103 protein-coding genes are annotated in these 103,771 nt (G+C 34.7%); 30 read left to right on the plus strand and 73 right to left on the minus strand.

Annotated elements, in window-relative coordinates; all coding sequences use genetic code 11:
• Positions 1–252: 252 nt before the first annotated feature.
• Genes glyQ through MV589_RS03645 form a run of 7 tightly spaced genes read right to left on the minus strand, consistent with a single transcriptional unit; the run spans position 253 to position 5,865 of the window.
• On the minus strand, positions 253–1,137 hold the full coding sequence (glyQ, locus tag MV589_RS03615) for a glycine--tRNA ligase subunit alpha (protein WP_297432125.1): 885 nt from the start codon (positions 1,135–1,137) through the stop codon (positions 253–255).
• 49 nt (positions 1,138–1,186) lie between these two features.
• A complete protein-coding gene (locus MV589_RS03620) occupies positions 1,187–1,975 on the minus strand; it encodes a hypothetical protein (RefSeq protein WP_297432127.1) in 789 nt (262 codons plus the stop codon).
• Between the two features lie 10 nt (positions 1,976–1,985).
• Positions 1,986–2,843: a damage-control phosphatase ARMT1 family protein gene (locus MV589_RS03625; protein ID WP_297432129.1), complete on the minus strand. Its 858-nt coding sequence runs from the start codon at positions 2,841–2,843 to the stop codon at positions 1,986–1,988.
• Entirely contained in the window at positions 2,844–3,317 is a 474-nt protein-coding gene (locus tag MV589_RS03630) for a DUF3972 domain-containing protein (RefSeq protein WP_297432131.1), read from the minus strand.
• Between the two features lie 15 nt (positions 3,318–3,332).
• Positions 3,333–3,830 (minus strand): 5-(carboxyamino)imidazole ribonucleotide mutase, encoded by a 498-nt coding sequence (gene purE, locus MV589_RS03635; protein ID WP_297432133.1) that lies wholly within the window; start codon positions 3,828–3,830, stop codon positions 3,333–3,335.
• 29 nt (positions 3,831–3,859) lie between these two features.
• On the minus strand, positions 3,860–5,152 hold the full coding sequence (locus MV589_RS03640) for a peptidase U32 family protein (RefSeq protein WP_297432135.1): 1,293 nt from the start codon (positions 5,150–5,152) through the stop codon (positions 3,860–3,862).
• Positions 5,152–5,865, minus strand: coding sequence for a chemotaxis protein (locus MV589_RS03645; RefSeq protein WP_297432137.1), 714 nt, complete (start codon positions 5,863–5,865; stop codon positions 5,152–5,154). Before MV589_RS03645 ends, MV589_RS03640 begins: the two co-directional genes overlap by 1 nt.
• 74 nt (positions 5,866–5,939) lie before the next feature.
• Here MV589_RS03645 and MV589_RS03650 point away from each other — a divergent pair, with 74 nt between their 5' ends.
• The gene (locus tag MV589_RS03650; protein WP_297432139.1) at positions 5,940–6,719 is read left to right on the plus strand and encodes a histidinol-phosphatase; all 780 of its coding nucleotides are present in this window, start codon (positions 5,940–5,942) and stop codon (positions 6,717–6,719) included.
• Between the two features lie 12 nt (positions 6,720–6,731).
• On the opposite strand, the gene MV589_RS03655 is transcribed toward MV589_RS03650, so the two are convergent.
• Positions 6,732–7,175 (minus strand): globin domain-containing protein, encoded by a 444-nt coding sequence (locus tag MV589_RS03655; protein WP_297432140.1) that lies wholly within the window; start codon positions 7,173–7,175, stop codon positions 6,732–6,734.
• A 130-nt stretch (positions 7,176–7,305) separates the two neighbouring features.
• Here MV589_RS03655 and trxA point away from each other — a divergent pair, with 130 nt between their 5' ends.
• The 4 genes from trxA to dapB are packed head-to-tail and all read left to right on the plus strand — an operon-like array spanning position 7,306 to position 9,873.
• On the plus strand, positions 7,306–7,626 hold the full coding sequence (trxA, locus tag MV589_RS03660; protein ID WP_297432142.1) for a thioredoxin: 321 nt from the start codon (positions 7,306–7,308) through the stop codon (positions 7,624–7,626).
• Between the two features lie 17 nt (positions 7,627–7,643).
• Positions 7,644–8,132, plus strand: a complete 489-nt coding sequence (locus tag MV589_RS03665; protein WP_297432144.1) for a hypothetical protein — start codon at positions 7,644–7,646, stop codon at positions 8,130–8,132.
• Between the two features lie 5 nt (positions 8,133–8,137).
• A complete protein-coding gene (gene trxB, locus MV589_RS03670; protein ID WP_297432320.1) occupies positions 8,138–9,076 on the plus strand; it encodes a thioredoxin-disulfide reductase in 939 nt (312 codons plus the stop codon).
• A gap of 29 nt (positions 9,077–9,105) precedes the next feature.
• Positions 9,106–9,873, plus strand: a complete 768-nt coding sequence (dapB, locus tag MV589_RS03675) for a 4-hydroxy-tetrahydrodipicolinate reductase (RefSeq protein ID WP_297432146.1) — start codon at positions 9,106–9,108, stop codon at positions 9,871–9,873.
• A gap of 268 nt (positions 9,874–10,141) precedes the next feature.
• Here dapB and MV589_RS03680 read toward each other — a convergent pair whose 3' ends face one another.
• The 35 genes from MV589_RS03680 to MV589_RS03850 form a co-directional block, all read right to left on the minus strand.
• A complete protein-coding gene (locus tag MV589_RS03680) occupies positions 10,142–10,669 on the minus strand; it encodes a PulJ/GspJ family protein (RefSeq protein WP_297432149.1) in 528 nt (175 codons plus the stop codon).
• Positions 10,666–11,091, minus strand: a complete 426-nt coding sequence (locus MV589_RS03685) for a type IV pilus modification PilV family protein (protein ID WP_297432151.1) — start codon at positions 11,089–11,091, stop codon at positions 10,666–10,668. The genes MV589_RS03680 and MV589_RS03685 overlap by 4 nt, the downstream gene beginning before the upstream one ends.
• On the minus strand, positions 11,084–12,601 hold the full coding sequence (locus tag MV589_RS03690) for a GspE/PulE family protein (protein WP_297432153.1): 1,518 nt from the start codon (positions 12,599–12,601) through the stop codon (positions 11,084–11,086). The genes MV589_RS03685 and MV589_RS03690 overlap by 8 nt, the downstream gene beginning before the upstream one ends.
• A complete protein-coding gene (locus tag MV589_RS03695; protein ID WP_297432156.1) occupies positions 12,588–14,429 on the minus strand; it encodes a secretin GspD/PilQ domain-containing protein in 1,842 nt (613 codons plus the stop codon). The genes MV589_RS03690 and MV589_RS03695 overlap by 14 nt, the downstream gene beginning before the upstream one ends.
• Positions 14,416–15,225, minus strand: a complete 810-nt coding sequence (locus MV589_RS03700) for a PDZ domain-containing protein (protein WP_297432158.1) — start codon at positions 15,223–15,225, stop codon at positions 14,416–14,418. Before MV589_RS03700 ends, MV589_RS03695 begins: the two co-directional genes overlap by 14 nt.
• Positions 15,209–15,739 (minus strand): hypothetical protein, encoded by a 531-nt coding sequence (locus MV589_RS03705; protein WP_297432161.1) that lies wholly within the window; start codon positions 15,737–15,739, stop codon positions 15,209–15,211. Before MV589_RS03705 ends, MV589_RS03700 begins: the two co-directional genes overlap by 17 nt.
• The gene (locus MV589_RS03710; protein WP_297432163.1) at positions 15,733–16,140 is read right to left on the minus strand and encodes a hypothetical protein; all 408 of its coding nucleotides are present in this window, start codon (positions 16,138–16,140) and stop codon (positions 15,733–15,735) included. Before MV589_RS03710 ends, MV589_RS03705 begins: the two co-directional genes overlap by 7 nt.
• Positions 16,137–17,066 (minus strand): hypothetical protein, encoded by a 930-nt coding sequence (locus MV589_RS03715; RefSeq protein WP_297432165.1) that lies wholly within the window; start codon positions 17,064–17,066, stop codon positions 16,137–16,139. Before MV589_RS03715 ends, MV589_RS03710 begins: the two co-directional genes overlap by 4 nt.
• A complete protein-coding gene (locus MV589_RS03720; protein WP_297432168.1) occupies positions 17,050–17,946 on the minus strand; it encodes a hypothetical protein in 897 nt (298 codons plus the stop codon). The genes MV589_RS03715 and MV589_RS03720 overlap by 17 nt, the downstream gene beginning before the upstream one ends.
• Before the next feature lie 17 nt (positions 17,947–17,963).
• Complete coding sequence (locus MV589_RS03725; RefSeq protein ID WP_297432171.1) at positions 17,964–19,178, minus strand: type II secretion system F family protein; 1,215 nt, start codon at positions 19,176–19,178, stop codon at positions 17,964–17,966.
• Positions 19,175–19,693 carry a pilus assembly FimT family protein gene (locus MV589_RS03730; protein ID WP_297432173.1) on the minus strand — a complete coding sequence of 173 codons (519 nt, stop codon included), beginning with the start codon at positions 19,691–19,693 and terminating at the stop codon, positions 19,175–19,177. The genes MV589_RS03725 and MV589_RS03730 overlap by 4 nt, the downstream gene beginning before the upstream one ends.
• Before the next feature lie 2 nt (positions 19,694–19,695).
• A complete protein-coding gene (gene gspG / locus MV589_RS03735; RefSeq protein ID WP_297432175.1) occupies positions 19,696–20,127 on the minus strand; it encodes a type II secretion system major pseudopilin GspG in 432 nt (143 codons plus the stop codon).
• A 202-nt stretch (positions 20,128–20,329) separates the two neighbouring features.
• A complete protein-coding gene (locus MV589_RS03740) occupies positions 20,330–21,535 on the minus strand; it encodes a hypothetical protein (protein WP_297432177.1) in 1,206 nt (401 codons plus the stop codon).
• A gap of 78 nt (positions 21,536–21,613) precedes the next feature.
• Positions 21,614–23,971, minus strand: coding sequence for a tetratricopeptide repeat protein (locus MV589_RS03745; protein WP_297432179.1), 2,358 nt, complete (start codon positions 23,969–23,971; stop codon positions 21,614–21,616).
• A 32-nt stretch (positions 23,972–24,003) separates the two neighbouring features.
• The gene (gene nuoN / locus MV589_RS03750; protein ID WP_297432180.1) at positions 24,004–25,512 is read right to left on the minus strand and encodes an NADH-quinone oxidoreductase subunit NuoN; all 1,509 of its coding nucleotides are present in this window, start codon (positions 25,510–25,512) and stop codon (positions 24,004–24,006) included.
• Positions 25,512–27,071 (minus strand): NADH-quinone oxidoreductase subunit M, encoded by a 1,560-nt coding sequence (locus MV589_RS03755; protein WP_297432182.1) that lies wholly within the window; start codon positions 27,069–27,071, stop codon positions 25,512–25,514. Before MV589_RS03755 ends, nuoN begins: the two co-directional genes overlap by 1 nt.
• A gap of 3 nt (positions 27,072–27,074) precedes the next feature.
• Entirely contained in the window at positions 27,075–28,994 is a 1,920-nt protein-coding gene (gene nuoL / locus MV589_RS03760; protein WP_297432183.1) for an NADH-quinone oxidoreductase subunit L, read from the minus strand.
• A 3-nt stretch (positions 28,995–28,997) separates the two neighbouring features.
• Positions 28,998–29,306, minus strand: coding sequence for an NADH-quinone oxidoreductase subunit NuoK (gene nuoK / locus MV589_RS03765; protein WP_297432185.1), 309 nt, complete (start codon positions 29,304–29,306; stop codon positions 28,998–29,000).
• A complete protein-coding gene (locus MV589_RS03770) occupies positions 29,303–29,869 on the minus strand; it encodes an NADH-quinone oxidoreductase subunit J (protein ID WP_297432187.1) in 567 nt (188 codons plus the stop codon). Before MV589_RS03770 ends, nuoK begins: the two co-directional genes overlap by 4 nt.
• A gap of 12 nt (positions 29,870–29,881) precedes the next feature.
• Positions 29,882–30,499 (minus strand): NADH-quinone oxidoreductase subunit NuoI, encoded by a 618-nt coding sequence (gene nuoI / locus MV589_RS03775; protein WP_297432189.1) that lies wholly within the window; start codon positions 30,497–30,499, stop codon positions 29,882–29,884.
• A gap of 11 nt (positions 30,500–30,510) precedes the next feature.
• A complete protein-coding gene (nuoH, locus tag MV589_RS03780) occupies positions 30,511–31,500 on the minus strand; it encodes an NADH-quinone oxidoreductase subunit NuoH (protein ID WP_297432191.1) in 990 nt (329 codons plus the stop codon).
• Between the two features lie 3 nt (positions 31,501–31,503).
• A complete protein-coding gene (locus MV589_RS03785; RefSeq protein WP_297432193.1) occupies positions 31,504–33,990 on the minus strand; it encodes an NADH-quinone oxidoreductase subunit G in 2,487 nt (828 codons plus the stop codon).
• Positions 33,990–36,239 (minus strand): 2Fe-2S iron-sulfur cluster-binding protein, encoded by a 2,250-nt coding sequence (locus tag MV589_RS03790; RefSeq protein WP_297432194.1) that lies wholly within the window; start codon positions 36,237–36,239, stop codon positions 33,990–33,992. Before MV589_RS03790 ends, MV589_RS03785 begins: the two co-directional genes overlap by 1 nt.
• Before the next feature lie 11 nt (positions 36,240–36,250).
• Positions 36,251–38,287, minus strand: a complete 2,037-nt coding sequence (locus MV589_RS03795; protein WP_297432195.1) for an FAD-dependent oxidoreductase — start codon at positions 38,285–38,287, stop codon at positions 36,251–36,253.
• Between the two features lie 9 nt (positions 38,288–38,296).
• Positions 38,297–38,521, minus strand: coding sequence for an NADH-ubiquinone oxidoreductase subunit E family protein (locus MV589_RS03800; protein WP_297432197.1), 225 nt, complete (start codon positions 38,519–38,521; stop codon positions 38,297–38,299).
• Positions 38,521–39,762, minus strand: coding sequence for an NADH dehydrogenase (quinone) subunit D (nuoD, locus tag MV589_RS03805; RefSeq protein WP_297432199.1), 1,242 nt, complete (start codon positions 39,760–39,762; stop codon positions 38,521–38,523). Before nuoD ends, MV589_RS03800 begins: the two co-directional genes overlap by 1 nt.
• Positions 39,763–39,775: 13 nt before the next feature.
• A complete protein-coding gene (locus MV589_RS03810) occupies positions 39,776–40,582 on the minus strand; it encodes an NADH-quinone oxidoreductase subunit C (protein ID WP_297432201.1) in 807 nt (268 codons plus the stop codon).
• Position 40,583: 1 nt separating this feature from the next.
• Positions 40,584–41,093 (minus strand): NuoB/complex I 20 kDa subunit family protein, encoded by a 510-nt coding sequence (locus MV589_RS03815; protein ID WP_297432203.1) that lies wholly within the window; start codon positions 41,091–41,093, stop codon positions 40,584–40,586.
• Positions 41,075–41,464 carry an NAD(P)H-quinone oxidoreductase subunit 3 gene (locus tag MV589_RS03820; protein WP_297432205.1) on the minus strand — a complete coding sequence of 130 codons (390 nt, stop codon included), beginning with the start codon at positions 41,462–41,464 and terminating at the stop codon, positions 41,075–41,077. The genes MV589_RS03815 and MV589_RS03820 overlap by 19 nt, the downstream gene beginning before the upstream one ends.
• A gap of 163 nt (positions 41,465–41,627) precedes the next feature.
• Positions 41,628–43,364: an ATP-binding protein gene (locus tag MV589_RS03825; RefSeq protein ID WP_297432207.1), complete on the minus strand. Its 1,737-nt coding sequence runs from the start codon at positions 43,362–43,364 to the stop codon at positions 41,628–41,630.
• 8 nt (positions 43,365–43,372) lie between these two features.
• Positions 43,373–44,572, minus strand: a complete 1,200-nt coding sequence (locus MV589_RS03830) for an OmpP1/FadL family transporter (protein ID WP_297432209.1) — start codon at positions 44,570–44,572, stop codon at positions 43,373–43,375.
• Positions 44,572–45,912, minus strand: a complete 1,341-nt coding sequence (locus MV589_RS03835; protein WP_297432322.1) for a prolyl oligopeptidase family serine peptidase — start codon at positions 45,910–45,912, stop codon at positions 44,572–44,574. The genes MV589_RS03830 and MV589_RS03835 overlap by 1 nt, the downstream gene beginning before the upstream one ends.
• Before the next feature lie 61 nt (positions 45,913–45,973).
• Positions 45,974–46,858 carry a deoxyribonuclease IV gene (nfo, locus tag MV589_RS03840; protein ID WP_297432324.1) on the minus strand — a complete coding sequence of 295 codons (885 nt, stop codon included), beginning with the start codon at positions 46,856–46,858 and terminating at the stop codon, positions 45,974–45,976.
• 1 nt (position 46,859) lies between these two features.
• Positions 46,860–47,333, minus strand: a complete 474-nt coding sequence (locus tag MV589_RS03845; RefSeq protein ID WP_297432211.1) for a hypothetical protein — start codon at positions 47,331–47,333, stop codon at positions 46,860–46,862.
• Between the two features lie 7 nt (positions 47,334–47,340).
• Positions 47,341–47,499 carry a hypothetical protein gene (locus MV589_RS03850; RefSeq protein ID WP_297432213.1) on the minus strand — a complete coding sequence of 53 codons (159 nt, stop codon included), beginning with the start codon at positions 47,497–47,499 and terminating at the stop codon, positions 47,341–47,343.
• Positions 47,500–47,596: 97 nt separating this feature from the next.
• Here MV589_RS03850 and MV589_RS03855 point away from each other — a divergent pair, with 97 nt between their 5' ends.
• Positions 47,597–48,868 carry a Y-family DNA polymerase gene (locus tag MV589_RS03855; protein ID WP_297432215.1) on the plus strand — a complete coding sequence of 424 codons (1,272 nt, stop codon included), beginning with the start codon at positions 47,597–47,599 and terminating at the stop codon, positions 48,866–48,868.
• Here the strand turns inward: MV589_RS03855 and MV589_RS03860 are convergent.
• The 6 genes from MV589_RS03860 to MV589_RS03885 all read right to left on the minus strand — a co-directional run bounded on the left by MV589_RS03860 (position 48,865) and on the right by MV589_RS03885 (position 56,173).
• Complete coding sequence (locus MV589_RS03860; protein ID WP_297432217.1) at positions 48,865–50,196, minus strand: putative porin; 1,332 nt, start codon at positions 50,194–50,196, stop codon at positions 48,865–48,867. The genes MV589_RS03855 and MV589_RS03860 overlap by 4 nt on opposite strands.
• A 10-nt stretch (positions 50,197–50,206) precedes the next feature.
• Positions 50,207–51,166, minus strand: a complete 960-nt coding sequence (locus tag MV589_RS03865; RefSeq protein ID WP_297432219.1) for a c-type cytochrome — start codon at positions 51,164–51,166, stop codon at positions 50,207–50,209.
• A 70-nt stretch (positions 51,167–51,236) separates the two neighbouring features.
• Positions 51,237–52,379, minus strand: a complete 1,143-nt coding sequence (locus tag MV589_RS03870) for a sensor histidine kinase (protein ID WP_297432222.1) — start codon at positions 52,377–52,379, stop codon at positions 51,237–51,239.
• Complete coding sequence (locus tag MV589_RS03875) at positions 52,363–53,028, minus strand: response regulator transcription factor (protein ID WP_297432224.1); 666 nt, start codon at positions 53,026–53,028, stop codon at positions 52,363–52,365. Before MV589_RS03875 ends, MV589_RS03870 begins: the two co-directional genes overlap by 17 nt.
• Entirely contained in the window at positions 53,025–53,942 is a 918-nt protein-coding gene (locus MV589_RS03880) for a cache domain-containing protein (RefSeq protein ID WP_297432226.1), read from the minus strand. The genes MV589_RS03875 and MV589_RS03880 overlap by 4 nt, the downstream gene beginning before the upstream one ends.
• Positions 53,943–53,944: 2 nt before the next feature.
• On the minus strand, positions 53,945–56,173 hold the full coding sequence (locus MV589_RS03885) for an EAL domain-containing protein (protein ID WP_297432227.1): 2,229 nt from the start codon (positions 56,171–56,173) through the stop codon (positions 53,945–53,947).
• A gap of 68 nt (positions 56,174–56,241) precedes the next feature.
• Between MV589_RS03885 and MV589_RS03890 the strand changes: the two genes are divergently transcribed.
• Complete coding sequence (locus MV589_RS03890; protein WP_297432230.1) at positions 56,242–57,192, plus strand: DUF234 domain-containing protein; 951 nt, start codon at positions 56,242–56,244, stop codon at positions 57,190–57,192.
• Here the strand turns inward: MV589_RS03890 and MV589_RS03895 are convergent.
• On the minus strand, positions 57,154–57,957 hold the full coding sequence (locus MV589_RS03895) for a J domain-containing protein (protein ID WP_297432232.1): 804 nt from the start codon (positions 57,955–57,957) through the stop codon (positions 57,154–57,156). The two genes, MV589_RS03890 and MV589_RS03895, sit on opposite strands and share 39 nt — an antisense overlap.
• 167 nt (positions 57,958–58,124) lie before the next feature.
• Here MV589_RS03895 and purF point away from each other — a divergent pair, with 167 nt between their 5' ends.
• Positions 58,125–59,480, plus strand: coding sequence for an amidophosphoribosyltransferase (gene purF, locus MV589_RS03900; RefSeq protein ID WP_297432234.1), 1,356 nt, complete (start codon positions 58,125–58,127; stop codon positions 59,478–59,480).
• Positions 59,480–60,439 carry a tRNA modification radical SAM protein MnmL/YtqA gene (gene mnmL / locus MV589_RS03905; RefSeq protein WP_297432236.1) on the plus strand — a complete coding sequence of 320 codons (960 nt, stop codon included), beginning with the start codon at positions 59,480–59,482 and terminating at the stop codon, positions 60,437–60,439. The genes purF and mnmL overlap by 1 nt, the downstream gene beginning before the upstream one ends.
• Here mnmL and MV589_RS03910 read toward each other — a convergent pair.
• Genes MV589_RS03910 through MV589_RS03930 form a run of 5 tightly spaced genes read right to left on the minus strand, consistent with a single transcriptional unit; the run spans position 60,436 to position 64,242 of the window.
• On the minus strand, positions 60,436–60,984 hold the full coding sequence (locus MV589_RS03910) for a DUF2393 family protein (protein ID WP_297432238.1): 549 nt from the start codon (positions 60,982–60,984) through the stop codon (positions 60,436–60,438). The two genes, mnmL and MV589_RS03910, sit on opposite strands and share 4 nt — an antisense overlap.
• On the minus strand, positions 60,981–61,493 hold the full coding sequence (locus MV589_RS03915) for a DUF2393 domain-containing protein (protein WP_297432240.1): 513 nt from the start codon (positions 61,491–61,493) through the stop codon (positions 60,981–60,983). Before MV589_RS03915 ends, MV589_RS03910 begins: the two co-directional genes overlap by 4 nt.
• A gap of 8 nt (positions 61,494–61,501) precedes the next feature.
• Positions 61,502–62,182, minus strand: coding sequence for a bifunctional phosphoribosyl-AMP cyclohydrolase/phosphoribosyl-ATP diphosphatase HisIE (gene hisIE, locus MV589_RS03920; RefSeq protein WP_297432242.1), 681 nt, complete (start codon positions 62,180–62,182; stop codon positions 61,502–61,504).
• A gap of 2 nt (positions 62,183–62,184) precedes the next feature.
• Positions 62,185–63,282: a prohibitin family protein gene (locus tag MV589_RS03925; RefSeq protein WP_297432326.1), complete on the minus strand. Its 1,098-nt coding sequence runs from the start codon at positions 63,280–63,282 to the stop codon at positions 62,185–62,187.
• Positions 63,283–63,315: 33 nt separating this feature from the next.
• The gene (locus MV589_RS03930; RefSeq protein ID WP_297432245.1) at positions 63,316–64,242 is read right to left on the minus strand and encodes a branched-chain amino acid transaminase; all 927 of its coding nucleotides are present in this window, start codon (positions 64,240–64,242) and stop codon (positions 63,316–63,318) included.
• Positions 64,243–64,360: 118 nt separating this feature from the next.
• On the opposite strand from MV589_RS03930, the gene MV589_RS03935 reads away from it, so the two are divergent.
• Positions 64,361–65,524 (plus strand): fatty acid desaturase family protein, encoded by a 1,164-nt coding sequence (locus tag MV589_RS03935; protein WP_297432247.1) that lies wholly within the window; start codon positions 64,361–64,363, stop codon positions 65,522–65,524.
• Here MV589_RS03935 and MV589_RS03940 read toward each other — a convergent pair.
• Together MV589_RS03940 and MV589_RS03945 are read right to left on the minus strand one after the other, a co-directional pair.
• Entirely contained in the window at positions 65,521–66,495 is a 975-nt protein-coding gene (locus tag MV589_RS03940; protein WP_297432249.1) for an acyl-CoA desaturase, read from the minus strand. The two genes, MV589_RS03935 and MV589_RS03940, sit on opposite strands and share 4 nt — an antisense overlap.
• 154 nt (positions 66,496–66,649) lie before the next feature.
• Positions 66,650–67,834, minus strand: coding sequence for a hypothetical protein (locus MV589_RS03945; protein ID WP_297432251.1), 1,185 nt, complete (start codon positions 67,832–67,834; stop codon positions 66,650–66,652).
• A 218-nt stretch (positions 67,835–68,052) separates the two neighbouring features.
• On the opposite strand from MV589_RS03945, the gene pstS reads away from it, so the two are divergent.
• The 8 genes from pstS (at position 68,053) to leuA (ending at position 77,286) form a co-directional block, all read left to right on the plus strand.
• Entirely contained in the window at positions 68,053–69,057 is a 1,005-nt protein-coding gene (pstS, locus tag MV589_RS03950) for a phosphate ABC transporter substrate-binding protein PstS (protein WP_297432253.1), read from the plus strand.
• A 158-nt stretch (positions 69,058–69,215) separates the two neighbouring features.
• A complete protein-coding gene (pstC, locus tag MV589_RS03955) occupies positions 69,216–70,199 on the plus strand; it encodes a phosphate ABC transporter permease subunit PstC (protein ID WP_297432255.1) in 984 nt (327 codons plus the stop codon).
• A complete protein-coding gene (gene pstA / locus MV589_RS03960; RefSeq protein ID WP_297432257.1) occupies positions 70,199–71,005 on the plus strand; it encodes a phosphate ABC transporter permease PstA in 807 nt (268 codons plus the stop codon). Before pstC ends, pstA begins: the two co-directional genes overlap by 1 nt.
• Before the next feature lie 13 nt (positions 71,006–71,018).
• Positions 71,019–71,801 (plus strand): phosphate ABC transporter ATP-binding protein PstB, encoded by a 783-nt coding sequence (gene pstB / locus MV589_RS03965; protein ID WP_297432259.1) that lies wholly within the window; start codon positions 71,019–71,021, stop codon positions 71,799–71,801.
• A 32-nt stretch (positions 71,802–71,833) separates the two neighbouring features.
• On the plus strand, positions 71,834–72,496 hold the full coding sequence (locus MV589_RS03970) for a phosphate signaling complex PhoU family protein (RefSeq protein WP_297432261.1): 663 nt from the start codon (positions 71,834–71,836) through the stop codon (positions 72,494–72,496).
• A 17-nt stretch (positions 72,497–72,513) separates the two neighbouring features.
• The gene (locus MV589_RS03975) at positions 72,514–73,893 is read left to right on the plus strand and encodes a HAMP domain-containing sensor histidine kinase (protein ID WP_297432263.1); all 1,380 of its coding nucleotides are present in this window, start codon (positions 72,514–72,516) and stop codon (positions 73,891–73,893) included.
• Between the two features lie 128 nt (positions 73,894–74,021).
• Positions 74,022–75,452 carry a type I glutamate--ammonia ligase gene (gene glnA, locus MV589_RS03980; protein WP_297432265.1) on the plus strand — a complete coding sequence of 477 codons (1,431 nt, stop codon included), beginning with the start codon at positions 74,022–74,024 and terminating at the stop codon, positions 75,450–75,452.
• A gap of 175 nt (positions 75,453–75,627) precedes the next feature.
• Complete coding sequence (leuA, locus tag MV589_RS03985) at positions 75,628–77,286, plus strand: 2-isopropylmalate synthase (RefSeq protein WP_521966166.1); 1,659 nt, start codon at positions 75,628–75,630, stop codon at positions 77,284–77,286.
• A gap of 3 nt (positions 77,287–77,289) precedes the next feature.
• On the opposite strand, the gene MV589_RS03990 is transcribed toward leuA, so the two are convergent.
• Genes MV589_RS03990 through alaS form a run of 7 tightly spaced genes read right to left on the minus strand, consistent with a single transcriptional unit; the run spans position 77,290 to position 86,501 of the window.
• A complete protein-coding gene (locus MV589_RS03990; RefSeq protein ID WP_297432269.1) occupies positions 77,290–79,296 on the minus strand; it encodes a penicillin-binding protein 1A in 2,007 nt (668 codons plus the stop codon).
• Positions 79,293–79,982, minus strand: a complete 690-nt coding sequence (locus MV589_RS03995; protein ID WP_297432271.1) for an ATP-binding cassette domain-containing protein — start codon at positions 79,980–79,982, stop codon at positions 79,293–79,295. The genes MV589_RS03990 and MV589_RS03995 overlap by 4 nt, the downstream gene beginning before the upstream one ends.
• Positions 79,979–81,070, minus strand: coding sequence for an aminotransferase class I/II-fold pyridoxal phosphate-dependent enzyme (locus MV589_RS04000; RefSeq protein WP_297432273.1), 1,092 nt, complete (start codon positions 81,068–81,070; stop codon positions 79,979–79,981). Before MV589_RS04000 ends, MV589_RS03995 begins: the two co-directional genes overlap by 4 nt.
• A complete protein-coding gene (locus MV589_RS04005) occupies positions 81,067–82,878 on the minus strand; it encodes a sensor domain-containing diguanylate cyclase (RefSeq protein ID WP_297432275.1) in 1,812 nt (603 codons plus the stop codon). Before MV589_RS04005 ends, MV589_RS04000 begins: the two co-directional genes overlap by 4 nt.
• The gene (gene maf, locus MV589_RS04010; protein WP_297432277.1) at positions 82,875–83,423 is read right to left on the minus strand and encodes a septum formation inhibitor Maf; all 549 of its coding nucleotides are present in this window, start codon (positions 83,421–83,423) and stop codon (positions 82,875–82,877) included. The genes MV589_RS04005 and maf overlap by 4 nt, the downstream gene beginning before the upstream one ends.
• A complete protein-coding gene (locus tag MV589_RS04015) occupies positions 83,413–83,949 on the minus strand; it encodes a hypothetical protein (protein ID WP_297432279.1) in 537 nt (178 codons plus the stop codon). Before MV589_RS04015 ends, maf begins: the two co-directional genes overlap by 11 nt.
• On the minus strand, positions 83,949–86,501 hold the full coding sequence (gene alaS / locus MV589_RS04020) for an alanine--tRNA ligase (protein ID WP_297432280.1): 2,553 nt from the start codon (positions 86,499–86,501) through the stop codon (positions 83,949–83,951). Before alaS ends, MV589_RS04015 begins: the two co-directional genes overlap by 1 nt.
• 750 nt (positions 86,502–87,251) lie before the next feature.
• Here alaS and MV589_RS10970 point away from each other — a divergent pair.
• The 12 genes from MV589_RS10970 (at position 87,252) to MV589_RS04080 (ending at position 96,338) form a co-directional block, all read left to right on the plus strand.
• On the plus strand, positions 87,252–87,836 hold the full coding sequence (locus MV589_RS10970; protein WP_521966167.1) for a methyl-accepting chemotaxis protein: 585 nt from the start codon (positions 87,252–87,254) through the stop codon (positions 87,834–87,836).
• Between the two features lie 79 nt (positions 87,837–87,915).
• Entirely contained in the window at positions 87,916–88,287 is a 372-nt protein-coding gene (locus MV589_RS04030; RefSeq protein ID WP_297432284.1) for a NifU family protein, read from the plus strand.
• A 1-nt stretch (position 88,288) separates the two neighbouring features.
• Positions 88,289–88,885, plus strand: a complete 597-nt coding sequence (locus MV589_RS04035) for a flavin reductase family protein (RefSeq protein ID WP_297432285.1) — start codon at positions 88,289–88,291, stop codon at positions 88,883–88,885.
• Between the two features lie 9 nt (positions 88,886–88,894).
• Positions 88,895–89,632: a sulfite exporter TauE/SafE family protein gene (locus MV589_RS04040; RefSeq protein WP_297432287.1), complete on the plus strand. Its 738-nt coding sequence runs from the start codon at positions 88,895–88,897 to the stop codon at positions 89,630–89,632.
• Positions 89,633–89,641: 9 nt separating this feature from the next.
• Positions 89,642–90,166, plus strand: coding sequence for a methyltransferase family protein (locus MV589_RS04045; RefSeq protein WP_297432289.1), 525 nt, complete (start codon positions 89,642–89,644; stop codon positions 90,164–90,166).
• On the plus strand, positions 90,163–91,998 hold the full coding sequence (locus MV589_RS04050) for a mechanosensitive ion channel domain-containing protein (RefSeq protein WP_297432291.1): 1,836 nt from the start codon (positions 90,163–90,165) through the stop codon (positions 91,996–91,998). Before MV589_RS04045 ends, MV589_RS04050 begins: the two co-directional genes overlap by 4 nt.
• Positions 91,995–93,152 carry a calcium:cation antiporter gene (locus tag MV589_RS04055; protein WP_297432293.1) on the plus strand — a complete coding sequence of 386 codons (1,158 nt, stop codon included), beginning with the start codon at positions 91,995–91,997 and terminating at the stop codon, positions 93,150–93,152. Before MV589_RS04050 ends, MV589_RS04055 begins: the two co-directional genes overlap by 4 nt.
• Positions 93,153–93,293: 141 nt before the next feature.
• The gene (locus MV589_RS04060; RefSeq protein ID WP_297432295.1) at positions 93,294–93,560 is read left to right on the plus strand and encodes a BrnT family toxin; all 267 of its coding nucleotides are present in this window, start codon (positions 93,294–93,296) and stop codon (positions 93,558–93,560) included.
• A gap of 1 nt (position 93,561) precedes the next feature.
• Positions 93,562–93,831 (plus strand): hypothetical protein, encoded by a 270-nt coding sequence (locus MV589_RS04065; RefSeq protein WP_297432297.1) that lies wholly within the window; start codon positions 93,562–93,564, stop codon positions 93,829–93,831.
• Between the two features lie 115 nt (positions 93,832–93,946).
• Complete coding sequence (locus tag MV589_RS04070; RefSeq protein ID WP_521966165.1) at positions 93,947–94,648, plus strand: peroxiredoxin; 702 nt, start codon at positions 93,947–93,949, stop codon at positions 94,646–94,648.
• A 10-nt stretch (positions 94,649–94,658) separates the two neighbouring features.
• The gene (locus MV589_RS04075; RefSeq protein ID WP_297432298.1) at positions 94,659–95,054 is read left to right on the plus strand and encodes a rhodanese-like domain-containing protein; all 396 of its coding nucleotides are present in this window, start codon (positions 94,659–94,661) and stop codon (positions 95,052–95,054) included.
• Positions 95,055–95,219: 165 nt separating this feature from the next.
• Positions 95,220–96,338 carry a multiheme c-type cytochrome gene (locus MV589_RS04080; protein ID WP_297432300.1) on the plus strand — a complete coding sequence of 373 codons (1,119 nt, stop codon included), beginning with the start codon at positions 95,220–95,222 and terminating at the stop codon, positions 96,336–96,338.
• A 10-nt stretch (positions 96,339–96,348) separates the two neighbouring features.
• Here MV589_RS04080 and MV589_RS04085 read toward each other — a convergent pair whose 3' ends face one another.
• From MV589_RS04085 to MV589_RS04125, 9 genes are all read right to left on the minus strand, one after another.
• The gene (locus MV589_RS04085) at positions 96,349–96,624 is read right to left on the minus strand and encodes a DUF134 domain-containing protein (protein ID WP_297432302.1); all 276 of its coding nucleotides are present in this window, start codon (positions 96,622–96,624) and stop codon (positions 96,349–96,351) included.
• 15 nt (positions 96,625–96,639) lie between these two features.
• Entirely contained in the window at positions 96,640–97,014 is a 375-nt protein-coding gene (locus MV589_RS04090) for a NifB/NifX family molybdenum-iron cluster-binding protein (RefSeq protein ID WP_297432304.1), read from the minus strand.
• A complete protein-coding gene (locus MV589_RS04095) occupies positions 97,011–97,730 on the minus strand; it encodes a c-type cytochrome (protein ID WP_297432305.1) in 720 nt (239 codons plus the stop codon). The genes MV589_RS04090 and MV589_RS04095 overlap by 4 nt, the downstream gene beginning before the upstream one ends.
• On the minus strand, positions 97,727–99,052 hold the full coding sequence (locus MV589_RS04100) for an MFS transporter (RefSeq protein ID WP_297432307.1): 1,326 nt from the start codon (positions 99,050–99,052) through the stop codon (positions 97,727–97,729). Before MV589_RS04100 ends, MV589_RS04095 begins: the two co-directional genes overlap by 4 nt.
• Positions 99,045–100,220, minus strand: a complete 1,176-nt coding sequence (locus MV589_RS04105; protein ID WP_297432309.1) for an MFS transporter — start codon at positions 100,218–100,220, stop codon at positions 99,045–99,047. Before MV589_RS04105 ends, MV589_RS04100 begins: the two co-directional genes overlap by 8 nt.
• Before the next feature lie 50 nt (positions 100,221–100,270).
• Positions 100,271–100,924 (minus strand): MBL fold metallo-hydrolase, encoded by a 654-nt coding sequence (locus tag MV589_RS04110; RefSeq protein ID WP_297432311.1) that lies wholly within the window; start codon positions 100,922–100,924, stop codon positions 100,271–100,273.
• The gene (locus MV589_RS04115) at positions 100,908–102,161 is read right to left on the minus strand and encodes an MFS transporter (RefSeq protein WP_297432313.1); all 1,254 of its coding nucleotides are present in this window, start codon (positions 102,159–102,161) and stop codon (positions 100,908–100,910) included. The genes MV589_RS04110 and MV589_RS04115 overlap by 17 nt, the downstream gene beginning before the upstream one ends.
• 39 nt (positions 102,162–102,200) lie before the next feature.
• Positions 102,201–102,737, minus strand: a complete 537-nt coding sequence (locus MV589_RS04120; protein ID WP_297432315.1) for a NifB/NifX family molybdenum-iron cluster-binding protein — start codon at positions 102,735–102,737, stop codon at positions 102,201–102,203.
• Positions 102,738–102,925: 188 nt separating this feature from the next.
• A complete protein-coding gene (locus tag MV589_RS04125) occupies positions 102,926–103,489 on the minus strand; it encodes a Tll0287-like domain-containing protein (protein ID WP_297432318.1) in 564 nt (187 codons plus the stop codon).
• Positions 103,490–103,771: the final 282 nt, after the last annotated feature.

Below are 103,771 nucleotides of genomic sequence, written 5' to 3' on the forward strand. Positions count from 1 at the left end.
TCTAAATTTTTCATAATTTTCCTTTTTATGATATAATCTGCTTTAAGGGATTAGAGGGTTGTGCCCCTCTAATTTACTGCCTGATAAATTTTAATCATCATATAAACGATAGTTAAAACTTTCAGGATAGTGTCAAGATATTTCATCTTTGACCTCCAAAAAGCAGATTTGTCTTGCCGAGTAATCGGCAAGAACACCCACATTATAGAAAAAAATCAAAAAACATTTTAAAAATATGACAGATTGAAATATTTATGCGTTTATACGCTTGTTACGCTCTTCCTCTTGTGCTTTGTAGAGTTCTGCACATCCGCGTGAGAGTTCACGAATTTTTAAAATGTAGTTTTGTCTTTCAGTTTGTGAAATGGCTTTTCTTGCATCAAGGACATTAAAAGTATTTGAAGCGAGCATACATAAATCATAAGCAGGCAAAGGATATCCAGCTTCTAGTGTTCGTAAACACTCATCACTTTTAGCAGTAAAATCAGCAAAAAGCATCTCAGTATCTGCTATTTCAAAATTATAGTGTGAAAACTCTATTTCACTCTCTTTATGCACATCTTTATAGAGTGTTTTATTCCCATTTGCATCTACATTCCAAACAATATCAAATACAGTGTCAACACCCTGTAAATACATCGCAAGTCTCTCTGTACCATAGGTAATTTCAGCAGTTACTGGCTTACACTCTATACCACCAACTTGTTGAAAATAGGTAAACTGAGTCACCTCCATACCATTAAGCCAAACTTCCCAGCCAAGTCCCCAAGCACCAAGTGTAGGTGATTCCCAGTTATCTTCAATAAAACGGATATCATGCTTACTTACATCAAGTCCTAAATACTCTAAAGACTGTAAATAAAGTTCTTGAATATTGTCTGGTGATGGCTTGATGATAGCCTGAAACTGGTAATACGAACCAAGTCTATTTGGATTTTCTCCATATCTTCCATCAGTCGGACGACGAGATGGAGCAACATAAGCTGCTGCCCAAGGAGTAGAATCGAGTGATCGAAGAAAAGTAGCAGGGTGAAATGTCCCAGCCCCTGCAGGAATATCATAAGGCTGTACAATATTACACCCCTGTTTCATCCAAAATTCTTGTAGTTTTAGTAACATTTCGCTAAAAGTTATCATTTTTTCTCTCTTATAAAATTATTTTGCCATTATAGCCAAAGAGACTTTTTTAGTATTTAAACGTAAAGCCAAACTTAATATATTGGTTATTTGCTGTACTATCTGGCTCATATATTGTATTATAATACTTACCATCTATATAACCTGATACAAAATTTGATTTAGCTATATTTTGCTGTGAGATCACATATTCAGTAAAAATATTTACTTGATTATTATATTTATATATAAATGGAATAGATAACTCTATTGTACTAGTCGTACCTAATTTAAAATCATCAGAAAATGAATTTGCTTTCATTTTTGGATTAAGTGCATATTTGTATTTCAATAATAATTTTATATCAAAATTTTTATATATTTCTTTACTTATACCAATTGTAGGAGCAGCATAAAACCAATAATATAATTCGTTTTGATTAGAACTTAGCTCTCTATACCATGAATGATACCCTCCTTCTAAACCATACAAAATTCCAAAGTTTTCCAACTTTCTCTTTTCTAAATAAGCTAAACTAATATCATATACATTTTCATATGTCGAAGATACTGTAGGGTTACCACTAATTAATTCGGCACCTTCATAATTAGCATATCCTGAAAATTCACTTGCTTTCAATACAATACTCGAATATCTTTTTAAATCACAATTTAAATTAAATGTATAACCTATTTCCCATCCAAAAATGGAATTTGCCTTTTCACTATCTAAAATATTTCCATTTGCATCGAATTCTCTATAATCCATTTGCATATTAATAAGAGAGAAAGAGTAACTACCGCTAGCCATAAGATTAGTCACAAAAAAGAATAAAATAAATATCCGCAGAAATTTCATTCCCTTCATCCTATACAACCTTACAAATTATATCGCCAACCTCAGCACCTAAAAAGTTAGCGATCACATTACATTTTACTTTGAATAAAAAATAGACCTTTTCTCTATGTGTGGGAGTAAGTGACTCAAAATTTCCCATCCCCTTTGAAATTACTATATCGGCACTGTCATAGAGTGCTTTTGCCTCATCATTTGCACGAGCATAGTCAAAGCCTGGAGTATTCACACCACTATCTACTAAGTTGCAAAGTGAGTCAAAACCTGCCTCTTTAGCCTCTTTCATCGTTACATCATTAATAATGGGCACACCACGCACCATATAAGAAAACGCTGCGTCTGGATAGAGCTTTTGTAATGTCTCTATAAACACATAATCAAAAATATGCTCTCCAACGTTATCTCCAATGACCAAAACAGTCTTTGCATTTTCCAAGCTGCGTTTGAGCTGTGCAAAATCATCATGTGTAAACTCTGTTTCAAAGATTTTATAGAGCTCCTCTTCAAGGTCAAACGCAACCTCAGCAGCTAAATCTATAACATTGCCTGCAACTGCTATTTTTGTAGCTGTTAAGAGTTTGTCATCACTTTTTGCAAGTTCTTCGCGCAGTTGTGGCACAAAAGAGCGTGCTTTTTGTGTAGAGTGCTCTTTCATCTCATCATACAGATCACTTTTACCTGCAATGAGAGCCATTTTTTCATATACATAGGCTGCGATTTGGGGAGGAGTCTGTGAAAAGGAGAAAGATTTACTCATCTCTTCAACGGTAGAGATAAGCTGCGTTTGGAGTTTTTCATCTGCATGAATGGCATCTGCCACCCTTGCACTTTGATTGATAATACAATCTACACAAGCATCTTGAATTTTCATTTAGTTGGTATGCTCTTCTATGGCTTTATTCCACATCATTTTATATTTACGACGCATAAATTCTACTTCTTGCTGGGAGAGTTTGAGCTGTTCTTGCAGAGTATGGATGGTTTGTCTATCTTCATCATAAAGTTCTTGTAAAGAAGCAAGTGCTTCTCGCAAAAATTCATTCTCTACGCGTACTGCTTCGAGCGTTTCATCTTTTGCATCGAGCACTTTTTCATGCAGATTTATAATGGTTCCAATGGTTTTCTCAACAAACTCTGGCTGTACTAGCATCTCATGTCTGTTCTTTTCACTTAGCTCTTTGAGCTTTGCAGGGACAACAACCTCAGTAGCCCCTTTTGATGGATCAATGTATCGCACACCATCTTCAGTTTTTACTGTAAGTTTACCATGCTCTACTAAATCATTGACTGCGTTTATATCCAGCCCAGTAAGTTTGCAGTACTCATCATCACTCATCCATGTCATTATCTGCCCCTATGACTATTTTATTATTGTCTCAATCTCTAGTGAATCCATCTCAACTTTTTTTGCTTTTGCTATTCTGTCTTCTTGGAGTTTTACACTTAGTTCTTCATTGTCAAGTGCTAAAATTTGCATTGCCAAATAAGCTGAATTAATTGCACCAGCTTTTCCTATAGCAACAGTAGCAACAGGCATTCCAGCTGGCATTTGAACAGTTGAAAGTAGAGCGTCTATACCACTAAGAGCCGATGCAGACATAGGAACACCAATGATAGGCTTAATAGTCTTTGAAGATAAAACACCTGCTAAATGCGCTGCCATTCCAGCAGCAGCAATGAAAACCTGTGCACCCTTTCTCTCAGCCTCAGCAATGTACTCTTTTGTTCTCTCAGGAGAGCGATGTGCAGAGGAGATAATCAACTCATAACTCACACCAAACGCCTCAAATGTATCAGAGCATGATTTCATCACTTCATAATCACTTTTTGAACCTATAATAATTGAAACAAATTTCATATTTTTTACCCTTTTTTTCTTAAATTATTTTATTTTTTTGGAGCTGTATTCATATCTGGATGTGCGGGAATCCTAAAAAAAGTATATGATGGAAATTTTGTTGGTAGCTCTATTGGATTAACATTGCCACTATGCACCTCATCCCAAACTTTTCCATTTTCTGCTTTTAGTTGTTTGAGTTTTACAAAAAACTTACCATCTCTCTCATAAGTTGAACCTATCTCATTATCTACTATTGCAACTTCTGAGCCAAGAGGAAAAACAACCTCCATCTCATCATTTGGAAGCGTTTTATATTTACACAAGAAGTGTGTACCCGCTGCGTTTACTACACCACTTACTTGATGTGTTCCTAGTTGCATTGTAAAATCAAGAGATTGAGTGTCATGCTTTTCAAAAGGTCGTGAAATCAGATAAGCATCTGTATATCCACGATTTTGCAAAGATTGGAGCTCATACTGATAACGCTCACTATCTACTTTGTCTGCATAATAATCATCAATAGCCATTCTATACGCTTTTGCAGTTGTAGCAGCATAGTAAGCTGTTTTTGTTCGTCCCTCAATCTTCACCGAATCAACTGCACCACTATCTAAAATCTCTTTTATATGTGAAGCAAGGTTCAAATCTTTTGAGTTCATAATGTAAGTACCAACACCCTCTTCCTCTTCAAGCTTAAAGAGTGTTCCTGTCTCAGGGTTGGCTGCATACATCTCATAAGGAAAACGACAATCATTTGCACAACTGCCACGATTTGGCACACGACCACTCTGCAATGTAGAGATAAGACATCGTCCACTATATGCAAAGCACATAGAACCATGAACAAAAACTTCTAACTCAAGATCGGGTAACTCTTTTTTTATCTCTTTTAAATCTCGAAGTGAAATCTCACGAGCAGTAATAATACGCGTAGCACCCATATCTGCATAGATTTGAGCATCAAGAACATTCATTACATTTGCTTGTGTTGAGAGATGAAGCGGCATATCGGGTGCTAAATCATGACAAAGTTTTAACACTCCAGGCGTTGCAACAATGAAAGCATCAGGCTTTAGCTCTGCCATTTTAACTATATGTTTTTTTAAAAGATTAAGTTGTGAGTTAAAAGGAAAGCCATTTATAGTGGCATAGACTTTTTTCCCTCTCTCATGTGCATATTTTATACCAGCTTCAAAATCTTCAAAAGTAAACTCTTTTCCAGAACGAATACGCAAAGAGAAGTGACTCACACCTCCATAAACAGCATCTGCACCAAAATCAAGTGCAATTTTTAATTTTTCTAAAGTTCCCGCAGGAGATAATAGTTCTACTTTTTTCATTACTGTCCAAATTGCTCAAGTAAAGCTTCTATATCATCAGTTGATGCCACATCTGTACCAGTATCACCTTCAATATGTTTTGCAGAAGAGACGCGTTTTTCATCATCTATTTTACCCTCAAAAAGAGTACTCATATAGCGAGAGAGTGAACGCATAACATTTACAACACGCTCAATTTTTTGTCTGTGAATATCTTGGTACTGCATAATATCCATAACACTCATAATAGCATCACCACTATTTTGCAAACTTTCTAACACTTCATTTACTTTTTCTAAAGCTTCTTCATTAATTTTATGCTGCGTTTTAAAGGTTTCTATGTCAGGGAACTTGGCACTAAGTGTATCAAAAAGATCCAGGTTTGCATTTAGAGCTTTTACAACATCGTTAAGTGTCTCTTCTTTATCCATTAAATCATTACTGATATTTTCGATAATATCAAAAATCTCACTTGCTTTTTCTTCACTCTCTTTTGTTACATCATCAAGTTGATGCACCATTTTATTTTCATCTGTAGCAGGCAAAGGAAGTTCTGCAGCTTCAATACTTGTAGCTAAAGCATCTGCATCATCTTCAGCCTTGCTCTCTACTGCTTCCGAAACATCTTCAACATCTTCAACATTCTCATCACTCTGAGTCTCTTCATTCTCTGAGACATCATCATCCATATCAATCCCACCACTCATCAATGCATCTAGTTCTTCTTGAGTCATAAACCTGCTCCAAATTGAATAATTTATTAATTCACACTATAATAGCATAAAATATCTAAAAATGAGACAAAATTATGATAGTAGATTTACATAACCATACACCACTTTGTAACCACGCTGAGGGCACTATAGATGAATATATAAACACAGCTATTACCAAGGGAACGAAAATTTTTGGTTTTTCTGACCATGCACCTATGGATTTTGATCCTGAGTATCGCATGGAGTTTCAAGATATGCAGGAGTATGAAAAAAATGTACGCCTTGCACAAGAGAGATACCAAGATAAAATCACCATTTTACTCAGCTATGAAGTTGATTATTTAAAAGGGCATATGGATGAACGCGTACTGAATGCTAATGTAGACTATCTGATTGGTTCTGTGCATTTTATTAATGGCTGGGGTTTTGACAATCCTGAATTTATTGGCAGATATGAGAATGAAAATATAGATGAAATTTGGCAAAAATATTTTGATACCATTGAAGAGATGGCAAATAGCAGACTTTTTAATGTTGTAGGACATTTAGATTTAATCAAAGTCTTTAAATTTATGCCAACAAAAGATATTAAAAAAATAGCCAAAAATGCCCTTCTTGCCATCAAAAAGGCAGATATGGTCTTAGAGATAAATGTAGCAGGTTATAGAAAACCTGTAGCAGAAGCCTACCCTTCAAAAGAGCTACTCCAAGAGGCTTTCAAACTTGAGATTCCTATCACATTTTCATCTGATGCGCACAAGCCCGAACAGGTCGGACTCTATAATAATGAAGTGATTCAACTCGCCCGTGAAATAGGCTTCACTCAATGTGCCTACTTTCAAAACAAGAAACGAAAATTCTTAGAGCTGTAGCTTGTAAGAGTTTTAACTTTTTGTGTTGACAACCCACATCGAAAAAATATCTAAATAGTTCCAAAACGACTCTATATACTCAGGGTTTATGCCCTCTTCTTCGAGTGCTTCTAAAAGTGGTATATAGAGTTCAAGCCACACTTTTCTGCTATGCTCATCAATGCGAAAAGGAGCATGGCGTCCAACCATTTGATGCTCACCTCTACTTTGTGTAAAATAATCAGGCCCACCTGAAATCTCTATAAGAAAATCTGCCGCATGTTTTTGTGCTTCGGCAAAATCATCATCATCAAAAATGGGAAATAAAAAAGAAATATCACTCGTTTTTATAGACTCATAATGATCAAAGACCAACTTCCTAAATCTCTCTTCACCTACTTCATGAAAAAATCCAGGATGTGGCTTGGCAACAGATGGGCGAACATCAATCACCCCATCCCTAATTGTAAGTTTCATATCGCTACATTCCTTCTAACTATTTTGCCCGAATTATACAAATAATTACTATAAAGAAATTTAAAGTTTTAATTAATGATAGCGCTTGTATAATACTTTTATATCAAACAATAAAAAAAAGGATTTACTAATGGGTAAATATATAGAATTAACTGGTGCAAATTTTGAAGCAACTTTGGCAGAGGGTGTATCTCTTGTTGACTTTTGGGCTCCATGGTGTGGGCCATGTCGTATGATTGCTCCGGTTATTGAAGAACTAGCAGAAGATTATGATGGAAAAGCGAATATTTGTAAAGTAAACACAGATGAAGAGCAAGAGATTGCTGTTAAATTTGGTATCCGTTCAATCCCTACTATCATGTTCTTCAAAAATGGTGAGCTAGTAGACCAAGTTGTTGGAGCACAATCAAAACAAGCTCTTGCTGATAAAATTAACGCTCTTTTAGCATAATTTTAAAAGAGACCAAAGTGGCTAGAAAAAGAACGAAAAGTTTTTTTTCTCTCTCCACTCTTTTAGCCTCATTCTTTGGTGCTGCCATGATAGCTGGTGCCTTTGCCTACTTCAACTACAAGTTTTCTGAATATAAATTTATAAATTTTAAAGATTTTGTTTTTTATGAAAAAAGTGATATTTTCATGCCTAAAGCAAAAAAGTATATTGTTGTATTTTACTCATCAAGAAATAGAGAGAGTCAAAAAGAACTTGCAAAACTTAATCTCAATCTTCCTATTATCGCCATTGATTACTACAATCAAGCCTATAAAAACAGTAAATATACAACTTTTTTACGCGCAGGAACAACAACATCTTTAAAGTTTATACAACGATTCAATATTTATAGCGTCCCATCCATCTTCTTTATAAAAAGAGTCAAAGATACTCTTTATAAACAAGATAGTATGATAAGGAAACTAGATAATTTAAAAGAATTAAGTAAAGAGGTGGATGGATTATGAGTAATATTTTAGATTGTGCAATTATTGGTGGTGGACCTGCAGGACTAACAGCGGGACTATATGCTACACGTGGCGGACTTGAAAATGTCACAATGTTTGAAAAAGGGATGCCAGGTGGTCAAATAACTCAAAGTTCTGAGATTGAGAACTACCCTGGTGTTACAGGTGACATTACGGGAATGGACTTGATGATGCCATGGCCCGAGCAGTGTCAAAAGTTTGGTCTCAAACATGACATGTCCGAAGTCAAACAAATCACCAAAAATGGTAATGTTTTTCAAGTTATAAAATCTGATGATTCTGTAGTAGAGGCTCATAGTGTCATCGTTTGTACTGGTTCTTCTCCTCGTCGTGCAGGATTTAAAGGTGAAGAGGAGTTTTTTGGAAAAGGGGTAAGTACATGTGCTACTTGTGACGGTTTTTTCTACAAAGGCAAAGAGGTCGCTGTCATCGGTGGTGGCGATACCGCTCTTGAAGAGGCACTCTATCTTGCAAAAATATGTTCTAAGGTCTATCTTATCCACAGACGCGATGCTTTTCGTGCTGCACCAAATACAGTCAAACGGGTAGAAGAGAATGAAAAAATAGAACTCGTGCTAAACGCAGTCCCTGATGAAGTCTATGGTGATGCAAGCGGTGTAAATGGCATAAAAGTAAAATCTAAAGATGGTGAGCTCAGAGATATAGTCGTTCCTGGTGTTTTTACTTTTGTAGGAAATGATGTAAACCATCAAACTCTTATACAAGAAAATGGAACTTTTTTATGTGACATGAACGAACAGGGACAAGTCATAGTTGATTTAAGTATGAGAACATCAACAGCTGGTCTTTTTGCTGCAGGCGATATGCGTATTGAAGCACCTAAGCAAGTAGTCAGTGCCGCAGGTGATGGTGCGGTTGCTGCCATTAGTGCCATTGCATATGTTGATGAACTTTTGGCATAATTACAAAATAAAAATTAAAAAGGTTTAGAATGATAAAAGTAGGTGTTTTTGGCGCTAGTGGGCGTGTTGGAAAATTATTAATCGAGGATTTAAAATCTACAGAGGGGATGAGTCTTAGCACTGTTTTTGTGCGTAACTCTTTAGACTTTGCAATTGACCCTTCAGTTCTTGTTACATCAGATATGCACTCTTTTATAAACGCAGCTGATATTATCATAGATTTTTCACTTCCTGAGGCGTGTGAAATGCTTCTTGAAGAGGCTATTAAAAATCCGAAACCATTGGTTATTGGTACTACTGGGCTTAACAACCATCAATTAAATCTTTTAAAACAGGCAAGTGAATTGATGCCTGTTTTATACGCTACAAATATGTCTCTTGGTGTGGCACTTTTAAACAAACTTGTTTATCAAGCTTCAGCAGCACTCAAAGATTTTGATATTGAGATCGTAGAGATGCACCACCGTCACAAAAAAGATGCACCAAGCGGAACAGCGCTCACACTCAGTGAATCAGCCGCAGCAGGGCGTAACCTTAACATCAATAAAGTAAGAGTAAGTGGAAGAGATGGCAACATAGGTGAACGCACAAAAGATGAAATCGCAGTAATGGCACTTCGTGGTGGTGATATTGTAGGCAGACATACTGTTGGCTTTTACAATGATGGAGAGTTTATAGAACTCAACCACACAGCAACCTCAAGAAATACTTTTTCAAAAGGTGCAATTAGAGCAGCAAAATGGTTAAGCACTCAAGAGAATGGTCTCTACTCAATTGCGGACTGTTTAGAGTTTTAACGGACCTTACGCACCTAAAGCAAGCTTAAGTGGTATAAGTTGTATACAAGTTCAAGGCAGAAGGGTGCAGGAGCTACTAGTAGCTTCAAATCCTTCTAACGCAGAAATTGTATGCAAATTATACCATCCCAAAGGGACAAAAAGATAAAGCATCATCTGCTTCGTTGGAAATTCCCCTCCGTAGCTACGGCTACGCAGGAAAACTTCCGCCTTGCACCTAATGCTTTCTCTTTTTGCTTAAGATTGCTTTAGGTGCGTAAGGTCCGTTTTAATACTCGTTTAATGGATTGACTTTTAGTAAAATGTCATCCATTGATTTAAAATCAATAGCAACAAGATAACTTTGCGTTTTCTTTATTGTTTTATATACCCGAAAACTTTTCACATCTCCTATTTCATCAATGTCAAACGCAGCGTCACTTGGCAACTCATAACTTGTAAACTTTTTTAAAGACTCTAACCTGTAGAGCTTTTTATCTTTAACAATATAAGTCACATAAGGATTAATGCGTCTATGCAGAGAGTGTGAAGTTTGCAATACAACAAAATCCTCATTTTTCTCACGATTATCAATCATAATCATATCTCTAGGATTATAAATTGCAAGGGTAAAGTCTAGAAAAATAAGCTTCTTAATTTTTTGAATTTTTTGAATTTTTGAGACTTCCCCTTTTAAATTTGCATTTGAAATATTTAAAGTGGAGTATGTTTTATAGAGATAGAGCATCATAATGGAGAAAATACTCACAGCTATAAGCATCTCAATTAAAGTAAACGCAGCGCGTAGTCTTCTCATCGTAGTTGTAACCTTAGTAGTGCAGTAGATGCACCTTTATGAAGACGTACAACAGATTGTCCTATCTCTAGTGACATTTGTGGGGCAGTTGTATTGGACTCTTCGCTCAAATCCATAGTTTTTAAAACTTTATAAATCACCTCTGCCTTTTGTGTTTTTAGTTTTCGTCTTAAATTATCTTCTATATTAAACTCACTTACTAAATCATATAAAGAGATATTTTTATTTTCAAGTCCAAAATCTTTGTTTGCTATTAAAAAAGAGGCATAGTCACTTACATGAGACTCTTTTTTATAAGATGCAAAGAGATATGTATCGTTAGAGTACATACGCATAAGGGCTAAAATAACGACTGAAATAATCATAACAGCTACCATCACTTCAATCAGTGTAAACGCAGCCCTGTAACTCTTTTTACTCATCACCTAAACCGATTCTAATAGCCTCATCTAAAGATGTCTCACCCTCTAAAAGCATCTCTTTTAACTGCATTGCAAGAGTTTTAAGACCATCCTCTTTAAGCGCAGTTTTTATGGTGTACTCATCTGTTGTTGTTTTTAAAATATTTTTAATTTTATCATTCATAACAACAAGCTCACCAATAGAGCGTCTTCCTTTAAATCCTGTATAGTTGCACGCTTTACACCCTTTGGCTTTATAAATAACTGCGTCTGGACTAATAGCATAATCATTAGCAAACTCTTCAGCCAAAACATCCTCTTCCTTACACTCATTACAAAGAACACGAACAAGTCTTTGTGCTAAAATACCAAGAATTGAAGAGGAGATTAAAAAAGGTTCTATTCCCATATCTGCTAAACGAGCAATGGTCGCTGTAGCAGAGTTCGTATGCAGCGTGGAAAAGACTAAATGCCCAGTTAAAGCTGCACGCACAGCAATATCTGCTGTTTCTTCATCACGAATCTCCCCTATCATAATGACATCGGGATCTTGTCTTAAAATAGAGCGAAGAGCCGCCGCAAAAGTAAGTCCTGCTTTTTCATTTACCTGAATTTGTGAAATAGAGTTTGATTTGTACTCCACAGGATCTTCAACGGTTATGACATTTTTGCTAGGGTCTTCAACTTCGCGTAAAAAGGAGTGCAAGGAGGTTGTTTTACCACTTCCTGTTGGTCCAGTAACCAGAATAATTCCGTGAGATAAACGCAGTAACTTTTGAATTTCACCAATAACAGAAGGGTGAAATCCAAGTTCATTAATATTTGGAATCTGAGAACTTTTCATCAACAGACGCATAACAACGCGCTCTCCATAAAAAGTAGGTAAAACAGAGACTCTAATATCTAAAGTTTCTCCTGCAATTTTAATCTGAGTTCGTCCATCTTGTGGTATTCTTTTTTCTGAAATATCAAGATTTGAAATAACCTTAATACGACTGACAATAAGATTAACAACTTTTCTATCTAAATCTGCATTTTTAACAAGCATACCATCAATGCGAAAACGCACTTCACCCCGTTTTTCTTGCACCTCTATATGAATATCAGAAGCTCTTTTTTTAACTGCCTGATAAAATAAAGCATTTACAAATTTAATAATAGGAGCAGACTCTTCACTCGTTAAAATATCTGAAGAGGTACGCAGAAAATCTGTTAAAGAGATCTCCTCTTCATCTTCCATCTCAGCAGAATCTTCTTGCATACTCTCCATAGTTTTATCTGTTCGCAGTTCTAAAAAGCGATTATAGAGCCTATCGTAAGAGTCCTCATCAAGCATATAAAGGGGGTACTTACTTGGAAGTTTTGTGTAGTAGTTACTAGCCTGTGCTAAGTATCGCTCACAAACAAAAGCACTCACTTCATCATTCAGTTTACTAAAAAGTAGGTAATTTTTAAGACTTAACTCAGTATGAAGTTCTTTAGGTTCATATGTATCTAAATCCAGATTATGGATGGTCTCAAGGTTTAACATCTGATTTAAGCTCCACTTTTTCTTCTTCTTTTAGTTTCTTAAATGCCTTTTTATCATAATTTTTTTGTAGCTTTGCGAGTAATCCTAAATCTTTTTGTAGTTTGGAGAGTTTTTCACTTTTATCTATCACATAAGGAGTGAGAATAACCACTAGGTTATCTTGTTCTTTAGTCTTTGCTTTTGATGAGAAGAGCCAGCTTCCAATCAAAGGAATATCACCAAGTAGAGGGACTTTACTTACAGAGTCTCTCTCATAATTTTTCACAAGCCCTCCAATAATAATACTCTCTCCATGTCGTAAAATTGCCTGTGTTTTTACCTCTTGTTTTGATGTTACAGGCTGTCCAGTCGCATTTTTAGAGCCATCATCAAGTATGTTTTCTAACACAACGCTTACATCTAAAGTCACTTTATCATTTGATGAAACACGCGGTTTTATAGTAAGTGTCAAACCAACATCTTCTCGTTTGTAACTACTTGTCAGTCCTGTGAGTCCAGTAGTTGATGTAACCGTCCCTGTTGAGACCGATATAGTTTTTCCTACATAGATGGAAGATTCTTTATTGTTTACACATAAAATAGAAGGATTTGAAATTGATTTTGATGCACCATTTGTCTCAAGAAAATCAACTGCCGCACCAAGTGCAAAACCTTGTGCAACACCACTGCCTACAAGTGAAGAGGCTAGTGCATTTCCTACAATACCCTGAACAGGAGCGCCACCAAAATTTGCAGCTAATGAGTAGAGTCCCTCAGCGCTCAGTGCAGCACCATCGAAACCATATTTAACACCTAGATTTGTGGCATTTTCCTTATTTATTTCAATAATTCTAGCCTGCACATAAACCTGGTACTTCTCTTTATCAAGCTCATCAATGATAAGTTTAATACCTTTAATAATAGTAGGATCACCAATAACAATCACTGCGTTTATCTCTTCACTCGCAGAGAGATTTGGCTTAAGACTTGGATCTGAAAAGACCTGTTTAGAGACAATGTCATTGAGACTTTTTAGTACAGCTTTTGCATCTGAATTTTTTAGTTCAAAAATTTCTACACTTTTATTGACACTCGATTCCACATCAAGTTTCTTAATAAGTTTTCCAAGCTTATTAACATTTTGCTCTTTACCTACCAAAATAATACCATTCGTATTGGCATCAAAAATCACCTTCACATTTTGTGAAACTACCTTCGTATTAAAAATTGATTTCGCTATATCACTAATCTTAGCTTGTAATTTTTTTGCATCTGTATGCTTAATTGGGAAAATTTTCACTACACGACTATTTTTAAGTTCTAAATCATGAATGACTTTTTTAACTGTCTGAATATTTTTTGGATAATCTGTAATAAGAAGTGTATTATTTTCTCTCATTGTCATCAATTTTGCAGTTTTAGAAATAAGATAGCGAATTTTTGCAGCAACTACATCTACATTTTCATTGTGTACTTTTATTGCCTGCGTTACCATCAAAGAACCTAAAGCATTTTTATAGCTTGAGATCACTTTTACATTATGTTTTGCTGCCTCTGTTGCACGAACAACTTCATAAATAGAGCCATTTTGTACTAGAGTGTACCCTTTTGACTCTAAAACAGCAATCAAAATTCCCATCAGTTCATCATCATATATTGGAGTTGTACTTACAAAATCTACCGTACCATTTATCTTATTATTTATTAAAATATTTTTATTTGTAATTTTAGAAATAAGCTTTATGAAATCATTGACAGCTAAATTAGAAAAGCTGACATTGACCTGTTCTCTTGCAAAAAGGCTTATGCTCAAAGCCACCATCAAAAAAGTTATTTTAATGAATTTCATATACTAATTCCTTCTCTTCATTATTTCTCAACACCACTAATTGCAGTGTATCTATTTTATTAATATCTTTATATAAATCAAACGCAGCCTTATAAGAGTTTAAATCTACATTATTTGCTCTAATTATAACATCTCCACGCTTGAGTCCCAAGCTATCCATTTTTGAACCTCTGCGTACTCTTGTCACTTCAAAGCCATTAATCTTATTGCCATTTTTTCTCTCCATAATAGAGATGTCTTTCCAAATCTGATCAGGATTTTTTTCATAATATCGAATATCTTGACGAGACACATCATGTACACCCTCGCTCTCTTGAACTCTCATAACAGTTGAGTGCACATTTGTTCTGCTCTTTTGATTTTTTATTTTCAGTACAAACTCTTTACCCGCTTTTGTAAAGAGTGCCCCACCCTTAAGTATTGATTTTAATTTATACCCAGAGTAGTTTTCTCCCACTGCTACTAATGAAGTTTTTTGAGGAGATGATTTAAGCGCTACGATGATAAAACCTTTTGTTTTGTTGCCGTACAATCCTTTTAAAATCATATTTGTAATGCCAATACTACTCTCTTGGAGTGCTTGAGAGTTTGTCACTGCATTTGAAGTTCCTACATTTGAGAGCATATTTTTAAAAGTCACCCTATGGTAAGGAGGATTAAAATTTACATTCTCTTTTAAGGAGACACCATCATCTGGCAAAAACCACCAAAGAGCAAGTGCAATAGACTTTGCCAACGCTAAAAGAACAAGTAGTTTGACAAATATACTTAAATAAGAGTTAGAAACTTTGGACATATTCATACTCCCCATTGGCTTGCTTTTTAAAATTGTATAAGGCTGATCTATATTTTCTTTGCATCAAAGAAGATGGCTTTAACTCTGCTGTGATTTTTCTCTCTTTTATATTTGCTTCGCCATGCAGAGTTCCAAAAGCACCCACTGCGTTTAGCGTTACATTAAGAGGATTAAGTATTGAGTATTTTATAGTGAGACTCTCTATTTTTGTAGGTAACATCGAAGCGACAGCAGTTGAGAGCTCAATATTATGCGCCTTTACTTCATTATAAACACCAAAAAGAGATATATCAACTTCTCCTATTTTAGCACTTTGAATTGACTCTACATACACATCAAGATGGCGTAACTCAAGAGAGAGACCTTTGTCTTTAACACTTTCATGCGCAATCACAACATGATACTTCTGCAACTGTTTTTCTGCAAAGAAGTAGATACTCTCTTTTGGCATAAAGTACATCAAAGCCACAATGAAAAATAGCATATATGCAAAAAATCTTACTATTTTTACCATTTTATCTCCAATTGCAAAGATGCTTTTTTATCACTTAGCTGCTTAATTTGCAACTCACTAACAATGTAATTACCATTCAAAATTTTACCAAGCAAAAAATTTAGTGAACGAATGTTCATATTTTTTGATGTCAGTAAAATGGAGGAGTTTGTCACCTTTTCAGTGATATTTGAAGCCCTTAATATAGAACTTCTCAATATTTTATTTATTGTTCTTTGCACTTTTGTTTTATTAAAATAGCTTGACTTTAGCCCTTTTATTTTATCTGCTAAAACAACTGTTTGATTATAAGAAGACTTTGTATCTACTAGTTCTTCTTTAGCTGCGTTTAGCTTCAACATTACAAAAGCCAAAAGAACAATAAGTAAAATAATTATATGTAAGGGGTTTACACGATTCATAATTTCACCTCCACATACCAGATATTGTTCTTATACTTCGCACTATAATTCAGACTTTTAGCTCTAAAATAAGTTTCAATATAACCCTCGTCACCTTTTTTTAGACCACTATAACGCAGTGTGACTTTTCTATTTTTATAGGCAATAAATTTCACTTTATGTGTAGGTTTTAGATGCATACCAAGCACAACTGCTAGAACTTTTCTTAACTGCATTTGTCTTTTATAGCTCTCTTCATAGCCCTTTAAAAGTGAACGGTTTTGCATCATGGTAGGTTTGAGCGCATATTTGTGAAATATATTATCTCGCTGCGTTTGAAGTTTATCTATTTTATTGAGAGTAATAATATATTCAGTTGCAACAAGCAGTAACAGCACTACAAAAAGAGCCACTATAGTATAGAGGCTCTTTTCATTAAGAATATGCCCAAATTGTTTGAGTGTAATTCTATGTTTTGAGAGTTTTATCTCTGTGACATCAAGCATATTTTGTGCAGCAGTAAACTTTGCAGGTAAAAGAATAACTATATCATCTTTGACAAGTATCACTTCACTTTCATCTATTTTTTTTGCCTCTTCTAAATGCAAAAACTCATTTTGAGCAAAATAGACGCCATTAATTTTTGAAGCTGGTACTCCTTTTTGTGCCAACAGATCTAAAATATATTTATCTTCATAAGCAAAAATAAAATACTCATCACCAAATTTATAGGCTTCATAGCTGTATCTTCCATCAGGAAGCATATCTTCAAAGAGTGATTCTAACAGCGGCTTCACTTCACGCAGGGATTGGAGAGGTAAAGAAACTTTTTTTACCCAGTATAAAGAGGGTGATAAAATAACATTGACACTACTCTCAATATGAAAATCAGCAGAGTTACTATCTACAAAAACTGTATCGACCTGCCTTTTAAACTTCCAGAACAAAATTGGACCCCTTTTTTGATTCTAAATTATACTCAAAACTTATTAGAGCTTTCTCATTATCTTTCATAATTATAATTTCAACTGCAATAAAAGGCTCATAATAACTAATATTTTGATGAAATCGCATCAAAGAGAGATTTTCATCCGCGCTGAGTCCCAAGTCATTTGTATTTGCATAATAGCCTGCGTTTGCACTAAGCGTCTCTGCCCTTTGTTTATCACATCCTAAAATCATCTCCCAAGCTATGGGCTTAATATGGTTTAAATCCATTTTATAGTTTGTCGCATTACTCTCTGCACTTGTATAAAAAACCTCTGTAGGCATAATATTTTTAAGACTCTGCTCGTGAAATGTCTCTGTATAAAATTTATCTGCAACCTCAAGCTGTTTTTTTGAAGCAATATAATTTCTAAAAAGATTAGGTCTATTAGTAAAAATATCACTCTTATATGAGCCATCCTCTTTTATGCCGCCCATCATATCATCAAGTATATTCAGGTAGTCCGCATTGACTCCTTTTGCAGATAAAAAGGCTAAAAAAGCATCTCGCTTTTCTTTCGTATTGAAAATCTCTGGACTTATTTTGTCTCTTGCACTACTAATTTTTATAATAACATTGACACCATTACTGCTTAGTGGAATAAGTGAAGCTTCAGAGAGAAAAAGTGAAAGGGTATCAGCAGAGTTTATGCTTGTAATTTGTGGTGTCTTGCGTAACATTGTTAAAAAGTCTGCCAAGACACTCCTCGTTTGAATAAGAAACTGCTCCTGATTTACACTTTGAGCACCCTCTTTTACATACTTAAGCCCAAGCCCTATGCTAATACTTAATGCCATCACAAAAAAGAGCGTAATCATCAATGCAATTGCATTTTTCATCTTTTTTCTCATTCGCATTAATGAATACTCATAGAAAAAATAGGCAGAAGCATAGCTGCAACGATGAAGCCAATACTACCACCAACAATAAGCATAAGTGCAGGCTCAAGCAGGGTTAGAAGTGTTGCTATTTTATCACGATTTTCTTCAAAATAGAGTTCAGAGACATTGGTTAAAACATTTTCAACTTCAGAAGTTTCCTCTCCAAGAGCAATAGACTGAATAAAAGCATAATCAATCTTTGTACTAGATTCATTTAAAGCTTTTGAGAGAAGTTTTCCCTCTACCACTTTTTTAGATGCATCAACAAAAAGCTCTTTAAGTACAAGATTATTTAAAATATTTGCACTTAAATTAACTGTTTGCACAAAAGGAACACCAGAGCGTGTAAGCAAAGAGGCGATGTATGAAAAACGTGCCAACTCACTCTTTTGAATTATACCTCCAAAAAGCGGTAGCTTGAGTAAAAGTTTATCGACTCTGTAAGCGAACTTATAGCTGCGTTTGACCATAAATATAAACGCAGCCACAAATACAAATAGAGTTGTAAGAATTAAAGTAAAATTATTTTTAAAAAAGTCACCCATTGCAATAACCACAATAGTAGGCGTAGGAAGTGTTTGGTGCATACTTTTAAAAATACCTGTAATTTGAGGAACAACAAAAGTCAGCATAAAGGCTATCATCAAAAGAGAGACAACAATCATAAAAGATGGGTAAGCAAACGCAGACTTTATCTCTTTGTTTATTTTGTCTTGTTCTTTTAAAAAGCGTGAGAGTTCCATCAAAACTTCATCTAAAAGACCGCCATTTTCACTTACCTTTATGGACTCTTTAAAAAAAAGAGGCAGTTCCACTACATTTTGCTCCTCTAATGCAGAGTAAAAATCTTTTCCCTCATCAAGGTAAGTGCTTACGGTGGTTATAAAAAGTCTGATTTTTTTATTTTTTTCATAATGAGACTCTATTACTTTAAGTGCTGATACTATGGTGATTCCAGAACGGATATACATTGAGAGTTCACGAGAGAGTACAGAGAGTTCTTGTGGTGAAATTTTATACTTTCTACTAAACTCTAACTTATCAAAAAAAGAGGGTGTCTCTTCATCTATACTTTTATACAGAATGTTTTTCGCTTTGAGTTTTGCTTTTGCCTCAGCTAAAGATTGTGCTTCTATCTTATCTTTAATCTTTTTGCCATTAGCGTCGATGCCTACAAATCTAAATATCATCGAAGCACCGCGTTTGCTAAATTTTCTTTGGCATCTTGTGCGGCTTGCATAGAGTCATAGACAGGTGTATCTTGCAAATATGTTGCCATGTCATAAAATTTATTTTTATACTCTATTAACACCTGATCACCTATTTTATTGTTGTCGAGCGTGTATGAAAAGCAGACACTCTCTTCTACCCCATCTGCATTGAAAAATGGTTCTGGCTCTTTTTGAATAAAGCCGTAACTGCTATCGTATCTGTAAGTTTTTACACTATCATCCAAAAATCCATCTATGCTCTTTGTTTTGTTACCATCTAAGTACACAGAACATGTAGAGCAGTCATCAAGACATAAAAGCCTAGCACTTTTGGCATACTTCAAAGAGCCTAAATACTCTTTGAGATTATCTAAACGCAGCTTTTTACTTGTATCGCTTAAGCGTGAAAAGTTACTAATGGCAAGGGTGTAAATAACTCCCATAATAACTATGACAATCATTAACTCTATAAGAGTGAAAGCGCTGCGTTTCAAGCCTATTTACATCCACTCATTTTGATGTCTGCTGCCTCTTTTTTACCACCCTCTTTACCATCTGCACCAAGAGAAATAAGCTCTACATGACCATCATCATTGATGTAAATAAATGGATGTCCCCATGAATCTTTTGGAAGTTTAGAGTCTTTAAAATAGCCACTACTTGAATAGTTTGGATACTTTTGTGGATCAGGATTTTTTACTAAGGCCTCTAACCCCTCTTCAGTTGATGGATAAACGCTATTGTTAATTTTAAACATATCAAGTGCACCATCATAAATGCTCTTCATCTGCACACAAACAAGGTTGCGTTTAGCCTCTTCACCCTTACCTGTAAGACTTGGCATAACCATAGCAGCTAAAAGACCAAGTATAACAATGACAATCATTAACTCAATTAAAGTAAAACCTCTTCTCATATTTCTTTGCATTAAAATTACCTTTGCGTATTTATTTATATATTATAGTGAAAAAGGATTACATTATCAATGCAAGAATAGAAAAGTTAAAATTTGAAGGGATAAAAAGTAAAGGGATGACAATAGCAATCAAGAAGATAGGAAGACAGAGGGTCTCCTACCTTAATTGTATAACTAGCAATATCAGAAGTTTGAAGATGCTAATAACTACTATTTAGAGTGTATTATAATAATTCTCTGCATCTACTTCATTTACATATACATGAACTACATCACCATCATTTTTATTTACAAGTTTTAAATAATTCTCAACTGGTTGCACAGTATAAGGATCAGGATTTTTTTCATCAGAATGATGTATAATTAATGTATTACCTGAAACTTCTATAGTCTCTGTTCCAGAAGATTTCTCATTACCTTTTAAATCTTCATATGTCCAAGAGTTACCATTTTCTGCAATAACAATTTTACTCATCCACGCTCCACCATTATCTTCACCTACGGCATAGAGTGTTTTCCCAGAAATCCTACTCTTCAAATTTTCCATCACTTTGGCAGAAAGAGCTTTATAATACTTCTCAGCGTCAGCTTGGGAACTGTATAATCTATGTACTATACTATCGGTTCCATAATCTTGACCTAAAATATATCCATTTTTTTGAGTAAATATAGTATATCCACCATCTGTTCCTATTGCAACTTTGTCTCCATTGTATGTAATAGAATCACTATATGTTGGGGCTTGACTATCTAAATTATATTTTTTAAATTGTGTTCCATCTGAAGATACAACAAATTTAAAAATCTCAATTGAACCATCTTCTGAATCTACAATATAGAAAGTCTTACCTGCTAACAGATCTTTAACAACACTCCCTTGTGTTGATTTAAGATGTTGTTGGGCTTCTTCTATTGTTTTAACCTTACCTTTAAAATCATGATCTCCCTGCTTCACTTGATCAACAACAACTTGTAAATCAGTCGTATCTTTTGGTACAGCTTTTGTTATGTCCTTATTTTTAATTGCATTTGTAAGAATCTCGAGAACTTTATCTGTAATTTGAATACCATTAGAAGCATTACCATCAACATCAATAGATTGTAAAAATCTTGCTACTGTTACATTATTTTCAACTATTTTTGCTTGATTTGTCAAATCAGCAGCTGACACTGTTTTCAAAGGAATACCCGCAGCTGTAAATGTACAATCTTTTCCTTTCTCAAAAGTAAAAGCTCCTGCTGCATCTGTCGTACCTGTTTTTGAACCACAAGTGTAATTAACACCAGCAACAGCACTATCAACATAGTACCCTGTTCCTGTTGTTGCTGCTTGCTCATTATTATTACTAGAACCACCACACCCTGTAAGAAGTAAAAGAGAACTCGCTATGATGCTTATTGCTAAAATACTTTTTTTCATCTTATTTCCTTATATTAATCTGAAATTATTTTATAATAAATGAGATTAATAATATATAAAAGAACAAAATGAATTATTTTAGATTTTCAATGCACTCTGAGAAAGTTTTGCCCATGAGGAATTTTTATCTGCTGCTATAGATGCTTCGTATGCTTTTTTTGCCTCTTCATCTCTCCAGAGATTACTGAGTACATTTCCTAAAAGATACTTTTGTCTTGCCCGATTTGCTGCGTTTAGCTCTCTTTTATCGAGTGATTTTATTACCTCATACGCTTTATTGTACTCCTCTTTGCTCATATATGCTTGATACAAAGTAAATTCTACAAAAGGGGTTTGTGGGTAAGAGTTAGATTTTTTTTGTATCTGCATAATTTTACTTGCGTATTTTATTATAATACTATTATCATGCATAGCATCCCCAACATTTATCATTGCAACATATCTATCTATATCTTTATAACTCCATCCAAAAATCTTCTCAATTTTTAGCATACTTTTAATCATACCATCTCTATTTTCAAGTCTCTGGTATGTATCAAATAAAATTCTATATACATCGAGATATGGCGATGTTTTGTCATTTACTATAAGTGTTATTAAATCTTTTGCCGCATCTATTACGTCAGTATAATTTCCAGTGGCAAAGGCAACTTTTATATATCTATAGAGCCATTTTTTTCTTGCTTTAACACTTTTTACTTTTAAATTTTTAATTGCTATAGTTTTAGAGAGTGAAAAATCACCCCCTTTCATAGCACATGCATATACACCATCATCCCATTTGTCTGAAAGCGTTATATTGTACTCTTGAGATATAGTGAGTACTTCCATGCAGTCTTTTTTTTCTAAAGCACGTTTCATATTTCCAGTTGCAGCTTCTTTTATAAGAGAGACAATGCCCTTGTAACTATCTTCATCAAGTTTTAAAAGCGCATTTTTAAGTGCTAGTACTTTTGAATATTTCTTCTCTTTTAACAAAAGTTTTGCTTTTTCGTAGAGTGCTTTTTCTCCTATTGTCTCATTTTTATACTCTTGTATTAGCCTGTTATATTCGCTTAATCTTGCACTTGCATTTAAATCTGAGACATCGAAAAAGAGCTCATTTTTAACATTTTCAACTATGTCAATATAATCTCCATCTGGAAATTTTTTCATATATTCATTTATAGCTTTAAGAGCTGCTTTTTTATCTTCTGTTTTAGCAAGCCATAGTGCTTTGTCTTTTAACAACTCTTCATACGCATCATAACTAGCATTAATACCTTTTAAAAGAGCAGCAGCTATAGCTGCTGCTGTTTTGTAGTCACCCATGTCCGCAAAGCTATTCATCATTTTTTGTGAAGCCTTCAAATCTTGGGCAAAAAAGCTTGGTTTAGCCTCTACTATTTTCATTGCATATTGCGCTGCTTCTTTTTTTGAACTACTCAATAAAATGTTTGCCAAACGAAACGCAGCAGTCGCAGCGACTTCTAAACTTTGTGTCTTACTAAGTGCTTTAGCATAATATTTTTGGGCCTCTTTATTTGCTCCATTATCTACAAGCATATCACCTTTATAAATATAACCCCATTGTGCAAACACACTCTGAGTATGCTCACTAAAGAGTCTGTCAAAAAAGTAATCAGCATCTGTTGATTGTGAAAGTTTTGCATAACTTTTAGCAATTAAGGAGAGCACTTCTGCAACGTTATCACTTGAAGAGTATTCTCTTAAAAAAGTTTTTGAAGAAGAGATAAGATCTTCCCAATTTTTTAGTTTGTTATATACTTTAATTTTATAGTATAGTAGTTCAGCTTTAAAAAGTGTGTTTGGATATGAATTTAAAACATCATCTATACTATCTAAACAATCATCATACTGCTGCTGTTTATAGAGTTTTTTAACATTTAAATACTCTTTTACATCTTCTACTTTTTTTATATATACTGGATTACCTTGCAGATCTAAACTTCCAACATAAGGAAGCTTGTCTTTGTTAAGGTAAAATGGAAAATCAAGTGCAATGTCAGATTGCTCTTTCTCCTTTTTTAATAATGGCATTTTTTTCTTATACCCAAGTAAAGTCCAACTTTTAGCACTACTTGCCTCAGCACTAAATACCGTAGTATCTTTAGTAAGATCAAATATATTTGAAAATAATTTTAATTTATAAATTGGCTTTATAATAATAAAAAAAGTATCTTTTTTAAGCATCGTGCTCACTCTAAAAAAATCATTCTGAAAATTTTTAATATTTTGTGAAGGTTTTTTTGAGAATGCGCATACTACTTTTGTAGTAATATCAAAATCATTTTTTATTGCTTGACAAGAAAAAGGAGTTGCTGCATTAAGATGGAGCGTAGAGTATTTTATAAAGTCATCTTTTGCACTATCAACTGATATTTCTAATGCAAAAGAGGGAACACAAAGAGAGATAAAGAGTATCCATTTTAACAAATTCCCTCTCCCTCTGTATCTAATTTTAAAGTCTAGTATCCGCTTTTATATACAAACGCAGTAATAAACTCTAAAAGAGGATTTATTGCAACAAAAGCAAATATAGTTGCTACAGCAGCAATTCCAATAATTGTACGAAGCGCTAAAGTGGCATTTGCAACATAAAGTTCACCATTAACACCAACAACAGGTTCTTTCATAAACATATAAACAATTAGTTTCAAATAATAATACCCAGCAATAGCAGAGTTTAGGGCCATAATAAGAGCAAGAACGGTATATCCACTTGTAACAGCTGAACTAATCATATAAAGTTTACCCCAAAAGAGTGCAAATGGAGGCACACCTGCCAAACTTAACATAAACAGACCCATAATAAGTGCTGCAACAGGTGAAGTTTTAATCATACCTGCAAATTTATCATAACTATGATCTGAAGACTGTCCATCAAGTAAATGTTTTTGGCGAGAAATCCATAGCATAGAGAATGAACCTAGATTTGTAAAACTAAATAAAATCCAATATAAGAACAGAGCACTATTAGCTTGTGTAGTTCCAATAAGTACAGCAGCCATTACAAAACCTGCATGAGAAATAGAACTATATGCAAGCATACGTTTTACATCAGTTTGCACAAGTGCCCACATATTTGAAGCTGTCATCGTAATTACGACAAAAGCATATAAGACAACTTCAAGCCATACAATATGACTATGAATTAAAAATTCAAAAAATCTCATAGCAACCACAAAGCCTGCAATTTTAGGAACGATAGACATATACCCTGCCATTGCCGCAGAAGCACCTTCATAAACATCTGGTGCCCATGTATGAAAAGGTATAAGTGAAAGTTTGAAAGCAAACGCAGCTAACATAAACGCAACACCAATAAGAACATATCCAATATCAGAGTATCCATTTGAAGCTAAAACTAAAGCAATTTTATTTATCTCTACTGAACCAGTAAGAGCATATAAAATCATAGCACCAAAAGCGAAAAAGCCTGCTGCTAGTGCACCCATAGTAAAGTACTTAATAGCCGCTTCAAAAGATTTGTCACGGTTATGCATAGCTATTAAAGTATATAATGCTAATGATGCAGTCTCAAGACCAACAAACACTAAAATAATATTATCAGTAGCTACCATAAACTGAAAGCCTGCAATCATAAATAAAAAGAGTGCAAAAAATTCAGGATATGAAAATTCATGAAAACGTTTATGCGTTAACGATAAAGGAATAAACAGCATCGAAGCACCAACAATTATAAATTGTCCAAGAAGTGCTAAACCATCTATAAGCACTACATCAAACATACCTAATATTGTGCCATTTTGAGAAAAGAGACCTGCACCATTTAACAAGGAAAAGAAATCCATTACTAAAAATAGTAAACTAAGTACAACATAAAGAGATTTATCTAAACCACCCTTCACTACATCAATTACTAAAATCAGCAAAGCGCCTATAATAGGGATAAGCATGGGGGTAAGAGTCATAACATTTAATGACTCAAAAGGAATATTTACTGGCGCTAACATTAGTTCACCTCCTCAATAATTGTCTCTTTCATCAGTGAAACTCTTGGTTTAGTTAAATCAGGAATTCTCTCTTTAGCCAATTCAGTTGTTGCTTTAGCATGCATCAATTTAATAATTGATGTAACAGAATTATTTATTGGTCCTAGAACCGGTTTTGGATAAACACCTAACCAGATAGCAACTATTACCAATGGAATAAGACCAAAAAGCTCTTTTTTATTTATATCAGGTAAATTTTTATTTGCCTCATTTGTAACTTCACCAAAGAAAGCTTTTTTATATGCAGCAAGCATATAAATAGCACCAACGATGATACCTGTACCAGCGAGAAGTGTTAATATATGAGATTGTTGGTAGAATCCAAGAAGACTTAAAAATTCACCAACAAAGTTAATTGTCAAAGGTAAACCAACAGAAGCCATCATCATAATACCGAAGATAGTAGCATATCTAGGCATAACATGTGCTAAACCACCAAACTCACTCATAAGTTTTGTATGACGTCTATCATAAATAACACCAACAAGCATAAAGAGTCCACCTGCTACAACTCCGTGACCTAACATCAAAAAGATAGAACCAGAAACACCCTCTACATTTAAAGCAAAAGTACCAAGTATGATAATACCCATATGTGAAATAGATGAATATGCAACAACTTGTTTAATATCCTTTTGAGCATAAGCAACCATAGCCGTGTAAATAACCATTATGATTGCCAAAATTGCGATTGGAATCATAAAGTATGCAGCAGCATCTGGAAAGAGTGGTAATGAAAATCTAACAAATGCATATGTACCCATTTTGAGTAAAATTGCCGCAAGAATTACAGAACCAATAGTAGGTGCTTGACCATGTGCATATGGCAACCAAGTATGAAATGGAAACATTGGTACCTTAATAGCAAAACCAATAAAGAAAGCAACAAACAACCACAATTGAAAATTTTCAGGCAGAACCAATCTATACCAATCTAAGATAGAGAAACTCCAAACACCTGCCGCTTGATAGTAAAAATATGCCATAAAGAGCATACCAACAAGCATAACTAGCGAACCAGCAAATGTATATAAGAAGAATTTAATTGAAGCATATATTCTAAGAGGTCCACCCCATGCACCAATGATATAAAGCATTGGTACAAGTGAAAGTTCCCAGAATGTATAAAATACGATTGCATCAAGTGCAGCAAATACACCAGCCATAGTCATCTGCAAAAATAGCAGCGTAATAATCATATATTTAATTTTTGGAGTATCTGTTAAACTAGCTATACCTAAAAATGTAAAGAATGCTGATAAAATAATAATGAATAGAGAAATTCCATCTACACCTAAAGTATAGTTAATACCAAATGCTGGGATTAAAGGAATGTTTTCCATAAATTGCATTCCAGAAACACTATTATCAAAAGCATACCATAACACTAAAGACAAAACAAATTCAACGAGAGCAACTGCAATACCATAAGTACGCATACTCTCCTTTTGAATCATGAAACCAAATACAGCTGCCAGAGCTGGAAAGAATATCAATATCGATAAAATATGATCTAACATATACTAAACTCCTAAACCTGATAAGATAGCTAAAATCTCATCAGAATATCTTGCTGTAAGTCCAAAAATTACAGCTAATGACAGTAAGCCTACAAGACCTGCTACCATCCATTTCAGCATAGTAGATAAGTTACCACTTTGCATATCTCTTGTTTTTTCACCAGTACCATAAATAATGCCAGCGATGCCATCTACAGTTGCATCTACAACTTTAAGGTCAACTTTTGTCCAGAATATTTCTGAAAGTTCTCTATACGGTTTTACTATATACTCTTCATAAGCATAAGGAATATAATATTGATTAATCAATAATTTATAAGCAAATGAATTTTCCATTTTAGATGTACCATCTGGAACTTTTACTCTTGAATTTGCATATTTTCTATATGCATAAAGAATTGCTAAGCCAACAAATAGTTGTGTTCCAACTAACATAATTAATGCAGTCCCATGTGCAATATGATACTCATGTGCATTTAATGCCTCTTCAACCATATCAAAGAAAGGTGTTTGAAGAATTCCAGCTGCAATAGCAACAAGAAGCAATGGGCTCATAGCCCATAGCATAAATCTATACGCTTCATGTGGATGTATGCCAAAAAGTTTATAACGCTCTTCACCATGGAAAATTAAAGCAACAAGTCTAAATGAATAGAATGCTGTTAAACCTGCAGTAAAAAGTAAAACACCATAAATTACCATGTGATTTCCAGAATATGCCGCTTCAAGAATTGTATCTTTAGAAAAGAAACCTGCAAAAGGAATAACACCTGCCAATGCAAGTGAACCAATCACCATCATAATCCAAGTCCACTTCATCACTTTTTTCAGTCCACCCATCTTAAATGGATCAAGTTCATCATGCATTGCATGCATAACATTACCTGCACCTAAGAATAACAATGCTTTAAAACCAGCATGTGCCATTAAGTGGAAAAGTGCAACCCAGTAAGCACCAAGACCAGCTGCTGCAAACATATATCCTAGCTGTGAAAGTGTAGAGTAGGCAATAATTCGCTTCATATCACGATTTACAAGTGCCATAGATGCAGCAAAAATTGCTACAAATGTACCAAGACTTGCAATAAATAGACCAACATGAGGGATTAAACTATAAAGCTCATGAGAACGAATTACAAGATAAACACCTGCAGTTACCATTGTAGCTGCGTGAATCAATGCTGAAACTGGTGTAGGACCTTCCATTGCATCTGCAAGCCAAGTATGGAGTGGAAATTGTGCTGATTTACCCATAGCACCGATGAAGAGAAAAATTCCAATCCAAGTAAGTGTAGCAGTCGGTAATTGATGAAATGCTGCAAAAGCACCATCATATTGGAGTGTTCCTGTATTCCAATAAATAAGGAATAGTCCAATAAGCATTCCAAGGTCAGCAATACGGTTCATAATAAATGCTTCATTCGCTGCCCATGTAGCACTCTCTTTGTGAAACCAGAAGCCAATAAGACCCCAAGAACAGAGACCAACACCTTCCCAACCAATGAAGAGACCAGCATAATTGTCACTCATTACTAGAATCATCATTGAAAATACGAATGCCGAGAGCCAAGCAAAAAATCTATTAAATCCTCTGTCGTGATCCATATATCCAATCGCATAAACATGTACAACGGATGAGACTAAAGTAACAACCATCATCATAGTAACAGAAATTTGATCTACCATAAATCCAAACGGAATATAAAGACCACCTGTTTGCATCCATGTCATCATAGTCACATGAATCGGTTCGCCAGTCTCTAATATATGTGTTAAGAGTACAGTACTACTTATAAATGAAGTTATAATCAATAGACTCGCAACTATACCTGTAAAAAGTTTCTTTGGTGTCGCTGTAAAAAGAGCTGAAAACAAAGAACTTACTAAAGGTGCGAAAAGAGCTATATATAAATATTTTTCCATTCTTTATCCTTTCATTGTTGTAAGTGCATCTAAATCAATTGAACCATGGCGTTTATACCATACTATCAATAGACCGAGTCCAACTGCAACTTCAGAAGCAGCAACAGCAATAATGAAAAACGCAAACATTTGTCCCGTCATATCACCATAATAGTGTGAAATTGCGGCAAAAGCTATATTTACTGCGTTTAATAAAATTTCAGTTGCAAAAAACAGTAAAAGCAGGTTTTTTCTACGCATTACACCTACTAAACCAATTGCAAATAAAATTGTAGATAAAACAAGATAGTGGTTTAAACCTATTTCCATCATGAAAGCACCTTTTTATTTTTTTCTATTTCAAGTTCAGCATCATTTGTCAATGTAATTGAACGATCCATTTTCTTACCAGCAAGTACAATACCTGCTACCATTGCTACTAAAAGCATCACTGCTGCTAGTTCAAATGGAACAAGGTACTTTGTAAAAAGAACTAAACCAACATTTTGAGTATTACCCATGCTATCAATTGCAGGATAGAATGCAACAATATTATCAGACACCATCGGCGCAGCTACAATAAGAACAACCAATACAGCCGCTAATGTAGATAAACCAGTAATAATAAATTTATTACCTTGTTTCTCTTTTACACTACGAGTTGTATCAAAGAACATCATACCAAACGCATATAGAGCCATCACAGCACCAGTATAAACGATTATTTGAATCGCACCTAAAAAATCAGCACCTAGAATAAAGAAAAATGCCGATATAAAAATCATCCCTGCTGCTAACGCAGTTAATGCATATAACGCCTGAGATGTTGTTACCGTAATAATAAACATCGTAATCGTTAAAAATGCAAACAAGTAAAACGCTACCGCTTCAAACATAATCAAAACTCCTTAATATGCTAGAGGTGTCTTTTTAACACGCTCGTCTTCATGTGGTGTGATAGAACCAAAACCTTCAAATTCCAACTGTTTTCCAGCTTTCATTGTATCTATTGGTGTTAACATATCTTCATATAAAATAAAGTGTTCCCTTTGGTCTGACGCATTTTCATACTCTCCACCATGTGTAATAGCAAGTTCAGGGCAAACTTCAGCACAATATCCACAAAAAATACAACGCCCAAGATTGATCGTATATTCAGAGACCTCTTTACGAGAATTCTCATCTATTTTTGTATCTATACGAATACAATCAGATATACAAATCTTTTCACAGAGTCCACAACCAATACATCTTTCAGTATCACTTTCCCATAAACGTTTCATCTGATGTACAGCACGATAACGAGGGCCAATAGGCATTTTCTCTTGAGGGTACTGAACAGTATGAATATCAAAACGAATCATCTCTCTCATAACTACCCAAAGACCGACAAAAAGCTCGCCTCTGAAACTTCTCTTTACTACACGCTTAAACTTACCCCAACCATCAGTAGGATAATCTTCAATATCAACTAAAAAGTAGCCATTATCAGCTACATTTCTATCATTAAATGCTTCCATTTTCATTCATTATCCCCTTAAAACATCATCACAAAGCCAGTGATAACTACATTTATCACTGCTATTGGCATAAGCACTTTCCAACACAACCACATAAGTTGATCTGGTCTTACATCTGGCCACGCAGCTCTTGTCCATAAAAAGAAGAAAAAGAAAAATGCAACTTTTGCAAGTAATCCCATCGCACCAAGAAATGAACCATCACCAAAACCACCTAAAAAGATAAGAGGAATAACAAATGAGATAAAAAACATATTTGCATACTCACCAATGAAGAAAAGTCCCCATCTCATACCAGAATACTCAGTACCAAAACCATCAATAATCTCATGATCATTCGCAATTAAATGAAATGGTGTACGACCAGTTTCAGCAAATGCTGAAATCCAAAAGAGTATAAACGCAACAGGCTGAGACCATACTATCCAATGAGAAATACCACCAACTTGATAATTGTTAAAATCAACTAATGAAAGAGATCCAACCATCATAATAGGTGCAAGTATTGCTAAACCACTAACAACTTCATACGAAATAAATACAGCGGCAGTACGCGCAGCTGAGAGTAGTGAAAATTTATTTGCAGATGCCATACCACCTAGCATAGGACCATAGAGTCCAACCGCCATCATTCCTAGAATATAGAGTATACCAATGTTAACATCAGCAACAATTGGATGTACTGTATAACCAAAAATCGTAAATTGTGGAAAAAATGGAATCGCAGCAGCTGCCATAAACGCAGTAGCAGCAGTAATAACTGGCGCTATTTTAAATATTGGAGCAACAACATTTGTTGGAACAATATCCTCTTTTGTAAAAAGTTTTACACCATCAGCAGCAACTTGCAAGAGTCCATAAGGACCAACATACATTGGCCCTAAACGGCGTTGCATAAATGCCAAAATTTTACGCTCAAAATATGTACCAATACCAGCTAATGCTGAAAATATAAGTAAGATTACAACGACTTTAATTATCGTTTCAATTAGATATGCTGTATCCATATATTACACCTTTTCTATCGAAGCTGCACTAAAACGGTAACCGTCAAAGAGAACCTCTGAATTTAAATTTTTGTCAAATGTTGGTAAAACTACAATTGAACCTGCAATTTTATTATCACTCACCACGTTTGCTGTAAGTTCCCCACTTGCAGTTTTCACTTTTACACGGTCACCTTCATTGAAATCAGAGCTAGATAAATACTCTTCACTCATATAAACACCACTCTTCTCATCAAGATTAGTAGTCTTTTGTGTAAACGCTGTAAACTGTCTTACAGGATTAGCTAGATAGATTATACAATCTTCAAGCTTATCATCGCTGAATTTTTCAACACTTTCATCATCATCGGTTGTAACTGCTACATTTTCTAACACATAACCGCGAACTTCTGTCCCATCATTCTCATAATGATTTGGAAGTGTATCAAACGCTTGCGCTTTAAATCCAACAGTAGTTGGAAGTTTCACAGTGTAGTCAATCACATTTTTCGCATCAAATCCAAGTGCATTTGCAATATCATTAAGCTCATATCCATTGTAGCCAATAGCTGCGTTTGTAGGATTTACACGCTTGTTAATACTTGTCAATGTCCCCTCTTGTTGGTTGATTGCTGGCATATCTAAATCACCATCACCAAGTCCAGAGAGTACAAAATCACCATCTGTATTATATGCAACAGTGTAATCTCCTCTTTCATCATCGAGCTCACAAATAAGTGAAACACCAAGAGTGTTTGTAAGTGCAGGAATCATCACAAGTTCAAATTTAGAGTATTTCTCAACTAGAGCAACAAGACGCGCTAAGTTTCTAGCATTTGGATGTTTATATAAATCTGGACCGACCATAAGGGCAAAAGTCTCTTTTTTCTTAAGGTTTTTCTCTAAAGTTTCCATAAATTTATCATCAGCACCTAAAATTTCAAGGAGTTTGTTATTATCTACTACAACTTCTTTAGATACTTTTTTAGGAACCATTTTAGATTTTTCTACTTCTACTTCTTCCTCTTCACCTGTCTCTTCATTCACTTTTTTCTCAATAACTTTCTCTATGACTTTTTCTTTAATAGTCTCAGTTACAGTGACTGTTTTTTCAGAGTGAAATGATGCAAGATACTTAACAATATCTTTTGGTAACTTCTCTTTATCGCCAAAGAGATCAAGCACCAAATACAGAGCTGCCTCTTCTTGAAGTGGAGCATGAGTAACAGTCATTATTGACTTACCAAGACCTTCAATAATAGGATCTTTCACAGGATGAAAATAGAGCCCAGCACCTTTACTTACTGTAAGTGAGTTATTGAGTGCATATCTTGCGTTTGGATTATCAGTTTTGAGCGCTGACCCAACAGAGACTATAAAGTTTGTAGTATGTACTTTTTCTAAATCGCTGCCATAAAGTTTCGTACCACTAATTTTACTATACTCATTTAAAAATGTTTGGAATGCTTTTGCTTCACTGTTTACAAGTTTGTATCCAAACTTCTCTTTCATTGCTTGAAGCAAATATGCCTCTTCATTTGTAATAGTAGAAGTAAACGCAATAGTGTCTGCTTTTTTAAATGCAGCCACAGCAGCATCAAACGCAGCTTCATCTTTTGTAGCATCTGCATTTTGATAATCAAATCCATAACGTCCAGCCCCACAAAGTGAAACATAGTTCCACTCATTCATCACACGGTAAATCTTATCTTCAGGATTATCAATACTTCCATGTTTTACATCATAAGAGAGTTGGCATCCAGCAGAACAGTGACCACAAGTTGCTGGAATTTGATTGAGTTCCCATGCATTTGATGTGTACATAAAGTGTGTATCTACAAGCGCTCCAACAGGACAAACTGAAGCACACTCACCACAAGAAGTACAATCAAGAACATCTGTTCCATTTGTAAGTCCAATGACAGACTTGTTAAGCTTATTCCACATTGCGTATGCATCTTTTGGCATTTCAGCTTTATAGTCCGCATTTAAAGCATCTGCTCCACGAGGAATAGTTTTTAAAGAGTTGTCACCTATCATATCTTTACAAGCAGTTACACAACGCTCACATACAATACAAAGACCCGGATCATAATGTAAATGTCCCCAGTCATGAGAACTTCTATCTACATCTTTAATCGCATAGTTTTGAGAATCAACACCCATAAGGAGTGTATAGTTTTGTAACTCACACTCACCTGATTGATCACAAACACCACACTGAAGTGGATGATTGACATCATAAACTTCCATAATAGCACGACGCTCTTTTTCAATATTTTCTGTGGTCGTTGTGATATTCATTCCATCTTTTGCCTTAGCATTACAAGCATATACCTGCTTCCCATCTGCTTCAACTAAACAGATACGACATGCCAAAGTTGGACTACATCTTGTTAAATAACATATTGCAGGAATAAAAATATCATTTGCACGGGCTGCGTTTAATAAAAACTCACCCTCTTGCGTTTGAACCTCTTTTCCATCAATATTTATAGTAATCTTACTCATTATACTACTCTCACTATTTTGGATTTTTCAAATCTATATTGACTAAAATCTGCTGTCATATCAAAGCTTGGATTTAGCGCTATAGTTCCTTTTAATTCATCATCTTGTTTAAAGAGACGCTTTATGGTTTTTGAAGCAAAACGAATCTCTACTTCGTCACCGTCAGATATTCGAGCCGCTGCAGCAAACTGTGCAGAACCTCTTAAAGTGGTATCTTTTTCTAACTGTTTCGTTTTATTTGTAAACTGGTTAAATTGTAAAACAGGGTTACAGTGATAAATTACGGTACCATTAAACTCTGGCAACTCTGCAACCTCTTCTATTTTACCATCACCCTCGCAAGTAACTTCATCTAAAAGATACCCTCTTACGTCTTCACCGTAAACACTATAAAAGTTTTCAAGTGCATCAAACGCAACTGCTTTAAAACCTTTTGCTGTTGACAACTCTTTTGTATACTCAATCGTATTCTCTTTTTGCATACCTAAAGCATTTGCTAAATCATTTAAATTATACCCATCAAAAGCTAAAGCAACATTAAGTGGGAGAACTTGATTATCAACATTTACCACGCTACCTTCTACTTGGTTAAGTGCAGGCATAGCTAAATCAGCCTCTTTTAGAGATGAGAGTACAAAGTCACCTGCTGCGTTATAACCAACAACATCTGCTATATTTTCATCACGATCAAGTTCACAAAGAAGAGAGACACCAGCTGTATTTACTTCATTTGGTACAACTACTAAAGAAAAATCTGTATATTTTTCAATAAGTGCCACAAGTTTTGCAATATTTTTCGCTCTTGAGTGTGCAAACAAATCACTACCAACAATTAAAACACGCTTATGCGCTCTTGTAAAAGCTTTACTCATAGATTTAAGTTCATCATCACCAATATTACTTTCAGCTTCTAAATACCCTAAATCTAAATCATCTAAAAATGCTCTACTTGACTCATCTATATCTACATTTTGTAGTAGTTCATTTGCAAGCAGTGCTATAACACCCTCTTCTGAACCTGCTTCATATTTCATAAGCTGCGTTGCAGTGTTTTTCATTAAAGCATCTTCCATAGGATGTGCATAGACAATTTTTGCACCATTATGTTGTGATGCAGTTCTTAATGCATATCGTACCATCGGGTTATCAGTTGCTATTCTTGTACCAAAAACAATGGCTGCATCTGCTTGTTTAATAGCATCTAAAGAGCCACTATGGTGTAATTTTCCACTTATAGAGCTATATGCACTCATAAATTCACCATAGAGTCTTGCATCTTCATTGAAAAGTTTCACACCTAACTTCTCTTTTAAAAGTTGTAAAATATGTGCCTCTTCATTTGTAATCATTGAAGAAAAACGGATAGCATTTGCACTTTTTAGAGTCTCAACTGCCTTATTAAACGCAGCTTCATCTTTTTGTGCACTATTTTGAAAATCAAATCCAAATCTACCAGCACCACATAGTGTTGTAAATTCATAATTGTTTTTCACTCTATAAATAGAATTTGCATTCTGTGTTCTATCACTACCATGTTTTACTTCATACTCTAAAGAACACCCTGCCGAACAGTGTGCACATGTTGATGGAATACGTGAGAGTTCCCATGCATTTGCAGAGTATTTAAAGTCAGAACTTACAAGTGCGCCAACAGGACAAACTGCGATACACTCTCCACAAAAAGTACAATCAAGAGTATCTGCATTTTTTGGAATAATAGATGAAGAGTATCCACCAAATTTTACATCAATTGCATCATCGCCTATCACTTCATTACAGACATGCACACACTTCTCACACATAATACAGAGTGCAGGATCATAATTTATAACTCCCCACTCCTTTACTGTTCTATGTTGATCTTTCGCTGAGAATTCTTGTTGTGATACACCAAATTCCAAAGTCATATTTTGTAGGTCACACTCTCCTGACTTGTCACATACACCACACTCTAAAGGATGATTTACATCATAAAGCTTCATAATATTTGTGCGTTCAAGTTCAAGCTCTTGAGAGTTCGTTTTTACTTCTATACCCTCAGTAGGAGGTGTATTACAACTTAATATAAAACCATCAACACCCTCAACTTCAACAGAACAGATACGACACGACGCACATGGAGATGTTTTTGAAATATAGCACATAGTAGGGATATAGATGTCATTTTTTCTTGCTACTTGCAAGATAGTTTCACCCTTTTGTGCAGTTACCTCTTTGCCATCAATTTTAAAATTAATTATTTTACTCATTCATGACCTCCTTACGCCTGTACCATAGCGATGTAATAACAGCGCATACAGCGTTCAGCTTCACTGAGTGCTTCATCTTGTGTAAAGCCTAAGTTTACCTCTGCATTGTTATGTTTACGATACTCAGCATCTAAAACTGATGAGTGCTCACGAGGAAGGCCTGGAAGCCAACCGCTTACTTTCTCTTTTTTATCATAAACTTTCAATTTTGCAAGGTGATCTTCCATTATTTCATCATCGCTCAAAGTAATTTCACCACTTTGCACATAACGGCTAATGACAGAAGCTCCACGTTTGGCTTGACCGACTGCGTTTACAATAGTCATAGGACCATATTCACAATCTCCAGAAGCAAAAATTCCCTTACGAGAAGTCATATAATCTTTCCCATTTGTTTTAATAGTCGCCCATGAGGTCATCTCAATATCCCACTCCTCAGGCAAAAAGCCCAAATCAGCACTTTGAGAAACCGCAGGTATAAGATAATCTGCTTCTATAGTATAAGATTCACCCTCAATTTTTACAAGTTGTGCACGACCACCATTTGGATCAGGAACAAGCTCAAACTTATCAATTAAAAGCTCTCTTAAAATATCATCATCATCAGTTGTAATGTTATTAACCGCTGAATGAAATAAAAATTCTACACCCTCTTCAACAGCTTCGTGATACTCTTCATAAGTTGTATTGCGAATAATAGTCTTTTCATCACGGCGATAAATCATATACACTTTTTTTGCACCCGCTCTAATTGAACAACGCACAACATCCATAGATGTAAATCCACCACCAACACAGACAACTGTTTTACCAGTTAAGTCCACAAAATCAGTTGGAAGCATCTGCTTCTCTTGGACTTCTTTTGGTGTTTTGATGTCAAATTTCTCATAAAGGTTTACCCAATCAAGAAAATCAATTGCACCCCAGTACCCTTTTATCTCTTCTCGTTCATTTTCACAACGAACCTTTTTAGAAATACGCGTACCAGAAGCTATCATTGTTGCATCATACTCTTTCTCAAAGCGACGCATATCTTCATCGGTTACCTTATAATTTGTAATAAAGTTAACACCCATATCTCGTACACACTCTATGTCTTGCATATATTTATCCCAAGGCATACGATACTCAGGAACACCGACAGTTACTTCACCACCAAGAACAGGAAGTTCTTCATAAACATCTACTTCGACACCATCTGCACAAAGATAATATGCTGTAGTAAGCCCGGCAGGACCAGCACCTACAACAGCCACTTTTTTGCCATTTGCAGGTTTCTTCTTCATAGGATGAAAAAAGTCATAACCATGATCAGTTTCCCAATCAGCACCGAGACGCTTGAGTGACATAATAGAGATAGGCTCATCTAAATTTGTTCTACGACAAGCATCCTCACATGGATGTGGACAGACACGACCACAAACATGTGCTAGCGGCATAGTCTGGCGAGTAGCCTCTAGGGAGTCATCAAAGCGTAAATCTCTTACACCTTCAATATAACCGGGAATATCAACATGTGATGGACAAGCATCTGTACAAGGTGCTGTTATTTTTGCAATATAAGCTACACTTTCATCATAATGAATAGATTTTTTCTTCTCATTAATACACTCTAAAAAAGTATCTTCAAAATGCTCCATCAAATCTAAAATAGGATTTGGAACAGTTTTTCCAATCTCACATTTAGAAGTAACCTGCATACTTTTTGCTATCTCTTTTAAGTGATCTAAATCAGAAATTTCACCCTCACCACGAGCAATTTTATCGAGTACATCATATAAAATACGACCACCCCAACGACCAGGAGCACAACGCCCGCACGCTTCAGAATAGACCTGATACTGTGCCGCATACTCCATAGCCAAACGAATAACATCTACATTCTCATGAAACAGTGCAACACCGTCCCAACCTATAAAGGCTTTTGAGTCTCGATGATCATCATATTGTGCTGGTAGATTATAAGCTGACTCTTCCCACTCTTCTTCTGGCTTGCCTATATTATTTATAGACTCCCCATTCCAAGTAGAAAAATATACTTTACTCAAAACAGATTCCTATTTTTTAACAACGATAGTCCAATCGACTTCGTTAAATTTTAGTGAGTTATACAGTTCATACCCACACTCTTTTACCAAATCAGCAGAGCGCTGAATTGGAGTAAAATCGCCTATTTCAAAAAGAAAAATCAATGTTTCATTCTCTTTATGCTTTTCACCTAAAATCTCTTTCATACGAGGTTCAAAATCATTTCCGAGTTTTCTTAAGTCATATCTTTTCATTATCTGTCAACCTCACCAAATACGATATTTGTAGTACCAATAATAGATACAACATCCGGAATATAGTGACCAGGTAAAAGGTCAGTTAAAATCCCTGTATGCCAGAACGATGGCGCACGAAGTTTCAATCTATATGGATATGGTCCACCTTGCGAATTAATGTAGAAGCCAAGCTCACCTTTTGGTGATTCTGTAGCCACATAAACTTCACCAACCGGTGGTCTCATACCTTGTGTTACAAGTACAAAATGTTGCATCAAAGAGTAGTTTTGTGTCATAATATCTAGCTTAGGTGCTGAGATATATTTTGGAGCATGAGCCATAAGCTCTGTTTGACCATCTTTTTCACACTGCTCATACATTTCCATACATTGATAAAGAATTTTTGCAGATTCACGCATCTCTTCCATATAAACACGGTAACGCGCAAAGTTATCACCTTTATCTGAAAAAGGTACATTAAATTCTACTTCATCATATAACTCGTATGGCTCTTCTTTACGAATATCCCAAGCAACACCAGAAGCTCTAAGCATTGGACCTGTACATGCCCAAGAGAGTGCCATTTCAGTTGAGATAGTTCCAACCTCTTCCATTCTCATAAGCCAAATACGGTTAGAATCCAGTAAATCTTCATAATCTTTAATATTTTGAGGAAGTTTATTTAAAAACACTCTTAATTGGTGTAAGAAACTATCTTGAATATCTAAAGGAACACCACCAATACGAATAGCAGCATGTGTCAAACGCGCACCACAATAACCTTCAATAATATCCATAAGATATTCTCTTTCACGGAATGCGAAAAGAAAAACTGTCATTGCCCCAATATCTAGTGCTGTCGTTGCTAACCAGAAAAGATGAGACATCAAACGGTTAATCTCTAAAAGAAGCATACGAATAACTTTTGCACGACGAGGAACTTCAAGCCCAATAAGTTTTTCAACTGCAAGAGCAAACCCATAGTTGTTTGAAGATGAAGCAATATAATCCATACGGTCAGTTGTAGGCATAAACTCGTTATAAATCATATTTTCAGCCATCTTCTCCATACCACGGTGAAGATACCCTACATCGGGATGTGCTTTAACAATCTGTTCTTGTTGCAAATGCAACATTAAACGCAACTGTCCGTGAGCAGATGGATGTTGTGGACCAAAGTTTAGTACCAGTTCATTGTCATCTCTGTCAAATGTTATATTTTCAAAAAATGGTGTTAATCTATTTTTTACTTGTGCCATATTTTATACCACCCTATCTTTGTGGATCATCAATTACTTTTGATGACTCTTTATCTAATTTTGTAACCATAAATACGCCACCCTCTTCTTGATAAGATTCAACATGAGGCTCTTCATTACCTGTAATCTCAGTACCTTTTGGAACTTCAAATCCAAGACGAGAAAAACGCTCAGAATCATATCTATCAACACGAGCAGTATCACGAAGTTCAGGCCCAATAATATCGCGAGCCTCTTTTCCATAAATTTTATCTACTTCATACCATGCAGCAAACTCATCACCCTCAAGAGGATATGTTTTAAGAAGTGGATGTCCCTGCCAGTCGTATGGCATCAAAATACGCTTCATAAATGGATGGTTATTTGCTTCAATTCCAAACATATCAAACATTTCACGCTCAGCCCAATCTGCACTTCTAAAGAGTTTTTCTACAGAGTCAACAGCTTGACCATTCTCAATAAAATACTTCACACGAATACGCTTGCGCTTAGTCATAGAAAGCATTTGGTAAAAGATTTCAAAAGTGTTATCTTTTGCAAGCCAATCAATAGCGCTCATCTCTGAGAGTTGTGTATATGCTAATTCATCTCTCATAAGTTCTAAAACACCATATATATCGTGAGCATTGATGTACACAACCATTTGCTCTACTTGAATATATGCATCTTTTACTTCAAACTTTGCTTTAATAGCCTCTAAATCAGCTGCAAAAACAGCATCTGTATCTACCGCAGATTTTGGCACTTGTGGTGCAACATAAAATCTGTCAGTATAGTAAGCTTTTGCTTGTACATTGTCTTTAGGTTTATACGCTCTCATATTACATTAACCTTTTAGCTTTTTGTGCATTGCCTGCTTTGTTAGCACGAATCTTTTTTTGTAACAACATTACACCATACTGAAGTGTTTCAGGACGAGGTGCACAACCAGGAAGATACAAATCAACAGGAATAATTCTATCAACACCTTGAACAGTTGCATAAGTGTTGAACATACCACCAGTATTAGCACATGAACCCATACTTATTACCCATCTTGGCTCTGTCATTTGGTCATACAAACGTTTAATAAACTCAGAGTGTTTTTTTGTAAGCGTTCCCGCAACAATCATTACATCTGATTGACGAGGAGAAGCTCTAAAAATAGTACCAAAACGGTCAAAGTCATATCTTGATGCACCCGCTGCCATCATCTCAATACCACAACAAGCAAGACCATAAGTCATAGCCCAAAGGGAGTTTGAACGCCCCCAGTTTACAATTTTATCAACACTTGTAAGTGCTATTGGTAAACCGGCATCTTGTGTATAATTTACTTTATGTTGTGCCATTCTAATGCTCCTTTTTTCCATGCATATACAAAACCAATTGCTAAGAGAACTATGAAAGTTACCATCTCAACAAAACCAAACCAGCCAAGAACTTTAAAGTCTACTGCCCATGGGAACATAAATACGATTTCAACATCAAATAGCAAAAATAGCAGTGCAAACAGATAAAACTGTGGTGACACTCTATTTGGCTGTTTTGTGATTTCTGGTCCACATTCATAAACTGAAAGTTTAATCTTTTCACTATCTTTGCGTGCAAGCGCACGACTCGCTAGTCTAGCCACTACAGTCGTTGTAATGAATGCACCAAATGTTATAACAAACAGTACAAAGACCCCAAAATACGGATTTGCAGTGTTAATATGCTCCATATAAACCTACCTTTTTAAATTAAAAGTTGTATTTCTAACCCATACTTCATTAGAAAAAACAGTTCATTTACTATATCTAAAAGAGTATTAAAAAAAGTTGTGATGGAAGGAAAAAGGGGAAATGATGTCACTTAATGCAACATCATTAAGGTAAAATATTTGTTTATTTATTCAAAAAGCCCATAGACTTTTCACTATCAAAATTTGCATCTCTCTCTTTTCTAATTTCATCTATAAAATCTTTTAGCATAAACAGAGGTTTTTCTTTTACAGCAACTTTGTAGGCTGTGTTTTTTATGATGAGATTTATTTGCCCACCTGTGAGAGAATACTCTGCAAGTTTTTCTACATCAAAATTCTCTTCATAAGGAGCATCTTTTGGAAGCATTTTTTCCCAAAGTTCTAATCTCTGCTCTTTATTTGGTTTTTTAAACTCTATTTTATAGTTAAATCTTCTTGAAAATGCTTTATCTATATTTTCAAGTAAATTGGTTGTTGCGATAAGCATTCCCTTAAAGTTTTCAATTTGCTCTAAAAAAATATTTTGCATTTGGTTATGCATCTGATCAGAACCAGTGATATTCCCACTACTTCTTGCACCTAAAAACTGGTCTGCCTCATTAAGTAGTAAAATTGGTTCTGTCTTAGTTTTAGCACTCAAATCATAAAAAGTATCGAAAATCTTACGCACATTTTTTTCACTCTCTCCCACATACATTGAAAGAATTTTAGAACAGTCAAACGCAAGAACCTGTCGTTTAAGTGATTTTGCAAGGGAGTATGCTGTCATTGTTTTTCCCGTTCCAGCTGCACCATAAAAGATTATACGCGCATCAATACCGCTCTTTTTATCTTTTATGCCCCACTTTACAAGACGAGAAACAACATCTTTATCTACCTGTTTCATCAAGTTTTCAAGTGTCTCTTTTGTACTCTCATTAAGAACAACATCATCCAAAGAGGTATAGCTGTCTATAAGTTCAAATATATCTTGTTCAGCTACTAAAGCACCAAGTTTCAAACGTGTTACTTTTTTTGTTTTTTGAGGATGAATAATACTTTGAAGCACATCATCTACAATGTAAAAAGAACGACTTATGCCACCAAATGGATTGAGCATCTCCTCATAATCAATAATACCGCTACTCAAAAGGTTCGAGCCTTCTTCTAAAAGAGAGCGATTTTTTATACGTTCATAATCATCTAAAGAGATTAAATCAATAAGCGTATTCATCTCGCGCAAAGATGAGTCAGTAGAGCCATACTCTTCACGCAATAGTGCAATGAAAATTACCTGCTCGTAGTTACTCATCTTCTTTTGTTTAAAAAATTTATCGAGTCCCAAATTTTCGGAGGTCTGTTTAACTCTCTCCTCTATGCGTTTTTCGAGATGTTGGAGTTTGTTTTGTAGTCTGTCTATACCCAAAGAGTGTTCATGCACATTTTGACGGATGACGCTCATTTTTTGATAAAGCTCAATTCTAAAAAACTGGTCTTGGAGGTATTCAAGATGATCTGCATAGGGCTTAATGTCTGGTAAATCCAAATCAAGAGTACCATCTTGCAGTAGTTTTAAAAACGAAGGGGTAAGTCCTACCGCACTGTTTAAAAGTTCTAAGGGAGTCACCTCTGAAATTTTCACAGGAGTAAAACTCTGCTGGTGCAACCAACCAAGTTCTAGTAAATTTTTTACCTCTTTTAGATGTTGTAAATGCTCATAATTCTCACTTTTATACAAATCTTGTAACAGCTCAAGGACAAGCATATCATCTTGCCCTTTCATATATTTAGCTGCAATATGGCGCAACATTTTTGCCTCATCTTTATTACATTTAAGATGTATAAAGATATCCGATTTTTCTATCTCTTTTGTTTTTAAAAAATTAACTAAAGTCTTCAACTGTTTCCTTAAAATTTATATCCAAGTCCTGCAGACATAATCAATACATTTGAGTTTGAGAACTCACCATTTACATCACTGTTTGTAACTTTTCTTTTATCTCTCATAGAGTAAAGTGCTGAAAAACCTACATTGAGATTTTTTGAGTATTGGTAACGCACCCCGCCAGAGACTGAAACCGAATCTGAATCAGGTAGTTCAAAACCTAGACTCTTGTTAGGTATCGGAGATTCATCTTTTACAGCACCTGCCATAAGAGTGTACCTCTTCATTTGCTGTGTTATACCCAAACGATAAACATTTGTATCTTTCCAGTCTTTTGCAATTGGGTCATCAAAATAAGGCTTCAAAATAGTCGGACTATTACTTACATAATTAAAATCAAGATTTTTATATGCGGACCAGTTTACTCTTTCATAGACAAATTCAACTGTTGTTTGTGTTGGAAATGTATACGCTACTGCTGCATCTATAGTCGCTGGGAGAGGCACAGTTACACTTGAACCACCATCATAGACTTTCGCATTACCAATATATAATTTTGCATTTCCCTCAACTGTTAAATCCACGTTCGATCTATATGTTAAACCTATTTCTAAGGCTTTTGTTGGTTTATATGCAAGTGCCAAATTGTAGCCCATATCAATGCTGTCTCCTGTCATATCACGAGAAATAGCAGCTGAACTTTTAACTATACCAGTAGTGCTAACAACTCGAAAACCAACTGCAACACCAAGCTTATCATTTATTTTAAACGCAGCACTTGGATTTATCTCTATTACTTTTAGCGTAAATTCTTTAGCTTTCTCAACAGCAGGAGAATCATTCCATCTTTTGGATAGTCCACCTGGGACTACAATGCTTAAACCTACACGAGCATTATTTCCAAGTTTTTTTGAAACATAATGCAATGAGGGCAAAATAAAAGTCTCTTTTTTTGCACTTATATCCGTTGTACCATCATTAGATTTATACCTTACTGGATCAAGCCCAATATAAATCAAGTCTGCTTCAATATGTTGTTTATTTTCCATAAATACCATATTTGCAGGATTTGAATAAGCATTCTCTGCACCATGAGAGTGTGCGACATTTGCCGCAGAGAGTGCTATTGCATTAAGTGATGTTTCTGGTATTTTGTATCCACCTCCATAAAGAGTTCCCGCAGCTACTAAAGAAAGTGTTGTTACTTTAATTATATTTTTCATTATATATCTCCATTTCTAATCTCAGCAAACCATTTTACTGCAGTTGCATAAGCTGCGGGCACACAATTTACATGAACAAAAGGATGTGTTGCATCTTTCTGTTGAGATAATATTCCAGTTGGAATAGGCGTAAGAGTTACATCTGCACCGTTGGCTTTAAATTTATTGTATATATCATTAGATTCACTAAAAGGAATAATATCATCATCAACACACTGAATAAAGTTCATTTTACTTCTTGGTGTCCAATTATCAAGATTGTTTTCAGCAAACTTTTGTCTCATAATATTATTTTGATTATTTTGATAATCAGAAATGAAGCTGTCTTTAAAAAGTTCATTTGTTGCATGGGTATAAAATCCATAATCTCCATTAGCAGGGTCTGCTAAGCCAAGTATAGTATGAATAGGTACTGTATCGTACTGTCCACTAAACGCTAATTGAAACTGAGCTAAAGATGGAATTGCAATATCACTTAGATTAACATCATTATAGTAATGAGTATAAGAATAAGCTAAATCAGCCAAAAACGCAGGATACGCCATTGCTTGTGTTGCATTTAAATCAACATCAGCCAATGCTTCAACATTATATGGACCAGCCATAGGAGCAACACCCATTAAATTAACTTTATCTGAGAAGTTCTTTTCAACATCCTCAGCCATAGCAAGAGCATTATATCCACCCTCAGAGTAACCAGAAATATAGAGTTGATAATTCAATACTACATTTGTATTTTTCATATATGTCATACTAGCTTTTAGCATATCTACTGCTTCTCTTGCTGCCGCTTTTTTCAATATATATGGATGTACCGTTGTATTTGAATCACCAAAACCAATATAATCTGGATAAATTGCTGCAAATCCAGCATACCCTGTCATTAAAACTGCTTGAGTATAATCGGGTAAGCCATTTGAAACTTCTGTATTACTTGGAGCTTCAGAATCTGCAAAAATCGTTCCATGATTATTACAAAGCATTGAAACAGAAAACGGTTGTTTTCCTTGTGAAAGACGATACTGTTGGTACTGAGCTGTAGCAGTTGGAATAACTAACAGACCTGAAGCAACTGCTGGTTTATCATCTTGACCAACTGTTTTATAACTAATTTTGATTGCTTTATATCCAAAAGCATTTAGTGCATTTGGATCTATTTTATCATGAATTACTTGCAACATTGTTGAGGCATTAATATCATCAATGACTGTTGCTTTTACTAGATTATTAAGATCCCCACTAACACTGTCTGTTCCATCATTCCCACTAACCCCACATGCACTCATAAAGCCTATAAGTGATAAAGAGACAGCATATACCGCACTTTTTTTTAGATACATTTTTAACAAAATTTAACTCCCCTTATAAAAATATACTCATATTGTAACGAAAATTTTTATGTTACTCCATAAAAGAGTAAAGCATCTCTATCTCTTCTTTCCAAATTGTCTCATCAATCGTCTCTAAAATAAGTGGAATATCATCCATTCGCTCATCATTCATAATAAACTTAAACGCATCAATTCCTATTTCACCCTTTCCAAGTGAGTGGTGTCTGTCCACGTGCGAGCCAAGTGGTGGCTTAGAGTCATTAATGTGCATTCCACTCAAATACTCAAAACCTATAATCTCTCCAAACGCAGCCCATGTTTTGTCATACGCTTCGCGGGTTCTTATATCATACCCTGCTGTAAACATATGACAAGTGTCAATGCAGACACCTACACGACTTTTATCTTCTACTTTGTCGATGATATGCGCAATATGCTCAAACTTCCAGCCAAGGTTACTCCCCTGCCCTGCAGTGTTTTCAATGACTGCTTTAACATTTTTTGTCTTATCAAGTGCAATATTTATAGACTCTGCGATAACATCAAGGCATACATCTTCTATGGGTTGCATCACATCGGGGTTCTCTTTATCTTTTTTAGCCACTTTTGCCAAGTGACTCCCTGGATGAAAATTAAGTCTGTCAAGCCCCAGCAAATCACAACGCTCTAGTTCATCTATAAACGCAGCTCTTGATTTTTCCAGCTTTTCAACTTCAGGATGTCCAAGATTTATAAGGTAGCTATCGTGAGGTAACACATGTTTGGGTAAAATACCACTTGCATCAAGTGCTTTTTTAAACTTATCTATCGTCTCAGCATCAAGCGGCTTTGCCACCCATTGTCTTTGATTTTTTGTAAAAAGGGCAAATGCACGTGCTCCAATTTTTTCTGCGTTTAGGGGAGCATTATAAACACCACCACTTGCACTTACATGTGCACCTACAAATTTTTTCATTTTAGTAGCCATTTGGTTCCTTTATTTTTATAATAATATGATTTTTTCTATCTTTAAAAAAACTCTCATGAGCATTGACTCTATATTTTATATCGACACTCTTATTTTTTATAATTTGCGTAAATCCATCATCCGATTTATGCTGATTTTTTTTATCGTAAATTGCATGACCCAGTATAATATTTTGCAAAATATCATTAGGATAGGAGGCGTTTAGGTACTCTTTGTTAAAGCTGTGTTTACTCATACAACCATCTTGCACACAAATCATTCTATTGATGTCAATTTTTTGAAAAACATGCCCTGCTTCAAAAAGCTCAAGCTCAATAGCATCATCTGTATGCCTAACATATCCTATATCTGAAAATTTAATTTTGGGAGATTTTATAGTGACGATTTTTGCTTCACTATACTCGTAATTTTTTATGCTGCATCCAGCGAAAAAAATTACGAGAAGAGGGAGTAAGTATTTCAAAAGTTACTTATTTTTGTAAAAACTTACCACATTTCTTTTCAGCTGTACCGCCAAATGTTTTTATTTCAACTGCTGTGCCATTTTTAGCAATCACTTGTCTTTTACACTCATCTTTTGCTATACAATCTGGATTCTCACATCCAATATTTTCTGGTACTTGTGCCATTTTTTCTATCCTTAGAATTTTTTTTGCAATTATAGTCAAATTTTGGCAATATGCAATAAATTTTATAATTATAAAATATCTATTATAAACTTCTGTTATGAAAATACATATTGATATAGACTGTTTTTTTGTCAGTGCCACACGAATTTCACATCCTGAACTTGAACACAAGCCAGTTGCCATCGGTGGAAGGAGTGATACAAAAATATTTACTAAAGAGGCAAAGAATCAGACAGTAAACTTTGAAAATTCTGGTAGTTTTGTACCCACTTTTTATAAAACTTATGAAAGTAAAGATGATGATATAGCTGCGTTTAAAGATGCCGACGGTCGTGTTCGCGGCATACTTACAACCTCTAGTTACGAAGCAAGAGCCTACGGTATAAAAACTGCTATGAGCATACGAGAAGCACTGCAACTCTGCCCTGCACTTATTATAAAAGCACCAAATATGTCACTCTATCAAAAACTCTCACACCAGTTACATGATTTTTTGGCACTCAAAATTCCACTTATAGAACAAGCCAGCATAGATGAATTTTACGGAGATTTAAGCGGCTGGATAGAAGATGAAGATATTCCTCACTTTATTGACAATCTACGCCATGAAATAAAAAAAGAGCTCAATCTCCCTGTCTCCATCGGTGCAGCAAAAACTCGATACATTGCAAAACTTGCCACCACTTATGCCAAACCATTTGGATGCAAAACCATTTATGAATGGGAGTTTGATGAATTTGTTAACCCTATAAAGGTAGAAGATTTTGCAGGCATTGGGCGCAATATGCGAACAAAGCTAAACGCAGTACAAATAAAAACACTCGGTGCACTGCGTTTAAGACGAGGTACACTTGAGTCGTGGGGACCTTATGCTACAGAACTTTACAAAAGAGTAAATGGTGAAAGTGACGCTCCTATTCAAACGCAGCATAAACGCAAGTCCATAGGTATTTCACGAACATTTGACCCCATTTTTGACAGAAATGAGCTAAAACGAAGAGTGCATGTTCTTGCACGACACCTAAGTTTCGCTATTTTTAAACTTGATGTTATTCCTACTGTTTTTCACCTCAGCATTCATTACGAAATGAATCAAAAATCATATATCAATATATCAAAAGCAGAAATTTTTACTGAAAAGAAGTTTGACATGCTTTGTTTAAAAATGTTTCATAAAGCAGATACACAAAAGAGGTTACATATGATTCGCCTGAGCATAAACTGCTCAAGCTTTACGAGAGACTCACATAAAGAACTCTCTCTTATAGGTTTTGAAGAGGAAAAAAAGATGCAAACTCTAAGCAAGTCTACACAAGAACTACGCCAAAAATATGGCATAGATACTTTGAAATTTGCTAGTGAACTCTAAAATTTAATAGTTCCCTGAATAGAAAGAAGATTTCCCATATGGTCAAGCACTTTTGCTACTTTTGGATTAGTGCTTCTAGGAGCAGTTAAATCTCTAAATGCATAGTTCACATCAATTCTATTAGGACCTTTAAAGTGATAAGACATACCAACCGTGGTTGTTTTGAAATCTCGCTCACCCTCTTTTGAATTTGTCAAACGATTAAGATAATCATAACGAGCTAAGAGTTCCACTTTTTTAGGTAGTACATAATACTGTGCACTTACAAAGCCACCATCAGCTTCATTTTTACTCTCTGCAGCAATTTGATACTGCCAATCATCACTAAACGCAGAAGAATCCGCATCTTTTGCACCATTATAAATCATACCTTTTGCTTTGATATATTCTACATCCACACGAAGTCCATTATGAAAATAATCAACACCCGCACCATATCTTGTACGATCATAATTCGTATTGTTTAATCTTCTTTTACCATCTTGATACCAAGCATACACTTTTACAGATTGTGTGTAGTAGCCTTTACCTTTACCAAATAGATACTCACTCGCAAGATAACCATAATATGTCATACTACCTGAAGCATTTTTAGAACTTAGTCCCGTACCATTACCTGCCATACCTGCAACACTCACAGTAATATTTTTTCTAATATGTGTCGTATTAAAGAGTTCTACACCACGGTCACGATATGCTCCAACTGATTGATCTGTATCTCCTTGATAAATGCCAGGAGAGACTTCTGTCGCATTATTCGGGAGAAAACGCTCAAGAAGCAGTTGATTTCCTGCAGTTGAGAAGTTACGATACTCTGACGCAAAAACAGCACGCATACCCTCTTCACTACCAGGGTACTTAAACTGTCCTGCTCTTACATGCACATAAGGAATACCATTGTATGTAATGGATGCATCAGTCAAATAGTTATGTGTAGGATGTCCAGCAGGTTCTGTAACACCATCTTCACCAAACTCTGTCATAAAAAAGTAATCAAGTTGATTATTTTTATCAACCATTCCACGAACAGCTAAACGGGCACGATTTATTTCAAAACCAGATTGATGATCTAAACTTGGAGCCAACATAACAAAAGGTGTTTTATTCGTCCCTGCCTTATCTAAGATTGTCCCATAATCTTTTTGATACCCAGCTTGAATAAATCCCCAAAAATGTGGCTTATTATTATGATTTGCTACTTTCTTGCCATCTTTTTTTACAAAAGATGGTTGTGTCCCTGCAATACTGAGCCAATCGGCTGCATTCAATCCCATTGAAAGAACTGATACACTTATGAGTGATAAAACTATTTTATTTTGAATTTGCATTGTATTTCCCTTATTTTATTTTATGGTCGCCACGAATTTTGTCTACATTAAGACCAAATTGTTTAAAGTTACTACGCACTGAATGTTTTTCATGTAAAACTTTTGAATTGTAATGCCCCATTTTACTCGCAGGATAAAGTGCTTTTCGTAAATCAAAATCAGCATGCGGTTGTGCATTTACATAGAGCATAATATCTGCTGCTTCTTGATCTTTAAGTGTTTTACCTTGACCAAGTGGCATATTTGATTGTACCCATGCAGCACCTTTATTGAGTTTACTCATACCTGCACCAGTATTGTATGCAAGCCATTTTCCATTTTTTTGACCCCAAAGTGGTGGGAATGTTCCCATACCTGCACCATCTGCACCGTGACACATTGCACATTTAGCTTCATAAAGTTTTTTACCATTCACATAGTTTGCATGTGTCGCACGTTTTTGAATTTTTGCAAAATGTTTCGCACCATGCATCCATCTCTCAGAATTTAACGGGCTACAAGGCATTTTTGCATTCATTTTCATAGGCATACCTTCTGAAAGCCAAGTAACATATGCTGCCATTGCTACAGATGCTTTTGTATCAACAATAGGACGTTTTCCATTCATACTACGCATAAAACAGTTGTTGATTCTGTCTTGTAGTGTCTGTACAGATTTTTCTCTTTTAGAGTATGCTGGAAAAGCAGTTGCCGTCCCTATAAAAGTAGCAATTCCCGGTGCAGTACCAGGCTTTCCATCACTCCCACGTATATGACAACTAATACATTGTAGTTTATCACCTACCATATCTTTTGTAAGTGGATGCGTATTTGTATGCATCAAAATATCTTCACCAAGTTTTACCATCTTGCCAACTTCGCCAGCAGGATATGTTTTTGGTGCAGCTGTAGGCGTTGCTGCCATAGCGTTTGAGCCTATGATTAAAAGCGCTGCAGCACTCACGGAATATTTTAGTAAATTAGTTTTCATTTCGTTCTCCTTTTTTCATCTACAACATACTAACAATAGCTGCGTAACTTTTGCGTAAGTAAAAAAAGAGTTATGAAAATGTATAGGAGAAGAGAGAGCCTTGTGCAAGCTGTGTATCTACTGATATTTTAATGCCATTTTTATCACATATATGTTTAACGATACTTAAACCAATACCAAAACCACCTTGAATTACATCCTCACGGGCATAACGCTCAAAAATCTTTTGAGTGTCTTTTATACCTACACCCTGATCTTGAACACTAAAAATAGTATGATTGTTTTCTTTATAAAGTCTAATTTTTATCTGTGTATCTTTTGGACTGTATTTGATTGCGTTTGAGATTGTGTTGTCTATTATTCTTTGTATCTCTATTCGATTTATATTTAGAAACAGACCATCTTCTATATTTTCTTCAATAGATATATTTTTAATCCCTGCTAAATCTAAAAAAACATTGATTCGGTTTTGCAAAAAATGAGAAAAGTTCAAATTTTCTGCTTTATACTCTACATGTGTATATTTTATATGGTACTCAATATCTTCATAAATCAAAATTATGCTCTGCATACTGTTATAGAGTCTTCGAAGAACTTTACTATCTCCCTTATCTCGTAAAAACTCTAAATTAAGCTGCATTACACCAAGTGGAGTTTTAAGTTCATGCATCGCATCATTAAAAAAAACATTCAAGTATCTATTTGCTTTTTCAAGTGGACGCAAAGAGATTTTTATAAAAAAAAGTGTCATAAAAAAGATAATAGCTCCCAAAAAAAGTGCTGCAATAAATGCTTTTGTATAAATGTTTTTATATGAAAATCTCTTAGCAATTATAATCCTATCTGCCTGAAGTCTGTTTGGACTTAACAGAATTTCTTTACTAAGCAATCCATCTTGGCTTCTGTCTATTGTAATACTTTTACATAATGTCTCATCAGTTGCAAATAGTAGTTTAGTACTACTGCCATATAGACATGAAGTGTAAAAGAGCGAACGGGGAAAATTAAATATATGTTTATTTGTACGAGAAAAATCATAAATGCTCTTCTCAACCCCATAAGCATAATGTTGTAAATCTTGCATTTGAGCCTGTTTATAACTCTTTTTCTCAACAGAAATATAAAAATATGCAGGAATACTGACCACAGAAATAATCAGCATAGAGTAAAAAAATGCTAGGGTATAGATATATCGTTTATCTTTTTCTATCAATTTTGTACCCAAACCCTTTTTTACTAACAATAAATGTTGCATCTGTTTTATCTCGTATCTTTTTAATACACATACGAATATCTGCTTCAGTTACCATTTTTTCTTCCCAGACATCTTCCCACAACTGCTTTGTTGAGATATACTCATCAAGATGTGTAATCAAATAATCAAGAACTTTTTGCTCTTTTGGTGTTAGGGCAACCGTTTCTTCTTTATGAAACAGTTTTCCTTTTGTGAGATTATACCTATAGTCATTATTTAAGCTTATCTCTTCTTCATTTGAGTGAAGATAAAAAACTTTTAAAACCTGTTCAACACGGTATTTTAACTCCTGCGCTGCAAAAGGCTTACGAATATAATCATTACAGCCAAGCTCATAACCTATACTCAAGTTATCTATATCTGTTAAAGAGGTAATAAAAATCACTGGTGTTTCATCTTTTTTCTCACGCATCATTTTTACAATCTCATAACCACTTTTACCTGGTACTCGAATATCTAAAAGTAGTAAGTGATATTTTTTAAAATAGAGTGCATCTATAACTTCATCCCCATTCTCAAAACTTTCAACCTCATAACCCAAAGATTCTAAATACTCTTGAATAGTCTCTTTGTAGCTCACATCATCTTCTAAAAGTAAAATTTTCATTGAATAATAACCCCTGAACTATTTGCTTCCTCTGTTGTTATTTCATCATGTGTTTTAAGCATAAGAGGTACACTATTTTCAAATACAATCACAAAGTAGCCCAGATTTTGGTTTTGAAAATTCTTGATGCTAAAGTAAGCAAAGGCATATTTATCTTGTGTAAAGTAACCAGAACTTTCTAGGTTTTGCAACTTCGATTTTTTTAAACTTTCAAAACTGTGTTTATCATAGCTCTTATTCACCAATGCAAATTTATTAAAAATGAGAGGATTATTTTGCACTCTTGTTGCGATATTAAGATATTTTTTATTTAAAAGAATAAAAAGGGCATAGCCATGTTCTGCAAGTGTTTTTCTTAAATGTTCAAAATTTTCAATCACTTCAATAGAACCTTCAAAAGAGCCATTTTTTAAAATGGGAGAGATAGCTTTAATATTTAAGCGTTTACCCACTTCTATAGAAACCAAAGGTTTTTTGTGCTTTTTAACAAAAACCAAGCCTTTACGAAAAGAGGCAAGTGGTACATTTTTTACAGAGTAATCCCAACTTCTAAGATAAGTATGCAAGTTTTTATCGTGTACCTGTACTTCAAAATTATAACCCTGCAACTTTTGTAAACTTTCAATCTTCTGCTCAATTATCTCAAATGCTTTTTTTCGCTTATTGTTATTAAATGCCGCTAAAAAAGTTCTGTCTTGTGCAAGTAGTAAAGAGAGAGAAAGGGCATGTTGTTCTTCTTCTTCAAGTAAGTTTCGTGTTAAAAAAAGTGCATTATCGAGCGACTGCAGTGTCTCTTTTTGAGAGTATGATTCTTTAAGAGTATAAACAAAATATAGAGAAGTAAAAAGAACAACAACCGTAAAAGTTAAAACAATTTTATCAATTTTACCAACAAATTTTTCAAATAAATTCAATTTTACTCTTTAAACATTGGTGATGGCATAGAAAAACAGTAGCCCTGTGAAAACTCTATGCCTATTTCTTTAACAATTTTTTGAATCTCTTCATTCTCTACAAACTCTGCAATAACCTTTATTTCCATCGAAGATGCAAATTCACTAATTGCTTTTACAATCTTATAACTCTTTGGATTTGTATCCAAATTTTTAATGTATTTTCCGTCTATTTTAATAAAATCAACATCAAGTTCATTAATACGTTCAAAGTTGGAATATTCAACACCAAAATCATCAATAGCTAGTTGAAATCCTGCTTCTTTTAGCTCTTTAAGCTGAATAATATTGCTATGAGTACCTCCAGCACTTACCCCTTCCAAAATTTCTAAAACAATCTGCTCAGCCCTAAGATGGTAAAAATCTAATTTTTCTAATAAATAGTTTTTTAGTTTTTTACTGTAAAGGTCATCTTCTGTAATGTTAATAGATATTGTTACATCTTTTGAGTGTTTTGAGAGATATGCAAAACTTTTATCTATCATAATTTTTGTAATTTCAACTAAAAATCCACTATTTTTTGCAACTTCTATAAAATAGTACGGAGAGTAAATTTTACCATTTACTTCAAGACGGGCGAGTGATTCATACTTCATAATCTTATTAGTTTCATTATTGCGAATACCTTGAAAATAGGGAATGATTCTTGCATCTTGTTGTGCAAATATAGCATCATACAGATAGCTGTTAAATTTTAAAAAGTCATTGTTTACACTCTGCTCTTTATAGTACACATACTCTTTATATGGCTCCATTTTTGCTTGTTTTATGGCAATGGTTAATTTACGCAGAGAATCCTCTTCTAAACCATGCACAACAGAAAAACTAAATGCAACTCTAATGTTAATATCATCCTTTGTTATATGTAAAGGATCATCATTAAAATGGTGATTTATATTATTCACATCATCTGTTATCTCATCAGATATAAAAACAAATTCATCAGAATCAATCCTGTAAATTTTTCTCTCTAAAATGGTTTGTAGTCTCAAAACAGTTAATCTCAAAATTCCATCACCTATTTCAAAACCATAGCTAGCATTGATTTGACTGAAATTTTTAATATTGAGCATTACAAGTTCTTTATCTTTGTAAAGTTCTTTATCTGCTAAAAATTTCTCTTTTGTATAACATCTTGTAAGTTGGTCATTATAGATTAACGAGAGATTTTTCTCTGTCTCCTCCTTAACTCTTTCATTGAGCGAAGCTATTAACTCCACATTTAGCACTTGTGTTTTAAACCCAAAATAGGACATTAGAAGAAAAAGCAGTGCCATAAGAATAGTAAGCGTTTGTAGTAAAATTTCTTTATTTTGAAGGTACTCTTTATCTTTTATAAAGACAATATAATGTGCTATTGCCTTTTTATTTACTCCAATAATATTTACTTGTGTAACAAAATAGTTATTTTTAAAGACTCCTTCATATATTTCATCTTTTTTTGAATCATCTAAAAAATACTTTACCCCATAATCATCTAAAAATCTCTTTACATTTTTATTAAGATTCAAAGTTGAAATATTATAACCATCAATAAAAACTTTTGAAAGAGGATGTGTCAACTGCTTTGTAAATCTTTTTTCAATAACCAATGCCGAATAGATTTGTTCTTTTTCTAAATCTCTAGCAATTGAGTCAAAATGACTAATTACTTCCACAACACCTAAAAAATTATGCTCATCATCATAAATAGGCATAATACCTTTAAAAGTGATGTCAAAGACACCAACACTAATAACACTTTGAGGATGAGGATGTTTGTAGAGTTTTATCAGATCCTCTCTACTATTTAAAATATGTTTTCCAATAAGTTTATCTTTTTCACCGATCCATGAAATATATCTATTTACACCCTTTGCATCAACAATATGGAGCCAAAGATGTTTATATGATTTGAATTTTTTTGCCATACTAAAAACATTTTCATCATAGAACTTTTTATACTGCCTATTTTTCATAATATTAACTAATTTTGTATCAATAGCAACTCTTTGTGCCATTTGAAATGTATTGTCTTTTTTGATTTTTATAAGCAGTTTTACTTCATTATGAATCGCTGAAATATAGTTTTGTTCACTCTCTTGCATATATTTTGTCTGCACATAAAAATAAGCAATAAAAGAGAGTAAAAAGAGTAGAACGAAGATGCTTAATATTTTTGGTGTTTTTATTACAAAATTGATTATTTTCACTAAAATCCCCTACATAAAAAAGTTTATCGTATATTAACTTATAGAAACTTTTATGTTAAAATTCTTTTATGACAAACAACAGACTCCTTAAGCAGTTCCGCTCATTTTACTTTAAGAACTATCCTGATGATATGGAGACGCAAATTTCTTACTTTTCTGTTTTTGGTGGACTTAACTGGCAAATCGATACTACACAGGAAATTTCTCTTCTTATAAAGTCACTTATTTTAGATAATTTTGCCATTTTAAATGAAAAAATCGATGAAATAACACTAAAAAATGATGCAAACAAAAGGCTACTAAAAGCTCTAGCAACTGGAGATAGACGAATATTTTCTGCGTTTAACAGAGCCGGTTTAAACAATGGAAACGGTGGTGCAGCTCTGCATTACCTTCAAGAGAAAGGAATAATAGAGCTAGAGTACTCACGTGAAGAGCATCCCCGTAAACTGTACCCAAATAAAAAGCTCAAAAAAGAGGAAGCCAGATACAGAATTTCACATAAAGTGCTTTTTACCCATCCTTTTATTCGATTTTGGTTCTATTTTATCCAGCCAAACATAAAAAGTATTGCAGCAGGAGATTATGAAAAAGTTTTACAAGAGTTTACACTTAAACGCAGCAGCTATACAAGTTTAATCTATGAAGAACTTTCAGAAGTTTTACTCAACTATCATCTTCGTGATGCAGATATTGTTAGTTCAGGGAGCTACTGGGATGCTAAAACAGAAATAGATATTTTAACTCTTACAAAAGATGAGAAATTTTACATCGGAGAGTGTAAATGGACAAATCATAAAGTCAATAAAAAAGAGTTCCATAAACTGGGTGACAAATGCAAAAAACTTGGCATTGTCCCTACACAAATCATTCTCTTTTCAAAGCGTGGATTTTCAAAAGAGTTGGAGCAGATGCAAGGTGCAAAACTTGCACTCTATACAAGTGATGATTTTATGAGTTTACTCAAAAAAAGTTCTGTGTTAACTAACAATTCTCAAAGCTTCATAAGCTTCTTGTAAGAGTTGAAATTTTTGCGTATAGTGCTGCACCATATTTGGATCATCATGGTAAACAGTATCGGGATGGTACACTTTCACCAGTTTTTTATAACTTTTTTTCAAAGCATCCTGAGAAGCACCTATAGGGCACTCTAAAATTGTATAAAGATGTTTGTTCGCCTCTGTTTCACTCTCTCTTGTCAAATCACCAAAACTATAATTTACAAAGTCAGAGTAGAGTTTAGACATAAAATGATTATCATAAACATAGCGTATCTGATAGTGCAAAATATGGCGTTTATTTAAAGTTCTCTCAAGTCGCCCTTTTGCCTTGTAATCACTAACATCCACAACTAAAGATATATCTGTTCCCCGTGCAACATAAACTTCTAACTGTGAACGTAAATAGTTTAGTACCCATACATTTGGACTATCTAGTGTAATGAGCACCGTATTTTTATCATAAGCATAGAGTTTAACGGCAACATTTTCAGGTTCTAACTCTTTTTCTAACTCTACTCGAATTGGCTGATTGCCAAATTTTAACATGGAGCGTAAAAAAAATTCATGGTTAAAATCATATTTTTGTGCGTGATATTGACTCAGTTTTGAGAGAAATTCAATCCGTTCATCTTGCAAATCTTCATTTCTAAATACAAGCACTGCTTTAGAGAGAAAAAGCATACTTCTTGAGTGGCGATTTAAAAACTCTTTCATCCATGCTGCGTTTAGAGTTTCAAAGTCAGTCGTAACTAAAATAAGATTATTTCGTAAAACAATATTCAAAACTCTATGCCCCTTACTTGGATTTTAGATTCTATTATCAACATAATTAAAGCAAATTTAGTTCCAATTTTTAACTGAAATATATTAACTAATTCAAACTACTTTCATATTTATTATAGGAATTTTGAGTATAATTGCGAACATAATACCCTACTTAAGGATAAGATTTGCGCGAAAATATGAATGAAAAGTGTGCCGTTGTTGGAATTTTTGGTCACGAAGAGGCTTCAAAATTAGCTTATTTTTCTCTACATGCCTTGCAGCATCGTGGACAAGAAGCCGCTGGAATCTCTTCTGCAGATGGACATAAAGTACATACCATCAAAGACCGCGGGCTTGTGATGAAAGTATTTAACGAAGAGAACTTAAAGACTCTTCAAGGTAATAGTGCCATAGGTCATACAAGATACTCAACAGCAGGTAATGACTCAATTTTGGATGCTCAACCTGTATTTGCTAGATATGATTTAGGTGAGATGGCTATAGTTCACAATGGTAATCTTACAAACGCAGAAGAGGTGAGAAATAGACTTATAAAGCGCGGTGCAATTTTTCAAACTTTTATGGATACTGAAAATCTTATTCATCTTATTGCAAAGAGTGAAAAAGAGCATCTCCTCGATAGAATTATAGACTCTGTACAAAAAATAGAAGGTGCATTTTCACTTGTATTTTTAAGTAGAACGAAAATGTTTGCTATGCGTGACAGATTTGGTTTTCGTCCGCTAAGCCTTGGTAGACTTCCTAATGGTGGCTATATTGTTGCAAGTGAAACATGTGCATTTGATTTGGTAGGTGCAAAATTTATCCGTGATGTAGAACCAGGAGAGTTACTTGTTTTTGAAGAGAAAAAAGAGCCTCTTAGCATCAAAATATTTGAACCAACACCAAAACATTGTATTTTTGAGTATGTCTATTTTGCTCGTCCAGACTCTTCTGTTTTTGGACAATCTGTTTATGAAACAAGAAAAAAAATGGGTAAAGAGCTCGCCCTTATTGAGCCTATCGAAGCAGATTTAGTTATTCCTGTTCCAGATGGTGGCGTTCCTGCTGCCATTGGTTATGCACAAGAGAGTGGCATTCCTTATGAAATGGGAATTATGCGAAATCATTACATTGGAAGAACATTCATCGAACCAACGCAAGAGATGCGTGATTTAAAAGTAAAAATGAAACTCTCACCTATGACAGACATCATTAAAGGCAAGCGCGTAATTGTCATAGATGATTCTATTGTCCGTGGGACAACTTCACGCCGCATTATTAGAATGTTAAAAGAAGCGGGAGCGCGTGAAGTGCATATGCGTGTCTCTTCTCCTCCAACAACAGACCCCTGTTTTTATGGTGTAGATACTCCAAGTAAAGAAAATCTTATTGCCGCAAATATGACAACACAGGGAATTTGTGACTATATTGAAGCAGATTCTCTTGCATATCTTGACGAAGCGGCACTTCTTAGAAGTGTAAACGCAACAAAAGACATCTACTGTACAGCCTGCTTTACTGGAAAATACATAGTTTAATGCAGCAAATATATACCTTTGGAAGCTACTTAAAAAATAAATTTGGTGTCAAAGTTTACAAAGTTGGCATCAATATTTCAGGTTTTACCTGCCCAAATATTGATGGCACAGTTGCACGTGGTGGCTGTACATTTTGTGAAAACGACTCTTTTTCTGCAAGTACAGACGAAGTCAAAGAGCTTAAAGGTTTTCATCTCAATCTTGACTCTAAAGAAAATCCTTTCTTGGAAAAACAGCTCAAACAACTTGAACTTCAATTTGATGCTATTTCAAAGCGTCAGGCACAAGAGTATAAGGCTGAAAAGTTTTTAGTCTATTTTCAATCTTTTACAAATACATATGCCCCGTTTGAGACGCTCAAAGCACTTTATGACAAAGCACTCTCGTTTGACAATGTGGTCGGTTTAAGTATCGGTACACGTTCTGATAGTATTACAGATGAGACCCTAGAATACCTGAGTGAACTAGCAAAAACAAAAGAGATTTGGATAGAGTTTGGCATACAATCTGTTTATGATGAAACACTCAATAAAATAAATCGTGGACATGATGCACAAAATGTAAAAGAGTGGATAATCAAATCCAAAGATGCAGGTCTCAATGTCTGTGGACATCTCATCTTTGGTCTTCCTGATGAAACGCAAGAGATGATGCTTGAAACCTCAAAGGAAGCATACGCATGGGGCATTGATTCTGTTAAGTATCATCCACTCTATGTAGTAAAAAAGACAGCACTTGCAAATGACTTTATGCGTGCTGCATTTACTCCTATTAGCGAAGAACTCTATCTTGACACTTTAGTCAAATCAATACAGATGAAACCAAAAAATGTCAATGTCCAAAGAGTAACAGCAGGAATTGATGATGATTCTCTACTTGCACCTCAATGGTGTAGAAATAAAAATCAACAAGTAAAACACATAAATGCAGCACTTAAAAAAGTAGGACTAAAATATTAATGTGCCGTAAGTTGTGTAAACTGCGCTACACTTCTAAAATATGGTGGAAACCTAAAATAGACATAAAATTGATGTGCATGACCAGGTTTTAAATTACGAGCAACAACAAACTTTTTTACAAGTGTCTGTGGCTTACTCTTATCAATTCCAAAACTACCTGTAAAAAAATCTAAAAATCCACTTGGCTTGTAAAAATTTCCACCTTTTACGTTCCCTGTAACATGCCCTTTATTTACTAATTTAATCTCAAGAGTAACCTTTCCAATAGGATACTTTCCTACATTTTTCACTATGCCCGTGTAAGAAATACGTTCCAAACTCAGTAGCCTACTGTTCTTAAGATCATACAATTTTACATGTTTAGTATATTTATCTACCACAAAAATAGAAAAAACTGCCATAAAAACAGTAATAAGTGTCACTGTAAAAAGCATAGAATACATCATCTTTTGGTTTTTCTCTTTCATTGCGCGAATAATACCTATTATAAACATCACAAAAATAACAATTAGCACCATATAGTGCCATACATTAAATGAACTCATCTGCAACTAGCTCCTAGAGTAAGATTGTACTCCTTAGAGTATCTAAAAGGCTCTACAAAGAGCTTAAATTCTCTTGTTGTACCTTTGGGTATGTTATGCAAAATAAGAGCGCTGCGTTTAAGCGGTTTTATTTTATAAATATAATTTTTTAATCTGTTAGATGTAGATTTATAAACAGTAGCAACAACCTTACACTCTGTAAAATTAAACTTCGACTCATTACTAAGCGTTGCATGTACGACAATGGCATCCACAAAGTTAAGCTTCTTTTGCGAAATAAGTTTTGTGGAGTTTTTAAAAAGGTATTTGTGTAGCTCAATATAACCTACAGTCGGACCTGCAATTAAAAAAGTGAAGCCTAGCAAAACAAAAAAAATAACAATGCCAAGCCTGTTTCGCAGTAAAATCGCAAGGATTATAAAGAGTAAAAAAAGAGTAAATGCAACGCCAAAAAGTATGTAATCATAAATTAAAAGATGGTGTACAAAAGCGAGGATTTTCTCTTTCATATAAGTCTCTAATCTTCTCTTGAGTTCTTCTCAGCAATGCCACTCATATCAAATCTACGAGCAAGCTCTTGCTTAATTCTATCTGGTGAAATATTTTTTGAAGCAAGTGCGACAAGCATATGATAGGTCAAATCTGCAGCTTCATAGACCATTTCATGCTCATCATTATCTTTATGTGCAAAACAGTACTCACCAGCCTCTTCTACAACTTTTTTAAGTATAGTGTTTTCACCTTTACTTAAAAGTTTTGCAGTCCATGAAGTTTTTGGATCTGCATTTTTACGCTCTTGAATCGTATGATAAAGCGTGTCTATAACCCCATAGGCCTCTTGTGTATCTACCTCAACTTTAGTAGTGATGTCACCACTTTCAAGCTCTGTAAAGAAACATGATTTACGCCCAGTATGACACGCTACACCATTTTGTTTTACTTTAATAAGTAGAGTATCATTATCACAATCAATAAAAAAAGATTTTATCTCTTGTGTATGTCCACTACTCTCACCCTTTTTCCAAATGCGTTGTTTACTTCTTGAAAAGTAGTGTGCAATTTTTGTTGTAAGTGAAAGTTCTAAGGCCTCTTTGTCCATATATGCCATCATTAAAACTTCATTCGAACCACTCTCCTGCACAATCACAGGAAGAAGCTCTTGTTTATCCCAATCAACTCTATTTAATATCTCTTGCATCTCTATTTAGCCGTTGTTCTTTGTTTTATATCTTTTGTATCTACCCAAATATTTGGAGTAGAACCACCAGGAGTTAAGAAGATTTTAGCATCTTTATTCACACGAAGAGCATCATTAAACTGACCTTGAACTTGCATCTGTTTAAGCTCAAGAAGTTTACTTGTTAATGATTTTGCAATAAGTAAGTTCGCTTTTGCCTGTGCATCTGCATTTATAGTAATGGCATCTGCCTTACCTTTTGCCTCAATTCTTGCTTGATCAGCTACACCTTGTGCTTGTGCTGCTTTTTTAAGTGCCTCTTGTTTTGCTCGTTGCACATCTTGCTCTGCTTTTTGAACCTCTTGTTTTGCGATCTGAACTCTTTCTATTTGGTCTTTTACTTTTGCAGGTAAAATAATATCACGAAGTTGAACTGATTGTAAAATAACAGGAGTATTTTTTAGACTTGCAATATTTTTTCTCAAACCTGCTTCAATCTCTGCTGCAATCTTATCACGGATCATAGGAAGAGATTCTGCATCATACTGACCAATAACATTACGAACAACATCACGCACAACTGGATTTATAATTTTATCTTCCCAGCTAAAACCCCAGTTTGAAATCGTCTGTGCAGCAAACTGTGCATTTAATCTATACTGTACTGTTAATTCAATAGAAACAGGAAGCCCACGCTTATCAAGCACAGTAACAGCAGGTTTAGAAACAATTCCTGACTCTCGCCCTGAATTTACCTCTATATGTGAAGCATAGTTGATTATACGAACTTTTGTATCTACTCTATAAACTTTTTGAATCACAGGAATAATAAAATGCAATCCTGGCAGAAGTGCCTGCTCTTGATACCTACCATTTGTACTTAAAATCCCACGCTCACCCTCTTGTACAATAGTAAAAGGTTTAGCAAGTAGTAATACAAGAATAATACCAATGATTACATATATAGCAGCAGCTTTGCCTCCACCAAAATTAAAGTCTAAATTTGGCATTTGCGGCCCTTTAGGTCCGTTACCATTGCCACCACTAGAGTTTGACTGCTTATTAAAACCGCCTCCCTCACTCTTCTTTTTATTAAAGTAATCGTTCATATCTGAAGCCATAAGTATATTCTCTTCTTTCATTTAAGTTCCTAGTTACACAGCATCAACATATGTTAAGTAGTGCTCATATTTTTTATTTCTACCAAAAACAATATCAAAGTATTCACTTTGAATAATTGCTGTAATTTCACCACGTGAGCCACAACCAATCTCTCTTGCATCAACAAGAGCAATAGGTGTAATCTCAGCAGCAGTTCCCGTTAAGAATGCCTCATCTGCAACATAAACCTCTTCTCTTGTAATCCTACGACGAGTTACTTTATAACCCATATCTGTAGCCATTTCAATAACCATTTTTTGTGTAATTGATGCAAGAGCATTATCACTTGGAGGTGTAATTATCTCACCATCTTTTATCATAAAAAATGAAGCGCCACTTGCTTCTGCAACATAACCTTGATCATCAAGCAGAAGTGCTTCATCATAACCAGCATCTATTGCTTCATATTTTGCCATTTGAGAGTTTAAGTAGTTTGCCGTAGCCTTTGCTTTGCCCATATTTGAAGTATTTGCAGGTCTTGTCATAGAGACAATTTTTAGTCTAATTCCTTTACGCATTCCCTCTTCACCAAGGTAAGCACCCCACTCCCATGCCGCTACTGCAGTCTCAACAGGTGCATCTTTATGGTAAAGTCCCATAACACCATACCCTAAAAATGAAAAAGGACGAAGATATACATTGTCACCTGTAAATTCATTTTTACGAACAAGCTCAATTTGTGCAAGATTTAACTCTTCTACACTATAAGGAATATTAATCATAGTCATTTTAGCTGATTCTTTCAGGCGTTTCGTATGATCATTCAAACGAAAAATCGCATATCCTCTATCTGTTTTATATGCCTTAGTTCCCTCAATAACACCATTTCCATAATGAATTGTATGTGTTAGTACATGTACTTTAGCATCTTCCCATGCAACAAATTTTCCATTCATCCAAATATATTTGGCTGCGTCCATAAAAATTCTCCAGTTATTATAATAATTGCTATTTTATCCAAAATGATATTTATATTGTATTAACTATTAAGTAAAAACTCATTATAATTCTCTTTAATAATAAATATTAGGAAAACATGTGAGTCAATACGCAAACTACAAAGAGATAGACCAAGCACAACTGCAAAAAGATATAGATGATATTAAGAAAACACTTAAAGTAGGACAAAAAGATTTTGAACATCTTTTGAAGTTAGAGAAATGGGGGAGATTTGCAACTATTTTAGGATTTATACTTATTGCAGCAGTCACAATATTCAGTAGTTATAATTCAGGTATTTCACTTTTTGATTTTTGGTTTTTTGGAACTTTTGGTGCATTTTTAATTGGGATTGGGAATGTCGCACGCTGGTCAAATGTAACACATCCAATACTCCATGGTGCTTATGATAAAGTACCAAATATTCCTCACAGATACACTAAAGCTGGATTTGCAGCAGGAAATCGCAGATATATTGATTGGCTTGACTGGATAACACCTGATGCTTGGGCATATGAGCATAACATAATGCATCACTACCATTTAGGAGAACTAGACGACCCTGATAATGTTGAAAAAAATCTTGAATGGCTCCATAAAGCTAAAGTTCCTATGTGGATGAAGTATGCAGTTGTTTATTTATTTGCAGGTATGTGGAAACTCGCATACTATGCTCCAAATACACAAAGAATTTTAGCAAACAAAGAGAATAAAACTATGAATGATCCACGAAGTCAAAAGTATGACTTCTCTCCTTTTACTAAAAAAGGACGTGAACTTTGGACACAGTATCTTCTACCTTATGGAGTTTTTCAATTTATCTTTTTACCACTACTATTTTTACCATTTGGATGGGGTGCAGTTGGTACTGCGTTTGGCTTTTTAGTACTTGGTGAACTTTTTGCGAATTTACACTCATTTTTGGTCATTGTTCCAAATCATTCAGCAGAAGATATTTACCAATTTTCAACACCGCATAAAACGCAAGGAGAGTACTATCTGCGTCAAATTATGGGAAGTGTGAATTACAACACTGGTACAGATATGATAGACTTTTTACATGGATTTTTAAACTACCAAGTTGAGCATCATCTTTTTCCAAATATGCCGCACTCATTCTACCAAGATATGCAGCCAATAGTAAAAGATATATGTAAAAAGCATAATTTGGAGTATAGACAAGAGTCTGTTTGGAAGAGATTTTTTATGACTATTGAACTAATGGTTGGAAACACAAAAGTCTTACGAGTCGAAGGGGTTTAGTACTTCTTCAACTCACTGTTTATCTGCACATACGCCTCTAAAATTCCCGTCTCAAAATAATCAATATTGTATTTTTTTGCAAACTCTTTTGTAATCTTTTGTACTTTTAAAAGATTAAATCGTGGTGCTTTTGGAAAGAGATGATGTTCTATTTGAGTGTTGAGTCCTCCATAAAACCAGTGTACAATCATACCACCACGTAAAGAACGTGAACCTCGCATCTGCAACTCCATCCATGAGAGCTTACTGCCTACTTCATTATCAAAAACTTCACATCCTAAATGATTGGTAATAAACCCAAACGCAAGCCATGGAGAGAGTGTAAAATTCAGCGTCAATGCGACAATAATAGCCTCACTTAAAGGCAGAAAATAAAATACAGGTCCCCAAATAAGTGGCCAATGTAGCAGCATTAAAGAAAACTCTCCCCATTTTTTACGCTTAATTACAAAATTATATGACTGTGCAACAAACGCAGGATACATAAAAAACATGGCACCCCAAAAAACCAAATACTTTGTTTTTTTCAGCCAAGCTTTATTACCTTTTTTATGTGTAAAAGCACCATCCATTGCATTTATATCTACATCTTTTTCGATAATATTACACCAAGTATGGTGATTGACATTATGTTTAAAATCCCACCAAGAAGAGGAGTTACTTAAAATGATTGCAGAAAAAGGATAACTCAGTTTAAAAGAGAGTGCTTTGTCTTTAAAATATTGTCTATGAAGAATATCGTGAGAAACAAAAACAGCGCGTGTAAAAACCAGACTCATAAAGAGACCTAAAAGAATACTTTTGTACGGATAGGCAATATTGATTGCATTCCAATGAAACAACGCATAATAGATAAATGCCATACTTATAATGATAGCAAGCATCTCAACACTACCTCGAATAGGAACTCTATTTAAAAGCCCAGCCTCTCGTACCTCTTGTTTTAACTCTTCAAACATCTCTTTAGACATCACTCAATCCCCCATATTTCGAATAAGGAGTTATAATAACTTTAATTTGCTGAAATAATAGAATAAAAGATGAAAGAAGAGTGGCAAAGCTAAAAAGCTTCACACTCTATAAGGAGAAAATGAAATTTGAAATTTGTTTATAATAAATAGATTTTTAGAAATCTATTTGAGTTGTTAGCATATATGCTGTACTTTTAGGAGTTGCTGTTCCCGCTTTATGTTCATTGTCATTTACTGTAACATTTGCTACCCACTCAACATTACGGTTTTGTTTCCAAGCTATACCACCAATATAAGTGTTTTTAGCATATTTTTTTGCACCACTTACTACATCTGGTGTCCATTTATCTGCTCTTGCAAATGCTTTGTATTGATGTTCTTCACCTATACGACCTTCAACGTTGAAAGAGTAACCATCACCAGAACCTTTAGAGACTGCACCTGTAGCAGATGAATTAGTTGATGTATCTGTAGATGTAACATATTGACCAGAAATCAAGAATGCAGGCATATTATACACTGTGTGAAAACCATAAAAATCTAAATCATCATATTTATTTGTTACACTGTTTAAAGAGTGTTTTTGATTTAACTGACCAAAGAATGAGGCATCAAGATAAGTGTTTTTGTCAGGATGACCTTTTGTTCCAAGTAGGTGACCTGTAAATCTCCATTCTAAACTCATACCATTTGATGTTTGTGCAGAGTGATACCCTTCACCATTAAAAACACCATAATCAGCATCAAAGTATTTTGTTCTTGTTTTTGCCATTACACCAAAGTCAGCTGAACTTGAAATATGTGCAGAATTTCCATTTTCAATCAAAATTTCAGAGGTACTTCTGTACAGCCAAGAGTTATGCTCTTCATAATCATGCCAAGGACGATGTGCCAAACCAATTTCTAAACTTGTTGCTGTTACAACATCATGTAAATTTAAGTAAGCATATTTTGCACGAACAATCATACTACCATTTGTATTTGCAGTTGTACTTTTTTCTCTTGTTAAATCCATTGTAATACGATAGTAAGATTTAGGATCATCTAATAAATATGCTTTTAATTGAAAATATCCACGACGAACTTCAAAATCTTGAGTATCTTGTGTTGCAGAATTTGCATAATCAGTATATTTATACCCAATAAATGCTTGTCCATCAAATTTCAATTTATCTGCATGAGAAAAAACTGAAGTAGGAGTTTTAATCAATGTTCTGCCTTCAGCAGCTTGAGTAAATACTTGCCCATTAGCATCTTGATATAATTTTAATGCACCTGCGTTTGCAGCAACTGAACCTAGAGTTAAAGCAGCTAAAGCTGATAAAACGATTTTTTTCATTTTTGTAATTTCCTTGTTTGTTTTGATGCTCGAAGTCTATTACAGTTTGGTTACGAAAAGATTACGAAACAAAATAGACTCTTTTAAACGCAGCAGGAGTATTCTATATATAATAGAAAATTTAATTTACAAAAATAGTCCTACGAAGATATATTTGTAATCTCTTTGTAACCAAAGTATCTTATACTTTCACAACTTAAATTTAAAAGGTGTAATAAATGACAAAAGTACTTAAACTTGCTCTTGCAACTTCAGTTTTAGCTGGGGCTCTTTCGGCTAATGATGTAATCAAAGGAAGCGGTGCTTCTTTTCCTTATTCTGTATATCAACAATGGATTAAAGCTTACAATAAAGATACTGGTATCAAAATTGACTATATTAGTGAAGGTTCTGGTGCTGGTATTAAACATATCGAAGCGAGACAATCAAACTTCGGTGGAAGTGATAAACCTCTTACTCCAAGAACACTGAAAAAACATAAGCTTTACCAATTCCCAGCAGTTGTTGGTGCGATTACAATGGCATACAATATTCCAAATCATAACGACATCAAATTAAGCCGTGCAGCAATCGCTGAAATCGCACTAGGTCACATTAAATACTGGGATAACAAACTCATTACAATGAGTAACCCTGCCGCACATTTACCACACAAAAAATTAACATTTGTTCACCGTTCAGATGCAAGTGGAACTACATTTAACTTTACTTACTACCTAGCAAAAAGTAACCTTGAGTGGAGAAAAGCATTTGGTGCAAAAAAATCTGTAACTTGGCCTGGTGATCATCATGTTGGTGGAAAAGGAAACCCAGGTGTTGGCGCGCTTATCAAACAGACTCCATACTCTGTGGGTTATATGGATTACGCTGATGCAAAATCTAACAACATCACAATGGCAACAGTAGAAAATAGAGAGGGGTACTATGTTAAGCCAACTCTTAAAGCATTTCAACAAAGTGCTGCAAAAGCTAGTTTTGATCCAAGAAAAGATTTCTATGCTATCATCGCAGACCCTGCAGGTGCAAAATCTTACCCTATTGTAGCGGGAACTTTCATTTTACTTCCAAAAGAACATAAAGCAATGGATAAAAAAGTAACAGCATTCTTTGACTGGTCATATAAAAATGGTGCAGATATAGCTTCAAGCCTTGGATATGTTCCATTACCAAACACTTTAACAACAAAAATTAAAAAATATTGGGAAGAAAAAGGGATTAAATAATCCCCCTTCTTCTCTCATCTGCCCCCTTTATAAAATAAAATTTCACAATTTCATTTTCTTCCTTATTCTCCCTTTTTTGTAGAGGGGGCACCTCCATGTAATCTCTTTGTAATTAAATTTTTATATAATATCGTTATCAATTTAATGAGGTCTATTTCATGGAAAAAATCTTTCAAAAGTTCGCCTTTTCTAGTGCTACTTTAGTGTTTATCATTCTGCTTGGGATTTTTATCACACTTTTTAATGCAGCTAGACCTGCTATTAATGAGTTTGGTTTAAACTTTATAGTTGACCCTGCATGGAATAAAGAGGTTCCTATTACAACACCTCAAGCCAAAACAGATAAAAGTGTTACACAAAGTGCTGTCTCAAATACAGATGATGAAACAGTTGATGTAAATGACTTTGGTGATGATTCTGATGATATGATGATGCAAGATGAAGATGACACGCCTACAAAGACTATTTATGGTGGTTTAGTGCCACTTGTAGGGACTATTTTTTCAACGCTTATCGCACTTGCGTTTGCTATGCCAATTGCTATGGGTATTGCAATCTTTTTAGCTGAAATTGCTCCAAAAAAGATTGCAACCTTTGTCGGTGGTGCTATTGAGCTGCTTGCTGCCATTCCTAGTATTATATTTGGTATGTGGGGGCTTTACTATTTTGCCCCTATTGTAGCCGCTCTCTTTGGAGGTTTTCAAGTCTCACTACTCACAGCTGGACTTGTCTTAGGGGTTATGATTCTTCCATTTATGGCAGCCATTACAAGAGACTCTATGAACACCACACCAGATATTTTAAAAGAGTCTGCCTATGCTCTTGGTGCTACAAAGTTTGAAGTTATTAAAGATGTAATTTTTCCATATTCAAAAGTTGGAATTATTGGCTCTATCATCCTCTCTTTAGGACGCGCGCTTGGTGAGACAATGGCAGTTGCATTTCTTATTGGTTCTATCTTTGAATTGCCACATAAGATTACAGACCCGACCATCTCGATTCCAGTTGCACTAGCAAACAACTTTGGTGAGGCAAGCGGGCTTGGTATGAGTTCTCTTTTTTATCTTGCACTTATCCTCTTTGTTATGAGTTTTGCAGTTATCTCTTTTGCAAAATTCTATTTTCTAAGAAAGGCTAACTAATGAGAAGATTGCTTATAAATAAAATCATTTTAACACTATCTACAATCTCTGCTCTTATAGGTCTTGCATTTTTAGCGTGGATTTTAGTAACGCTTTTTGTAAAAGGTCTAAGCTCTTTTCACTTTTCACTTTTTGTAAATGACCTTATAGATAATGGTCTTCGTAACCTCATCATAGGACAGTTTATCTTGGCAGGGATGGCGAGTGTTATTGGTATTCCTCTTGGAATGGTCGCTGGTATTTACATTAGAGAGTATGGACAAGGGCGCTATGCAAATCTTATTAGAAATCTAAGTGATATTATGATGAGTGCGCCTTCTATCGTCATCGGTGCATTTGTTTATGCCATCATTGTTGTTCCAACAGGACATACCAGTGGTTTTGCAGGTTCTATTGCTCTTGCAATTATGATGATTCCTATCGTTATTAGCACAACAGACTCTATGCTTTCGCTTGTTCCAAAAGAGTTGCGAGAAGCGGGAATTGCACTTGGTGCTAGCAAATACAAAGTTATCTTTGATATTGTTATAAAATCTGCAAAAGTAGGAATTATGACAGGAATCTTACTTGCGTTTGCAAGAATTGTAGGAGAGACTGCACCGCTTCTTTTTACCTCACAAACAAGTAACTACTTCACACTTGATTTAACACATGCATTTCCATCTCTTAGTGTAAGTATTTATGATCTTGCAAGTGACGTGCAGACAAGTAGTAGAGATTTGGCTTGGGCAGCATCGTTCATACTTACAGTTATGGTGCTTGTTATCAACCTTACGGGTAAATTTATCACAAGAAATAAAAAATAAGGAAAGAATTACTATGCCAGTTATGAATATTAAAAAATTCTCTTTTACATATCCAGGGGTGAGTGACCCTTCACTAAAAAATATTACACTGCCTATTAAGAAAAACAAGATAACTGCACTTATAGGTCCTAGTGGTTGTGGTAAATCAACCCTTCTGCGTTCAATGAACAGAATCCATGACCTCTACCCTGGAAATAAATATGAGGGAAAAATAGATCTTCTTGATTTTGAGAGTGGAAAGTATAAAAATATTTTAGATATTAAAAAAGAGAATGAGTTTATAAAACTACGCCAACAGGTGGGAATGATTTTTCAAAAACCTACACCATTTCCTATGAGCATATTTGATAATGTTGCTTATGGATTAAAAATCGATGGTATTAAAAACAAAAGTGAACTCTCTGACCGTGTAGAAGCAGCCCTTAAAGGTTCTGCTCTTTGGAGTGAAGTGAGTGATAGACTAGGAAAATCAGCTATGGGACTCTCAGGTGGACAGCAACAGCGCCTTTGTATTGCCCGTGCAGTTGCAGTGAAACCTGAAGTTCTACTCTTTGATGAGCCAACTTCAGCACTTGATCCTATCTCAACTGCGGCCATTGAAGAACTCATCGTTGAACTTAGAAACGATATAAGTATTGCTATTGTTACGCATAATATGCAGCAGGCTTCAAGAATAAGTGACTACACTGCGTTTATGTATTTAGGTGATTTAGTTGAGTATGATAAGACAGAAAATATCTTCTTAAATCCAAAAGAGAAACGAACAGAAGATTATATTACTGGCCGTTTTGGTTAAAAATAGATAAAATAAGATAAAAGGGAATATATATGCTACCAACATTTAAAACAAACCTAGATGAAGTAAAAAGTAAAATCACATCTATAGGAGAAGATTTAGTAAAGGCAAATGAGCTTATACTTGAAGCTTTGAAAGATTGTAATCAAGAGCTTTTTAATGAAGCAAGAAACTCCATTAAAAATATTACTTCAAGAACAGATGAAATAGACAATGCCATCATCAAGATTCTTGCACTCTATACTCCAGAAGCAAAAGATCTTAGACGGGTTGTTGCCTACTTTAAAATTACAAATGAAGTGGCACGAGCATGTTCAAATACAAGAAGTTTCATACGTGGGTTTACTGCTGTTTGTAATGACCTTGAAATCAAAACAATCAACGAATACACTCTGCCTATGCAAGCTTCAACAGTAAAAGCTATTAAAACGAGTATTATGATGATTAACATTGATGATACAGATGAATTGCAAGAGATGTATGAAGAGGTGCTTATTGAAGAGAATAAAGCTGATGATTTATATGAAATGATAGAGAGAAATCTCGTTTCAGAAGCAGAAAATTCCGCACAAAGTTTTGAAAAGTTTCATAAAATGCTTAAAGCTTTAAGAAAGAGTGAAAAGATTGCAGGTCGCGCAATTAGTGTTGCAAATCTACTTGTTTACATTAAACTCGGCGGAACAATACACAACTAAAAATATAAAGGCAAAAAGTGTTAAAATTTCACCAAATAATCTTACGAAAATTCTTAATACTTTTTGCATCTCTCTTTTTACTTGTAGGAGCAATCGTTCACTACTGGACTTATGAATACTACATAGAATCATCCAAACAGTCGCTTATACAAGACCTTGACCTTATCTCTTATACCATTAATTCCAAAAGTGATTTAGATGCACTTGCAAAAAAAATCAAAAAAAATCTACAGCTGCGTTTAACAATCATAAGTAAAAATGGACTTGTCCTTGCAGAAGCTTACAAGGACAAAACAACTATGGATAACCATAGATATAGACTAGAGATTATGCAAGCAGATAAGAAAGATTTTGGCATTATAATCCGTCACTCACATACTCTAAACAAAGATATGCTCTATGTAGCAAAAAAAATAAAAATAAAAAATAAAATTCTTTATATTAGACTAGCAAAAGAGCTTAAAGGAATTTATCATGAATTTCTTAATCTCGGTATTAAAATCTCTGCTGTTTTAATTCTCTTTTTTATTGTCTTATTTATTATAAGTTATAAAATAAATTCACAAATCCAGTATGAAACAGATAAAATTGTTAAGTTTTTAAAAGCATTGACAAAAAAAGACAAACCAAGACATATCTCTTCAAATTACTCTCAAGAGTTTGCACTCATCACAAGCCTTCTTACAAAAGTCTCAAAAATTTTGGCAAAAAAAGATAAACAACAAGAGAAATATACTCGTAAACTACAAAATTCCAACAAGCAAAAAGATGACATTATTTCTGCCATCTCGCATGAGTTCAAAAATCCTATTGCCGTTGTAAATGGCTACTCACAAACACTGCTTGAAGATCAAAATATCAATGCTAATATACGAAAAAAGTTTCTAACAAAAATTTACAACAATGGAACAAAACTTAGTGAACTCATTGATACACTCAGACTCTCTATGAAGCTTGACGGAGATACACAATCCATACAAACACATAAAACAAATCTCTATGAATTAGCGTATGAAACCGTTCAAACACTGCAGCTAACATATCCACGCAAACATATCATCATACAAGGTGATAAAAGCGTTTTTATAGATGTGGATAAAACACTCTTTGGAGTTGTAATCAGTAACCTAATAGAAAATGCCCTTAAATATTCAGAAGATGAAGTGATAGTCAAAATTTCTCAAAAAACTCTTGAAGTTATTGACACGGGAATAGGTATTAACGAAAAAGATTTGGACAACATTACACAAAAATTTTACAGGGTACATCAAAATTCTTGGAATAACTCACTAGGGCTTGGACTCTTTTTAGTCAATAAAATCATTGCCCTACATCACTTCACACTTAAAATAAGTTCCAAAGTGAATAAAGGTTCAACATTTTCTATTGTGTTTTAAAGAACAACTCACTCATTTGTAATGATTTGAAACACATTTACTTTCTGTCTCTTTTTTAATCAAAATTACATCAAAGATTACAAATTATTGAGATATACTACAAAAAGATAAAAATCAGGAGAAAATTAATGGGAAAATTCGTTAATAATATAGAAGAGTTCTTTACATTTTGTAATGAAAATGATGTTCAATTTGTAGATTTAAGATTTAGTGATATTAAAGGTGCTTGGCACCATCTTAGTTACCGTTATAGTGCGGTAAATGCAGAAAATTTAGAAAATGGTTTCCCATTTGACGGTTCTTCAATCGAAAACTGGCAACCAATTAATGAATCTGATATGCTTTTAAAAGCAGATGCTACAACTGCATTTTTAGATCCTTTTACTGCTGATCCAACTGTAATTCTATTTTGTGATGTATATGACATTTACAAAAATGAACTTTATGAAAGATGTCCTCGTTCAATAGCTAAAAAAGCACTTCAATATGCAACTGATCATGGTATTGCAGATGCTGCATACTTTGGACCTGAAAATGAATTTTTCATTTTTGATGATGTAAAATTTGTTGACAATATGAATGAAATGGGCTTTAAAGTAGATACTGAAGAGGGTGAATGGAACTCAAACACAGACTACGAAGGTATGTACAATACAGGTCACAGACCAGGAACTAAAGGTGGTTACTTCCCAGTTGCACCAACAGATTCTATGGTAGATATGCGTGCCGAAATGATGCAAGTTTTAGAGCAAGTTGGTCTTGAAGTTATTCTTGGTCACCACGAAGTTGCTCAAGGTCAAGGTGAGATTGGAATCGTTTTTGGTGACATCATTGAAGCTGGTGATAATGTTCAAAAATACAAATATGTTTGTAAAATGATTGCACACTTAAATGGTAAAACATGTACATTTATGCCAAAACCACTTTATGGTGACAATGGTAACGGTATGCACGTACATCAATCACTCTGGAAAGATGGTAAAAACCTTTTCTACAAAGAAGGAAACTATGGTAACCTTTCAGAATTAGCTGTTAACTATGCTGCAGGTATCTTTAAACACTCTGCTGCTGTTGCATCTTTTACTAATCCAACAACAAACTCATACAAAAGACTTCTTCCAGGTTTTGAAGCGCCAAGTATCTTAACTTACTCTGCTAAAAACCGTTCAGCTGCTTGTCGTGTTCCTTATGGAGCTGGTGAAAAAGCTACTCGTATTGAGATGAGATTCCCAGATAGCACTGCTTGTCCTTATCTTGCATTTGCTGCTATGATGATGGCTGGTCTTGATGGTATTTCTAACAAAGATGTTCCTGTGGGTCCACTTGATGAAGATCTTTTTGAGCTTTCTCAAGCAGAAATTGCAGAAAGAGGAATTCCTCAAATGCCACATACACTTCGTGAAGCATTAGAAGGTCTTGCACAAGATTACAAATTCTTAGAGCCTGTATTTTCTGAAGAGTTTATTAAGACATATTTAGACTATAGATTTGATCGTGATGTTATTCCTGATGAAGGTCGTCCAACTGCTTACGAGTTTAAAACTACTTACCAGTGCTAGGCTATTAGCCTTCACTTTTTCCCACTTTTGTGGGAATAAATCTTACATTTTATCTTCAAAATATTTCAATCTCAACTACCAAACTTTTTTATAATACAAAATTTGATATAATTCGCAAATTAATAACGAATGTAAGAGTCTGTTATTAAAATTTCAAGCAAAAGGATTCAAAATGATGAATCATATACCACAAGGTAAATATAGACCTTATCCAAAAATAGATTTGCCAAATAGACAATGGCCTGATAATACTATTACAAAAGCACCCCGCTGGTGTAGTGTAGATTTACGTGATGGCAATCAAGCACTTATTAACCCAATGGATATGCAAAAAAAACTTGAACTTTTCAGACTCTTACTCAAACTCGGATTTAAAGAAATAGAAGTTGGTTTTCCATCTGCCTCTAAAATAGAATATGATTTTTTACGCCGTCTTGTGGATGACAATCTTATTCCTGATGATGTAACAGTACAAGTGCTTGTTCAGGCTCGTGAACATTTAATAGCAAAAACTTTTGATGCTTTACGTGGGGTCAAAAAAGCAACTGTACATCTTTATAACTCTACAAGTGTTGCTCAGAGAAAAATCGTCTTTTCAAAATCTCAAGAGGAGATTATTGCGCTTGCCCTTGAAGGTGTTGATTTGGTAAAAAAATATGAAGCAAATCATAATGGAGAGATTTACTTAGAGTACTCTCCTGAAAGCTTTACAGGAACAGAGTTAGAGTTTGCAGCTACTATTTCAAACGCAGTCACAGCACGCTGGGGCATATCGGACAATAGAAAAGTAATCATCAATCTACCTGCAACAGTAGAGATGGCAACGCCAAATATTTATGCCGATCAGATAGAGTGGATGTGTAGAAATTTAGACAATAGAGAAAATGTCATCATCTCAACGCATACACATAATGATAGAGGTACATCAATAGCAGCAACAGAGCTTGCTATTTTAGCAGGTGCCGACAGAGTGGAGGGAACACTTCTTAGTAATGGTGAGCGTACAGGAAATGTAGACATCATCACATTAGCACTTAATATGACAAGTCAAGGTATAGATACAGGGCTTGATTTTTCAGATGTAAATGAAGTTGTAGCAGTTGTAGAAAAAGTAACTGAACTTCCAACGCATCCTCGCCATCCTTATGTGGGTGAGCTTGTTTACACTGCATTTTCTGGTTCACATCAAGATGCAATTAACAAAGGTTTAGCCTACCAACAAGCAAAAGAGGAGCCATTTTGGGAAGTGCCATATTTACCAATAGACCCTGCCGATGTTGGACGTACTTATGAGTCCATTATCCGTATTAACTCACAATCAGGTAAAGGTGGTGTAGCGTACATTTTAGAAAAAAACTATGGTTACCATCTTCCAAAAGCAATGCATCCAGAGATTGGTCGTGCAGTGCAAGCACTTAGCGATGCAGAGGGAAGAGTTTTAGAGAGTGAAGAGATTTTAAAAGTATTTAAAGACAACTACTTTAACATCAAAGAGCATATAACTTTTAAAGATGTCTCTTTAACTTCTGATAATGGTAACTCAAAATGCACTTTAAGTTATCTTCATAATGGCAAAGAGATAACTTCGCAAGGCGAAGGCAACGGTCCAATAGATGCATGCAAAGATGCTCTTATGAAAGAGTATGAAAACAACTTTAGTGTAAAATCCTATTCAGAACACTCATGTGGCAATAAAAGCAGCGCAAAAGCAGTTGCATACATAGAAATACAGAGTGAAAAAGTACTTTCATGTTTTGGTGTTGGAGCAGATAATGACATTACAGTTGCTTCAATTAAAGCACTCTTTTGTGCTTTAAACAGAGCGTTTAACTAACAGTTAAAATACTAACTCCCCTTCTGGATCTGTATCTTCATCTACACGGGGAGGCTTAGAAATATTACTAAAATACTCTTTTTTGCCATTAATTTGTACCTCTATTATACCATCTGGCACATCAAATTTACGCTTAATTTGAGGGTAAAGTTTTAGTAACTGCTGGTAATATCTCCTAAACGCAGGACCTGAAACACGCCCTCCTGTCTCTTTATGATACATTGGTGTATTGTCATCATTACCAAACCAAACTACTGTCTCAATTGTTGGAGAATAACCAGCAAACCATGCATCCATATTGTTATTTGTTGTACCAGTTTTTCCTGCAAGTTCTATACCTCTTGCTCTTGCGCGTCGCCCCGTTCCTCTTTTTACAACATCTTCTAAAATTGTTGTCATAATATAAGACTGAGTCTGAGGTGAAGTTCTCATTTGTTTGTCTTGTTTCTCATAAACAGTACTGCCTCGTTTCTCTATAGAACTAATAAGATGAGGAGCAACCTGCACACCTTTGTTAGAAAATGATGTGTAATAACCTGCCAATTGAAGTGGTGAAAGAGAGATTGTTCCAAGTGCAATAGATAAATCATGTGGCAAATTTTTAATATGAAACTTTTGCAACTCTCTTAAAAGCTGATGCAATCCTATATCGTTAACAAGATTAATGGTTGCAAGGTTTCTTGAGTGTACCAAGGCATTTCTCAAGGAGATAAGCCCTTTGTAATCTTTTTCATAATTTTCAGGCTGCCACTTCATATCTTTACCATTTTTTTCATAATCATAAGTTTTTGCAATATCAACAAGTTTCGTAGCACCACTGTACCCCAAATCTATGGCAACCTGATAAATAAACGGTTTAAATGCAGAACCAGGTTGTCGTCTACCTTGTGTTGCACGATTATAAGAACTTTTTTTATAATCTACACTTCCAACAAGTGCTAAAATATCCCCACTTTTTGAATCCAAAGAGACCATTGCACCATTTAACTGTGACACATTGACATCTTGTGGCTCAAACTCTTCATCTCCATTTGCACGTGCCTGTTCTAATTTTTGTAAATCTTTTTCTTTATACTTCCCTATTCTTTTTAGTGCTAAATCATAAGCATATTTGAGTGATTTTTTTGCTGCATTTTGTAATCGTAGATCAATAGTCGTATGCACTTCATACCCACCAGTTTTAAAATCTCTAATACCCATCTTTCTCATTCTTCTCTCAACAGCATCAACAATGAAAGGGGCTCTATTTTGAGTAAGTGTATCATTATAAACTTTAGGGTTTTCAACCAGTGCTTTTTCAAACGCAGCGTCATCAATCCATCCTAGAGTATGCATTCTCGTCACAACACGATTTGCTCTACCCATAGAAATTTCATAATTTTTCGTTGGTGCATAGGTACTTGGTGCTTTTGGCAATCCAACTAAAATTGCCATCTCTTTGAGTGTCAAATCTGATAACTTTTTATGAAAGTAGCCATTTGCCGCCGTTTTAATGCCATAATAACCATGTCCATAATAAATTTCATTCAAATAACGCTCAAGTATCTGCTCTTTTGTTAAAGCATTTTCTACTTTATAGGAGTAAATAAACTCTTTTATTTTACGAGAAATCTTTTTCTCACGAGTAAGAAGTTTATTTTTTACAAGCTGTTGGGTAATTGTACTTGCTCCCTCTACCATCTTTCGTGCCTTGACATCTTTAATGAATGCCCGAAAAATAGCACCAAAATTCACCCCAGAATGTTCAAAAAATGTTGTATCTTCTATGGCAACAAGGGCTTCGACTATACGAGGAGGAATATCATTAAATTTAACATAAGATCTATTTTGTTTATCAAATACATTTGCAATTTTTTCACCATTTTTATCATATATATGACTAGTAAGTGGTGGATTAAAATTGACTAATGATGATATGTCATAATTATAATTAAAATAGTAATACCCTACTATAAGAAAAGGAGACAAAACTCCCAATACAAAAAGTGTTATAAATGTTTTTTTTATCATTCTCTATATTTCCTATTTGCAAAATTTGCTTCTATTAATGTTTTTGTATACTCTTGTTCTGGATTACTCAAAACATTCTCTAAATTCCCAGATTCAACAACCAGCCCATCTTTAATGATGCAAACATCCTCGCATAAATCTTTTGCAGATGCAATATCGTGCGTAACAAAAAGCATTTTAAATGCCTCTTTTTTTTGAAGCTTTTTTAAAAGTTCTAAAATAATCTGCTTGGTTTTTGGATCAAGCGCCGTTGTTGGTTCATCTAGCAGTAAAAGCTTAGGATGCTTCTCTAACGCCATTGCAATCACAACCCGTTGGAGTTGTCCTCCAGAGAGTTCAGGGGCAAAGCGCTCTAATAATGCCTGATCTAAACCAACGGCATCAAAAAGTGCTGTTACTCGTTCCTTTTTTGCAAAAAATTGTTTTTTAATCTTTGTTAGCGGTGAGAGTGCTGTAAAAGGATTTTGCGGCACAAACGCAACGCTCTCTCCACTCACAAGTTTAAAATCAAAATCTTCTTCTAACTCTAGTTGCATACCCTGTGGTAACATCCCAAGCAGTGCTTTAATAGTCAAACTTTTTCCACTTCCACTCTGCCCAATAAGAGCCAAAGAGTTTTTTATATCAAAAGCAATATTGACTAAATCTTTCTCTTTATAAACAATTTTAAGTTTTGATACACTCATTTTCTTGCCAACACTTCACACAAAGTTCTCAAATCATCACAACTCTCACCAACTCTAGCAATAAGACGAATAATCGCTTTTTCTACCGTGGGTTGGCGTATTGCACCAACTGCATATCCTAAAGAGAGTAGTTCATTTTTTATCTCTATGACCTTTTTATTGTCACCATAAACAATGGGGACTATAAGTCCATCTACTTTTATACCAAGTTTTTCGTTTATTATGGATTTACGCAAAGCTATTGCTTCTTTTAAAGTCGCTATGTTTGAGAGAATATAGTTTAAAGAGTTATGTGCTAAAAGGGTGTCATACAGCGAAAGAGAAGTCGCATAGATGATAGGCTTTGCCCTATTTAAAAGATACTCAGAGATATGTAGTGATGATAAAATAAAAGCACCAAAGCTTCCATAAGCCTTACCGAGTGTCCCCATTTTTATGTAGTTATTTTTCACTTTAATGTCATAATAATCAAAAACACCCATTAGTTGCTCTCCAACAACACCACTGCTATGTGCTTCATCCACTAAAAGCATTGCTTCATATCTATCAGCTAAGGTAAAGACCTCTTTTGCACATAAATCACCATCCATCGAGTAGATGCCCTCAACTGCAATAAGGCTGCGTTTAGCACTACTGCGTTTGAGTAACTCTTCAAGATGATTCATATCATTATGGCGAAATAGCACTACATTTATAGTACCAATTTGAGAGGCTAAAACTCCAGAAGCATGGTAAAGTTCATCCATAAAAAGTGTATCGCCTTTTCTCATTAACGCTTCAATTATGGCAATATTTGCATTAAAACCACTCCCTAAAACTATACCTGCTTCAAAACCATTTGCCTGACAAAGTGCATCTTCAAAATCTTTATGTATTTTATGGTAACCATTGACAAGCATCGAAGCTTTTGGAGCATGCACTGCGTTTAGAGACAGGGCTTGACAAGCTTGAGTATGGAGCTCTTTTTTATGAGCAAGTCCCAAGTAGTCATTTGAAGCAAAATCTTTCAGGCTATAATCCACTAACTCACGTGAGCGAAATCTTTGCGCCTTTTTTAGTGCTTTTAGCTCATTTTCATAAAAATTCATCCTAAAACCACTTTGTTTCTACCACTCTTTTTGGCTTCATATAGAGCATTATCAGCACGTTTAAACATACTGTCTTTATCTTCATCATTTTCATGTTCGGTCACACCAAAACTCATAGTAATAGGCACAATATGCTTCGATTTTTCTACAATTTTTCGTATCTTTTCTGCCAATTTATAGGCATCAATTTTCGTAGTATGAGGTGCAATAATAACAAACTCTTCTCCACCAATTCTACAGAGGGTATCACTATCTCGTAGTATCTCTGAAATTAGCTCCGTATATTCTATTAAAACTTTATCACCAACATCATGTCCATGAATATCATTTACCTGTTTAAAGTGATCTATGTCAAACATAATAATAGAGAGTGGAATATCATACCTACATGCACGAGAAATTTCATACTGTATGCGTGATTCATAAAAACGTCTGTTTTTTACTCCAGTCAAAGGGTCTGTTACGCTTCGCTCTTCAAGCTCATGTTTATAAATTTCCTGTTCAGTAATATCCGATAAAATAATCGCATTTTGCAGAGGTTTTTGAGATATAATAGAAGCTGAAGCGAGAAAATAAAAAATCTCTCCATCTATATCCATCTTAATCTTATTATTTTCACCTTGATGTTGTAGAAGATAATCTACCCAATTCACTCCATTCATCTCTTTTTGTATATAACCATCTTCTTGAACAAAAAATTCACATATACAAGAGTTCTCTTGAAGAAAACTTCTCAAGGTTTTATACTTTTTAAAATAGTGAAAAAATGCATTATTTACATCTGTCATGCTCTCTTTATTATTTGTAATTATCATATTTTCAGAGGTATTTATAATACTCCTGTAATATTTTTTCTGTCTTTGGAGTACATAATATATGCCAATATTTCCAACAATAGCAATAAAGGTAACAACAATAAAACCAAAAATCAACCATTTTAAAATAAAATCATCTCTATTCTCAGAACTTATATCTTTAAGTTTTTCAAACATAATATATGCACCAACAGGATTATGATGATCTGTTATAAGATAAGAGGTAATAAGATAACCATTCTCAATCTTATAAGAGTTGTTAAAATAATCTTGCATATTATGTCTTGAGAGATACTCAATAAGTTTTTTGTCTGCCATCTTATTTGAAACATAATAATTAGCTATAAATGTTTTATTCCATGGATGCTTGAGTTGTTTTTTAAAATACTCATCCGCTACTACTATGGACTGTACACCCTCTTGTGCTAAGAGCTTTGTAATAGAGTCAAAATGCGATATAACCTCTACCAAACCCATAAATTTACCATCAGAAAATATAGGGGCAATGGACTTAAGTGATAGATTAAATGCTCCTGTACTAATTGACATTTGTGGTTTTTTGATTTTAAGTGCACTTCTAATATCTGCTCTAATTTTACTTAAATCATCTCCATGATTCAAACTCCAACTTCTATAGAGTGAAATTCCCTTAGTGTCAATTACCTGAATCCAAATATTTTTATAAAATGTGTTCTCAGAATATTGAGTAATTAAATCATCATAATATGAGGCAGGAATCTCTTTTTTGTTTATATATTTTACAAGCTCTTTGTCATGAGTAGCAAGTGTTATTGCCAATCCTAAAGTAGATTTTTGCTTTGCCTCAATCATATTTTTCAAACTCGCTCTTAAGGTAAGTGCTTGTTTTTCATAATTATTATGAATAAAATCCTCTTTTGTAGATTTTAAAAAATACAAATAAGCAAAAATTACAAGTAATGCGAGAAGTATAAACGCAAGACTAGAGATATAAAGACGGCTATTTTTTATCATCTAAAACTCTTTAAGACCTCAACACAGAGTCCCATAGCAGTACTCTCAAAGCCTTTTACCTCTTTGATGTAGCTTTTACAAAAGCCCTCCACCATACAAGCTCCAGCTTTTCCTCTCCACTCACCACTCTCTAAATACTCTTCCAAATCTTCTTGATTAAAATCATCAAAAATATAATCGGTCTGGGAGATGTCAATAATCTTTTTTTGCTTAGATTGATAAATCATACAGGTGATAATACTCGTAATATTTCCACTTTGTGTCATTAAAATATTACGAGCGTCATCTTTGCATTTTGCTTTTCGAAGAATGTGACCTTGTGAAGTCACAACAGTATCTGCTACCAACAGTGGATACTCTTCGTATCCAAAAGCTCTCAGATTTGCCTCATACTTACCAAGCGTTGCCTGATAAACAAAGTTTTTTGGACTATGGGCAACAATGCTCTCTTCATCAAAATCAACACTCTCTTGAATAAAATCAATACCCGCTGCGTTTAACAATAGCGCTCGTGTTTGTGATGAAGAACATAATCTAATAGGCATTTCTAAGTGTCACTCCCAAATAAATAGCAACTAAGCCTAATATAATGTTAAGAGGTACCATATAGTTACCAATAAGCCCAAGACTTTTTTTCGCACCTGCACTGTCACCCTTATCGAGTAATTTTTGGGCTTTGTTACGTAAAAGAATCATAAGTGCCAAGTTTCCTGACATAACCATCCAAATAACCTCTTTTGTATGGACAAAGTTATAAATATGCATAGCATAAGCATCAATAACATTGCCATTTGCATCAACTGCCGCTGCACGAAAACCAAGTCCAACAGACATAATTACAGCAGTAATAATAAGAATAATCACAAAAGGAGAAACAATAATAAAAAGACGCTTCAAGGCTTGTGAAATTCTCTCTAATCTATGCAGAGGAGACTCTATACTCATAAATGCAGGATGCGCAGCAAATTTCATAGCAATCATACCACCAACCCAAACAACAGCACTTACAACATGTAAAAATACAATCTGCGTTCGATAGTCTGCAAAAAATTCTACTAAAAACGCTTTCATTATATAAGAACCTCTTTTATAAACGCAAGCGCTGCCTCTTTTGCCTCTGGAAGTTTTGAAGCATCTTTTCCTCCGGCTTGAGCAAAGTCAGGGCGACCACCACCGCCACCGCCTAAAATGGGAGCAATTTTTTTAATCCAATCACCTGCTTTTGCACCACACCCTTTCACACCAGCAGCAATAAGAACTTTATCTCCTTTTACTTGAAAAAGCATAGCACAAAGTTTCTCATTTTGATTTTTAAGCTCATCTATTTTCTCTTTAATGTCGCCATTAGGAAACTCTTCAACAACTACTGCCACACCATTAACATCATCTGCTTTTATCTCAACTTTTGAAGACTCTTGTGCCTCTTTAAGTTCAGTTTTAAGTTCATTAATACCTGATTTAAGTCTATGAATACCTGCTAAAACATCAAGATTTTTCACTTCACTTTGTGCCTGATGCAGCAGTGCTCTTTGTGCTACAAAATAGTTATAGGCTGCGTTTCCACATACTGCTTCTATTCTTCTTACACCAGCACTTACTCCACTCTCTTTTGTAATAATAAAGCTTCCAATATTTGCCGTATTTTCCACATGCACACCACCACAAAACTCTACTGAAGTCTCTGCAAATTTTACAACACGCACTTCATCGCCGTACTTCTCGCCAAATTGACTTTTTGCACCAGATTTTTTTGCTTCTTCTATTGGAAGAACCTCTGTTTGAGCAGGAATTGCACGCATAATCTCTACATTTACCCGTTTTTCTATCTCGCTAAGTTCTGCTTCACTTAAAGCTTTTGGATGAGAAAAATCAAAACGCAATCTTGTCGCTTCAACAAGTGAACCAGCCTGAGAAATGTGCTCTCCAAGTTCATCAAATAAAACAGCATGAAGCAGATGAGTAGCAGAGTGATGTTTTGTAATCTCATTACGAGAAATATCTACAATAGCATCTACATTTATGCCTACTTTTATGCTTGAAGTTACAGCAATTTTAGAGAGATTTATATCGAAAAATTTTCTTGTATCAAGAACCTTTGCACGGCACTGTAACTCTCCAATATCACCACACTGTCCACCACTTTGTGCATAAAAAGGAGTTTTATCAAGCATTACCCAGCCATTTTCTCCAATATCTAGCGCATCTACTTTTTTGTAGTTTTCATCTAAAAGTGCCAATACCTTTGCAGCATGCTGTGTTGTCTCATAGCCTACAAATTCATTTGTGCCAAATGCTTCAAGCAACTCTTTAAAATCACCTTGCACTGCATCATCACCACTACCCTTCCAAGCAGCTTTTGCTCGTGTTTTTTGTGCACTCATAAGCTCTTCAAATTTTGCACTGTCAAGACCAAGATTTTTCTCTCGTAACATATCTTCAGTCAAATCAAGTGGAAAACCATAAGTATCGTACAGTTTAAACGCAACCTCTCCTGAAAAAATCTCTTTTGTATTTTGAAGTTCCATATTAAAAAGTGCAATTCCAGATTCAATAGTTTTGAAAAAACGTGCCTCTTCAAGCTCTATTTGTTCTTTTACAACATCAGATTTCTGGATTAAGTACTCATACTCACCACCCATAATATCTGTCAATGTATCGACAAGCTTATACATAAAAGGCTTACGAAGACCTAGCAGATAACCATGACGCACAGCACGGCGAAGGATTCTACGAAGAACATATCCGCGTCCCTCATTAGAGAAGTTTGTCCCTTGAGAGAGAAGAAAAACAGCCGTTCTTATATGGTCAGCTATAACGCGATAAGATGCGCCGCTCGCATAGACATACTCTCTGCCCACCATATCTTCAACTTTACGGATGATTGGCATAAATAGAGATGAACCATAGTTTGAGAGTGCGCCCTCTTTAATGGCAACGACTCTCTCTAAGCCCATTCCTGTATCTATGGAAGGTTTTGCTAGAGGAATACGTTCACCACCTTTTACTTTCACCTCGTACTGCATAAAGACAAGGTTCCAGATTTCTAAAAATCTATCACCCTCTCCACCCATATAATCTTCAGGACCGCTAAAGTGCTCTGCACCCTGATCATAAAAAATCTCAGAACATGGTCCGCATGGTCCAGTATCGCCCATTGCCCAAAAGTTATCTTTATCGCCTAGACGCATAATTCTCTCAGCTGCTATATGCTTTTTCCAAAACATTTCAGCTTCATCATCACTCTCATGAATGGTCACCCAGAGCTTACTCTCATCGAGATGTAAAACTTCGGTAATAAACTCCCACGCATAAGCTATGGCTTCCTCTTTAAAATAGTCACGAAAACTAAAGTTTCCAAGCATTTCAAAGAAAGTGTGGTGGCGTGCAGTATGCCCTACATTTTCAAGGTCATTATGCTTCCCTCCTGCACGAATACAAGTTTGACATGAAGTCGCACGAGGATTTTTAGGAGCTGGAATCTCTCCTGTAAAAATTGACTTAAACGGAACCATACCCGCATTGTTAAAAAGCAGTGTTGCATCATCTGGAACAAGTGGAGCTGAAGCCACCCTTGTATGATTTTTTGATTCAAAAAATTTCAGAAATTCTTCTCTAATATCCATGTAGTTTTCTCTTTTATAAAATTACGCGATTATATCCAAAATGAGCTAAAGATACGAACTTTTTTCTCTAGTAAAGATAATTTATGATATTATTGCTTATAAATTTTAAATAGAGAAGTGGAGATAATTATGGGTTTTTTTTCAAGTAATAAAGTAGAGTACGATTTTGGATTTTTAAATAAAGAGGTTACATCAATCTTAAATGACAAAAAGATAGTCGTCTTTGAAAATGAAAAAAAAGTACTTAATTCTACAGATGTAGAAGAAAAAATCAAAACACTTTTCGCCATTAAAAACAGAGAGATGTTCTACTGGGAAGAGTTTAAACGCACTTATCCTGTCGGAATGTTTGCCGTTTTACCTGATAGAAAATTTGTAGAGTGGAATGATGATTTTAAAAATCTTGTAAAATGGAATGACAGTGATTTAAGAGATGTCAGCGGTGCAGGAAAAGTACTCTGGCCAAGTAACCCTAGCGAATGTCAAGTTTGTAAAATTGTTGGACAATTCGATATGAAAGAGAAAAAAGCTGGATATGGCAATGCAAATGTTGAAGATAAAAATGGAAAAATCATTCCTGTATTTGTTTATGTAATTCCTGTTTTTATGAGCGGCAAACTCGATAGAACATTTGTTATCATTAGAGATAGACGCGAAGAGATACAAACCAGAAAAGAATTTTTACAGGAGCAGACTGCACCTATTATTAAAAGACTTGCAAGATTACGCGATAGAGATATTTCAGACCTTATGCATCTTGATGAAAATTCTGAACTCAAAGCACTTGAAGAGCCTATTAATTCCATCATTAGAACCCTTCAAGGCATAGTGAGCCAAACGCAAACCTCAGCAAATGAAGTCGATGAAGACTCTGCAAAAACAAAAGAGGTTGTCAAAAACTCAGTAGAGTGGGCAAGTGGAGAGTTCCAAGCTGCACAAGCAGAGCTTGTAGAAAAAGCAAAATCACTAGAATCTTCAACAAATGAGATTGAAAATATGGTCGGACTCATCAAAGACATCGCGGACCAAACAAATCTACTTGCACTAAACGCAGCCATAGAAGCTGCACGTGCGGGTGAGCATGGTCGTGGCTTTGCTGTAGTTGCCGATGAAGTAAGAAAACTAGCAGAGAGAAGCCAGCATGCGACTTCTGAAATTACAGCGACTATTTCCGTCATTAAAGATGCAACTTTTACCATGGTCTCAGACATCGAACGCTCAAATGACGACGGAGAAAAACTGGTAAATGATCTTTCTCAAATAGATGAAAATGTTGACTCCATCGAAGAGCATGTGAATGTACTTAAAAATGCAATCGAAGGTTTTAAACTTTAGCATATATTTAGCAAAATAAACTAAACTTATTTTAAATATAAAAGAATATAATTTTTTTAGATTAATTAGAGGGTATATTATGCAATTTTTAGATGAAGATATTTATGATGCTGTAGAGAATTACATTCCAAAAGTAAGTGAGTATGTAAATTCTCACGGCGGAGGGATTGAACTTTTAGGGGCAAAAGATGGTGTTGTTTACATCACTCTTACAGGTGCTTGTGGTGGTTGTTCTATGAGTTTAATGACTACAAAAATGGTTGTGCAAAAAAAACTACGTGAGCTTATTCACCCAGAACTTCAAGTTGTTAATGTCGATGGAACTCCTGAGAATGTTATGCCGCAGGATGCCTACACAGGAAAAACAACTACAAATGAAGAAAAAGATGAAACTGCTCATGAAGAAAAACATGGCATGCTAGATAACATAAAACACATAGTAGGTCTTTAAGATGCTTGTTGATTATGCAAACAAAGAGCTCACACAAAAGTACCAACTTATGGCTCAGACCATTATTCCAAGACCTATTGCCTGGATAGTCACTCAAAATGAAGAGGGGCTTCTTAACATTGCACCTTTTAGCTACTTTATGGGGTTAAGTTCTGAACCTGCCACTATGATGGTAAGCATTGGGCATAAAAGTGATGGCAGCCAAAAAGACACACTTAAAAACCTGCGTGAAACAAAAAAATGTACCATTTGTATGGTTGATGAGGCACATCTTGAAGCGATGCACTTTAGCTCTAAAGAGCTTGGGGCAAATGAGAGTGAAGCCACTGCGTTTAACATTGAGACAAAAGAGGTTGTAGAGGGTTTTCCTCCTATGGTTGCAGGTGTTCCTAGTGCATTTTTTTGTGAATTTTATCAAGAGATAGAGTTAAAAAGTTCAAAAACTATTCCTCTCGTTGTCGAGATAAAAGCACAATTTATTGATGATAAAATCATAAGTGATAAAGAGAGAATTACACTTGATTATGCACCTCTTGCACGAGTTGGAAAAAGCTATGCCCTTCTTAGTAAAAACATTACACCACCAACTATAAAATAGTAATCATAAATGCATGATTATATACTCTACTCACTTATAACACTTGTTCTCTCTGTCATATTTTCTATGGGCGGAGCAGGAGCAGGAATAGCTCTTATTCCTATTCTCAGTTTTTTAGGATTTGATTTCAATGTTGCTAAAGCAGTTGGTCTTTTTGCGGGAGCTTCCACAACTATAACTTCAAGCATTATGAACATCAAAAGAAAAGTAGTTGATTACAAGTTTGTATTTCCTCTTGCTGTTGCAATGCTTATTTTTGCACCACTTGGTGCATATGCCAGTAGTTTTATAGATGAAAAAATTGTAAAATTTCTCTTTATGCTTATGCTTTTTTACTCTGCAACTATGATGATGTTTGGCAAGAAAAAAGCTCTTTTTAATGCAGAATCAATATATATGCTTTTTATAGTAGGCAGTAGCATAGGGTTTTTATCTGGACTTTTAGGAGTAGGAGGTGGGAACATACTTATACCTCTTTTGTTACTTATAGGGTACGAGCCTAAAAAAGTAGCGGTTGCTGTCAGTTTTGTCGTTCCATTCTCTGCACTTAGTTCCTTTTTTACCTATGCTTCTTATGTTCCCCTTGACTGGGTAATGCTTCTTGTTGTTGCACTCTCAGCCATAGTTGGTGGCTACATCGGAAACTATATGATGCACTTCAAACTCAAACAGAGTCATATTAAAAAAGTTATGGCGCTGCTTTTATATCTATTAGCACTCAAGTTACTTTGGCATTTTATCGCATAAGGAAAATTTATGAAAATCAATACCACTCCCTCTGTAGTCGTACGAATAGTTTTATGGCTCTTTATGCTAATAGGCGGTGCTTTGTATACATATAGCATTGACAAGAATGACCTCCTTTTTCACTCGCCACTCTTTCATCTACTCTCAGCACTCATCGGTCTTTTTATACTGCGTTTAGCCTTTCGCGCAGCAGCCAATGGCGGTAAAGAGTTAGCAAAAGGAAGAGGTGAAAATATGCCGCGTTTAGAGACAAACAAGCTTGTTACATCTGGCATCTACAAATGTATGCGCCACCCTATGCTCTTTGGTCTCACACTCCTACCCCTTGGTTGGGCACTGCTTTTAGGTCTGCCAACTTTCATTACCATAATTGCTCCATTAGAGATGCTCTTCATTGTTTTTATGATAACAGTCTTTGAAGAGATGGAAGTCAAAAGAAAGTTTGGTAATGAGTACAAAATATATGCGCAAAGAGTCCCGATGGTCTCTTTTAAACGCAGTTGTCTTAAAAGACTTTTTAAGAGAAGAGCATGAAACTAATATTTACAATATGGATTTTACTCTTTACACAACTTAGTGCAGCAGATATAAACGCAACACTGATTAATGCAAATAAAAATGTATATGTAAACTTACTTAAAACATTAAATAAATCAGCAACGAAAAAAAATGAGCAGACGCTTTTACAAGTTGCACTACTAGAAAGACTGATTTCATCTCCTAAACCGTTAAAGCAAGCTCAATCACATCTGAGTGTTCCAAAAACAGCAAAAGATGCGCAAAAAGTTCTTTTTCAATGGTTCAATCTTCTTGATAAAATTGCTACACTACAAACAAAGCAAAAATCTTTACAAAGTAAAAAAGCAACTCTACAAGATGAAATAACAAACGCATTACAAACAGATCCACTACTCTCTACATATCAACTACAATATGTACTTTACCAAAAAAAAATATCTTTTCTCAAAAAAGAGCTGACTCTTTTAAATAAAAGAAGAGAAGCAATAGAAAAAATAGTTATAAATATTCCAAAGATAGTGCTTTTAAAACAAGAAACGCTAAAAAAGCAAGAAGAAAAATATTTACAACAACTCATCTATGAAAATAAAAAATTCAAAGAGTTACAAATAAAAAAAGAGCGTATAGAGCTTTTAGAAAATCCTAGAGAGCTCACAAGAGTAGAAAAAAACATCACAGCAGAAGGGGTAAAACAGCAACAAATATCGCAACAGCTCATCGCAACAGATTTTTTGATTTTTTGTAATGAGTTACAACAGAAGAAACACACTGCTTTTACATATAAACAAAAAATTATGCAACTAGAAAAAGACAACATTAAAAGTGCTGCATTAGATAATCTTTTAAGCACTATGGAGCAAAAATATCTAGGTATTATATATACTATTGGCGGAGCAACTGAACAGACAGTAAAAAACTCAGCAGAATCCATCTGGAATTTACTTGCTAATCCACTCTTTCACATCAATGAGACTCCTATTAGTATTTTAAAATTAATTTGGGTTGTCTTTATTTTACTGTTTGGCTTTATTTTTGGTGCTCTTTTTAAAAGAAAAGTCTTAAAAGAAAAAAATAGTGATGATGATGCAGAAGCCACAGAACAATCTTCTCGTTCAGCACGAATGATTATTTCAAATATTGGCTATTACATCATTATAATCATTGCATTTTTCAGTTCACTGAAAGTGGTTGGAATTAACCTCTCATCTCTTGCAGTAGTAGCTGGTGCACTCTCTGTTGGAATAGGTTTTGGACTACAAAACATTGTCTCAAATTTTGTTTCAGGTCTTATTTTAATGTTTGAGAGAAGTGTCAAAATTGGAGACTATATACAAATTAATGATGATTTAAGAGGACGAGTGACAGACATAAGAATGCGCTCAACCACCATAAAAACAAATGCAAATATTGATGTCATTATTCCAAATCAAAACTTCATCCAAAACAATGTCATTAACTGGACAATGACAGATAATATTAAACGATTTGAAATCCCTTTTGGAGTAAAATATGGGACAAACCCTCAAGAGGTCATTGATGTACTACTTAAAGCTGTAAAAGAGAGTGACTTTAAAGATATTTATAATTCTCGTACACACTTTACAAGAGTTCTTATGACAGAGATGGGAGATAGTAGCATCAACTTTAATCTCTTTGTATGGATAAAGGGGAGAGAGATTCTCTACCCAAAACGAACTACATCAAGATTTTTGATTCTAATCTATGATGCGCTCAATGAGCATAACATTGAAATACCATTTCCACAGGTTGATTTACATGTACGCTCCATTGAAGCTGCACTACCAATCATAAATACAGATAAAATCCAAGAACAAGGAAAAAATTGAGTAGCAGCATACAAGAAGAGAATAAATTTATCTCTTATCTACAAGATTACTGGGATATATATGTAGGAGTGTTTTGTGTTGCTTTAGCATTTTACTTTTATCATAATAATATGGATGCATTAGCAACTATTGTTTCAGCAGTTGCCATTGGCACGCTCTCATTGACAGTTTCTGAGATTGCCGAAATTCTCTCTGAGCGATTTCCTGAACCCTATGGAAGTTTTGTGCTTACTGCAAGTGCTGTTATAGTTGAGATTATACTTCTATATATGATTTTACTCCAAGCGGTACAAGACCCTGAAGTTGTAAAGACTGTAAAGGGTGGGATTATTGCTGCTGTTATTGTAGATATGAATGTACTGCTTGGATTTGCAGTCTTTGTAGGAGGTCTGCGTTTTGTGGAACAAGAACACAACAAAGATACCTCTAGCACCTACACAACCATCTTACTTGTAGCAAGTTTGGCACTCCTTGTACCGAGTATTTTAAATGAGAGTAATCACTCTCAAACTACACTCTATCAAGTCTCTATGATTCTCTCAGGCTTATTGATGATTTATTATATTATTATTGTCGTATTTCAGACCAAAACGCATACACATTTTTTCAAACAAACTGCAAGAAGCAGACTACTCAGACTTAAAAGAAAAATGAAAGAAGAGCATGATGAGGAAGAAGATGATGACTATCTATTTGACAGATTTAATAATTTTGGCTTAATAGTTGCAATATTCATTTTTATTGCCATTATTGCACTCAGTGCGGAGATATTTGCACATGATGGGATGAAACTTGCTGCAGATTATGGCATTTCTCATGGTATTGCAGGCTTAATTATTGCGCTAATTTCTGCATCTCCAGAGTTACTCACAGCAGTTAAGGCTGCAAAAAATGATGAGATACAGCGTGTCATCAACATTGCCATGGGAGCATCTACAGTCTCCATACTTGTAACAGTTCCCGTTCTAATGGGACTAGCATATGCTAGTCATATCAACTTGACACTAGACTTTAGCCCACTTGAGATTGGGGCACTCATCTTTACAATTATTTTAGCGTGGAAGACTACAGAAGAGGGTCATACCAACTACATTGAGGGGCTATCGCACCTTATGTTCTTTGCTGCGTTTACAATTATTGCAGCGTATTATTAATAAGCGATATGAAGGGAATGAAAAATAAAATCTTAACAAAAATAGTCGAGAAAAGTACAAAAAATATTTATCAGCACTAAATAAGGAATTTGAAGTTACTATACATATGGTATAATTATCTTATATGTGAAAAGGTCTTAGATGTATAGATGGAATGAAGAAAAAAATGAGTTATTATTATCTCAGAGAGGCGTTAGTTTTAATGATGTTCTCTATGAACTAGAAAACAATGGAGTTATAGATAATTATAAACATCCAAATATTGAGAAATATCCAAATCAATATATTTATGTTATTTCTTTAAAAGGCTATATTCACTATGTACCATATGTAAAAAATGACGATTATATATTTCTAAAAAATATAATACCAAGTAGAAAGTTAAATAAACAGTATAAAGGAGTTTAGTATGAATTATTCAAATGAAGAATTAGAGCTATTGAATGACATAGAAAGTGGTAATATAAAGAGTGTACCATTTGATAATGATAAAATAAAACAAATGGCAAAAGAGACAAGACAATACAACCAAGAAAAGAAACAAATTAGCATAAATCTTAAAAGATCAGATTTAGATATGATAAAACAAAGAGCAGATAATATTGGAATATCTTACCAAAATATTATACAAGCGTTGATACATAATTATACAAGCAATAAAATAAGTATAAATATTTAATGAAATAGGTATTTTTAATGCTTCACTTTTATTATAGAAGATAATTTTTATCGTTTACTAAATATTGTCTTTATAGTTTTATAATTTCAACATATCAAAAATATAAGGAGTTGCAATGGCATGTGACGCTCCAATTCAAGTAAAAAAAGAGGTTGTCTCAGAACATGAGACTGAAATATCAACTATAAAAGAGGAGAAAAAAATGAGTTCAACATTAGTAATGCAAAAAGCACCAGAGTTTTCTATGGAGGCGTATGACGCTAAAAGTGGTCACTATACAACTGTTAGTAGCAGCGATTATGAAGGGAAATGGCATGTGGTCTGTTTCTATCCTGCTGACTTTACTTTTGTATGTCCTACTGAGATTGCAGCGATGAATGCAAAATATGATGAGTTTCAAGCGATGGGTGTTGATATTTTAGCAGTATCAACTGACACTAAATTTTCTCATAAAAGATTTGTAGAGACAGAACCACTTTTAAAAGATTTAAAACTGACTATGGGTGCTGATGGTACAAAAGAGGTGAGTCGTGCTTTTGGTGTACTTCTTGAAGATGAAGGTGTTGCACTTCGTGGTAGATTTCTTATAAATCCAGAGGGTGTTGTCGTAGCACAAGAGGTTCAAGCGCCATCGGTCGGTAGAAATGTAAATGAGTTCTTAAGACAAGTAGAAGCGTGGCAACATGCTACAAGAACAGGTGAAGTTTGTCCTGCAGGATGGAGACCAGGTAAAAAAACACTGCCAGTAAACACTGATGTAGAACAGATGACAGGTCGTGTTGGTGATTACATCACAATTGAAGAAATTTTAAGTTAAAGGAAAAAATATGGCAACAATAACAAAAGAGACATTAACACAAATCATTGCTAATGATGTTAAAAAAGAAAATTTAGGTCTTGTAGATTTACATAAAACAAGAGAGTTGTTGATGGATGCTGGTGCAGTTCTTTTAGATGTAAGACCACCAGCAAAAGTAGAAGGTGACAATGCTCAAGAAGCAGGAATTGCCAACGCTTTTTATACTCCATATCCAAAATTTACAGACTCTTTAGACCTGCTACCAACAGATAAAAATACACCTATAGTTGTAGGCTGTTTAAAAGCTTGGTTTGCAAACCGTGTAATGGGTTACTTAGAAGTGATGGGCTATACAAATGTTTATGTTTTAGATACTAGTATTGTTGATCTCATAGAAGTACACTACGCACATACAAATCGCTAGATTATGCTTAGAGACCTCTAATAACGGGTCTCATAAGCAAATTTTTTCTCCTAATTCAGTATTTTTACCTTATTCAAACCTTTTGAAATGATATTAGTCAATAATTTTTCAAAAAAATTATGTCATACTTTAAACTATTACATATAATTGAAAACAAGGTCAAAAATGATAAAAATTATTTTTCTTACTCTATTTGTCACACTTTTGTCGGCAAGCTATCGTACAAATAAATCGTGCAGTGAGTGTCATCAACAAATTTTCCAAGAGTATCAAAGTTCTTACCACTCTAAGACATATTTCAACGATAAGCTACATAGAAAAGTTGCCAACCTAGCAGCAAGTGAAGATCATTATAATTGTGCAACATGTCATATGCCATCGGCTCAAAACCAAAAAGAGTTAGCTAATGGTACTCTAAAACCTGATTCATCAAAACAGAGAGAAAAAGATGCTATTAGTTGTTTTTATTGTCATCAGATTGCCTATGTAAAAAAAGCCCATCTTAAAAACAAAATAATTCTTACCAAACAAATAGCAAATTATAAACCAACTTTATACGGCTCTTTAAAAAATCCTGACGAGAGTGATAAACACACAATGACACATAGCCCTATTTATGACAAATATGTCTGTTCTGGCTGTCATTCACATAAAAGAAACACCCATGGTACGCTAATCTTTGATGCGATGAATGGCAAGATGGACAGTAAAGAGTGTATTAAATGTCATATGCCTCTTGTAGCTGGAAAAGTTGAAAAAATGAACAAAAAAATTCGTACGCAACATCATGACCATAGCTTTAATGGCATACATAATATGAGCATGAGAAAAAAAGGGATAGAGTTAAATATTCATGTAAAGAATAAAAAAATTGAAGTGAGCATTAAAAATAAAATGCCTCATCCACTTATCATCCAAGTTGCAAGGTTAAATTATTTACAACTTAATATAAAAAGAGATGGCAAAATCATCTGGCAAAATTATAAAAAATCTCCTACTGAGGACAAACAGGGTATATTTAAAATTGATTTTTTAGGGGCTGATGGAAAACCTGTTGTTATACCTGCTTTTGCATACAAAAGAGGGTTTGTAAACAATATAAAAGCAAAAGAGACAAAAAAATTGATTTATAATGTTCCAGACTTGAAAGATGGTGATATAATCACAGCTTCTATGTATGTGATATTAGAAAAACCTAGCTGCTGGAAAACTCTAAATTTACAAGATTCCAGTTTAAAAACACCAATGCTTTTAAAAAGTAAAATATATACAATAGAGAAATAACAAATTAATTTTAACCTATTCGTATCGCCTTAGTATGCAAAAGAGCATCTGCAATTTTTCCCCTAGCAGACTCTATAAGGCGAGAGAATGTGGTGCGAGAGATGCCCATTTTATCTGCACACTCTTGCTGGTAAAGCCCTTCATAGTCTGCTAAACGCAGTGCTTCCATCTCATCTTCACGCAGTGCGACTCTTTCAAGTTCACTGCGTTTAACACCACATGGCTTAAAGCAGATATGGCTATGATCTGCATCTATATTTCTCTGTATTGGTTTTCTACCTCTCATACAAACCCCCTGCGTTTAGATATTGCCATCTAAAAAGTTACGCACTACCTCATCAGCTGTTGCACCATGTTTTTGACGTATTTTTTTTACTTTTAAGCCAATGGACTCTAATGCTTCTTTCATATTTTCACCCACAGCTTGCACTAAAATAATGTCACAATTTTTAAGCGCTTCTACATCTTTTCTATGTGAATTCGTATGCTCTTTATGTCCCATCTCAGAGTGGTCATGTTCTTCATTTTCTCTATGAGCATGATGCCCACCATCATGATGTTTGTTTGGCACTACTTCTACAAATTTATCATCATCATAAATCGCAAAGTATGCACTTTGTCCTGTTTTTTTTACTATTGTCTTTTTATCTTCATCTACTGCTAAAACTATTTTCATTTTTTATCCTTTTGTGATTTTAAAGAGAGTATCCACTGAGCAATTGTTTTAACATCTGCGTCTCTTAACTTTTTAAACGCAGGCATCACTGCACCTTTAGAGCTTGCATATTTTTTCTTACTACCATTTTTAATGCTATGCATCAAAACTGCTAATGAGTTTCCTTTTCTCTTTGCAATATCTCTAAATGCAGGTCCAACGATTTTTTTATCTACTTTATGACAAGAGAGACACCCATTTTTAAGCACCAATCGCTCACCTTTTGGCATTGCATTTAGTTTGTTTTCTAAAAGTTGTGCTTCATTCAGATTTTTCTCTGTAAAATGTGAGAACATATACTCTGCTATAGCTTGAAGCTCATCTTGTGTTACTTTTCCTTTTTGTGAAGGCATAATTCCATAAGTTTTCAGACTTGCTTTATCACAAAATGATTTACTCGCACTTGGATTTATAACATAATCTTTCACAAACGCAATCGCCTTTGGAATTCGCTGACTCTCATCTTCTGTTTTTATGAAATGTACTACATGAAAAGCAACTGCCATCATCGCTGGTGCTTTTTCATCTTTAAAAGTCTTAGGTGGCAGGTCAATATTATGACACTTCGTGCACTTTTGCTCTAAAAGTTTTTTTCCGTCTAAATTATTTACCTTTTTATCTTGTGAACAGCCACTAAAGAGTAATAATAGAACCGATGTTAAAAATATTATTCTCATTTTTCATCCTTTTTTAGTAATTTTCTAATACTCTCTTCATCTGTTAAACTCTCATCATATTTAACAACTACAACATGTTCTGTATCATTAATATACCACTCTATAACACCCTCTTTAGTGTGCAATTCTTGATGTTTAGCATGGTCTGTATCATCTAAATGAATGTAAGCAATTTTATTTTTTGCAGGATTATCAAGAGTAAAAAGCATAACAGCCCAAGCAATACATAAAACAATAATTCCATAAGAGACAACACTCAAACTTGTTATATCAAGAAGCATACCACCAATAAAACCGCCAATAAAAGTTCCAAAGTAACCAAAGCTATTGAAAATTCCAAGAACTTTACCTCTTTGATGAACTTTTGCATATTTTGAAGCTAAAGATTGCAATATAGGTTCTTGAAGATTAAAACCGATAAAAAAGATAATAACACCTGCAACAAATGCCATATATGTATGACTTAGTCCAATAATGAGATATGCAATAGCGAGAAAAAGAACACCAAGAAGTAAAATAAGTTTATACTTCCCTTTTTTCTCTGCTATCATAGCAGCAGGTCCCATTGCTAAAATTCCAACTATCATAGATGGAAGGTAAATTTTATAGAGTTCACTTTCGCTCCATCCATATGTCTTAATCAAAACAATAGGAATAATCATAAATGCAAAAGTCATAAAACCTTTTACTAGCATATTTGTTATGTTCATCTTCATGAGATTTTTATTTTCAAACATTTTAAATTTATCACTTTCTAAATATGTATGCTTAATGACTGGAGGATCCGGAACATATTTCACTAAAACATAAATAGATGCAAGTGCTAAAAATGTAACAATAAAAAACAGAGTAGGAACACCACCACAATAAGCAGCAATAGTAGGTCCAGCAATCATAGAGAGTGCAAATGCCATCCCAATACTTCCACCCATTATAGCCATTGCTTTACCACGCTCTTCCTCTTTAACTACATCACTAATAGTCGCAGTAATTACAGAACCAATAGCACCAGCACCTTGAAGCAATCGCCCAATAAGCAAGGTATAAACATCTGTCGCCAAACCAGCAACCAAAGAACCAATAGCAAAGATAATAAGACCAAAAATAATCGTCTTTTTTCTCCCTATTTTATCACTGATTGTTCCAAATGGAACCTGAAAGAGCATCTGCGTTATCGCATATCCACCGATGATAATACCAACCATAGTATGACTGGAGTTTGGCATATCTAAAGCATAGACAGAAAGCACTGGAAGGACTATAAAAAGCCCAAACATTCTTAACGAAATAATAAGATTTAGAGGTAATATTTTTTTAAACATTCATTTTTCCTTTTTGTATTGTAGCATCCAAAACAGATGCAAAACCAATGGCAATATATGCCAAAACTGCAGCGATTATGTAAGTAGTTTTCAAACCTATAGCATCACCAAAAACTCCCATAGCCAGCACTACAATAGAACTTATTGAGAAGTTTATACTCATATAGACACTGTTTATAAATGTCGGCATTTTTGTATCTAACTCATGAATAACAGAGAGCATAATAGGACCATTTGCAAACATAAAAATTCCCAAAAGTGCTAAAAGTGGAAACATTGTGTAGGGTGTTGTACTAAAGAGAAAAGCACTCATAGTAAGCGCTGCCCCACTTGACATGATGACAAGCGTTTTTTGTCTTCCGATTTTATCTGAAATAGTTCCCGAGGCAAATGTGCCAATAACCCCAAAGAACTGCAAAACTGCCAAAGCACTACTTGCTACCCACAAAGAGAAACCCTCTTGTGTGAGATAAATAGCCAGATAAAGCGTTACCGCCATCTTCATAGCAGACTGAAAAAACATAAAACCGCTCATAACACCAAAGAGAGGTAAAAAGCGTTTTACTTCACGCAGGGCATCGCCCTTCTCTCTCTTTTTTGTAAACTTTGTCTGAGTAAAGTTAAAATTTCTCAGTTTATAGTACAAAATCAGCGAAGCGATAATTCCAAAAGGCATAAGTCTCCAAGTACCCTCAAGTCCCCACAAAGAGACACCACCAGTGATTATCAAAGGACCAAGTGTACGCGCAAGCTCTCCACCAACCATAAAGTAACTCATTCCCCGTCCAAGTTTATCGCCAGAAGATGCTTTTATCATCCCGGGCGAGGGAATATGAAAGAGTGTTGAAGTAATCCCTGCAATAAAAAGTAAAATGAGTAACATCGCATAAGAGTTAGCCACGCCCAAGAGTGACATCACAACAGCAGTAAACGCAGGAGATAAAATCACAAAATAACGAGCATCACTCCTCTCAGCCAAAAGACCAAAGAAAGGATTTAAAAGAGAAGGAATTTTTCTAGCAATATCTAAAAAAGCACTCATAACAAGGCTCATACCAAGCTTATCTATAAGCAGTGGCAAAATAGGTGCTAAAAAAGCGGAGTAAGTATCTTGTACTAAATGTGCTACAGAGACCGTAGCAATGATATTATTATCTTTTTTTTGCAATTTAGCATTATCCTTGAAAACATATTACTGAAATTATATCGGTCATATGTTCACAAGTCAATAGAAAGAGTAAATAATTCAATTGCCCTGTCACCACTACAGTGTGTAGGTCTTGCACACTTAACACCCATCTCTTTAAGCGCATCTATTGTCTGTAATATTTTTTCATCACTACTTCTTAAAAGATGAAAACCACCCTCAACGCAGCGAATATCTCTACCAATAATCTCTCGTGCAACTTTTGTAATATTTTCAACTCCAAAGTGTCCACAACCCGTTATGAGCGTACTCTCTTGTTTATCTATTATGAGAGACTGCTCGGGAGTTTCATCTCCTAAAACTCCAGTTGTATAGAGATTTGCAAAAAGTTTTTGTGGTTTTTTCCCACAAACTACGACCTCTTTCACCAAAGTTTTCAGATCTTTAATCAAATGTTTTGAGAGTGAAGAGGGAACAAAGAGTGTAAGATTTGGATTAAGCTCAATAATGCTGTCTAAACCTCCAATATGATCCCAATGAGAATGTGTAATAAAAAGATACTCTATTTCCTTCACATCAACATTAAGTTGCTGCATATTTTTTAAAAGAACACGCCCATTGCTGCCTGTGTCAAAAAGAAGTTTATACTCCTCTAGGTAAGCACTAAATCCCCAAAGAGAGTGGCATGTATCACATACTTTATAGTTATCAAAAAGAATTTTCATGATTTTTATCTCCATATTTTTTTAACCCTAAACTTATAACTAAGCCTGCAAACAGAAGTCCAATAGTTAGAAAGTATATAAGCTCATAACTCCCAAAACTTTTCAGTAACAGACCACCAAGAATAGGAAAAAAAAGTCCAAATGAACTGAGATTTGTTTGCACCGCAGTATAAATAGGGCGTTTTTCTTCTGGTGCTATCTCTATAATGAGATTCATTCCACTATTTCCAAAACCATCAAGAGCTATGCCATAGAGAAAAAAGACAAGAGCATATATATAGCTATTATTCGCAAAAAGTGCAGCTGTAAACGCAGCTATCATAAAAATAAAACTCAAATAGAGCATCTTTTCATAATTGCTTATTTGTCTCCATAACAAAGAGCTTCCCACTATGCTTCCAAACATCTGTACCATTATGAATCCACCTAAAACCCAACCGGTCAAAGTAACACTGTTTTTTGCTTCTAAAATGACAAAAGGAATGGAGAGATAACAGGCAAAACTTAAAAAAATGGCTAAAGTCTGCTGCTGTAGTCGCTTGTCATCTTTAAGCGTGGCAAAGGCATTTTTTATAAAGAGCCCAAAATGTTTCTCTTTTTCTTGTACATTCTCTTTTAATGGTTCATCATCAATAGTACCAAAAATAAAAAAGCCAATACCCATAATAAAACTACTGACAATGAAAAGATAGGCATAATTAAGTGGCGCTTGAAAATGGCTCAAAACATATCCCGCAACACCACCACTAACGATGGAAGCAATAGAACCCGCAACCTGACGATTTGCCATGGTCTTTCCACGATACGCTTTAGAAAAAAGTTTTGCCTGAAGTTCTTTAAAATAGATTGCACCAAAACCAGCAGAGAGGGAAAAAGCAAAAAGCCCTAATCCTATAAAAGTAAGGGTAAGTGTTTTATGAGCATCTCCGATAAAAAAAATACTCAAACCAATACTAAACCAAGAGAGCCAACGAAAAAAAAATACTCTTCGTAAATAAGGCAAAACTTTTTTATAACTCTGTGCATGAAACGCAGCATAAAGCTGTGTGAGTATTGCCCCTCCACGCAACAAAGAGACAAAGAGACCAACAATAAGAGCACTATTACTAAAGTGCTCAATTATAAGCGGCAATACAGTCGAAGGCTCTGCTATGGTAATAGCTAAAGAGAGAAAAAATGCATGAGCTACATTTTTATAATTATTGGTCGGATTGTCCTGTTCATATAACTGACTCATTCTCTTGTCATTCAATTTTTACTCTCTCACTAATTTAGTTTATTTTTCTTGATTCTGTTTCATTGTTTCAATAACATCATCTACACTCTGCCCTTGAGCGGCTACTGGCGTTATACCAAGAGCAAGCAAATTATCTTTCACACCTTTACCAAACTCATAAGAGACAAAAATATCTACACCATTTGCTTTAAGAAATCTAGGAATTTCAGTACCAACATGAAGTCCTCTATTTCCTTCACTATCTTTTTCTATTACAATATTTTCATCTTTAATCTTTTTCATAATTGGATTTTCAATCATCTCTAAAAATTCACCCTCTGGAAGTGAATAAAAAACTATATTTTTTGCAAGCCCAATATGCTTTGCAAGACGCTCTCTACCATTTGTCATAAATGCCACTTTCATTTGTAATCCTTCCCTATTATTTTCATTTTTTGAAAAGATGCCTTGGAAATTTCTTCTTCCAAAACCTCTACCACCACCAAAACTTCCATTGTCACCAAAGTTTCTTCCTCTACTAAGGCCTCTGTGTTTTCTACCAAAACCTTGACCTTTTCCTCTTGTAAACTCTCTCATTTTAAATCCTTAAAATTTAGTTTATATGCACATATGTTCAGAATTATAACAAACATATGTTCATTTGTCAAATTTTTTAAGAGATTGAAAAATTAAAAAAAAGGGAAATTTATAAAAAAGTTTAAATTAGGATTGAAGTTCATCTCAAAATTTTAAGATGAACTGAGTGTAGAAATATGATGAAGTATTTATTTTATGATTGTAACAACAAACGCACCTCTAAAGTCGCCTTTTTTATATCCAACTGCTTTGTCATTTGGATATTTCGCTTTAATGAGTTTATATGCCTCTGGATCTCTTGTTTTTGCATCACCGTGACAAGTTAAACATACACCTTTGTTGATGAAAATTGGTTTATAAACTTTATAAGAGTTTTTCGCTATCTCTTTTACTATCATTTTAGGTACTGTTTTGTGTGCAGCTACATCACTCTGAATCTGCTCAAGCACTTTTGCTTCATCTGCCGTTGGTTTGTCTGCTGGGTTTCTATACTTAAGTGAAACTCTTTTTACACTTACACCTTTTGGATAGCTCGCATTTACCTTTTTAGCGATGCCCGATGCCTCATCAAGACAAAAACCTGCCGCTTGAACTGGTCCACCTGCTTTCATATTTTGTTTCATATGTGACTTTAAAGCTCCACCCATTTTCATAATGGCACTCTTAGCCTCTTGTTTTATCTCTTTATTTGTAGCAGCACTCAAAAGTGAAGCACTCGCCAGTAACATAATCGGCAATACGATTCTTTTCATTTTTCTTCCTTTTATAGTTTTATAATATACAAAATTATATCGGACATATGTTCACAAGTCAAGTAAAATCAACTCTTGTTTTAGAAGATAAGATATAATAAGCTATTCAAATGGAGAAAAAAATGGCAATGGCTAAAAACTTTAGTGTTGGATACGGATTTTTAATTATGGCAGCTGTGGTTATTGTACTTGCAGGCATTAAGGCTGCTTCTGCTATTGTAGTTCCCTTTTTACTTTCACTTTTTCTTGCCATTATTCTCTCTCCCCTGTTTTTATGGCTCA

Origin of the sequence: Sulfurimonas sp., from assembly GCF_026991475.1 — a bacterium.
Lineage (GTDB): Bacteria > Campylobacterota > Campylobacteria > Campylobacterales > Sulfurimonadaceae > Sulfurimonas.

What these genes read in the sequence shown, in the direction of transcription:
- MV589_RS03755 (WP_297432182.1), bottom strand. Translation starts at nt 27,071, where the DNA reads ATGTTAGATCATATTTTATCGATATTGATATTCTTTCCAGCTCTGGCA.
- MV589_RS04060 (WP_297432295.1), top strand. Translation starts at nt 93,294, where the DNA reads ATGTATAGATGGAATGAAGAAAAAAATGAGTTATTATTATCTCAGAGA.
- MV589_RS03875 (WP_297432224.1), bottom strand. Translation starts at nt 53,028, where the DNA reads ATGAAAATTTTACTTTTAGAAGATGATGTGAGCTACAAAGAGACTATT.
- purE (WP_297432133.1), bottom strand. Translation starts at nt 3,830, where the DNA reads ATGAAATTTGTTTCAATTATTATAGGTTCAAAAAGTGATTATGAAGTG.
- MV589_RS03800 (WP_297432197.1), bottom strand. Translation starts at nt 38,521, where the DNA reads ATGAAAAGATATGACTTAAGAAAACTCGGAAATGATTTTGAACCTCGT.
- MV589_RS03630 (WP_297432131.1), bottom strand. Translation starts at nt 3,317, where the DNA reads ATGACATGGATGAGTGATGATGAGTACTGCAAACTTACTGGGCTGGAT.
- nfo (WP_297432324.1), bottom strand. Translation starts at nt 46,858, where the DNA reads ATGAAAAAATTTGTAGGTGCACATGTAAGTGCAAGTGGTGGTGTTTAT.
- MV589_RS03720 (WP_297432168.1), bottom strand. Translation starts at nt 17,946, where the DNA reads ATGAAAAATGCAATTGCATTGATGATTACGCTCTTTTTTGTGATGGCA.
- MV589_RS04090 (WP_297432304.1), bottom strand. Translation starts at nt 97,014, where the DNA reads ATGAAAATAGTTTTAGCAGTAGATGAAGATAAAAAGACAATAGTAAAA.
- MV589_RS03940 (WP_297432249.1), bottom strand. Translation starts at nt 66,495, where the DNA reads ATGTCTAAAGAGATGTTTGAAGAGTTAAAACAAGAGGTACGAGAGGCT.
- MV589_RS03910 (WP_297432238.1), bottom strand. Translation starts at nt 60,984, where the DNA reads ATGAGTTCATTTAATGTATGGCACTATATGGTGCTAATTGTTATTTTT.
- MV589_RS03770 (WP_297432187.1), bottom strand. Translation starts at nt 29,869, where the DNA reads ATGTTTGAAGCGGTAGCGTTTTACTTGTTTGCATTTTTAACGATTACG.
- glnA (WP_297432265.1), top strand. Translation starts at nt 74,022, where the DNA reads ATGGGAAAATTCGTTAATAATATAGAAGAGTTCTTTACATTTTGTAAT.
- nuoL (WP_297432183.1), bottom strand. Translation starts at nt 28,994, where the DNA reads ATGGAAAAATATTTATATATAGCTCTTTTCGCACCTTTAGTAAGTTCT.
- nuoH (WP_297432191.1), bottom strand. Translation starts at nt 31,500, where the DNA reads ATGGATACAGCATATCTAATTGAAACGATAATTAAAGTCGTTGTAATC.
- MV589_RS03680 (WP_297432149.1), bottom strand. Translation starts at nt 10,669, where the DNA reads ATGAGAAGACTACGCGCTGCGTTTACTTTAATTGAGATGCTTATAGCT.
- MV589_RS04000 (WP_297432273.1), bottom strand. Translation starts at nt 81,070, where the DNA reads ATGAATTTTTATGAAAATGAGCTAAAAGCACTAAAAAAGGCGCAAAGA.
- MV589_RS03890 (WP_297432230.1), top strand. Translation starts at nt 56,242, where the DNA reads ATGACAAACAACAGACTCCTTAAGCAGTTCCGCTCATTTTACTTTAAG.
- MV589_RS03850 (WP_297432213.1), bottom strand. Translation starts at nt 47,499, where the DNA reads ATGGCACAAGTACCAGAAAATATTGGATGTGAGAATCCAGATTGTATA.
- MV589_RS03990 (WP_297432269.1), bottom strand. Translation starts at nt 79,296, where the DNA reads ATGATAAAAAAAACATTTATAACACTTTTTGTATTGGGAGTTTTGTCT.
- MV589_RS04070 (WP_521966165.1), top strand. Translation starts at nt 93,947, where the DNA reads ATGGCATGTGACGCTCCAATTCAAGTAAAAAAAGAGGTTGTCTCAGAA.
- nuoN (WP_297432180.1), bottom strand. Translation starts at nt 25,512, where the DNA reads ATGTTAGCGCCAGTAAATATTCCTTTTGAGTCATTAAATGTTATGACT.
- MV589_RS03705 (WP_297432161.1), bottom strand. Translation starts at nt 15,739, where the DNA reads ATGGTAAAAATAGTAAGATTTTTTGCATATATGCTATTTTTCATTGTG.
- MV589_RS04035 (WP_297432285.1), top strand. Translation starts at nt 88,289, where the DNA reads ATGCTTGTTGATTATGCAAACAAAGAGCTCACACAAAAGTACCAACTT.
- MV589_RS04065 (WP_297432297.1), top strand. Translation starts at nt 93,562, where the DNA reads ATGAATTATTCAAATGAAGAATTAGAGCTATTGAATGACATAGAAAGT.
- MV589_RS03945 (WP_297432251.1), bottom strand. Translation starts at nt 67,834, where the DNA reads ATGAAAAAAATCGTTTTATCAGCTTTAGCTGCTTTAACTCTAGGTTCA.
- MV589_RS03710 (WP_297432163.1), bottom strand. Translation starts at nt 16,140, where the DNA reads ATGAATCGTGTAAACCCCTTACATATAATTATTTTACTTATTGTTCTT.
- MV589_RS03970 (WP_297432261.1), top strand. Translation starts at nt 71,834, where the DNA reads ATGCTACCAACATTTAAAACAAACCTAGATGAAGTAAAAAGTAAAATC.
- MV589_RS03830 (WP_297432209.1), bottom strand. Translation starts at nt 44,572, where the DNA reads ATGAAAAATATAATTAAAGTAACAACACTTTCTTTAGTAGCTGCGGGA.
- MV589_RS04040 (WP_297432287.1), top strand. Translation starts at nt 88,895, where the DNA reads ATGCATGATTATATACTCTACTCACTTATAACACTTGTTCTCTCTGTC.
- MV589_RS03835 (WP_297432322.1), bottom strand. Translation starts at nt 45,912, where the DNA reads ATGTATCTAAAAAAAAGTGCGGTATATGCTGTCTCTTTATCACTTATA.
- MV589_RS04095 (WP_297432305.1), bottom strand. Translation starts at nt 97,730, where the DNA reads ATGAGAATAATATTTTTAACATCGGTTCTATTATTACTCTTTAGTGGC.
- nuoI (WP_297432189.1), bottom strand. Translation starts at nt 30,499, where the DNA reads ATGAAAATGGAAGCATTTAATGATAGAAATGTAGCTGATAATGGCTAC.
- MV589_RS03790 (WP_297432194.1), bottom strand. Translation starts at nt 36,239, where the DNA reads ATGAGTAAAATAATTAATTTTAAAATTGATGGCAAAGAGGTAACTGCA.
- MV589_RS04080 (WP_297432300.1), top strand. Translation starts at nt 95,220, where the DNA reads ATGATAAAAATTATTTTTCTTACTCTATTTGTCACACTTTTGTCGGCA.
- MV589_RS04015 (WP_297432279.1), bottom strand. Translation starts at nt 83,949, where the DNA reads ATGAAAGCGTTTTTAGTAGAATTTTTTGCAGACTATCGAACGCAGATT.
- MV589_RS03685 (WP_297432151.1), bottom strand. Translation starts at nt 11,091, where the DNA reads ATGAGTAAAAAGAGTTACAGGGCTGCGTTTACACTGATTGAAGTGATG.
- MV589_RS03640 (WP_297432135.1), bottom strand. Translation starts at nt 5,152, where the DNA reads ATGAAAAAAGTAGAACTATTATCTCCTGCGGGAACTTTAGAAAAATTA.
- MV589_RS03915 (WP_297432240.1), bottom strand. Translation starts at nt 61,493, where the DNA reads ATGAAAGAGAAAATCCTCGCTTTTGTACACCATCTTTTAATTTATGAT.
- mnmL (WP_297432236.1), top strand. Translation starts at nt 59,480, where the DNA reads ATGCAGCAAATATATACCTTTGGAAGCTACTTAAAAAATAAATTTGGT.
- MV589_RS04110 (WP_297432311.1), bottom strand. Translation starts at nt 100,924, where the DNA reads ATGAAAATTCTTTTTGATAACTATAAAGTATGTGATACATGCCACTCT.
- glyQ (WP_297432125.1), bottom strand. Translation starts at nt 1,137, where the DNA reads ATGATAACTTTTAGCGAAATGTTACTAAAACTACAAGAATTTTGGATG.
- MV589_RS03925 (WP_297432326.1), bottom strand. Translation starts at nt 63,282, where the DNA reads ATGGCTTCAGATATGAACGATTACTTTAATAAAAAGAAGAGTGAGGGA.
- pstC (WP_297432255.1), top strand. Translation starts at nt 69,216, where the DNA reads ATGGAAAAAATCTTTCAAAAGTTCGCCTTTTCTAGTGCTACTTTAGTG.
- MV589_RS03695 (WP_297432156.1), bottom strand. Translation starts at nt 14,429, where the DNA reads ATGAAATTCATTAAAATAACTTTTTTGATGGTGGCTTTGAGCATAAGC.
- MV589_RS04005 (WP_297432275.1), bottom strand. Translation starts at nt 82,878, where the DNA reads ATGATAAAAAATAGCCGTCTTTATATCTCTAGTCTTGCGTTTATACTT.
- MV589_RS04120 (WP_297432315.1), bottom strand. Translation starts at nt 102,737, where the DNA reads ATGAGAGAGTTTACAAGAGGAAAAGGTCAAGGTTTTGGTAGAAAACAC.
- leuA (WP_521966166.1), top strand. Translation starts at nt 75,628, where the DNA reads ATGAATCATATACCACAAGGTAAATATAGACCTTATCCAAAAATAGAT.
- trxA (WP_297432142.1), top strand. Translation starts at nt 7,306, where the DNA reads ATGGGTAAATATATAGAATTAACTGGTGCAAATTTTGAAGCAACTTTG.
- hisIE (WP_297432242.1), bottom strand. Translation starts at nt 62,182, where the DNA reads ATGCAAGAGATATTAAATAGAGTTGATTGGGATAAACAAGAGCTTCTT.
- MV589_RS03820 (WP_297432205.1), bottom strand. Translation starts at nt 41,464, where the DNA reads ATGGAGCATATTAACACTGCAAATCCGTATTTTGGGGTCTTTGTACTG.
- MV589_RS04030 (WP_297432284.1), top strand. Translation starts at nt 87,916, where the DNA reads ATGCAATTTTTAGATGAAGATATTTATGATGCTGTAGAGAATTACATT.
- nuoD (WP_297432199.1), bottom strand. Translation starts at nt 39,762, where the DNA reads ATGGCACAAGTAAAAAATAGATTAACACCATTTTTTGAAAATATAACA.
- alaS (WP_297432280.1), bottom strand. Translation starts at nt 86,501, where the DNA reads ATGGATATTAGAGAAGAATTTCTGAAATTTTTTGAATCAAAAAATCAT.
- MV589_RS03930 (WP_297432245.1), bottom strand. Translation starts at nt 64,242, where the DNA reads ATGGACGCAGCCAAATATATTTGGATGAATGGAAAATTTGTTGCATGG.
- pstS (WP_297432253.1), top strand. Translation starts at nt 68,053, where the DNA reads ATGACAAAAGTACTTAAACTTGCTCTTGCAACTTCAGTTTTAGCTGGG.
- MV589_RS04100 (WP_297432307.1), bottom strand. Translation starts at nt 99,052, where the DNA reads ATGTTTAAAAAAATATTACCTCTAAATCTTATTATTTCGTTAAGAATG.
- MV589_RS03700 (WP_297432158.1), bottom strand. Translation starts at nt 15,225, where the DNA reads ATGTCCAAAGTTTCTAACTCTTATTTAAGTATATTTGTCAAACTACTT.
- gspG (WP_297432175.1), bottom strand. Translation starts at nt 20,127, where the DNA reads ATGCAAAGAAATATGAGAAGAGGTTTTACTTTAATTGAGTTAATGATT.
- MV589_RS03740 (WP_297432177.1), bottom strand. Translation starts at nt 21,535, where the DNA reads ATGAAAAAAAGTATTTTAGCAATAAGCATCATAGCGAGTTCTCTTTTA.
- dapB (WP_297432146.1), top strand. Translation starts at nt 9,106, where the DNA reads ATGATAAAAGTAGGTGTTTTTGGCGCTAGTGGGCGTGTTGGAAAATTA.
- MV589_RS03655 (WP_297432140.1), bottom strand. Translation starts at nt 7,175, where the DNA reads ATGAAACTTACAATTAGGGATGGGGTGATTGATGTTCGCCCATCTGTT.
- MV589_RS04045 (WP_297432289.1), top strand. Translation starts at nt 89,642, where the DNA reads ATGAAAATCAATACCACTCCCTCTGTAGTCGTACGAATAGTTTTATGG.
- MV589_RS03785 (WP_297432193.1), bottom strand. Translation starts at nt 33,990, where the DNA reads ATGAGTAAGATTACTATAAATATTGATGGAAAAGAGGTTCAAACGCAA.
- MV589_RS03690 (WP_297432153.1), bottom strand. Translation starts at nt 12,601, where the DNA reads ATGTTAAACCTTGAGACCATCCATAATCTGGATTTAGATACATATGAA.
- MV589_RS03645 (WP_297432137.1), bottom strand. Translation starts at nt 5,865, where the DNA reads ATGACTCAAGAAGAACTAGATGCATTGATGAGTGGTGGGATTGATATG.
- MV589_RS03650 (WP_297432139.1), top strand. Translation starts at nt 5,940, where the DNA reads ATGATAGTAGATTTACATAACCATACACCACTTTGTAACCACGCTGAG.
- MV589_RS03625 (WP_297432129.1), bottom strand. Translation starts at nt 2,843, where the DNA reads ATGAAAATTCAAGATGCTTGTGTAGATTGTATTATCAATCAAAGTGCA.
- MV589_RS04085 (WP_297432302.1), bottom strand. Translation starts at nt 96,624, where the DNA reads ATGAGAGGTAGAAAACCAATACAGAGAAATATAGATGCAGATCATAGC.
- MV589_RS03815 (WP_297432203.1), bottom strand. Translation starts at nt 41,093, where the DNA reads ATGGCACAACATAAAGTAAATTATACACAAGATGCCGGTTTACCAATA.
- MV589_RS10970 (WP_521966167.1), top strand. Translation starts at nt 87,252, where the DNA reads ATGCATCTTGATGAAAATTCTGAACTCAAAGCACTTGAAGAGCCTATT.
- MV589_RS03865 (WP_297432219.1), bottom strand. Translation starts at nt 51,166, where the DNA reads ATGAAAACTAATTTACTAAAATATTCCGTGAGTGCTGCAGCGCTTTTA.
- MV589_RS03810 (WP_297432201.1), bottom strand. Translation starts at nt 40,582, where the DNA reads ATGAGAGCGTATAAACCTAAAGACAATGTACAAGCAAAAGCTTACTAT.
- MV589_RS04075 (WP_297432298.1), top strand. Translation starts at nt 94,659, where the DNA reads ATGGCAACAATAACAAAAGAGACATTAACACAAATCATTGCTAATGAT.
- MV589_RS04125 (WP_297432318.1), bottom strand. Translation starts at nt 103,489, where the DNA reads ATGAAAAGAATCGTATTGCCGATTATGTTACTGGCGAGTGCTTCACTT.
- MV589_RS04115 (WP_297432313.1), bottom strand. Translation starts at nt 102,161, where the DNA reads ATGAGTCAGTTATATGAACAGGACAATCCGACCAATAATTATAAAAAT.
- MV589_RS03725 (WP_297432171.1), bottom strand. Translation starts at nt 19,178, where the DNA reads ATGATATTTAGATTTGTAGGCATCGACGCTAATGGCAAAAAGATTAAA.
- pstB (WP_297432259.1), top strand. Translation starts at nt 71,019, where the DNA reads ATGCCAGTTATGAATATTAAAAAATTCTCTTTTACATATCCAGGGGTG.
- MV589_RS03855 (WP_297432215.1), top strand. Translation starts at nt 47,597, where the DNA reads ATGAAAATACATATTGATATAGACTGTTTTTTTGTCAGTGCCACACGA.
- maf (WP_297432277.1), bottom strand. Translation starts at nt 83,423, where the DNA reads ATGCCTATTAGATTATGTTCTTCATCACAAACACGAGCGCTATTGTTA.
- pstA (WP_297432257.1), top strand. Translation starts at nt 70,199, where the DNA reads ATGAGAAGATTGCTTATAAATAAAATCATTTTAACACTATCTACAATC.
- MV589_RS03860 (WP_297432217.1), bottom strand. Translation starts at nt 50,196, where the DNA reads ATGCAAATTCAAAATAAAATAGTTTTATCACTCATAAGTGTATCAGTT.
- MV589_RS04050 (WP_297432291.1), top strand. Translation starts at nt 90,163, where the DNA reads ATGAAACTAATATTTACAATATGGATTTTACTCTTTACACAACTTAGT.
- nuoK (WP_297432185.1), bottom strand. Translation starts at nt 29,306, where the DNA reads ATGATGGAAATAGGTTTAAACCACTATCTTGTTTTATCTACAATTTTA.
- MV589_RS03995 (WP_297432271.1), bottom strand. Translation starts at nt 79,982, where the DNA reads ATGAGTGTATCAAAACTTAAAATTGTTTATAAAGAGAAAGATTTAGTC.
- MV589_RS03620 (WP_297432127.1), bottom strand. Translation starts at nt 1,975, where the DNA reads ATGAAATTTCTGCGGATATTTATTTTATTCTTTTTTGTGACTAATCTT.